The following is a 113,788-nucleotide window of genomic DNA, read 5'->3' as shown; positions in this document are numbered from 1 at the left end:
CTCGCTTTCGAGGCGAGCTCCTTCGGCCGCTCGGACACGCTACCGAGAGAGAGCTTAGACCATCCCGGGGCGTGGACAGAAATCGGTTCCGCGCGCCGGGGGCGAACCTGGTCAGAGGGTGCGGAAGAAGGCCGTCAGCTGGGTGGCGCACTCCGGTTCCAGGACGCCGCCGATGACCTCCGGGCGGTGGTTCAGGCGGCGGTCGCGGACGACGTCCCAGAGGGAGCCGGCCGCGCCGGCCTTCTCGTCGCGGGCGCCGTAGACGACCCGGGCCACCCGGGACTGGACCAGCGCGCCGGCGCACATCGTGCAGGGCTCCAGGGTGACCACCAGGGTGCAGCCGGTCAGACGCCACTCGCCGTGGGCCTCGGCCGCCCGGCGCAGCGCCAGGACCTCGGCGTGGGCGGTGGGGTCTCCGGTGGCCTCGCGTTCGTTGTGGGCGGTGGCCAGTTCGGCGCCGTCGGGGCCGAGCACGACGGCGCCGACCGGCACGTCGCCGGCCGACGCCGCCCGAGCCGCCTCGGCCAGGGCGCGGCGCATCGGGGCCTGCCAGGGATCGCGTACGGGGTCGGGCTCCGGTACGCGGGCCGGTTCCCGTACGGGGTCGGGCTCCGGTACGTGTCCGGGATCCGGGGCGGGCTCGGGTGAGGGGATCGGCGGTCGTGCGGTCACCCGCGGACCCTAACGGACGGGAACGGCGGGCGGCGGGGCGCGGCGGCCGGGCGGGGCGGGGGGAAGGGGACGGAGCGGGGTGAGGTGGGGTGGGCGGAGTGGGTGGCGGGCGGGGTGCGGTGGGGTGGGCGCGGGTGTGCGGTGGCGGTCCGGTGGGTCAGCGGACCGCCTCCAGGACCTCCGTCGCCCCTACGGCCTCCGCGATCTCCGCGAGGGCGTCGGTCTGCAGGGTCAGCAGCTCCTTCTCGGACATCCCGAGGTCGGCGAGGACTCCGAGCTCCCCGATCGGCCCCGCGGGCACCGCGTCCCGGTCGGAGGCGTCGTCCTCGGCGGCGGGGGCGGCGGTACGGTCCGGTTCACCGTCCTCCGTGCTGTCGAGGTCGACGAGCTCCTCCAGAGCGGCGATCTCGTCCCCGGCCCCCGGCGGGCGGCCGAGCATTTCGTCGGTGAGCAGGATCTCCCCGTACGAGGAGCGGGCGGCGGCGGACGCGTCCGACACGTAGATCCGGGGGTCCTCCTCCCCGTCCACGCGGACGACGCCGAACCAGGCGTCCTCCTGCTCGATGTAGATCAGGACCGTGTCCTCGTCCACCGAGGCGTCCCGGGCCAGATCCATCAGATCGGACAGGGTCTCCACATCGTCGAGCTCTGTATCGCTCGCTTCCCACCCGTCTTCGGTGCGCGCGAGCAGTGCGGCGAAGTACACCGTGACTCTCCCACTGGTCATAGGCGAATCGGTCCGACGGGAGGGCGAACGGTGATCCGTCCGTCCTGAACCCCGCCCAATCGGCATCGTGGCAGAAACAAGCGCCGCGCGAGACCTCTTCGACCGTTGCGTCGGCCATCAGTTCCAGGAGTGCCTGGTCGGACGTCGCCCTGACGCGCCGGTGAGCCGGGAGTGCGCCGGTGGTACATGCCGGTTCCGCCGACGGCCCACGTCCGGCTTCACCAGCGGAACGTGCGCATCCGCATCTGCTGCCGCATCCGCGCGGCGCGGGCGCGGCGCGGTTGGACCCGGTCGCGCAGCTGCTTGGCCTCGTGGAGCTCACGGAGGAACTGGGCGCGTCGCCGACGCCGGGCCGCGTCGCTCTCCTGGGAGTCCTGGACGTCGCCCGCCGTGCTCGCCGTGCTTGTCGTGCTCGCCGTTCCCGCAGTCTCCGCCGCACCGGACGCCGTCGTCGTGCCCGCCGCGCCCTTCGCGCCCTCGACGCCGCGCTCCTCGCGCGGCGCACGCGGGGCCGGGTTGCGGCGCAGTTCACCGTCAGCCATCGACACACCACCCCAGTGCTGGGTCCGTATGCCCCCACCTTCCCCCCGAACAGGTGGTTGATGCCAGCGCAGGGCGCCGGGCGGCGCGGTTACTGTTGACGCATGCGGATCCACGTTGTCGACCACCCGCTGGTGGCGCACAAACTCACCACGCTGCGCGACAAGCGCACCGACTCCCCGACCTTCCGGCGGCTCGCCGACGAGCTGGTCACCCTGCTCGCCTACGAGGCCACCAGGGACGTGCGCACCGAGCAGGTCGACATCGACACCCCGGTGACGTCCACGACTGGGGTGAAACTCTCGCACCCCCGGCCGCTGGTCGTCCCGATCCTGCGGGCCGGTCTCGGCATGCTGGACGGCATGGTGCGGCTGCTGCCGACCGCCGAGGTGGGCTTCCTCGGCATGATCCGCAACGAGGAGACACTCCAGGCGGAGACGTACGCGACCCGGATGCCGGAGGACCTCTCCGGCCGCCAGGTCTACGTCCTGGACCCGATGCTGGCCACCGGCGGCACCCTCGTCGCGGCCATCCAGGAGCTGATCAAGCGCGGCGCCGACGATGTCACCGCCGTCGTCCTGCTCGCCGCGCCCGAGGGCGTCGAGGTGATGGAGCGCGAGCTGGCCGGCACCCCGGTCACCGTGGTCACCGCCTCCGTCGACGAGCGGCTCAACGAGAACGGCTACATCGTGCCGGGCCTCGGCGACGCGGGCGACCGGATGTACGGCACGGCCGAGTAGGGCCCTCTTCCCACGATTCCGCGTCCTGCCCCGGTCCCGTACGCAACCGTACGGGACCGGGGCAGGACGTTTTCGCGTACGGCCCACGGCGCCGGGGCGGGACGCCGCCGCGGGGGGGGGCGTCAGCAGGAGGGGGACGGGGCCGGGGCCGGCTTCGTCAGGGCCGCCACCGCCGCCGTCGCTTCCCGCGGGGTGCTGAACGCCTTGAACTTCGCCCCGAGGATCAGGTCGACCTCGGCCGTCTTCCTCGTGTCGGTCTTCTCCACCGCGCCCGTCAGCTGGGCGCCGAGCACCGTGAAGCTGCCGCTCTTCGCGGTCGGCGCGCCGAGCAGCACGCCCGCGCCCGGGACCTTCTTGTCGTACTCCTTCGACGCGTTCCCCACCTCGCCGATGGTGAAGCCGCGCTTCTTGAGCTCCGCGGCGGCGTCCTTGGCCAGCCCGCTGCGCGTCGTCGCGTTGTAGACGTTGACCTTGATCGCGGCCGGCTTCGGCAGCGCCTTGGCGGGGGCCGCCGACGGCTTCGCGGTGGGGCAGTCCCGCTTGTGGTCGGCCGCCGCGGCGCTCTTGTCGCCGCCGGTGAAGACGTCGATGAGCTGCAGAGTGCCCCAGCCGGCCAGACCGAGGGCGGCGACCGCGCCGATGCCCGCGAGGACCAGCCTGCGGTGTTTCCGGGGGCGGCGCATACGGGGGTAGGCGTCACCCGTGATGCGGTACTTTCCGCCCATGCCGGGGGGAGTGAGCATGCTCATGGAAGCAGCGTAGTGCGCGCGGTGATGTTGCGTACTAAATGATCAACGTAGGGCACCCGGATGGGTGGGAAAGCACCCGAAAGGCCCGAATTCACGGCTTGGGCGAGCGCCGGGGCGCCGGCGGGGGAGGGACGTCTCCCCGGGGCCGCGGAGTGCGGCCGGTCGGCGTCAGCCCAGGTCGAGGACGCGGGCGTGCAGCACCTGGCGCTGCTGGAGCGCGGCGCGGACCGCCCGGTGCAGGCCGTCCTCCAGATAGAGGTCGCCCTGCCACTTCACGACGTGCGCGAACAGGTCGCCGTAGAACGTGGAGTCCTCGGCGAGGAGGGTCTCCAGGTCGAGCTGGCCCTTGGTGGTCACGAGCTGGTCCAGGCGAACCGGACGCGGCGCGACATCCGCCCACTGGCGGGTGCTTTCCCGGCCGTGGTCGGGGTATGGCTTCCCATTTCCGATGCGCTTGAAGATCACACGGAAAGCCTACCGGGCAAGGACCACCGGGCGCAGCCGGGGAAGCACACCACGGTGCCGGTGCAAAGGGCGTATAGCGCCGAATAGGGCGGGATAACGGCAGCGCCCCGCGGGCCGGGACGCCGGGGCGCGCCTTCCCCGGGCGGGCGGTGAGCCCGGCCGGAGCGACGACGGCCCCTCTCCGGGCAGGCGGTGGGCCTGCCCGGAGAGGGGCGGGTACGGAGCGTGGGGAGGGGGGCCGCTACTCCGTCTCGCGGCCGTGGCCCTCGCGCAGGCCGCCACCGCTGCCACCGCTGCCGGGCGTTCCGGAGCCGGTGTCGGGGGCGACCGGGCGGGTCAGCGAGCGCAGGTCGTGGGCGTACGTCCCGACGGCGTTGGCGATCACATCGATGTTGGTGTCGAAGTGACGCATGTCGATGTTGTCCAGGTCGTCGCAGGCCGCGTGGTAGCAGGGGTCGTACGCGATCCCCGCCTCGCCGCCGAACACCTTCGCCTGGGCTCCCGTCTTGATGCCCTCGGCCCCCGTGTCCGTACCGCCGGAGGGGATGCCGACCTCGATGAACGGCCCGTAGTCCGAGCGGCCGGTGAAGTCCGTGCCCTCGTGCGGCTTGCCCTTGCCGTCGAGGAACTCGTTGATGTCCCGCTCCAGCTGGGCCGAACCCTCGGGGCCGGCGCCCTCGCCGACCCGGTCGGAGTCGTCGCCGTCGAAGACGAACTGGACGCCGTTGGGCGAGGCGATCATGTCGAAGTTCAGGTAGAGCGCGATCTGCTCGCGCTGCTTGTCGGAGAGGGCGGCGACGTACTTCTCCGAGCCGATCAGACCGTTCTCCTCGGCCGACCACCAGGCGAACCGCACCTTGTTGGCGGGGTCGCTCTTCGTCTTCGCCAGCTTCAGGGCGACGTCGAGCAGACCGGCCGAGCCGGAGCCGTTGTCGTTGATGCCGGGGCCCTCGGTCACCGAGTCGAGGTGCGCGCCGAGCATCACGGTCCGCGCCGGGTCGCCGCCGGGCGTCTCCGCGATGACGTTGCGGGTGGGGCGGTCCTCCTGGAGTTCGCGGATCTCGAAGGAGACCGTGACCTCGCCGGCCGCGGCGTCCTGCGCGAGCTTCTCGCCCTCCTGCTGGGAGAGTCCACCGGTCGGGATCTTCCCGGCGGCGACCTCGCCGAGCGTGCCGGACAGCACGCCCTCGACGTTGTTGTAGATGACCGCGCCGGCCGCGCCCGCTCCGGCGGCGGCCGCCTGCTTGTCGGCGAAGGAACAGCCGCCGCGCTTGATCAGCGCGATCTTCCCCGTGAAGTCCGCGGCGGCGTAGTCGGACGCCTCGCAGCCCGTCGTGGCGTCCACGGGCACCGCGACGAGCGCCGCCGTCAGACCGCCCTCCTTCGTCGACGGCGTGTACGTCATGGCCTTGATCGTCACGTCGCGGGGCGTCGGCGTCACCACGGCGAGCTTTTCGGCCAGCGTCTCCGTGTAGGTGAAGCGGAAGTTCTCGTACGAGACCTTGTAACCGGCCCGCTGGAGCTGGCGGTAGACGTACGCGGCCGAGGCGTCGTGGCCCAACGAGCCGGCGGCGCGGTGGCCGTCGGCGGAGTCGGCGATGGCCTGGAACTGCTGGAGGTGGCGGTACGCGTCCTGGGCCGACGCGCTCTTCACCAGCTTTCGCGACAGCTTGGCCGCTTCCTTGCCGGGGTCGTGAGCGGCAGGGCGTCCGGGGTTGGGGGACGCGGCCAGCAGGAGCGGCGTGGCCAGGGCGGTGGCGGCCACGACGGCCATGGCTCTGCGACGTATGGCGTGCACAGGAGTCCTTCCGGTCTGAACGGTTGGAGCCCGAGCCGCCGGTGTTCCGAGCGGATCGGTGGGGAACGGCTGAACGAATATGCTGCGAAAGCTAGCGAGTGGCGTCCCGCCTGGGAACAGGTGTGGCCGGATTCCGTCGGTGGAGCGGTGGTGGCGTCCTGATTTGGACCATGTTCACGTCACTTTTCGGACGGCGGGCCCGCTCTTCCCCTTCACCGGCCCCGGGGTTCCGGCCCTCGTCGCCCTCGCCCGGGTCCTGGTCGCCCTCTCCAGGGTTCTCGCCGCTGCCGCTCGGGGTCACGCTGCCGATCATCGCGAGCACGACGGACGGACGGCGACCGGTACTGCGCCGATGGCCTCTCCCGCTCGGCCGAAGGGAGGAAGGGGAGGCGCGGCGCCGACCGCGGAGCCCTCACCGTTCGGCCTCGTCCGCGCGCATCCGGAGATAACGGGCCTCGGGTTCGCTGAGGGTGGCGTCGGCGGCCGCGCGGTAGGCGGTACGGGCGGCGGCCGTGTCCCCGGCCCGCTCCAGGAGATGGGCGCGGACGGCGTCGAACCGGTAGTGCCCTCCCGCCGCCTCCGCCAGGGCGTCGACCTCCGCCAGTCCGGCGCGCGGCCCGTGCACCATGGCCACGGCGACCGCCCGGCTCAGGGCGGCGGCGGGATCGGCGGTGCGCCGCACCAGGAGGTCGTACAGGGCCAGGATCTGCGGCCAGTCGGTGTCCTCGGCCCGCTCCGCCTCGTCGTGCAGGGCGGCGATCGCGGCCTGGAGCTGGTAGTCCCCGGCGGGGCCCAGGGCGAGCGCCTCCGCGGCCAGGGCGGTGCCCTCCGCGATGGCCGTACGGTCCCAGAGGGCACGGTCCTGTTCGTCGAGCGGGATCAGCTCGCCGTCCTGCCCGGTGCGCGCCGGGGCGCGCGCCTCGGTGAGGAGCATGAGCGCCAGCAGCCCGGTCACGCGCCCTTCGCGGGGCAGCAGGCGCCGGACGGCCCGGGTCAGCCGGATCGCCTCCCGCGCCAGGTCCGTGCGGTGGAGGTCGGGGCCGGCGGAGGCGGTGTACCCCTCGTTGAAGATCAGGTAGAGGACCTGGAGCACCGCCCCGAGCCGCCGGTCGAGCTCCCGGCCGTCCGGCCGCAGGAACCGCGTGCCGCGCACCGCCCGTTTGGCCCGGCTGATCCGCTGCGCCATCGTCGCCTCCGGCACCAGGTGGGCGCGGGCGATCTCCGCTGTGGTGAGCCCGCCGACCGCCCGGAGGGTGAGTGCGATCTGGGCGGCGGGGGAGAGCGAGGGGTGGCAGCAGAGGAAGAGCAGGGTGAGCGTGTCGTCCTCCGCAGGGGCCCGGCTCCGCCCGGCGGCCCCTTCGCCGGGAGGCGGGGAGACGAACGCGTCCGCCGGGGTGAGCGCCGCCGCCCTCTCCTCACGTCTGCGCCGGGCCTCGTCGCTGCGGAGCCGGTCGGTCAGGCGGCGGGAGGCGACCCGGATCAGCCAGCCGCGCGGGTTGTCGGGCACCCCGTCCCGGGGCCACTGCTCGGCGGCCGCGATCAGGGCCTCCTGGACGGAGTCCTCGGCCGGGTCGAAGTGTCCGTACCGGCGGACGAGCGCACCGAGGACCTGCGGCGCGTGACGGTGCACCAGATCCTCGACGACGTCGTCCGCCGCGTGGTCCATGCGCCTCCCCGCGTCTCGCCGCGTCTCGCCGAAGCTTGTGCCGCTGCCGCTGCCGCTGCCGCTGCCCGGGCCGCCGTCTGCCGCTGCCACCGGTGCCGGTCAGCCCGGAACCCGTGGGCTCCGTCGGACCCGGGTCCGTACCAGTCGATCACCCGGTACGGCCGAGCGCCACACGCCGAAGGGCCCCGGGGGGCTCCGGCCGGCCCCAAGGCCTGGGGCTCCCGGGTGCCCTGGGCGCCCTGGTCGTCGATCCCGCTAGTCGTCGATCCCGCCGTCGATGGGCCGGATGAGCACCGGGTAGTCGGGCGCCCCGGCCGGCTGCGGGCAGCGCGCCACGCGGGCCGCGATCTCGGTCACCCGCTCCAGGCTCTCGCAGTCGAGCACCCAGAACCCGGCGAGCAGCTCCTTCGTCTCGCTGTACGGCCCGTCCGAGACGACCGGGCGGCCTTCGGCGTCGAGGCTGACGGCCCGGCCCGCGGCCGGCTCCTTCAGCCCGTAGCCGGTGACCAGTTCGCCCGACTCGGCGAGGTCGTCGTTGATGCTGCCCATATGGGCGAACATCTCCTGCACGGCCTTCTCGTCCCAGGCCGGGCTGTCGGCGCTCCCCTTGCCGGACTGCGCGTCGTAGTCCGCCTGGCTGCCCTGGACCATCACCAGATACCTCATGACCGTCGCCTCCGTGATCCGCTCGCTCGTTCCTCGTTCCTCTTCCTCCTGCACAGGGGACGTCGGGGCCGACGCGGCGTTCTCGACACCACGCGCGAAAACTTTCCGGATTCACCCGGCGGAGGGCGCGGAACAGGGCGTTCAGTAAAGTTCGGCAGCGTCGCGCTCGCGTGGCGCGCACCCCTCCCGCCCCTCCCGGCTCCCGCTTCCCTTCCCGACTCCACCCCTCCCCCCTCCGTTCCTCCACCCCTCCGCTGATCGAGGTCCCGACGTGTCACCCGTTCCGCCGCCGGCCGCCGCTCCCCTCCACCCGGTCTCCGTCGTGGGGATCGGCGCGGACGGCTGGCCCGGCCTGTCGGGTGCGGCCCGGGAGGCGCTGGGCACGGCGGAGGTGCTGATCGGCGGGGCGCGCCAGCTGGACCTGCTCCCTCCGGAGTGCGCCGGAGCGCGGGTGGCCTGGCCGTCGCCGCTGCGGCCGGCCGTGCCCCGGTTGCTGGCCGAACACCGGGAGCGCCGGATCGCGGTGCTGGCCAGCGGGGATCCGATGTTCTACGGGATCGGGCGCGCGCTCGCCGAGGAGCTGGGGCCCGAGGGGCTGCGCGTCTTCCCCCACCCGTCCTCCGTCTCGTACGCCTGCGCCCGTCTCGGCTGGCCGCTGGAGGACACGGAGGTCGTGACGCTGGTGGGCCGTCCGGCGGCCCGGCTCGCCGCCTCCCTGTACGCGGGCCGCCGCCTGCTGGTCCTGAGCGCGGACGCGTCCACCCCCGCGGCGGTCGCCGCCCTGCTCACGGCCCGCGGATTCGGCCCGAGCCGGCTGCGGGTCCTGGAGCAGCTGGGCGGCGAGGACGAGGGGTGTGCCGAAGGGATCGCGGCACGGTGGACGCACCCGCCCGGCGACCGCCTGAACGTCGTCGCGATCGAGTGCCGGCCGTCCGCCGACGCGCTGCGGCTCGGTGCGGTCCCGGGCCTGCCGGACGAGGCGTACGAGCACGACGGCCAGCTCACCAAGCGCCATGTGCGGGCGGCCACGCTGGGCGCCCTGGCTCCCGCGCCGGGCGAACTCCTGTGGGACGTGGGAGGCGGCTCGGGCTCCATCGCCATCGAGTGGCTGCGCGCCCACCCGTCCTGCCGGGCGGTGAGCGTGGAGCGGGATCCGGTGCGGGCCGAGCGGATCGGCCGTAACGCGGAACGCCTGGGCGTCCCCGGCCTGACGGTCGTCACCGGCCCGGCCCCCGCCTCCCTGGCCGGCCTGCCCGTGCCCGACGCGGTGTTCGTCGGCGGCGGCCTGACCGCGCCCGGCCTGCTCGACGCGTGCTGGGAGGCGCTGCGCCCGGGGGGCCGGCTGGTCGCGAACACGGTGACGCTGGAGTCGGAGGCGCTGCTGGCCGAACGGCACAAGGCGTACGGCGGCGACCTGGTGCGGCTCGCGGTCGCCCACGCGGTCCCCGTCGGCGGCTTCACCGGCTGGCGGCAGGCGATGCCGGTGACGCAGTGGTCGGTGGTCAAGTCCTCGGGTTCCGGGGCGCATTCGGACAAGGGAGATCGATCATGACGGTGTACTTCATCGGCGCGGGCCCGGGGGCCGCCGACCTGATCACGGTGCGCGGCGCGCGGATCCTCGCCGCCAGCCCGGTCTGCCTGTACGCGGGCAGCCTGGTCCCGGTGGAGCTGCTGGCCGAGTGCCCGCGGGACGCCCGCCTGATCGACACGGCGAACCTGGACATCGAGCAGATCACCGCCGAACTGGTCCGCGCCCATGCGGAGGGCCACGACGTGGCGCGGCTGCACTCGGGCGACCCGTCGGTGTTCAGCGCGGTGAACGAGCAGATGAAACGCCTGGACGAGGCGGGCATCCCGTACGAAGTGGTGCCCGGCGTCCCCGCGTTCGCGGCGGCGGCGGCGGCGCTCAAGCGCGAGCTGACCGTTCCGACGGTCGGCCAGACGGTGATCCTGACCCGTATCGCCCAGCGGGCCACGGCGATGCCGGAGGGCGAGGACCTGGCGACGCTGGGCCGCAGCGGCGCGCTGATCGTGCTGCACCTGGCGGCGCGGTACGTGGACCGGGTGGTGGCGGAACTCCTCCCGCACTACGGGGCGGACTGCCCGGCGGCGGTCGTGGCGATGGCGTCCCGCCCGGACGAGATCATTCTGCGGGGCCCGCTGGACTCGATCGCCGAGCAGGTGAAGGCGGCCGGGGTGATCCGGACGGCGGTCATCATGGTCGGCCGGACGCTGGGCGCGGAACAGTTCCGCGACAGCCACCTGTACGCGGTGGGGCGGGACCGGGGGGAGTGCTGACGGGCCGAGCCCGGACAGGCCCGCGTCTTGGTTCTTCCGACTCGGCGGACCGCAGGACCGGCGTCAGCGTCCTGGCGGACGGGGGGCTTCCCAGCCGCGGATGTCCGTGATGAATTCCTGGTAGGAACGGTTCGAGCCCTCGGGCTTGTCGAGCAGTCCCTGTGCCAGAGCCGCAGACACGATCTCCGGTCCGTCGCTCTCCCGGAAGCGTGGGCTCGTGAGGAGACCTTCCAGGTCCTCCTTCGGCGTCCGGCGCCGCCCGCTGTCCTTGCCTTTCCACGTCGCCGGAATCTTCCAGGAAGACCGGTGCAGCGTAAATGCCTTCGGGAAGAGGAGAAGCCAGGCTTCGGATTCGGCGGCGGCGAGCGCGTATACGGAGGAGGCGGTGCCGGCTGCCTTGCCCAACGCGGCCGAAACGGCCTTGCGCGCCGCGTCGTAGGCAGGCCCGGGGCAGGAGTCCATGTCCTCGTGTACGGCGATCCCGACGAAGTCGCCCGCCTTCAGGCGGGCCTTGCCGCGGGCCTTGCTGACCAGAGTGCTCGCGGCCATAGCCAGGTCGGGACCCGACTTCTTCCGCAACCGCACCGGGTCGGTGATCTCGGTGAGGGTGACGGCGGACGCGAGATCGGGATGTGCGGCCTTGATGAAAGCAGCGAGCATGCGGCGGTCGTTCGCACTCTCGCCCGCGAGGACGACGACCCCTCGGTTCGACGGCTTGTGCGTCCGTCGGCGACTCACAGTTCGTCCTCCGTCAGGTCGCCCCCCAGCACACCGGAGAACCACAGCTCACCGAGAGGCTGATCGCCCGTCTCCGCGACGATCGTCCGGATCTCGTCCGTTGTCAGAGCGGGAATGATGGACGCACCGTCGTCATCCCGGTCGCACACGATGAACTCGTGGGGCTCCAACCGGTCGACGAGTGCCGGGGAGTGGGTCGCCACGATGAACTGCGTGCGGGCCGATGCCTCCCTCATGCGTTCCACGATGAGTTCGAGCGCTTGGGGGTGAAGACCGTGGTCGATCTCTTCGACACAGGTCAGGGCGGGGGGGTGCGGATCGTAGAGCATCGCCAGCAGGCCCAGGAGACGTACCGTTCCGAACGAGGCGTCGGCCAGGGGGGTGGGCCGTCGCAGACCGCGTTCGCGGAGTACCACCGCCAGCCGGTCCGCGAAGCCGCCGACCTGCTCGAACTCGATGGCGTCCAACTGCGGGAGAATGCGGCGCGCATCACTGGTCAGATGGTCCCAGCGCTCCTCGTTCGTGCTGAGCCGGATCAGGAACGCCGCCAGATTCTCCGCGCGCGGTTCCAGGCGCCCGGCGTTGATCGAGTGGGTGCGCGTGGGCTGCCGGGCCGCGGTCACGTCCACATCGAAGACCCTGAAGGACGACAGACGGTCCGCGACTCTCGTCACTTCTTCCCCGCCGTCGCTCCGCCCCAAGCGGGGCAGGGTGGACAGACCGCTGCTCAGCCGTTGGATTCCGAACTTTCCCCCGTCGGACTCGCGGCCGGCTCGCCGGTCCACGACTCGGGCCTCATCGCCGGAAATGGTGATGCGACGCCCTCGTCCTTGAGTCCGCTTGAACTGGAAGCTCTCCTGACGCGACAAGGTGTAGGCATCGCGGTTTCCGGGTGAGGAGCGCCGACGAATGATCAGCGAGTACTCGTCCGGGGCTTTCGCGCTCGCATGCGTCGTCCAGTCCGCTTTGAGTTTGATGGCCATGGAAGTCGGTACTTTGTCGCCGCCCCAGAAGGCCACTTCGTCGAACCCGCCGCGCTCGTCGAGCGCGGGCTGCAGGTCGGTGCGGATGATCGCCGCGAGGAAGTCGAACACCTTGAGTACGTTCGATTTGCCCACGCCGTTCGGGCCCACGAGGACGGTGAGCGGCCCGAGGGGGATCGTCACATCGCGAAGGCTGCGGAAGTTTTCGACATGCAGTTCCAGAAGGCGGCCGGGCATGGGATGAACCTATCGGGTAGCAGCTCGCCGGGCGGCGCAAGTGCCCTGACAGGGGCGAAACCGCCTCGGGAGGACAGCGTCCAGCCTCATGGGCCCAGATGGCAACAGCCTCTGCGCAGCGTAGACCGTATGACTGACACCTTCTGGGGCGTGAAGCATCGCCATCGGCCTCCGCATCGCCCTCCCCCTCGTGCTGCACGCGTGCTGTACGCCGCGCCGCCCGGCGCCCGCCCGGCCATACACCGGACCGCGGCCCCCTACCCCCTCCCCACCACCGCCCCCGCCCGGTCGATACAGATCACGTCCACCGCGACCGGGGCGCCCCGCAGGACCGCCAGGGCCTCGTCGCGGGCGCGGGAGGCCACCAGGTCGCCCAGGGGGACACCCGCCGCCTCGCACAGGCGCAGGGCCTCCAGGCCCGTGTTGGCGGTGGCGATCCTCGACGCCAGGCCGTCGTCGGCGCCGCCCCGGCGGGCCAGGTCGGCGAGGAAGGGCTTGTCCACCTGGGAGCGGGCCGAGTGGAGGTCCAGGTGGCCCGCCGCGAGCTTGGAGAGCTTGGCGAAGCCGCCGCAGATCGTGAGGCGGTCGACCGGGTGCCGGCGTACGTACTTCAGGACCGCGCCCGCGAAGTCGCCCATGTCCAACAGCGCGATCTCCGGCAGCCCGTACTCCGCGGCCACCGTCCGCTCCGAGGTCGAGCCCGTGCAGCCCGCCACATGGGTCAGGCCCGCCGCCCTCGCCACGTCCACGCCCCGGCGGATCGAGTCGATCCACGCCGAACAGGAGTAGGGGACGACCACCCCCGTCGTGCCGAGGATCGACAGGCCGCCGAGGATGCCGAGGCGCCCGTTCCAGGTGGAGCGGGCGATCTCCTCGCCGTGGTCGACCGAGAGCGTGATCTCCACGTCGCCCGCCGCGCCGTGCTCCGCCGCCACCCGCTCGACGTGCTCGCGCATCAACCGGCGCGGCACCGGGTTCACCGCCGGCTCCCCGACCTCCAGCGGCAGGCCGGGCAGGGTGACCGTGCCCACGCCCGGGCCCGCCCGGAACACCACCCCGGACCCGGGCGGCAGCCTCCGCACCGTCGAACGCACCAGCGCCCCGTGCGTCACGTCCGGGTCGTCGCCCGCGTCCTTCACCACCCCGGCGGTCGCCGCCTCCCGCCCGGCCGCCAGCTCCTCCACCGCCAGCGCGAACGCGGGCGTCAGCCCCTTCGGCAGCGTGATGGTCACCGGGTCCGGGAAGTCGCCGGTCAGCAGGGCCGTGTACGCGGCCGTCGTCGCCGCCGTCGCACAGGCGCCGGTCGTCCAGCCGGGGCGCAGGCCGGTGTGTTTGAGTTGGGCACGGCGACCGCCCTCGGGCCCGCCGCCCGCCGCGGCCGTACCGCCGTCCACGCCCCACGCCTCAGCGTTCATGAAAGAGTCCGTTCCGACGATGATGCACGTTCTCGTACTGGGGGGAACCACCGAGGCCCGCCGGCTGGCCGAGGCCCTGACCGGCAACCATGCCGGTGACCGGCGCGTCCGGGTCACCTCCTCGCTCGCCGGGCGGGTCGCCGCGCCCCGCCTGCCGCCCGGCGACGTGCGGGTCGGCGGATTCGGGGGGCCCGGCGGGCTCGCGGCGTGGCTCCGCGAACACCGGGTCGACGCGCTCGTCGATGCCACCCACCCCTTCGCCGCGACCATGAGCCGGAACGCGGCCGAGGCCGCCGCTCAGACCCATGTTCCCCTCCTCGCCCTCCGCCGGCCCGGCTGGGCCGCCCGGGACGGCGACCGCTGGCACTCCGCCGGAACGCTCGCCGAGGCCGCCGGGCTGCTGCCCGCCCTCGGCACACGGGTCTTCCTCACCACCGGGCGGATGGGGCTCGCCGCCTTCGCGGGGGCGGACCTCGACCCCCTGTGGTTCCTCGTGCGCTCCGTCGACGCCCCCGAGCCGCCCTGCCCGGCCCGGACGGAAGTCCTGCTCGACCGGGGTCCGTTCACCCTCGACGGGGAGCGGGAGCTCCTCCGCCGCCACCGGATCGACGTACTGGTGACCAAGGACAGCGGCGGGGACGCCACCGCGCCCAAGCTCACCGCCGCCCGCGAGGCCGGGATTCCCGTCGTCGTGGTCCGGCGGCCACCGGTACCGGAAGGGGTGCCGGTGGCCGCGACACCCGAGGAGGCCGTGGCCTGGCTGGGCGAGAGGCCCTGCGCCTCCGGGTAGCGGCGCCGCTGCTCGGATGCGGTGCTACGCCTCCGGGCAGCGGCACGGGTCCACGCCTGTGGACAACGGCGCCGCCTCCGGACGCGGCCCTACGCCTCCGGACGCGGCCCTACGCCTCCGGGTAGCGGCGCGGCGTCCACACGACCGTTTCACCGTCCTCGCCCCGCCGCACCCACCGGGTCTGCGACGACCCCACGATCAGCAGCGTCCGCATGTCCACCTCCGCCGGGTCCAGATCGGCCAGCCGCACCGTACGCACGGACTCCGTCGGGCCGCCCACGTCCCGCGCCAGCACCACCGGCGTGTCCGGCGAACGGTGCTCCAGCAGCAGGTCGCGGGCCTGGCCGACCTGACGCGTACGGGACTTCGAGCCCGGGTTGTACAGCGCCAGCACCAGGTCCGCCGAGGCCGCCGCGCGCAACCGCTCCGCGATGACCTCCCACGGCTTGAGCCGGTCCGAGAGCGAGATCGTGGCGTAGTCGTGGCCCAGCGGGGCGCCCGCGCGGGCCGCCGCGGCGTTGGCCGCGGTGACGCCGGGCAGGACCCGGACGGGGACGTCCGCGTACGCCTCCTGGGAGGCCGCCTCCAGGACCGCCGTCGCCATCGCGAAGACCCCGGGGTCGCCGCCCGATACCACCGCGACCCGGTGGCCGCGCCGCGCCAGGTCCAGGGCGAACTCGGCGCGCTCCGCCTCCACCTTGTTGTCCGAACCGTGCCGCGCCTGGCCCGGGCGGACCGGCACCCGGTCCAGATAGGTGGTGTACCCGACCAGGTCGTCGGCGGCGGCGAGCGCCCCGCGCGTCTCGGGCGTCAGCCACAGCGGTCCCGCCGGCCCGGTGCCGACGACCACGACCTCGCCGCCCGAGGAGGGGACGGGGCGCGGCGCGTCCACCCGGCTCGGCAGCACCGCCACCGAGAAGTACGGCACCGACGCCGGGTCGATGTCCGCCAGTTCGCCCGTGCGCTCCCCGGCCATCGTCGCCCGCTCCACGTAGCGGGCCTCGGCCAGCCGCCCCGACGCCTCGAACGCCCCGCGCACCGCCGGGAACGTCCGCCCCAGCTTCATCACCACCGCCGTGTCCGTGGCGGCGAGACGGGCCGTCAGCTCCTCCTCGGGCAGCGTGCCGGGCAGGATCGTGAGGATCTCCTCGCCCTCCACGAGCGGGGTGCCGAGCCGGGCCGCCGCCGCGCTGACGGACGTCACGCCCGGGATGACCTCGGTGGCGTACCGGTCGGCCAGCCGCTTGTGCATGTGCATGTACGAGCCGTAGAACATCGGGTCGCCCTCGGCGAGGACCGCGACGGTCCGCCCGGCGTCCAGGTGCGCCGCGAGGCGGGCCGCGGCCTTCTCGTAGAACTCCTCCAACGCGCCCCGGTAGCCGCCCGGATGGTCGGTGGTCTCCGTCGTGACGGGGTAGACCAGGGGTTCCTCGATGTGGTCGGACCGCAGGTGCTCCGCCGCGATGGACCGGGCGATCGAGCGGCCGTGCCGGGCGCTGTGGTACGCGACGACGTCCGCCTCGCCGATGGCCCGGACGGCCCGCAGCGTCATCAGGTTCGGGTCGCCGGGGCCGAGGCCGACGCCGTAGAGCCGGCCCGCGCCGGTGCCGTTCAACGGAGAAGTCACCGCTACTCCTCCTCGCTCGCGATGGCGTTGAGCGCCGCCGCCGCTATCGCACTGCCGCCGCGCCGGCCCCGGACGATCAGGTGCTCCAGGCCCGAAGCGTGCTCGGCCAGGGCCTCCTTGGACTCCATCGCGCCGACGAAGCCGACCGGGACGCCGATGACGGCGGCCGGGCGGGGGGCGCCCTCCTCGACCATCTCCAGCAGCCGGAACAGGGCGGTCGGCGCGTTGCCCACGGCCACGACCGCGCCCTCCATCCGGTCCCGCCACAGCTCCAGGGCCGCCGCGCTGCGGGTCGTGCCCATCTTCGCGGCCAACTCCGGCACGGACGGGTCGGAGAGCGTGCACACCACGTCGTTGCCGGCGGGCAGCCGCTTGCGGGTGACCCCGCTGGCCACCATCGCCACGTCGCAGAGGATCGGCGCACCCGCGCGCAGGGCGGCGCGGGCGTCGGCCACGACGTTCGGCGAGAACGCGAGGTCGCGTACGAGGTCGACCATGCCGCAGGCGTGGATCATCCGGACGGCGACCTGGCTGACGTCGGCGGGCAGCCCGGCCAGATCCGCCTCCGCGCGGATGGTGGCGAAGGACTGGCGGTAGATCGCCGGTCCGTCCTTCTCGTACTGGTGCACAGTGCTGTCGCTTTCTTCTGCCGGTGGAGGGTCGGTCTGCATGGGGTCTACGGGTGGCCCACAGGGGGCCACGGCTGCTCAGGCGCGGGCGGCGGCCACCGCTGCCGCGCGTGCTTCCGGATCGGCGCGGACCGTCCGCGGCGGATCCCGCCGCTCTCCCCGCACGTGGGAGATGCGGTGCCCGTCCGGGGTGGCGACCACGTCGATCCACTCCCCGTGGGGGTGGCCGCAGCGGCGTTCGCAGCCGGACCAGTACACAGGGAGCCGCCCGACCGGTCCGACGGCGGCCCCCGCTTGGGCGCGCACGTCGGCCAGCGACTTCGCGCAGCCGGGACGGCCGATGCAGGCGCCGACGCCGGTCCACGGGGAGTCGGGGGAGGCGATCAGCCCGGCCGCCCCCAGAGCGCGGAGCGCGTCGGCCGCCCCGGCGCCGGGGAAGGGGCCGGGGACGACGATCCCCCGCCAGGGGGTGAGCCGCAGCTCGCCGCCGTGCCGCCGGGCCGTCGTGGTGAGCAGCCGCCACTGGGCGGGGGTGAGCCGCCCCAGGGGAACGTGGACGCTGATCGCGGTGACGGGGCCTCGCGGGGCCGGGGCCGCAGTGCCGTCCGCGGCCGGGGCCGGGGCCGGGGCCGGGGCCGCGGGGGCGGGCCCGGCCGGTGTGCCGGGACCGTGCGGGCCCGGGGCGGGGGGCGTCGCCGTGCGCGGACGGGGGCGGTGCACGGCCGGGCCGGCCGACGCGGCGACGGCGCCCGCCAGCTCCGCCCGTACGTCCTCGGGCAGGTCGCTCACGCGCCAGGCGCCGGAGTCCCGGGCGGCCCGGAGGAACGCCTCGGCGGCGGACAGCGCGGCGCGCGGGCCCGCCCCGGCCGGAACCCGGAACACCGCGTCCCCCGCCCCGACCCGCAGGAGGAAGCCGTCGCCGTCCGCGATCAGGGTCACGTCCGCGCCGAGCGCGTCCACGTCACCGTGCCCCGCGTCCAGGGCGAAGAGGAAGCGGCCGGAGAGCCGCGCCGCGGCCGGGCTCGCGCACACCAGCCGGTCCAGCTCGGCCAGATGCTCCCCGAGCGCGGGCGAACCGTCGAGCCCGGCGAGCGGGGAGGCCACGATGTTGCGGGCCCGCTCGTGGGCGGCGGACGGCAGCAGCCCGGCGGCTGCCAGCAGCTCGGCGAGCCCGCCGCCGCACTCAGCGTCGAGGCCGCGCAGCTGGACGTTGCCCCGCGAGGTGAGGTGCAGTTCGCCGTCCCCGAACCGGTCGGCCGCCGCGAGCAGGGCGTCCGCGCCGTCCGCGCCCAGCACCCCGCCGGGGATCCGCACCCGGGCCAGCGCACCGTCGTCGGCCCGGTGCAGCCGCAGCGTCCCCGGGCAGGCGTCGCCGCCGTCGCGGGGGGCCGGGCCGCCCGGGGAAAGGGGCGAGGGGGCGGAATCGGGCATGGCGGCGAGCATACCGACCGCGCCCATCCGATCGGCGGGCCCGCTCCTGTGACCTGGAGGACAGTGATCAGGGCTCCGGGGCCGCCCGAGGGCCGGGCCGCCCGGGCACGGATCGCCGCCCCCCCGGGCAGGCCCTCCGCTCCCCCGCCCTCTGCCCCGGCAGGTCACCGCTCCCGGAACAGGCCACCGCTCCCATGCCCTCTGTCCCGGAACAGGCCACCGCTCCCGGAACAGGTCGCCGCTCCCGGAACAGGCCACCGCCTCCGGCACGAGCCGCCGCCCCCGGCACAGGTCACCGCCCCCCGCCCTCTGCCCCGCCCCCGCCCCGCCGCTTAGGATGCAGGCGGTGGTCCGTTCAGGCCGCCATCGCCAGACGGCGACAGGGGAGGAAGCCCGGTGAGATTCCGGCGCGGTCCCGCCACTGTGAGTCCGGTCGCCGCCCCCGGCTGCCGGACGAGTCAGGAACTCCCTTCCCCGAGCACCCGGCCCCCCGCCGGGCCGCCGGGGAGACCCTCCGACACCGCCCGGGGCGTGGACACCCCGAGGAAGGCCTGACGCAGCATGATCCTGCTCCTGTCGACGTCCGACACCGACCTCCTGAGCGCCCGCGCATCCGAGGGGCCCGTCAGCTACCGGTACGCCAACCCCTCCCGCATCGACCTCGACGCCCTTCCGGAGCTGCTGGACGGCGCCGACCTCGTCGTCGTACGGCTCCTCGGCGGCGTACGGGCCTGGCAGGAGGGGCTGGACGCGGTGCTGGCCACCGGCCGCCCCGTCGTCGTGCTGACCGGTGAACAGGCCCCCGACGCCCAGCTGATGGCCGCCTCCACCGTGCCGATCGGGATCGCCGCCGAGTCGCACGCCTACCTCGCGCACGGCGGGCCCGCCAACCTGGAACAGCTCGCCCGGTTCCTCTCCGACACCGTCCTGCTGACCGGCCACGGCTTCGAACCGCCCGCCCCGGCCCCCGCGTGGGGCCCGCTGGAGCGGGAGGCCCGCCCGGTGGCCGAGGACGCGCCGACCGTCGCCGTCCTCTACTACCGCGCCCACCACATGAGCGGGAACACCGCGTTCGTGGACGCCCTGTGCACGGCGGTCGAGGAGGCCGGGGGCCGCCCGCTCCCGCTGTACGTCGCCTCCCTCCGTACGCCGGAGGACGAGCTGATCGAGACGCTGCGCGCCGCCGACGCCATCGTCACCACCGTCCTCGCGGCGGGCGGCACCAAGCCCGCCGAGGCGTCGGCCGGCGGCGACGACGAGTCGTGGGACGCGGGGGCGCTGACCCGGCTCGACGTGCCGATCCTCCAGGCGCTCTGCCTGACCAGCCCGCGCAGCGCCTGGGAGGAGAACGACGAGGGCGTGTCCCCGCTGGACGCGGCCACCCAGATCGCGGTGCCGGAGTTCGACGGCCGCCTGATCACCGTTCCGTTCTCCTTCAAGGAGATCGACGAGGACGGGCTCCCGGCGTACGTCCCCGACGCCGAGCGGGCCGCCCGGGTCGCCGGGATCGCCGTACGCCACGCGAAGCTGCGGACCATCCCGAACGCGGAGAAGAAGATCGCGCTGGTGCTGTCGGCCTACCCGACCAAGCACTCCCGCATCGGCAACGCGGTCGGCCTCGACACCCCCGCCAGCGCCGTCGCCCTGCTGCGCCGACTGCGCGCCGAGGGCTACGACTTCGGCCCCGAGGAGGACATCCCGGGCCTGGTCTCCGGCGACGGCGACGAGCTGATCTACGCCCTCATCGAGGCGGGCGGCCACGACCAGGAGTGGCTGACCGAGGAGCAGTTGGCGAAGAACCCGGTCCGCATCCCGGCCGCCGACTACCGCCGCTGGTTCGCCCGGCTCCCCGAGGAGCTGCGCACCGCCGTGGAGGAGCACTGGGGCCCCGCCCCCGGCGAGATGTTCGTGGACCGGTCCGCCAACCCGGAGGGCGACATCGTCCTCGCCGCCCTGCGGCGCGGCAACCTCCTCGTCCTCATCCAGCCGCCGCGCGGCTTCGGCGAGAACCCGATCGCGATCTACCACGACCCCGACCTGCCGCCCTCCCACCACTACCTGGCCGCCTACCGCTGGATCGCCGCCTCCCCCGAGGACAACGGCTTCGGCGCGGACGCCATGATCCACCTGGGCAAGCACGGCAACCTGGAGTGGCTGCCCGGCAAGAACGCCGGGCTCTCCGCCGCCTGCGGCCCCGACGCCGCCCTCGGCGACCTCCCCCTCGTCTACCCGTTCCTGGTGAACGACCCGGGCGAGGGCACGCAGGCCAAGCGCCGCGTCCACGCCACGCTGATCGACCACCTGGTGCCGCCGATGGCCCGCGCCGACAGCTACGGCGACATCGCCCGGCTGGAGCAGCTCCTCGACGAGCACGCGCAGATCGCCGCCATGGACCCGGCGAAGCTGCCCGCGATCCGCGCGCAGATCTGGACGCTGATCCAGGCCGCGAAGCTCGACCACGACCTCGGGGTGGAGGACCGCCCGGAGGACGAGGGCTTCGACGACTTCATCATGCATCTCGACGGCTGGCTCTGCGAGATCAAGGACGTCCAGATCCGCGACGGCCTGCACGTCCTGGGCAACCCGCCCGCCGGGAACGACCGGGTCAACCTGGTCCTGGCCGTGCTCCGCGCCCGCCAGATCTGGGGCGGCACGGCTTCCCTCCCCGGCCTGCGCGAGGCGCTCGGCCTCGACGAGTCGGCGGCCGTCCGCACCGACGCCGACGCGGTCGAGGAGCAGGCCCGCGCCCTGGTCCAGGCGATGGACGACGCGGACTGGGACCCTGCGGCCGTAGCGGAGGTCGCCGCCGGCCTCCCCGGCGCCGTGGCGGACATCCTCACCTTCGCGGCCACCGAGGTCGTCCCGCGCATGGCGGCCACGACCGACGAACTCACCCACGCCGTCCACGCGTTGAACGGCGGATTCGTCCCGGCGGGCCCCTCCGGCTCCCCGCTCCGCGGCCTGGTCAACGTCCTCCCCACCGGCCGCAACTTCTACTCGGTGGACCCGAAGGCCGTCCCCTCCAAGCTGGCCTGGGAAACGGGCCAGGCCCTGGCGGAATCCTTGTTGACCCGCTACCGGACCGACAACGGCGACTGGCCCACCTCGGTCGGCCTCTCCCTCTGGGGCACCAGCGCGATGCGCACGGCGGGCGACGACATCGCGGAAGCCTTCGCGCTGCTCGGCATCCGCCCCGTCTGGGACGACGCCTCGCGCCGCGTGACCGGCCTGGAGCCCATTCCGTACGAGGAGTTGGGCCGCCCCCGCATCGACGTGACGCTCCGCATCTCGGGGTTCTTCCGGGACGCCTTCCCGCACACGGTGGGACTGCTCGACGACGCCGTACGGCTGGCGGCCTCGCTGGACGAGCCGGCCGAGCGGAACCACGTACGGGCGCACACCCAGGCCGACCTGGCCGAGCACGGCGACGAACGCCGGGCCACCACCCGTATCTTCGGCTCCCGCCCCGGAACGTACGGCGCGGGCCTCCTCCAGCTCATCGACTCCCGCGACTGGCGCACCGACGCCGACCTCGCCGAGGTCTACACGGTGTGGGGCGGCTACGCCTACGGCCGCGAGCTGAACGGCCGCCCGGCCCGTGCGGAGATGGAGAGCGCCTACCAGCGCATCGAGGTCGCCGCCAAGAACACCGACACCCGCGAGCACGACATCGCGGACTCCGACGACTACTTCCAGTACCACGGCGGCATGGTGGCCACCGTCCGCGCGCTCAAGGGCACCGCCCCGGAGGCGTACATCGGGGACTCCACCCGCCCCGAGTCCGTCCGCACCCGCACCCTGGTCGAGGAGACGTCCCGCGTCTTCCGCGCCCGCGTCGTCAACCCCAAGTGGATCGCGGCGATGCGCCGCCACGGCTACAAGGGCGCGTTCGAGCTGGCGGCCACGGTGGACTACCTCTTCGGGTACGACGCCACGACCGGCGTCGTCGCCGACTGGATGTACGACAAGCTCACCGAGGCGTACGTGCTCGACCCGGAGAACAAGCAGTTCCTCCAGGAGGCCAACCCCTGGGCGCTGCACGGCATCGCGGAACGCCTGCTGGAGGCCGAGTCGCGCGGCATGTGGGCCAAGCCGGACCCGGCGGTGCTGGAAGCGCTGCGCCAGGTCTACCTGGAGACGGAAGGAAACCTGGAGGGCGAGGACTGACCCCCGGTCCGCCGCGCCGGCCCCGGCGGGCGGCGCGGGACCGCCCGAACCGTATTTCTTCCGCAGGGCCCTGCCCCGGGATTTCTTCCGCAGGGCCCTGCCCCGGTCGGCCCCCGACCGGCACAATCACGGTCATGGGGACAACGGGGCAGGGGCCGGCCGCGCAGGACGCGGCCGAGGCCGACGGGCTTGCCGTGCGCGGGCGTTCGACGGCGAAGGCGATCTTTTCCGGGCTGCGTCTGACCTTCACCTCGGGAGCGGTCGGGGCGGCGGTCGCGGCGCTCGTGGTCGGCGTGATCCTGGAACGGGTTCCGGTCTTCCTCTCCGGCGGCGGGGCCCTGCTCCTCCTGATCCTGATCGGCTTCATCACCGGGCGCCGGCCCTCCGGACCGGCCGAGCCGCCGGTCACCCGGACCGCCCTCGCCCGGATCGAGGACCTGCGGGCCACGAGCGGCGAATCGGCCGACGTACCGGTGACGTTCTGGCTGACGGTCGCACCGGAGCCGGAGGACGGCCGTTCCGCGTACCGGGTGAAGTTCGACCAGCACATCAACCTGGTCGACATCCCCGCCTACCGGCCGCGCGGCATCGCGGTGGTGGAGTACCGCCCGGCCGAGCCCTGGGAGGTGCGGATCGTCACCCGCCCGACCCCGGAGTGGAGCCGTCGGGCCGAGGAGGCGGAGATCGACTCCGCGCCCGCGTCCACGCTGGTGGAGAATCCGGGGCCGAGCGAGGGCGCCTGGTGCGTGCTGGTGCTCGTCGCGTTCCTGGCGGGCGCGGCGCTGGTGGTGCTGCTCTTCCGGGGTGAACTGTTCACGCGGGAGGACGACGCGGCGCCCTCCTCGAAGCAGCCCTCCGTCACGTCGTCGGCCTCCGCCTCCGTCTCCGTGTCCCGGCGGTTCACCACGTCCACCACGGTCTCCGGGCCCTCCACCTCGCTGCTGGTCCTGGGCCGGATGAGGGAGACGGCCACGAAGCTGGCGCACCGGGCGGACGCCTCGGACGTCACCGCGATCTCCATCCAGGAGCGCCGGATGGAGATCCGCGGTGACCTCGCCCGCCCGCCCGCCGAGACGTTCCACGTCCAGATGCTCCCGTACGAACTGTTCCCCGCCCTGGTCCGCGAGGCCCGCACGACGCTCGGCGTCCGCGCCCCCAAGAGCTGGCGCATCGACGTGACCCCGGACCCCGGCACAGGCCCCCGGATCCGGGTCACGGTCACCGGCGAGGAGGGCACCGCCCACCTGGACGCGGACGCCACGGCCCGGATCGTGGACCGGCGGCCGGTGGGGGAGGGGGGCCGGGGGTGACCCGGCGGGGGCGGCGCGCCTTATGCGGTGGCGTCCGTTGCCCCAGCCCAGCCCAGCCCAGCCCAGTCCGGACTCCGCCCGGCTGCCCGGCGGCCGTCGGCAAGCCGCCGCCCCCGGGGACGGACACCCGGGGGCGGCGGCAGGCGTACGCCGGGTCAGGCCGACCCGCGGCTGTACGTGATCAGTTGCCCTTCACCAGGTGATGGGCGGGCACCTTCACGGTGCGGGCGCCCTTCTTCCCGCCGAGGACGACCTTGCGCAGCGCGCTGTTGTTCTTGTGGTTGGTCTCCTTGAGCCGGTTCTCCGGGTTGGCGAGCACCTGGATGTAGTACGTGCCGTTCGGCAGGTTGGTGATGTCGAAGGACTGGCCGGGCAGGTCCTGGGTGTAGGTGTCGCCGGAGCCCACGTCCAGCACCTCGCGGACGGAGATCGAGTTCTCCTGGCCGCACGCGGTGGACAGGTCGGTGTTGTCGGGGTGCCAGTTGGCGTTCTTCACCGTGTAGTCGACGGCGTCGGTGTTGGCCAGGCAGAACGCCTCCTTGCCGCTGCGGACCGTCTCCTTCTTGTCGGCCTTCAGCAGCCGGTAGCTGGCGAAGTCAGTGAAGTGCCAGTGCTCGTGGCCGGGGCGCGGGTCCCACTCCATGGTGCCGGTCGGGGTGTAGCCGACCTGCTTGCCCTTGGCGTCGTAGAAGTACTGGTACGCGTCCATCAGCTCCTTGCCCGGGGAGCGGAAGCCGTCCACGACGAGCTTGGCCGGACCCGCGTTCCACACGTTGGCGCTGAAGGCGAGGTAGTCCTTGCCGGGAACCTCCTCGTAACCGTCGCTGACGGTGATGCCGTACGCCGGCAGCGAGCGCAGGTCCGGCTTGGGCACGGCGGGCACGGACGCCTTGCCGGTGGGACGCTTCGCGTTGGGCCTCGCGGCCGGAGCCCGGCGCGAGCCGTCGGTCTGCCCGGCCCGGTCGCCGACCGTGGCGGCGGCGAAGGACTGCCGCTGGAGCGACTCCTTCTTCAGCGCCCACGGCAGGGCGGGCGGCGCGGGCGGGTAAGGCCCGTGGCCGACGTTGAACGTGGCGCCGGCGCCGGTCGTCCGGGCGGCGGGCGCCTCGGTACGGACCGGAGCACCGTGCCCCGCGTGGGCGCCGTGGCCGGAGGCCGGAGCCTTCGCGACGTGCCCTTCGTGGCCCTGGTGCGCGGAGGCGGCGCTGCGTCCGGCGGGGGCCGGGGGCGGCTCCTCCCAGCTGCGCTCCCGCACGACGACCTTGACGGTCTGCGGCTTGCTCGCGATGCCGAAGAGGTCGCGGTACTTCTTGGTGACGTTGATCTTGGCGGTGTACGTGCCGGCGGCCAGCTGGACCGGCTTGGAGTAGTACCCGGCGTAGGTGTTGGACGCCCAGCCGTTCTCCACGCCCCACACCGAGCCGAGGGTGAACGGGTTCACCGGGCAGCTCTGCGGGTACTTCGAGTTGGCGGGGGCGTCCGGCCGGACCCGCCCGGACGCGTTGTTGGGGCAGAACGCCTCGGTCTGCTTGAGCACGGTCTTGCCGGCCGCGTCGGTGAGCTGGACCTGCGCGAAGTCCGGCAGCCCGGAGAAGTCCTTCACGAGCCCGGCGGGGAGCGTCTTGGTCGTGGTCTTCTTCCCGTTCCGGAAGACCTGCGAGGCGACGACCGGGTCCTTGTAGGACTTCCGGGTCACCTTGAGCTCGAAGGCGCCGTTCTCCGAGGTCAGATAGGTCCCGAGGTCCAGGTAGACGCCGGGGTCCTCCTTCCACGAGTCGAGCGTCACCGAGGTGGAGGCCGCGATCAGGCTGAGCTTCGGCTTCGGCGCCGCCGTCTTGGCGCCGGGCGCGGCGGCGACGACGCCCGCGGTCACGGCGATGGCCGCGGCGACGGCGAGCGGGGTGCGGGCGAGGCGGTTGGTGCGGCCCTGCGGGGATCTGGTCATCATTCCTCGTACTTCCGGCTTTCCGAGTGCGTAAGGAAACGTGGACGGCAGCACGGCCCCAACTCACCTGTGACGACGCTGTGTCCGGCCTGTGAGAGGCGGCCCGGGGCGCTTCGGGTTGTCTCCCGTCCCCCGAGTGGCCCAGGTTGTCCGAAAAGCGACGTCTGCCGAGAGGCGTGCACCATGGCGGGCCTCCTCTGCCGCCGACCGCTCCCGAGAGGGGCGCGCACGGGAAGGGGCGGGCCGGTCCGCGCCGCCCCGCGGGGCCTGTACATCGACTGCCGCTCGCATGCGCAGGGCCGGTACGACGAGGACGAGGGACAGGGGTCGATGACCAGCCGCCGCGGGGCCTCTCCGGAGCCGGCGTCGGCCGGGTCGGGCATCGGCTGGGCCGAGGGGGTGGCCCCGGCCTGGATGAGCGGCCGCAGGGGCCCGCCTTTCCGGCCGCCGCCCCTTCCCCTCATGCCGCCTACAAGGGCACCCTCCGCTCCGACACGGGCTCCGCGACCTTCACGCTGACGCACTCCGAATCGGACGAACAGTGCGTGCACCTGTATGCCCACGCCTATTCACCGCACCGCACGCGGATCTACCTCCGCGCCCCTTCGAGCCGGGCATCAGCCCGCTTCCGAAGGCCCCTCCCGATACCGGTGGTCGCGGCCGTCGGCCCGAATGGAGTGGCGCTACCGGTGCAACCAGGTGATCGCTCGACTGCTCCCGTGTCCGTACGCGAGAAAGGGGCGGTCCGGATCGCGGCGCCCATGCCCGTCGGCATCGGGCGCGCTGCGCCCCGTGATCAGGGGAAGCCGGCCTCATGGAGGGCTCAGCGCTGCGCCGCCTCCGCGCGTAACGACCCGCACTGCCCCGGCCCGCACGGTCCAGCACAGGGCCCGGGAACCCTTCGAACCGGGACGCCTCCGACCACGGCTGACGGGTTCCCAGGTGAGGACAGCGCGGCCCCCTCGCGTCCGCCGGTCGGGTGGTGCTGCCGACACGTCGGTGGCAAACGTGTGAGGCATTGCCCTTCCATTCGACTCGTGTCCGTGGGGAACGAGTTTCCGAGTAAACATTTCTGCGGCGCGCAGTAACGTTCTTTCCGGGTGTGTTCAAAGAGTTTTAAGGGGTGCTTCGTTGAATTTCCTCTGCTCCTCATTGAGTACTCGAAAAAAGACCTGACTCGCCACCATTCGTCTGGATTTAAGGGCTGCTTCTGTGCGTATTGTGCTCCCGACACACGAGGGCTTCCGGGAAACCGTGAACGGCTCGGAAGCCGACGCCTCGCACAGAAAATCGGTTTCTGATGAAGCTCAGAACTCCTGATCCTGCAGTACGGCGCCTTGTCTCCTCCTGGCTCACCGCGGCTGTCACAGCGACGGTCGCGGCGGCCATGGTCGCCGTGACGACGGTCCCGGCCTTCGCCATCGCCACGCCCGTACCGCTGGGGACGGCGGACAGTTTCGCGGTGCTGGCGGGGGAGTCGGTCACCAATACCGGCCCCACCGTGATCACCGGGGATCTCGGCGTCAGCCCGGGAACGGCCATCAGCGGATTCCCGCCGGGGCTCGTCAACGGGGTCCAGCACTCGGCGGATGCCGTCGCGCTCCAGGCCAAGTCCGACCTGGTGGTGGCGTACAACAACGCTGCCGGCCAGGCCACGGACGCGGCGCTGCCGCCGGACGCCGGAGGCCTGACGCTGGTGCCCGGCGTCTACACGGCCTCCTCCACGCTGGGCCTCACCGGCACGCTCACCCTCGACGCGGAGGGCGACCCCAACGCCGTGTGGGTCTTCCAGGTCGGCTCGGGCCTGACGACGGCGTCCGCCAGCCGCGTCAACCTCATCAACGGCGCGCAGCCGTGCAACGTGTTCTGGCAGATCGGCAGTTCGGCCACGCTCGGTACGGATTCGACCTTCATCGGCAACATCCTGGCGCTGACCTCGATCAGCGTGACCACCGGCGCGACCATCGAGGGCCGGGCGCTGGCCCGCAACGGCTCGGTCACCCTGGACAACAACCGCATCACCCGCTCCACCTGCTCCGGCGGCACCACGTCCGGCACGACCACGGGCACGACCACGGGAACCACGACGGGTACGACGACCGGGACCACCACGGGTACCACCACCGGGACCACCGGCGGCGTGCTGGGCGGGGTGCTCGGCGGCGTCGTGACCGGCGGTACGACCGGTGGAGCCGGCGGGGTGCTGGGCGGGGTGCTCGGCGGCGTCGTGACCGGCGGCACCACCGGAGGGACCCCGGGCGGTTCGACCACCACGGGCACCACGGTCGGCAACACGGCCGGGAACATCGCCGGCAACACCACGGGCGGTGGCAAGGGCGGCGTCACAGGAGGCCACACGGGCGGTGGCAAGGGCGGTGCCACAGGCGGTCACTCCGGTGGCCACGACAGCGGCGGCTACGGCTACGGCGGAGGACGCCCCGGCGACCACGGATCCGGCTACGGCGAGCAGCACGGCGGTTACGGCGACAAGCCGGAAGGCCCCGCCCACCACGAGGGCTGACCGGCGGCGCGGCACGCGCGCTGCCGGATGAACGGCGTGCGGCGGAGCACGACCTCCTGCGCCGCCGCACGCACCCCCGAGACGGACGACGAGAAGAACAGGGCGGGACACGTGCTGGACGGAGCCGCGACGGAACAAGAGCGCAGCCGTGAAGGGGCGCGCGAAGGCAGCGATGGAAGCGGCCGGGGACGCGACCCGGTACGCGGTCCCTTGCGAAGAAGAGCCCTCCACGCCGCCGTGGCGCTCTGCTTGGCCGCCTCCCTGGCCCACGTCGGCCTGGTGTTCCTGCACGTGGCACCGCCGAACGTGCTGTCGCAGCGCTTCAACTCCCAGGTGGACGCATGGATCTACCCCCTCTTCGAGCAGAACTGGCGGCTGTTCGCGCCCGACCCGGACTCCGTCAACCGGCAGATCTCCGCCCGGACCGCGCACACGGCCCCGGACGGCTCCGTCCAGGTCGGCGACTGGGTCGACCTGACCGCCGTGGACGCCTCCGCCATCAAGCACAACGCTTTCCCCAGCCACACCTCGCAGAACATGCTGCGCCGGTCCTGGACGTCGTACGTCGAACTCCACGGAGGCGACGACCTCTCGCGCTCGGACCGGGCCGTGATGATGCAGCAGTACCTGCGGAACATCGCCGTGGACCGCATGGCCGAACGGGACGGCAAGCCCTTCGAGAACATCCAGCTCCGGGTGGTCACCCTGCCCGTCGCCCCTCAGGGCAGCGCGGACGGCGACCGCCGCACGGCCGCGAAGAACGCCGAGACACGGCTCCTGCCGTGGTGGAAGGTGGCCTCGGATGCCTGAGCCGGCCAACGGCCCCACCCGCCCCCTGGTACGGGTCACGGGAGCGGCCCGCCACGCCTGGGCGCTGCTGACCGAGCGGCCCCTCTCCCTCTACGCGGTGTCGGTCCTGCGCATCGGGTACGGCCTGCTCTATCTCGTCTTCCTGCTGCGCGAGTTCCCCCACCGCGACCACATCTGGGGCCCCGGCTCCCCGTGGACGCCGGACCTGGCGCGGCGGCTCTTCGACCAGACCGGCTGGGTCAGCGTGCTGACCCTCTCGGACAGCCGCCTCTACTTCGAGCTCTGCTACGCGGCGGCCGTCGCCGTCAGCGTCCTGTTCCTGCTGGGCTGGCGGACGCGCGCGGTCTCCGTGCTCTTCGCCGTCGTCGTGGCCTCGTTCCACGCACGCTCGATCTTCATGACGGACGGAGGCGACAACCTCGTCCTGCTGATGGCGCTCTATCTCGTCCTCATGGCATCGGGCCGTCGCTGGTCCCTGGACGCCAGGAGGGCCCGGCGGGCCGGCGCCCCCCGACGCGTGCCCGCCCTCCCGCCCCGGCTCGCGGAAGCCAGGCGCACTGTGGCCACGGCCGTACACAACTGCGGCCTCCTCGTGATCGGCGCTCAGGTCTGCTTCCTCTACGGTGCCGCCGGCCTCTACAAGGTGCAGGGAGGCACCTGGGGGGCCGGAACCGCGCTGCACTACGTCCTGAACCTCGACCTCTTCCAGCCGTGGCCTGCGCTCTCCCTCTGGGCGGACGACCAGGCGCTCGCCCTCGCGGTGGTCGGCTACCTGACCGTGCTTCTCCAGGTGGCCTTCCCGTTCGTGCTGTTCGGCAGGCTCAAATACCCGGTGCTGACGATGCTGCTCGGCATGCACCTCGGAATCGCGGTGCTCATGGGGCTTCCGCTGTTCTCGGGCGCGATGATCATCGCCGACGCGGTGTTCCTGCCCGACCGGTTCTGGGTCGCGGCCGGAAGGCTGGCCCGGCGGGCGCTCGGACGCACCGACGAGCCGCAGCCCGTACCGGCAGGGGCGCCGGAAGCATCCGGCGCGCTGGACGACGCCGGGGTGCCGCGAGGCGCGGTGCCGAAGCAGGGCGGCCCCGTCCTCCCGGTCCGCGATCGTCCCTAGGACGCGGACCGGCCGCCCGGCCTGCGGTTCGCCGGCAGCGCGCAGGCCGGCGAGCCGCCGGGCAGGCGGGTGCGGTTGGCGGCGACGAGCCGGTAGCCCCCGTGGGCGATCCACCGCGCCGGGGGCAGGGTGAGCAGCCCACCCAGCCACGCCCAGCCGCCGCCTGCGCTCAACAGGATCTTGGCGACGGCCTGCGCACCGCCGTACACCGAGCCGAGCGGCGAGATCCACAGCACCTCGTGCTCGGCCCGCTCCTGGGTGGTGCCGAGAGCCTCCAGGTCGGCGAACTGCCACGGGGTGACCGTGCCCTTGGGCCGTACCCACCGCGTCAAGAAGTCCACCGACGCGGTACAGAAGGCGCAGTCGCCGTCCTACACGAGGACAGAGGCAGGTCGCGTAGGCATGCCCCCATCCTGCCCGAACCGACCGTTCTGCCAGGGAGGCCACTCGCCCGTTCCGCCGGTTCGCGCGGTTCGGACTGCTGTACACGTCATCGGACCGCGTCAGTCGGTCCCGTCGCTCTTGGGCGAAAGAGAGTGCGAGGTCGTCGTTGCCTGCCGGGGCACGATGCGTCCGCGCCCCGCAGCGGACTCGTCGGGGTGCGGCGCCGGGGCGCCGGATCGAGAACCGGTGTGCCGCTCGTCACCCCAACGCCGAAGGGCCCCACCGCGAACGGTGGGGCCCTTCGACGTATTGCCCGGTGAGAGCAATGGCGGAGGATACGAGATTCGAACTCGTGAGGGGTTGCCCCCAACACGCTTTCCAACTGTTCGTCCGGGGGTCCGGGAAGGTTCGCCACCGTCCTGAACTGCAGTGGGACCGTGCCAGCTGGCCGAGCTGAACCCCCTCGAACAGAGCTGAATGCAACCCAAACTGCAACCCTCCCTCACCCGGTGAACCCCTCCCGCCATCGGCCTTTCGGCCGATCCGGCAGTGCCGCGTCCCTTACATCGGGGCAAGGTGGATGGCCTTCCCGCCTGTGCGCGTGGCTTCCAGCCGCGCGGTTACCCGGCGGGGGCTCCTCCGGACCCCGCCCCAACGGCCTGTGCGACTCGTGGCACGGGACGCGTCAGCTCCGGGCGACCGCTGACCAGCCGATCCGGTCGAGCTGCAGTAGGACGCCGATGTCGTTGATTGCCTTGCTGAACAGCATGCGCCAGAGCTTGCCGGGCACCGCCGACCGGTCGGGGTAAACACTGTCGGCCCACACCAGCGTGATACGCCAGTGCCGCTGACGCAGCCGCTCCAGCATCGTCGTTCCGGCGTCGCGGTCGGTGATGCAGGCCGCGTGTCCAGCACCGTCAGCAGCAGTCCGAGAGTGTCCACGACGATGTGCCGCTTGCGGCCGTTGACCTTCTTCCCGCCGTCGAAGTCCCAGCTCACGATCGGCATCGATGCCGACCGCGACCAGGTAGCGCACCGCGTCGACCAGCTGCCGGTGGGCAGGTGTCCTCCGGCTGCCCGCCCCTCCCCTCCAGCCAGGCGGGCACGGGCATTGCCTCGCGCACGACAGCTCACTCCGCATCGGTCATGTCCGAGGGATACCTCGGACGCCTGTGCGGCCGGTCCCCGGAGTTCCAGAACCGGTGGGCGAGACAATCACACTCCCGGACAGCGGAAGCCGACCGGCGCGAGGACGTACAACTGCGACAACAGGGTCTCCAGGCGCGCTCAAGGTCTCGACAACCCCGTGCTGCACCAGAGGCCCTGTCTTCTTGTCCGCCAAGCGGCAAGACCACCCGGCCGAGCTGCTCCAGTCGAACCCACGTCCACCAAAATCGGTACGACAACGGCTTCCCAGACCGGCACCGGCCGCGCAATGTAGCGGCAGGCAGCGCAGACAGAGGCGAGTTTGGGCATATGCCGACCGGCGACGGGTCGGCGCGGGCATGCTCTTTGGGTAGCGGCGGGGTGCCAGTTCGCGAGCGCCGACGTACGTGCGCGCGAGCCCCGGCCAAGGTGTGGGACAAGGGGGACGCACGTGGGGTTCGAGGATCCGGCGCACGCCGATGCGGGCGGGGTGGACGAGGGGCTGCTGCACGACGAGGGCTTGATCCGCCGGGCGAAGGCGCTGGCGTGCACGGCGCCCCTGCACGACCTGGACGCGAACAAAGGCAAGGTGGAATGGGCCGACGCCAAGGTCTACCAGATGGCGGAGATAGCCCTGCACACCATCGACCAGGTTGCCATCGCGATGGACTTCGACACCGGAGCCAGCCGCCGTCACGTCCTTGACCGGGTTCAGCGGTTCGTCGCCCGCCAGGCGCCCAACCGCACGCAGGAAGAGCACGCCCGGGTGGCACGGTGGGTCTTGGACAGCCTGATCAATCACGGCGACGTCGAGAAGGCGTTCCACCGCCCCTACGGCGCGGTGGACGCGGACGGCGTCTACCGGGTGCTGACGTTCCCCTTCAAGCTGATCGTGGAGCGCCGCGACAGCGCCGGCGTGCTGTACCTGCATGCCTCACATGAGGCGTTGAACGTCCTGGTTGGCGCTTTGGACACGGACGTGGAGTCCGCCCAGGAGGCCGCGGAGGTCAAACTCGCCAACCTGATCAGGCGGGGGCGGCTCGCGGACGCGAAGCAGGTGGCGGAGCAGGCAAGGATCCGGACCATCCAGTACGGGGAGCTGATCCACGTCCAGTTGGAGGCGACCCGGCGCAACATCGCGTCGGTCGACTGGCTGGAGAAGGTCCCAGACCTGCTGACCGAGGCATTGGCGCACGTCCAGGAGCGGGTGCGGGCGGAGCGGGCGATCGCCAAGAACATGGCCGAGGCCCGGGACGAGGCCCAGAACCTGGTCCGTAAGCGGCAAGCCGCCGAGCTCGTCGCCATCGTCGAGGACTGCATCCGCCGACACATCCGCCTGCAGCAGCGCCTGCTGGAGGCGCGGGAGGTGTTCCGCGCGGAGCAGGACCGCCAGCAGTTCTCCTTGAAGCCGCAGCGGTCGACGTTCGATCTATTCGGGCAACTGCTGCGTCCCGCACTGGGCCTCACCGTCGCGGACGCGCTCGTACCGGTGGACTGCTTCTTCGCCCGGGCAACCGGGCCCGGGACGCAGGACATTCCGCGCCTGGCCACGCTCGTGCCCGCGTTGCTGCGTCCGGCGCCGCAGCCAGCCCGGTTCGCCGGGCCGGTGGAGGATCCGCAGGTGGAGCCGCTGGAGGACGCCGCTCGGTTCACCAGCGAGCAGTGGGAAATGGCCGAGCAACTGCTGCGCCTGCCCGGGAGCGTGCGCTCGCTGTCGAGCCTGCTCCAGGAGGCGGCACAGCTCGACCCGGATCTGCCCGCGCTCGTCGCGTTGCTTGCCGTGTACGCCTACAACCCCGACGCCGGCGCCGCCCAGCGTCGCGGGGACGAGCACGTGCGGTTGGCCGTCCGGGCGGACACCGTCTTGGACAGCGCCGGCTTTCATGGGGACGACCTGTGGCTGACCACAGCGCAGGTGCTCCCGGACACCGTGGGCGGAACAAACCAGACGACGGATGGGGGACCCGGGAAGTGACCACCGCAGTGGGCGGGTACGCAGGGGATGACGCCGAGGCGGCGGCACGGCTGATCGGGTACGCGTTCCGGCCGCGGATGCTCCCGCACCGCGACCGGGATTACGCCGCGCTGGTGCGGCGCTTCGACGAGGAGCCCGCGTTCGAGGACCTGGTGCGGCGCAGCGCGACCGGGCTTGGGCTGAACGTCCTGGGCGTCACGATGCGGGCGGGCTCGGTGATCGTCCCGGTACCCGGGTCGGTGTTCGAGACCCGGCTGGAGGGCTACGCGCGGCAGGCGCGGCAGGGCCACCAGCGTGAAGCGGAGCGGGTCCTGCACGGGATCGCGCACCTGGCGATCGCCGCGCTGTGCTTCCCGCGTCCCCAGGACCTGGCCGATGACAGCTATGTGGGGGCGGTGACGGCCGCCACGGTCGACAAGCAGGTGCGCCACACGTGCCAGGAGCTGGCCGAACGGTTGGCCGCCGGGCCGGAGAGCGGCGACGCGCCGGTTGAGACACCGGAGCTGGAGCGCGCGTGGCGGGTCTATGCGCGCCGGTCGGAGGCCGGCGAGACGAGCAGCGGGCAGGTGGTGCCGACGACCTCGGAGGCGATCGTCGGCAAGGCCCTGCGGTACCTGGTCGATCAGGGATTGCTCAACGAGGGCGAGAACGCGGAGCTGATGGTGAAGGTCTACCGTACGACGGGCCGCTATCAGCTGCAGGTCCGTGAGCTCGCGGCGGTCGACACTTACCGGGAACTGCTGCTCCTGGGCGTCGTGCCGCCCACAGACACCACCGCGTCCCTTCGGGTGACCGGCGACGACGACGCCCTCTACTGAGCGGGAAACAGACCACCATGTACGAACTGTCCCGCATTCGCGTGTGCTCGGCCGGGCCGGCCGGCGCCCGCTTCCAGGACGTGATCTTGGACTTCTCCGGCGCCGGGCAGCCGGTCGCCGCCGTTCAGGGAGACCTGTTCGGGGCCGGGGCCCAGGGGCTGCGTCCGTCGCCGGCGAGCGTGGTGTTCCTGGAGAACGGGGGCGGCAAGTCGGTCCTGCTGAAACTGGCCTTCTCGGTCCTCCTGCCGGGTCGGCAGCGCGTGAAGGACGCACCGGATCCGCGACTGCTGGAGGACTACGTCCTGGCCAAGGACGTGTCCCACATCGCGTTGGAGTGGATGCACGCCATCACGGGAAAGCTGCTGGTCACCGCCAAAGCGCTGTGCTGGAAGGACCAGGTCGTCTCGACAGTTGCCGAGAACCTCATCGAGCGGTGGTACGCGTTCTTTCCCACCGAGACCCTCGGCCTGGACACGCTTCCCGTCGTCGAGGAGGGCCAGTACGTGGCCTTGCCGACGTACCGCGACCGTGTGAACGAGCTGTATGCGCAGGACCAGCGGCTGGCGGTGAACTGGCCCAAGTCCCAGGGCGACTGGACCGAGCTGCTGGGCCAGCTCGGGCTGGACCCCGAGCTGTTTCGATACCAGCGGGCGATGAACAGGGACGAGGGAGAGGCTGTCCACGCGTTCACCCTCGAATCCGACGGAGGCTTCGTCGACTTCCTCCTCGAGGCCGTGTTCGACCACCAGGGCCTGAACGATCTGGCTGCCCTGGTCTCCAAGTACGCCCACAAGCTCGCGGGGCGCAAGGACTTGGCGCTTGAGCTGGCGTTCGTGGAACAAGCCATGGTGCTGCTCGAGCCGCTGATCGACGCGGCAGACGCGGTGCACGAGGCCCAGAAGCAGGTTCAGCGGGCCGGTACGGAGCTGGCGGCCTTCCACGGGCAGGTCAAGGCCCGCGTCCGCGATGACCAGGACCGCGTGTCGCTGCTTGAGAGGCAGTTGGAGGGCCTGGCAGGTGAGTTCAAGCGTGCATCAAGGCTGACGCGTCGCTGGGCGGCGACGGTCGCGGGCCGGCGGGAGAGACTCGCACAGCTACAGGTCGAGCGGGCCAAGGCTGACGCAGAGGAGGCATCCCGCCGCCGGCGGGAGGCCAAGACCGTGGCGGACGGCTGGAGAGCAACCGCTGCCGTGGAGCGGCATCTGACCCGGTCGGACGCGCTCCGGTCGCTGGCGTTGCTGGTCAAGAAGGGTGAGCTGGCGGTCGCGCCTGCGCTCGCAGCCCGTGAACGGGCCGCTGGGGCCTTCGCCCAGGGGTTGCTGGCGCTCCGGCAAGCGGCGGCGAGTGCACAGGAGAAGGAACTCGAACAAGCAGGCGTGGAGGCGGCGGCCGAGAAACAAGCACGAGGCGAGCGGGAGGCCGCGCTGAAGAAGGCAGGCCAGGCCGAGGCGAAAGCCAGCGGCCTGCTGGAACAGGTCGCTGCGGCACGGACCGACGCCGAGGAGGCTGTCGCAGCAGGGCTGGCACCCGCCACTGATCTTGTTCCCGCCGCCGCGGCGGATGCACGACGCGCCGTCGACCTGGCGTCAGAGCAGATCAAGGCACTGGAGTTGGAGCGGGAGGGCCTCGACCAACGTCAGATCTCTGTCCAGGAGACCTTGTCCGCGGCGATCCGCGAGGAGGAGGCCGCATCCGGCCGCCGCACGCAGGCGCAGCGGGCCCTGGACACGGCCCGCTCCCGCGCCCGGGCGATCGAGGCCACACCAAGGCTCACTGATCTGCTGGGCACCGAGGTACGCCTGGACCTGGACGCGCACGCTCTGCTGGACCGCCTGGAGACGACGATCGCAGAAGCGGAACGTGAGCGGGTCGCCGTGCAGATCGAGCTGGCCCGTGACGAGTTCGCCCGGCTGGCCTTGGCCGACGGCCGCATGCTGCCCCCACCCGAGGTCGTGCGGGATGCCTGCCGGCTCTTGGAGCAGTCCGAGCCCCGCATCGACGCCTGGCCGGGCTGGGAGTACCTCACGGAGTTTCCCCTCCAGCAGCGCGAGGAGATGCTCGCGCGCGCCCCACATCTGGTCAGCGGCGTGCTGCTGAACTCGCCAGACGACCTGGAGCGCGCCCGGGAGATCCTCGGGCGGGGGGCGCCGACGGCCTACTACGTCACCGTGGGCGCGGTCGCTGGACTGCTGGAATCGGCGGACGCCCCGACCCGAGAGCCCTGGTTCACGCTGCCGTTCAACGTCGCGCTCTACCAGGAGAAGGCCGCCCAGACCGAACAGAAGGTCATGGAGGAGCGCTGGGCCCGCTCGGAGGAACGCCTGAAGCAGTTGCACTTTGCTCATCGGCACGACGGCCAACTGCGGCAACGGATCAGCCAGTGGCGCCAGGACTACCCCGAGGGCGCCCTGGCCGGCCTGCAGGAGGCGTTGACGACTGCGGGAACGGTCTTGGAGGAGGCGGAGAAGGACACCGCCCAACAACAGTTGTTCATGAACGCGCTGGTGGCGCGCCGGGACGGTATCCGCGACGAACTGCACGATGCTCAGGGGGATCTCGACCACGGGCAGAAGGTGAGCCGGCGGCTGACCGAGCTCAGTGAGCGGCTGACGCAGATGCCGTCGTGGCTCCAGCAGGCCGCGGACGCCGAAACAGAGCAGGGCGCGTGGCAGAAGCAGGCTGACGAGGCCGAAGCCACCGCGGATGAGCATCGCCGTCTCGCCGAGGGCCACCGCGCTGCTGGCGATGAGCAGCGCCGAGCCGCTGCCGCGGCCAGCCGGGAGTGGGCTGCGCTGCCCGGAGCCAACGACATGCGACTGGACGCCGAACCGCCGAGCGACCCGGTGCCGGTGCTGCGGGACGCCTACGAGAAAGCCGAGGCCAACTTCAACAACGCGGATGTCCCGGGCACGTTGCGCGAACGGCTCGCCCAGGCCGAGGCGAGGGCCGCGGAGGCGGCGGCAGAATACTCGGCGCTGGACGAGACGGACCGGGCCACAGCGCGCCGTCTGCTGCAAACGCCCGAATCGCTGGACGAGCGCAGCCGCGCCGAGGCGCAGGAGCGGGCGGACCGAACGCTGGAGGCAGCTGAAGCCGCGGTCACACAGGCCGTACTGGAGCAGGGCAAACACGAAAACGCCCTGAGCGAGCGGCATAGGGAGCTCCACGAGCTGACCGCTGACGGCACCGCCACCATGCCGACCGCTGATCTGCCGGATACGATCGAGGGCTGCCTTCAGTCGGTGGCTGCTGCGGAGACGGAGCACGCCGCGGCGCAGGCAGCACAGACCGGGATCGGCGAACAGCAGAGCGCCGTGGCACAGGAGGCGGCGCAGGCCAAGGACGCGGCGGGGGCCTTCGCGAATCTCGCACAGGCGCTGGCGGATACGGCAGCGGAACCGGACGCCGCCCCCTACGTCGGCGACGGTAAGACCGGCTGGAGTGACTATGGACGCCTGCGCGGTGCGGCCGAGCAAGGGAAGAAGGAACTGAGCCGCACCGAGAAGGTCCTGCGCAGCGCGACGGAGAAGATCAAGCAGCACGCCGCCGCCGAACGATACGCGGGACTGAGTATCCCGGTGCGCCAGCAGATCACCAACCTGTCGCCCGAGAAGACAGCCGAGCACGCGGCGGACTGGCTTGCCGCGCTCCAGCCGCGGAAAAGGAACCTGGCCGACGAGATCCACGAGGTGGACCTGCACCGGCAGACTATCGTCGACCATCTCAAGGGCGAGAGCGACAAGGCCCTGTCCTTGCTGCGGTTGGCCCAGCGGCTGTCCCGGCTGCCACGAACCCTCGGCGACTGGGCGGGGCAGGAGTTCATCCACTTCTCCTTCCAACCGCAGCCCGACGAACTGCTCCTGCCACGCCTGGGCGAGCTCGCCGAAGAGGCCGCGGCAGGCCGCACCACTGACGGCCGCAAGGTGGCACGCGATGGCCTGTCCCTGCTGCTGCGCGCCGTGCACACCGCTGTACCCGGCGGGTTCAAAGTCCAGGTACTCAAGCCGGACACGGTCCTTCGCGCGGAACGGGTGCGGGTGTCAAAGGTCAAGGACGTCTTCTCCGGGGGGCAGCAGCTGACGGCGGCGATCCTGCTGTACTGCACGATGGCGGCGCTTCGGGCCAACCAGCAGGGCCGCGAGCGCTCGCGCCACGCAGGGGTGCTGTTCTTGGACAATCCGATCGGCCGGGCAAACGCCGACTACCTGCTGGACCTGCAGCGCGAGGTCGCGCAGGCGCTGGGTGTGCAGCTCGTGTACACCACCGGCCTGTACGACGAGAAGGCGCTGGGGAAGTTCCCGCTGATCGCCCGGCTGCGCAACGACGCCGACCTGCGGGCTGCCCGCAAGTACCTGGTCGTCGACGACATGATCCGTCGGCACCTGGATGCGCTCGCGCCTGAGGACGGGACCGGGCAGATCGACAGTGCCAGAATCTTCCGCCGTGAGGAACCGCCGCACGAGGGCCCCGAGGGGAACGATGGCACTGCCACGCCGCGAGAGTGAACTGATCGCAGGACTTCGAGAGTGGGCCGCGGCGCACGGCCGCCGCCCCTATAAGGATGCCTTCATCCCCCTCGACGCCGTGTGGGAGGTTTTCCGCCGGGTGCCGCACCGCAACGTGGCCGGGGCGTTCGAACCCGCGGTCCTGGCCAGCCTGTTGCACGCGCTGGACAGCGCCGGCGTGATCCGGCAGTTCCAGCGACGAACGCCGGACAAGGTCTCCCTGCCTGTCAAGGTCCGGCTCCTGCCGCAGGCGCAGCCACCGGCCGTGCCGCCCATGCCTAGATGGCATCCCGCCCTGACCTGGCTTGCCGAGGAGTGGGCCACAGCGACCGTGAAGCAACGGGCTGCCTACGTGGTGATCGACCGGTGGCTCAAGAGCGGACCGGACCTGTTCCGGATCCCGTTGCGGGAGCGGGCCCTGGAGATCTTCGGGACGTTCGGCAGCGCAGAGGACTTTCTCATGCCGGAGAAGACGCTCGACGACCTCAAGTCCGGGCCTCTGTTCTCGGACCAGGGTCGGCTCGACCAACTGCTGCACGCCTTCAGGCCACCCCCACCGTTGATCACCGAGACGTTCCCGCTGGAGGACGAGGACGGACGCTACTGCCGCGTCGGGACCGGTGATGTGCTGTTCGTGGTGGAGAACGCCACCACCTGGTGGTCCCTGGTGGAAAGCCTCCCCGGTGATCACCGCCTGGGGTATGTGGCCTGGGGCCTGGGCGGTACCTTCCGGGCGTCGATCCGCGCGATCAAGGCCAAGCACCGCATCACGCAGATCCGGTACTTCGGCGATCTGGACACCAGCGGCCTGCGAATCCCCTTGCGGGCCTGTGACACCGCAGCGGAGCTCGGGCTTCCCCCGGTCCAGCCAGCCGAGCACCTCTATCGGGCGCTCCAGTTGCTGGGACGCCCCCGCCCGGCCACGGCCAAGGAAGCGTCCATCAGCGCCACAACCGCCGGCGAGCTGGCTCAATGGCTCCCGGCGCCATGCCAGGAGAGCGGGCGCCAACTACTGCTGGACGGACAGCGCCTGGCACAGGAATGGGTGACCTACCGCTACTTGCGCCAGAACTGCGACTGGCACGACGACGTGCGCTGACATGGACGACCTGATCCGGGGCGGACGACTGGACAGACAGGACCCAGGGGGCTGGTCACCTCCCTGATAGCCCGGGCCCTGCACTTGAGAAGCGCCCGTCGGGCGGTCTCGGCTGCTGCTGAGGAAGAGCACGGCTGACGTTTCACTGGTCGACTCCGGGAACCTTGTGCGTTGGCTGGTGGCTCTACTCTTGGTCGCCGCCCTGCAGGATTGTCGCCCTGGCTGCCCAAGCCAGGATGCTTTGCCCGCGCATGGACAGTCCGAGCCGGTTCCAATGGAAGATCACGTGGTAGCTGAGAACCTGTCGTAGCCCGCGATCCATTGACCCGTCCTGGACGCCATCGGCGAGGGCCTGGCCGGTGCGGCGGAACGCGGCGGCCCACTCGGCGACGGGCTCAAGTGGGCCGCCGGGGCGCAGCAGGACGTCACTGTCGGCGAGAAGCAGAGGACGGATCTCCTGGACTCGGGCGTCGAGCTGTTCCGGCGGAACGTCGCTGACGGCCGAGCGGTGTTCCGTCGTGATGACGCGGTCCCAGACATCGCCCTGCTCGTACCACTCCAGTCGGGCGGCGCGCATCATGATCGTGCATAGGAGGACGGACAGTTCCCTGGGCCCGACGGTGAGATCGTCGCGCTGGCGCAACAGCTGGATCTCTCGGCTGTCGGTGACGAACAGGGCGTGCGCGGCCGTCATGCTGGCCTTCCCGCCGAACGCTGGAGTCTCCGGTTCGTAGATGCCGGGCCACCAGCGCTGAAGGTATCCGTCGGAGACGAGGCGGTCGAAGCCGTCCCCGATGGTCAGCTTGGCACCGCTCGCGGGCTGGACCCGGAGACGCAGCCGCCAGCAGGGGTGCTTTCTGGTGTACCACCAGCCGTCGATCGCGTCGGCGGCTTCCGCCTCGCGCAGGATGGGCAGGACGTGCGCGGCGAAGGTGCTGTCGGCGTTCGACCAGTCCGTGAAGTGAAGGTACGTCTGCCACCAGTCGGTGGCAGCCGCGTGGCGGACCAGGGCTTCCCGGCCGGCCTGGTCGTAGACCGCGACTGCGTCGGAGAGGACCACGGGGTCCATCCGGTACTGCCGCGCTGCGTCGGCGAGCGGCAGGCCGGTCAGGACGGCGAGGACTGCGTGCTGCGTCGGACTCGGCTCGGTTGTCTGGATCAGTTGATCAAGAGACATGTGTCCCATCCAGTGCTCGGCGCCTGCTGCGAGGCGAGCGTGGTGAGGGCGAGTGCGGTGCCGGCGGCGCCGTTGATCAGGCCGGGATCCGAGAGGGAGCTAGGCCGACCGGATGCGGCGAGGGCGTCACCAAAGCGTTCCGGGAGGGCGTGAAGCCGCGGATCGAGCGCGTCTGCGGCTGCGCGGTGAGCGGTCTGGTAGATGCCTGCCCATCCGTGGCAGAGGCCGTTGTCGGTGACCAGGGCGAGTTGCGCGGGATCGGACAATGTCCGGTACAGAGCATCCTCGTAGAACTTCTGGAGCGTGGGTGAGCGCAGGGCGATCCCCGCGAGTTGCCCTGCCCGTGCGATGCCCGTTGTGCCGTAGCACCAGCTCGGACGGGTGGGGGCGTCGTGATGAGGCTGACCGCTGTCGAGGTCGCGCCGGGAGATGTGCTCTGGCCACCACGAGCCGGAAGCGCCGTGCTGACACCAGGCTTCGAGGTGTGCGCAGATGGTGAACATGGCGTCCTGGTGGCCATCGACGGTGACACCTTGGCGCATGGCCTGGGCCAGGAGGAGGAGCGGGCCTGTGATGCCGTGGGCCGCGCCGAAGTTGCCGTGCCCGCCCGGGAAGTGGGGCGACTCGCCGCGCGCCGGGTCATGGCGGACCCACCAGCCGGGCAGCCCGCGCCCGTCAGAGCCGAGCGGCCGGGTGAGGCCGACGAGGTACTGCAAGATCCTTTCCAGGGCCGGGCACTCGGGCTCGGTGCGCAGGAAGTAGGCGCCGATCCCGGTGAGGCCGTAGAAGAGGTCGTACTCCGCGAAGGTCGGCAGGTCTCCCCTGCCGATGCGGGCGAGCGCGGCGTCCACGCGGCGGTTGGCGAGGTCGGTGATGTGCTGGTGCAAGGTCGTGCGCGCCGAGGCGTACAGATGCTGGTAGGCCGGAGGAACGGCGGTGAGGACGAAGCCGACTGCCGGGGCGCCGAGGAACAGGCCCGTCTGGTCGGCCGCGCTGATGGGTCCGGAGGCTGCACTCGTGATCCACCGGTGAGCGGAACGCCAGGAGCGGCCGTACCTGCTGGCGATCTCGATGTGCAGCAGGCTGATTCCGGCAGCGCCGTCGGCGAGCGACTGCACCGCCCAGGGCTCCTCCGGGGGCGGGGAAGGAGGCTCAGCCAGATCGGCTGTGTACTGCTCCAAGATTGTTGCGGCGGTGGTTGCCAGCGTGGTCATCGGTCCGCCATCCGGTGCTGGAGGGCGGCTGTTCGCACGAGTCGAATCGTCGTCTCCTCGGTGCGCGGATCGACGCCGAGAGCTCGGACGTGGTGCTGGTGCAGCAGCGATCGGGCGACGTCGAGCGGATTACGTTCACTGACCAATGCGGTCCGGTAGAAGTCCACGGCGGAGGCGCGGGCTCGCCACGCTTCGGTGACCTGCCTGCCCCCGGGGAGGGAGGCGAGCGCAGAGACACCGTTCGGCCCGGTGAGTTCGAGCAGCTGGCCGCGCAGGGTCCGGTCCAACCGTCCTGTGCCCTGGGGGAGGTTGCCCACCAGCCACTCTTCGGCCGCCGCAGCGTTCGGTGCCAGGGGAGTGACGAGGTGCAGGGCGCTGGCGGATGCGAGGGCCTGTGGGGCGAAGACATCGGTGCGCTCGGCGAGCTGAATCTGCGCAAGGGTGGCGGCGGAGTCCGCGGCGAACACCTGGTGCGCGGCGTCCATGGCCGGCCCGTGGCCGAAGCGTCCGGTCTGCGGCTGGTACGTGGCCAGGGCGAGTCCGGACGCGAGCCCCATCGCGTGCAGGCTGTCGGCCCAGGCGCGGACGTGCTGTGCGCCGACTCCGTACGAGTCCGGCGACAGGAGCAGGGTGAGGTCGAGGTGCTGGCCGGCGTCCGGCCGGGCCATCTCCCGGTGGCGGGTGAACCACCAAGTCGGCGGCTCCTCCCCAAATGCGGCGAGCAGGTGGGGGACGTGGTGGCTCAGAATCTCGTCGTAGCGGCGCGGATGGGCGTGGAGCTGTGCGTGAAGAACGTTGCCGCCGCCCGGCAAGTGCCGCTGGGCGCCCGGCGAAGTAGTGGAGCGCGGCCGGGGCACGTACGGGGTGTCCGGCTCGGAACGGCCCAGCGAGAGCCAGATCTCGTGTGCCCGCCCGATCCAGCCGTGGGCGTCTGCGTCCGGTACCTCGCGCAGTTCCACGCGCCGGGCGTTGTCGAGGTGGGCGCGCAGTACCCGGAGGTGGACCGGATGGGACAGGTCGAGCGGGAGGCGCTGGTCGTACTCGATGACGGCGACCTGCATCGGGACCCGCAGCCGGTCCCGCCAGGCAGTGAAGGCGTCCTCCCACTCCTTCCTTGGGGCTTTCTGGGCGGGCAGGTCTTCCGCCATCAGCAGCCATCGGGCCTGCGTGAGGATGGTGCGGCGGTAGCGGACCCGTGGGAGGTACGGGAGCCGAGAACCGGCACCGAAGTCGAACGGCTTGTAGGCGGCGTACCGTCCGTTGGCCACCTCTGCCAGGAACCGGGCCAGCGGCGGGGTCTGGGTTCCGCCTTCCAAGGCGTGCAGGACCCGCACGTCGATGGGCCGGCCGGTGGAGAGCTGCACGAGATGGAAACTGCGAGGGTCAGCGGTGACGGCGATGTCGTCGAGCCGGATCGCCGTCTCGTCGCGCTCCTGGGGCCCGGACAGCTCGATGATGTGCGGCAGGAGTCGCGATGTGCGGGTGACGTTCTCGTTGCGGTGCCGACGCGGTGGGAACACGAGCTGTGCCGTGAGGCGGTCCGGTGCCCCGCGATAGCTGGTGGCGAGGGCGTCTTGGTGCTCGGGCGGCAGGGCGTGGGCGAACCGGCCCGCCATGCTGCTGCCGGGGCGGGGCACCGCCGTGAGCAGGAGGTCGAACGTGCCGCTGGACAGCGCCCGGGTGCTGGGGGCGTGGATCTCGAAGGCGGCCTCCACTCGGGGCACGAACAGCCGCTCGTCCGTTCCGGCGGCCTTCTCCAGGGCATGGACCATGTCGTCCGTCAGCCGCAGTTCGTCGCGGCCGTCGAGGAGGACTTGCTGCATCAGCGAGAGCAGCAGCTCGTCGCGGTCGGTGCGCACCTTCAGGGAGGCTCCGCGTTCGGAGCCGATGTATCCGGCGGGCAGCCCGAGGCCGCTGTCGGCAACCAGCTCCATCACCGGCACCAGGGCGCCGACGCCGTACCGGGCCCGGAACCGGCGGTGGTAGTCGCGCCAGTGCTGATAACCGTAGGGCTGCGGGGTGGTCCGGTAGAGGGCTGACACAGCTGCCTGCGCTTCCGCGATCACGGTCTGCGGGAGCTGGGTCTCGCAGTCGAGGGCGATGTCAATGAGCAACGGTGTCGGGGTGACCGCGGTGAGGGCGCGCATCCGTGTGGCGAGGGCGCTCACGCTGATGTCGGAGAGTGTCGGCTGGTGGGCGGATACCTCGTCGCGCAGCGCGTACAGCTCGTGGACCAGGTCCCGCACGTCAGGGATGCTGTCCGCGTCGTGCTGTTCCAGTTCGTGGCACAGGTGCTGGAGGGGGTCCACGGTGGTCATGGGTGCCCACAGGCTGGTGATGAGGAACTGCTGCTCGACCAAGCTGGTGAGAAGCGCGTCGATCTGCTCCGGTGTGGCCTGGGGGAAGCTGTCGCGCAGGTGGCCGTACAAGGCGCCGTAAGGGATGGGCGAGCAGGCGGCGTCCATGGCGGCGGCCACCGGCCGGGCATTGCGGACGGATATCTCGACCGGGGCCAGCAGGACGGCGTGCCCGTCGGAGGGCGGGCCCGGCGCCACGAGCCGATCGCCCCGCGTGCGGGCTGCGCTGTTGGCGACGAGCGGGAGCCGCGCCAGTAACGCGGGGATGCGCTGGAGCCGGAGGACCATGTCGGTGACCCACTCGGAGTCCGGCCGGATCAGCACGCGGTGCTTGTCGCGCCACCGCGCGCTTGCCCTGGGCCCGACCGTCACCGGAGCGGTGCCGGCGAACAGGCCCAGCGGGGTCGGCCGGTGTTGCCACCGCAAGAGGTAGGAGACCGTCGACACCGCAGTGCGGCGGACGTGACGGGGCTCGGACTGCCGGCCTTGGACGACTGCTTCGATAGCGTCGGACAGGACGGGGGTGGCCAGCTCCAGCGCGTCGCGGAAGCCATCGCATTCCCAGACGCGGTTCAGCCACCCGCGAGTGACGGCCACGTTGTCCAGGTCGAGGGTACGGGGGATGTCTGCCGGCCCGGGGCTGGTGGTGGCGCGCAGCATGGCGGTGCCCTGCCATCGGTAGTCGGCGACTGCTCGGGAAACCATGGGCCCTCCGTCTGACGGGGCGGGTGAGGAGCCGATGGGCCGAGCGGAGCACTTCGCTCGGCCCATCGGCAGGAACGGCCTGGATCAGGCCGGGTCCTCCGTGAAGGAGCCGCAGGCGGAGGCGCCGGTCGCGCAGGTGGTGCCGCAGCCGTCGCCCGTGGAGCACATGAGCTTGCCGTACGCGTGCTCGGCGATGACGACCTTCACGTCCAGGGGTGCGAAGTCGTCGTCCAGGCCCGCCAGCGGGGCGGGAGGGGCCAGAGTGGCGCTCGTCATGTTCGTGCCTTTCTTCTTGGTGTCCGGATGGTGTGGAACAACCTGGCTTCCGGCGTTACGCCGAGGGCCAGGAGAGCGAGACCCGGCTGTGCACCTTGTCGATGACCCGGTCGGCCGGGATCTGGTCATCAGAGGTGTTGGCCGGATAGACCCGGATGACCGGGCTGGGGCCCCCGCGCCGGCTGGCCTCCCAGTCGCGAAGCACGTCGGCGACCTGGTCGGCGAACTGCTTCGCGTTCGGGCCGAGGGCGTGCACGCCGTATTCGATGTGCTTGTTGTCCTCGGTGCGGCGGGTGACGAGGTAGGCGAAGGTGTCGTCCTCGACGGCGGCGAGGGCGAACCGCTTGTTCACGGGGGCGACCAGGCCCGTGTCCAGGTCCTCGTCGACGGCCATCGTGCAGAAGCCGGGCAGGCTGATGGCCATGGCCATCTGGAGGGTGTCGATGAGTTCCGAAAGGCCGATGACGACGCCTGTCCACAGCTCGTGGCGCGGGAACGTGACGGCGTTGTCCAGTCGGTGCGGGTCGGCCGGTAGCCCGTCGTCGAACTTCAGCCCGATCTCCGGTGTGCCGTTGACGAGAAGAAGTTCTTCCCGGTGGGCTGTCGAGCCCTGCATCGGGACGAACCCGCAGATGAGCGCCGACACGCTCTCCAGGTAGGGACCGTGTTCGCCCGGGATCTGGGTGAAGGCGACCGACCGGGTCAGGCCACGCATCCGCAGCGGCACCACAAGCCGACCGCCCTGCTTGAGCTGCGCGGTCCACGCCGGAGCGATGTCCCAGGCTCCGGCAGTCACCATGACGACGTCGACCTCGCCGAGCTCCGGAATGGGCTCGGCGGCGTCGGCGGTAAGGACGCGTACCCGGTCATAGCCGTGCTCGTCCAGGAGCCGGTGCGCCCGATCGGTGACTACGGGGTCGATGTCCACGGTGACGACCTCGCCGTGCTCACCCACGAGCTCGGCGAGGTAGGCGGCGTTCAGCCCGCCCGAACCGATCTCCAACACGCGCATGCCGGGCTTCACCTGGGCCTGCTCCAGCATCATCGCCTGGATCTGCGGGGCGGAGACGGAGCTGAGCTGCACACCGTGCTCGTCCGTCTTGGTGATCACTGCCGCGTACGTGTCGTACGCCTTGTCCAGCGGGGTGTCGGGAATGAACGCGTGCCGAGGCACCTTGCGCATGACGGCTTCGATCTCCGAGGAGGAGATGTCGCCGCCTGCGCGCAACTCGTCCACCACCTTGTTCCGGAGACGGGTCGCTTCGTCGGGCTCGACGGTCGTGTTCGTCATGGACTTCCTTCAGTCGTACGTATTGGGGGATGCAGGCCGGCGTCGCGTGCCGGATGGGCCGGGGAAGCCGGTGGCGAACGCGCTCGGTTCTCGTCGGCTGACCGACGGGGTCGCGCTGGACGGCGCGCTGGGAGGACCACGCTCCCGGAGGGCTGCCCGGCGGGCCGGTTCGTGTCGACCAGGCCGCTGGGTGGCTCGCGGGTGGCAAGGGGCGTGCGTCAATCGATCTCCTTGATGTAGCGAGCCTCGATCAACACTTCGATCAGGTCAGCGGTCACGAAGGCGAGACGGCGGGCGAGTCCGACGGCCTGCCGATAACCAGCCGGAGTGGGCTCCTCCAACAGAGGAACTCCTCGCTCGACAAGGCGGGTCATCTCAGCACTGGGCGGGAAGCTGTCGTCAGCCACCGTGATGTCGCTGAGCTGCTTCAGGCGTCTGCGGAGGCGGCCGAGTAGGGCGACAGCCGTTGCAACAGGTGGCGGCTGACTGCCGATCGCCGCGTCGAGGTCGTCGAAGACCTCCTCGATGTCGAGGGGTTCCCACGCCCGGAACCGCTCCAGCACGAGCCGTAAACCGTCCGCGTCGAGCGGTGGCGTCCACTCCTGGGCTGGAGGTTTCGGAGCCACTGCCGTGCTCACTGCTCCCTCCCCGCCGGCGTCTCGACCACAGCCCAGGTGACCTTGCCCCACGGGTGCGTGTCGTAGCCCCACCGGGCGCTCATCGCCGCGACCAGACTCAGACCCCGGCCGCTCTCAGCGTTCAGGTCGGCCGTTTTCAGATGGGGAGCGTCGTGCGAGCGGTCGGAGACTCCGATGCGGACGGCACCGTTGCTCGGTCGCTCGATGTGGATGCGCGACACCGGGGTCTCGGTGTGCTCGACGGCGTTGGCCAGCAGTTCAGTGACGATGATCTTTCCCCAGCCGGTCACGTCGTCGTCCATGCTCCAGACCGCCAGCACCTGGGAGATGAAAGCGCGGGCGAGGCTCACGGACTCACGTACGCAGGGCACCTCTGCGGCGTAACCCGGGGAGCCGATCGCATTCGGTTGAGCGACGGTCATGGTCACGAGGTCTTTCCCTCCGGCTGGGGTTCCCGGTGCGGACAAGCAAGGCAGCACCGGGCTTTCCTCCGTGCCGCCGCACCGAACCCGGCTTGGCGACCGATGACCAGTCAACGAGCGACGAGCGCAGCGCAACAGGAAGAGTCCCGGATCCGTACACGCCACCAACCGGAAGACTTTACGTTTCCATTACCCGAGCTCTAGGTGTCAGCGTGACGGTGGAGCTACGTTCGGTGCATGGGAGGAAATCTCGTTCTTCAGGACCGACTTGATCAACTCGGTCTGACGCAGGAGGAGTTGGCGGCACGCCTGAACGCCGCGCTGCAGGAGATCACCGGTCGGCCTGGCGACATCTCCTCCCGGACGGTGCGCAACCTGCTCAACGGATCAAGCCGACGTCCAATCGGACGCACTTGCGCCGCACTTGAGCGTGTGTTCGGCTGCCCCGTGGCGGACTTAGGGTTCAGCGCACCCAGCTCCATGCAACATCCCCCGGAGGGCCCCGTGCGGCGTCGCGACTTCATCGCTTCCACTACCGGGACGGCAGCCGCAGTCGTTCCCGTGGTCAAGCAACGTCGGTCGGTCGGCATGACGGACGTGGCCCGAGCATCGGCCGGCATGAACCTGCTCGTGGAGGCCGACGACCGCCAAGGCGGGCACGCCTCCCTGGCGACCGCGGCCCTCGAAGCTCGCGCAAAGGTGCTGGAGCTTCAGCAGCGGAACGCCAGCGAACGTGTACGCCGTGCCTTGTACGCGCTCGCGGCCGAGTTCACCACCGTCGCCGCCTGGTCGTGCATCGATCTGCGTGACCTGGACAAGGCCCGGACGTACCTGCACGAGTCGTCCACGTTCGCCGGCCTCTCCCAGGACCCGCCCACGGCCATGCGCGTGTGGGTCAACATGGCCATGCTCGCCTACCAGCGGAAGAACTGGCCGGAACAGCTCGCGGCAGCTCAGGCGGCCAACGCCTCCCCAGCCGCCCGCCGAGACCCGTTCTTCGGCTCCATGGGCCGCGTCCGCCTCGCGCTCGCCCACTCGTCGCTGGGAGACCTGCGGGCCGCTCGCCGGTCCTTGGGCGCAGCGCAGGAGAACTACCGGAAGGCGGCCGAGGACGAGCGTCCTCGGTGGACCGCGTTCTACGGGCCGGCGGAACTCAACCACCTCGCGGCGATCATCCTCAACCACAACGGGGAGCCCGCCGAAGCCGAGGCGATGGCTCACCGGTCCCTGGCCAAGATCCCGGCGGAGTTCCAGCGCAACCGCGCGCTGGCCACCTGCCAGCTCGCCCTGGCGCAACTCCGCCAGGGCGAGCCCGAACAGGCTACGGCGACCGCGGGCACCGTCTTCACGATCATGGAGGGCGCTCCACTGCCGGGGCGCATGCGCACCCTGATCGGAGACTTCCACCGAGACCTGTTCCGGCTGGCGCCGTCGACGACGTACGCCCGCGACTGGGCAGACCGCATGCGAGATGAATGGAGCCGAACGTGACCAGGGTGATCGACCTGCGGCACTACGGACAGGGAAGCCTCCCCGAGGGCTTCAAGCAGATGCTGATCGATGTGCACGCCGACGCCTACGCCGACGCGATGGACAACGAGTTCAACCAGCGATTCCCGTGGTTCGTCGATCACTGGTCGGGAATGGACGGCTTCACCTGCGTCGTCGCCTTCGACGGCGACGAGCCGACCGGCTTCGCGTACGGCGCCCCGCTCCAGCCGGGCCGTGAGTGGTGGCGTTCCACGGCGTTCGCGCCGAACAACGGCTACACCGCGACCTACGCCGTCTCCGAAGTCATGGTGCGCCCGCAGTGGCGGGGGCAGGGGATCTCGGAGCGGCTCCACGAAGCCCTGCTGAAGGAACGCGGTGAAGACCTTGCGGTGCTCCTGGTCGACGTGACGCACCCGAAGGTTCAGGGTCTGTACGAGACGTGGGGCTACGAGAAGGTGGGCGAGCAGCAGCCCTTCGCCGACTCCCCGGTTTACGCGGTCATGGTGAAGAGGTTGCACCCGTGAGCCGCCCTGATCAGAGTCACCCACTTCCGACCTTGCGTGCAGCCCGGCTCGTGATCATGTCGGCCGCAGGCAGTGCCTGCAACCTCTTTATGCAACGGCGGTCACCATCACGGGCCCCCGAGCAGTGGCCACACTGACTGCACCGGTCCCCTACTGTTGTTCGCCGTGTAAATACGGGAAAAGTAGCTAGCGACGCGTGCGCATCTACGTCACTCTGCCACTAGCAGGCATCAAGCTCTTTGGAGTCTACGTGGGCAAGGCAAGCAAGCGCAGGGCCGAGTTGCGTCAGCCGCCGGTATCGGAGCAGGAAAAAGCGCGCAGGGAGAGACGTCGCGCAAATAGGGCCGAACGACGTGGAGGTCGCCGGGGTTCCTCACTCTCCGAGTACGAGCAAATTGCGCAACAGGAGACCAGGCATGTGACCGAGTCCTTGATTGCCCGCCATAACAAGCGCATGATGAATCTTCCCGAGATCTCATCCAGCGCTGTCCAACCTGTGATGTCAGCGCTGCTATCTTTTGGTCTAATCGACGTGGTGCTGCGAAAATTTGGGGCGACTCGAGATCGGCATCCAGCTGATTACGGAGCATCATGGGTGGATCATCTCGCCTGGGGTGCTGATAGTGCATTTATTGCCGCACGGCTCATTTTTAGTGGGCAGTTCGTGGGAGCCTCTGCTGTCTTGCGCTCACAAATGGAGAGGTGGACCGAGAACGTAGCGTACAACTACGGCGTTAAACACATCTCTGGCGAGAGTGCTGCAGAATTCGCTGCCCGGGCCTGGTCGCGCGGCCACGAAAAATATCCGTCTGCGATAAAGCAAGAATCTGACACGAATGTTGGATCCGAGATTTCCGAGCTCGATTTCTGGGAGGATGAGCGAAGGTCGCTAGGGCTTCAGGGGCCCTCGGTGATCATCGGTAAGGACTATCGTGTATACCCGGGCACCCTAATGGAGCTGCTCTCAGAGCTCTTGCATGGGAGAGGTGACTTTATCAAGGTCTTGCGGTGGGACGCATGCGATCTTCTCGCCGATGAGCCGACGGAACTTGTTGAAGCTTCGCAATGGCTATCCGATGTCCTCATGCTGTATCTGCGGCAGATTCGGGTGTGCCTAGCTACCCTGGCAATGGAACAAGGAAAACCTGGGCTTGCTCCTTCTCTTTTCGCGCTTCCGGAACGTATTTACGCCGGAGGGGACGCTCCTATCCCGTCAAGCCTGTTTCCGCTGCTTCCGCAAACTGGACTCTCCCCGAACATTCTTGAGCAGATGCGGAGCGCTTCGTACGCCTACGAGGAAGTGATGAGGGGAAGGCGCCCGGCTGGACGGCTCTTCCGCGACGGCGAAATGGTTCACCTGCACTTCTATGAGCGTCGTGCGCGTGCCGGGCGCTGGGCGTTGAAGGCGCTGGAAGAAGAAAAGGAGAAGCTGGGTGACGGCTTCAATATTGATGGTTTGGGTGGTCGCGACTCGACGAATGTAATCGCCACCGAGATGGCTGGTATCTTGTCTTTGTGGCTCGGGGATTCACCCGAAGGTAATGCTGCGGCGATGTGTGCGTCGGCACTTCGTACCGCCCATTGGCTGTGGCTTGAGGATGATGATCGATCGATGGCTGTCTTGCGGGTGGTTCTGGAGCAATGCGCTAGGCTTCGAGTGTGGGCCACTAAGCCGGAAAAGGCAGCTAAACTCGAAGAATCTCTGTCATCCACACCCAAGGATTGGGTCAATGCGGCAGGGTGGCGCCGACTCGCTCCCCTCAATAGGGCGTTGGGTGAGTTTGCGCACTTTCATGCGCGTATTCGCAGGCAAGGTGCCTGGGAAATCCTTGTGGGCGTCCAGCCGAATGGGGAGTCGCCGGATTCAATTTACACGGCCCGGGGTCACATCCTCGAAACTATGACTGCCATGGTGATGGTGGAGTCAATCAGAAGCGTTGCCCGGCTTTCGCCGGTGATGGAGAATGCCTTTCGTGAAATTACGGCAGACACCTTCACGGATGCCGGTGAACTGCAAGCAAGGCTAGAAGAATTTCTTGATCGGGCAATGAGCCTCAAGGATGTTCCACGGGGTCCGTATGCCTTCCATGGCCCGGCACAGGAGCCTGGCGAATAGATGGAATGGAAGTATCCGTGTTTCTGGAGCCCCTGCAGTGCCTTTAATGAATGAGATCTTCCATAGTGGCCACTGATCGCGGGACTGGTCGACGTCCCGCAACGCACGAGGCTCCTGTGTTGTTGAGAGAAGTAGTCGTCGATTCAACTCAGTCGCGTAGAAGCCTCGTTTATTCCGCAGAGATCGCTGCAGCCCAACAGCATGCCCGCTATTTTCACCAGTGCCCCCGCCCTGGAGAGGGAATGATCAAATAGCTCAGTGGAATCGGGTTGAAAATTCCGCTGCCGCGACTCCTTGCTGAAGCGCGGCAGCAAGTTCCCAGGCTGAGGAAGGGCGATATCAGCGGCTTGGGCGCTGACGACTTGCGACCGCTGGTTGCGGCTGTATGGCTGGAACGGTGGGCGCGTCCTCCTTCGTCGTCAGGTGGGTGCTGCGAGCACTACGGGTTGCCGCGCTCCGAGCTCGGTGGCTGACTTGCCCGGCCGTGGCGGTCCGCAAGCGCCAGACCAGGAGTTCGGCCGGTCGGTCCGCGGTGTCGAGCTCCCGTTGCTTTGACAGGTCGGCCAAGGCCCGGCGCGGCGGGTTGCCGGCGGACTCGGCTTGGGCGAGGGCGGTGGACAGCGCGGGCCAAGCCGGGTCGGCGAGGATGCGATGGGCGTGGTCGGGGATTGTGGCTCGGACGGCTGCGGCGAGCCGATCCTGTGCCTGGGGACTCGGGGCACGTGCGGCGAGCTGGGCGAGGGCCGGCCGGGCGGCGTGCTGTTGGGCGGCTCGAAGGTGGACGAGGGACTGCTGGGCCGCTGCCGCCTGCTGCGCGTGACCACGCTGGGCGTGCCACTCGCTGAGGGCGATGAGCAGGAATACGGCAGAGGTGAGCGCGGCGGCGACGAAGTCGCCGTCCCTGCCGGTGGACGAGGTCAGCAGCGTCCTTCCGGCTTGACGCAGAGCGTCGGCGGCTCGATGGTCGGCTCGGATGGCGGAGCGGTTGGCGCGGTTGAAGGCGATGGCTGCCGCTTGAATTTCTGCCCGGAGCTGGCGCGGCGCAGAGACTGCGGTGTTGTGCAACAGCTCGGCGAATGCCGCAGCCTGCGCCTGCACTTTGGCGTCGGCCTCATCGACTGCCGTTCCCCCGGTGACGAGCATGTAGGCGGCGCGCAGCTCCCCATCGGCTTGCCGCCAGGAGGCGCCTGCGTCCGTGCGGCTTGTGTGCAACGCCGTGGCCTGCCCTGCAGCCTTGCCATCGGCCAGGCCGAAGCGCTCACGGAGCCGGTTTAGGGACAGGTCCGGAGCGAGTGCCGAGCCGCTGTAGAAAATGGGCTCGCCCTTGGCATCGGTGTCGTCAGCGGTGGCGAGGCTGTAGCCGGTGACCTCTCCGGTGACGGGACCGAGACGGGGGCGGACCTTGATCCCGAGAGACGTCAGTACGGCGAAGAACTCGTCCTCGTCGCGGGCTGCGGCCGCGGCGGCGTAGGCGTGCTCGCGAAGCCAGACCCGGGCTGTGTTCTTGCGGCCCTGTCGTTCGGCCTTGGCGACTTCCGGCCCCGACGGCGTCTTCGGCGCGGTCGCGTCTCCTGGCTTCAACCGACGCAGACCGAGTTCGGTCTCGATCCTGCGGCATTCGGCCTGGGCCCGTCGGCCGTCTCCCTTGTTGCGGGGGCGACGGCCGTCTTCGCGGACGCTGGTCGCCATGATGTGAATGTGGTCCTCGGCGTGCCGCACGGCGATCCACCTGCACGCGGCGTCGTCGCCGTGTTCGGCGATGCCCGTGGAGTGGACGATGCGGCGGGCGACCTCCGCCCACTCTTCGTCGGTCAGGTAACGGTCGCCAGGTGCGGTACGGACGGGGCAGTGCCACACATGCTGCGGCACCTTCTTTCCCAGCCGCTGTTCACGCAGCTTTACAGGTTGGTCGAGGTAGTCAGCCAGCTCGCTGAGGGCTCCGTGGTGCTGGTCGAGGGGAACACGGCCGGGGTCGTTGATGCCGGGCATCGCAAACGCGGCGACGATGTGCGGGTCGGTGTGCTCGTTACGGCGGCCGGGGCCGAAGAGGTAGGACAGGAGGCCACGGCTGCGGTCACCCGTGGAGACATCAGGCACCACGGCAACCACCCCCGGCGAGGGCTTGGTCCAGCAGCAGGCGAGCGCGTTGGGCGACCTGGTGCAACTCGCTGAGGGTGTCTTCGGCTTGATCGGGCAGCTCGCCCTGGTGGACGGTGCGGACGAGCTGATTGAGGTTGTTCCCCACGCGTCCGAATTCCCTGACCAGCTTGCCGAACAGAACCATCAGGTCCTGGGTGGCCTGCGGAGACGGGAGCGGAGCGACGCCTTCAGGACGGCGGTCGGACAGGTAGGCATGAGCGAAGGTGAGGGCGCAGTCCATGAGGTACGCCGAACGGGAACGCTTCGCCTTACGGGCGGCGAGGTCGATGAACGCACGCTCCGCCGGTTCGGCCGAGCAGGTCAGTTGCAGAGTGCGCTTGGTCCCGGAGCGGGGCCGGTAGAGCACCTCACTCAGGTGTCGGCGACGCTCGGCGCCGGGCGCGATGTCGGCATGAACAGGGGCAGGGACATCGTTGGCGGCGACACCGTGCTGCATGAACACGTCGGCGTTCACGGTCGGCGCTTGACGTACGACAGGGGCGGCGGTTGGCTCGCTCGGCTCGGCGAGCGGCTGCTTGTCCTGGTGGAGGCCGCGCTCGGCCTCCTTGCCATCCTCGGTCCCGGCCCCTCGGGCCGGGGCCGGATCCGCCCCCGCTGGGGCGGATCCGAGCGCGAAGTCCGCATCGCCCCCAGGCGATGTGGACTTCGCCCCAGCTCGCTCCGCTGTCCGTTGGAGGGTGTCTCCGTCAAAGCCTTGGTCGGACGTGGGCGGGTGCGCTGAGCGGAGACTACGGGGCGGCGAGGACTGGGAGGACGTCATCTTGCGGGAGAATGGATTGCGGCGCACGGGAGTCTGGAGGGTCCTCTCTGAGTGTGGTCTGCGGTGGCTGGGGCGAGTGTCCGGGGAGTCGACGGCTTGGCCCGGCCGGACACCTCGTGTAGCGGACCGGGAAGCAGGCGCTGTCCGGAATCGGTTCGGTCCCGGGCAGCGCCCTGCGATGCCGGTCAGCTGTCCGGGTGCGGACGGGCGTCGGCACTGTCCCGTACCAGCGCCATCGCTTCGGCGAGCCGACCGGTGCTGGCGCCGAGTCCGGCTTCGGTGATTGCCTTACGGGCGCTGTCGCGGGTCAGTCCGCAACTCCCTGGATGAGCGGCGCCGATGACGCGTGCCAGCTCGGCGATGGAAGCCATCGCGGGACGTCCGCCAAGGCTCGTCGCCGGAGGGCGACCGGAATCCCCCAGGGAGCTCTGGCCTGTGGCTTCTCGTCCCCGTCCGAGTTCGACGTCGGCTTCGTCGCGATCGGCATCCTCGTCGTATCCGGATTCGGACGAGCTTTCGTCGGCCGCGGACAAGGGGGCGGTCTCCGTGGCCATGCGAGTGGACTGCTGCTGCCTGGGCCGAGCTGCCGTGAGAAGGTCCGCGCGGGCGGTGTACGGAACCCCGGCCGGTCGCTCTGGTGCCGGTTGCGTACCGTCCTGATACTCAAGGACGTTTGCGTCCACCGACGTTCGGGCGGTGGAGGTACCGCCGTAGCGGGTGATCAGGATGTGCAGGTGGGTCGCTCCGGCAAGGGCGAGCGGTGCGATGGCAGACAGCACCGTGACGGTGCCGTCGCCCAGGCGGAGGGTGACTGCGCCGGGCCTGTTCAGGGCGAGGGCGTGCAGACCGTTCGCCCAGATGCTGGCGGCGGTCGCCGTGCTGAACAGTGTCCACGCATACAGCCGTGCGGGCATCGGCGCTTCGCGCAGGACCAGCAGGGCGCGGACGCCGTAAGCGATGAAGCCGTCGATCACTACAGGGAAGAGGTAGGCCAGTTGGTCGCGGATGTGCACGGCCGTGGCCATCTGTCGCAGCGCGTCGTAGGAGAGAGCGCATCCGGCGATGCCGAGCAGGATGATGGCGAGCCGGTCCCACCACGTGGCGCGGTGACGGCTGGCCGGTGCGGTGGGTATGGCGGAGTCGGGCATGGGCGTGGGGTTCCCCTCGGGGCATGGTGTGAAAGGTGGTGCGTGGTGATCCGTCTTGGCCGTCTTGCCGTTGAAGCAGCAGGTCAGAGGCAGTACGGCGGCCGGTGGCATGACGTCTCAGCGCCGTGCGCGACGTGTCCCTCCGAGTGGTCACGGTCGGCAGGTGGACACGTCGGTGGGCGGGCGCGCCGGTAGTGCCGTGTTGTCACTTCGAGTCCCAAGACGGATGGTCATCCGTCTTGGGACGTTGTGCCGTCTTGGCGAAACCGCCTCTGACCTGCGTTTACGTGGCTGGGACGGCAAGGACGCCACGAGACGGATATGGGCGGGTCCGCCCGCAGAATTCGCGATGGCAGGCCGGCGCTTCACGGCGGTCGGCCCGGTGCGGGTGCCGTCGACGAGCTGTCGACGGCACCCGTGAAGATCACTTGGTCGGTGTGTCTCTGCTGCCGTCCGAGCCGATCTCGGGGTGGACGGTGGGGCAGTAGCGCTTCCAGGCGTCGGTGAACTTCGTCCGCGTATAGCCCTTGAGTTGGTTGCCGTCGGGCATGCGGACGTTGCCGGAGCGGATGCCGTACTCCCGCAGCAGCCCGGCCAGGGCGCGCGGGCTCAGGCCACCGCGTCCGGCTTCGGCCCACGGAGCTTCGGGTTCGGAGTTGAGGCGGTAGAGCAGGGCGTCGGTGGACACGCTCTCGGGGTCACCTGCGGCGGCGAAGGCGCGGCGGATGTCGGCGAGGATCCGGGCGTTGGAGGGGTTGTCCTCCTCGGCCTGGGCCTCGGCGGTGACCATCTGTTCGCACGCGGTGCGGGCGTGCTCGGGCCAGGTGCCGCCCGCGAGGTCCGCGACGATCACCAAGGGCTCCCACGTGTCGGCCGCCCGGTCCTCGACCGGCATTTTCGGCTCCAGGTGGAGGGCCTGCTCGGCCACTGAGGCGGTCCAGCGCGCCAGGTGAGCCCGCAGGGAGCGCAGGGCGGGGCTGTCGCGGCGTGTGCGGTACGGGCTCACCTGCTCTCCCTCCGCGCGGCGCCTCATCCGGATCACGACGGACCGGTCCATGATCGTGTCGGGCAGGTCGCCGATGCCGGCGAGCGCTGCCATGGCGAAGGTCGCGAAGGAGTGGGGCGTGTGCTCCTTGCCGACGACCCGCAGTACCGGTCGGCCGCGCTGGTGCCCGGCGTTGAGCAGGCCGCGCATTTCCTCGTTCTTCTCGGCGACCTTGGGGCTGCCGAAGATGGTGTCGGCTTCGTCCACGAGGAGGGTCGGCGGCTCGTCCGAGATCGAGCGGAAGATGGCCGCTGCCGTGGAATTCACGGTGATCACGGGCTTGTGGACCGTCTCGGTGAGCAGATCGAGCAGGCGGGACTTGCCGCACCGCTTCGCCGGGCCGACCACAGCGAGACGCGGCGCGTGCTGCCACACCTGCTGGAGGTGGGTGGCCGCGATCCACAGCACGGTTGCGTCCAGTGCCTGCTCGCTCGGGAGGACCACGAATCGGGCCAAGGCGGTGCGCAGCTCGTCCAGTGGCGCGGCGGCGGCGTCCGGCTGGCCACGGTGCGGTGATGGGGTGCCGCTCGGACGGGGTGCCGCAGGGGCGGCGGGGGCGGTACTCTCGTTCACGGAGATCCTCACTCGGCGGCTCCGGGGGGCAACCCGGTCCGCCGCGGTCGACTGTCCTGGGATGGGCGGTGGCGAGGTTTCCTGCAGCCCCCGGTGTTCGTAGCGCCGGGGGTTTTCGCGTTCCTCGGGGCACCTACGCGGTTAACCTCCTGGCGGTTCGTTTGCGGATGCCCTTATGGCATAATTGTGCACGAGCGTTCGCCTCAAGTCAAGCGCTCAGAGCATTAAAAAGTTAATCTCGCACAGCATGATTGCTGTTCAGGCGCATGGTGATGCGTGTCACATTTGCGCGTATTCCCTTGCGGGTTGGGGTATCCATGCTGGTAGGGTTTAAAGGTGGAGGCGTGGCGACCTCCGTTTGTCGAGAAGAGGAGGGAGGTGAAAGAAGTGGACGACGCCAAGCCGCAACGCTGGGCTCCGCCAGAGGGCGAAGCCCTGGTAGCGCACAACCTGAAGGTCCTGCGGATGACGGCCCGCCTGTCCCAGGAGGACATGGCAGAGCGCATGCGTCGCCTGGGCTTCAAGATGCACCAGACCCAGATCGCCAAGATCGAGAATGGTGCCCGGAGCATCAGCTTCAACGAGGCCCTCGGCTTCGCCACGGCTCTCGGCGTCCCCGCTGGCAACTTCCTACTCGAAGCCGTCGCGAGCCGCGACGATCCTCACTGGGAGTTGCAGGAGGCGGCCTTCGACATTCAGAAGGCCGAACAGGAGCACCAAGTCGCCCAAGACCTCGCCGACGCCGCGAAGGCCAGACTTGAGGCGGCCGAGGCCCGATACGACGAGATCGCCGAGCGCCTCGGCATCGAGCCCGACCCGGGGAGCTTCTCCTTCTACCCGGCTCCGAACTCACCCGAGGATCCGCTCCGCAGCGGTTCCGCCGACGAGTAACCGTTCGGCGGAGATCTTTCCCGGCGTCTGAACACGGCTTTCGAAGCCCATCCACCGCAGGCCCTCGGTGCTACGAACACCGAGGGCGACCAATGCGGACACCGATCTAAGCCCACCGCCCATCCCGGACAGTCCAGCGGTCACGTTGCCCCGTGACCGCCGAAAGGCGATCCCTCATGCCCACCGCTCCGCCCCCGCTCACCCTTATCGCCGACGCGCTCGGGGTCCCCGAGCAGCGGCTCCGCACACTCGTGCTGGAACACACGGCACCCATCTCTGACGCGCCCCTCGTCGCGCTTACCGTTGAGGAGGCCGCCCGCCGCCTCGGCGTCGGCCGTACCACCATGTACGCACTCATCGCCTCCGGCGAGATCGGCTCCGTCCTCATAGGCCGCCTGCGCCGAGTGCCGGTCGAGGCCCTGGCCACTTATCTGGCTGACCGCTCCCAGGCAGCCGCCCCGGCCGCCGCCCACGCGGCCTGAAGGGGGCGGACATGGCAAAAACGCGCCAGCCCAACGGTGCCTCCTCGATCTTCCTCGGCAAGGACGGCAAGTGGCACGGCTACGTGACCGTCGGCGTCAAGGACGACGGCAAGCCCGACCGGCGCCACGTCAAGCGCAAGACCCGCGCCGACGCCACCAAGGCGGTCCGCGAACTGGAACGCAAACGCGACTCCGGCACCGTCGGCAAGGCCGGGCAGACCTGGACCGTCACGACCTGGCTGACGCATTGGGTCGAGAACATCGCCGCACCACACGTGGGCGAGAACACCATCGACGGCTACCGCGTCGCCGTCTACCACCACCTCATCCCCGGTCTCGGCGCGCACCGCCTGCCCAAGCTGGAGCCCGAGCACTTGGAGCGCTTCTACGCCAGGATGCAGAAGGCTGGCAGCGCCGCCGGCACCGCGCACCAGGTCCACCGGACCGTGCGCACGGCTCTGAACGAAGCAGTGCGCCGAGGCCACCTCACCGTCAACCCCGCCTCCGTCGCCAAGGCGCCGCGACTGGAAGAGGAAGAGGTCGAGCCCTACACGGTCGAGGAAGTGCACAAGCTTCTGGACCTGGCCAACAAGACTCGGCACCCGGCGCGCTGGGTCGTATCTCTTGCCCTGGGGCTGCGTCAGGGTGAGGTCCTCGGTCTCAAGTGGACGGATGTCGACTTCGAACTGCGGGTCATGACGGTCCACCGCAACCGGCTACGGCCCCGGTACGAGCACGGCTGCGGCAACCGCTGCGGGCGCAAGCCCGGTTACTGCCCGCAGAAGGTCAACATCCGCCGTGAGACCAAGGACACCAAGTCCCGCGCCGGACGTCGGCCCATCGGCATTCCCGAGCCCTTGGTGCAGCTTCTGCTTCAGCACCGACGCGCCCAGGAGCGAGAGCGCCGACTGGCTGGCGACCTCTGGACGGAGAAGGGGTACGTCTTCGCCTCCCCGACCGGCGAGCCCCTCAACCCGAACACCGACCATCACGAGTGGAAGGACCTCCTCAAGGCGGCCGGTCTGCGCGCGGGCCGCCTCCACGACGCCCGCCACACGGCTGCGACCGTCCTGCTGATCCTTGGCGTTCCCGACACAGTCGTTGACGCGATCATGGGCTGGGAGCCCGGCAAGTCCGCCCGGATGCGCCGCCGCTACCAGCACCTCACCAACCGGGTGCTCACGGACACCGCCGACAAGATCGGTGGCCTGCTCTGGCCACTGCCGGAGGCGCCGCCTGCCAGTAGGTATCGGTAGCAGCGACAGGCACCGAGTGCGAGGGGGAGGCCGCGCGGGAAGCTCCTCGGCCTCCCCCTCGCGTGGGTTTCAGGTCACCCGCTGACGCAGTCATCTGCCCGGCGTCGTCGATCTCTCGTGCGCCGGCTACTCGTTCAGAATCAGTGACGCAGGGAAGTAGCAGCTTCCAGTGTCGTTGGCATGTCTCTTCTTACGGCTGAGAAGTTCGTCGAGCGTGATGTGGCCATCCAGCACTACGAAGAGGTCCACTCCCTCCATCGTGATGAAGCAGGTGCCGTCGGCGTAGCGCTCCCTGGCCCCCTTGGTAAAGCCATGGACGCTGATGTACAGCCCGAGCGTGTTCGTGGTCTTGTGCCGCACCTTCTCGACGAAGCTACCGAGGTAGTGGACCTCGACTGGTTCCTTGAGCCACTTCGCTTCTACGACATAGACGTCAGTGTCGTATGTGATGGATCCATCGATCTGCTCGTAGGGCAGGTTGTAGGACAGTCTTGGGTCCAGGTCGAACAGGCGGAACAGCCGGTTGAGGAAGGGCTCGAACTCGCGCCCAGCCTTCTGGCGGTTGGGTTCTGCCTCAAGGCGCAGGAACTCGCTCTTCAGCTCGCTCAGTCGCTCGGAGAAGCTGCGCCGGCTGTCCGTGACCGCTTGGTGAGCCGCGAGGTCGTTGGCGAACTTGGCATCGTCAGCGATCAGGCCGCGGTGGCGGTCGATGCACTTCTTCAGCTCGAAAACGGCTTCCCGCGCCTCGGCTATGAGTGAGTCGGCGTCCGATAGCCGCCGCAGCTTGGGGAAGCTGGTCATCTCTGAGACTTCAACCATGAGCCGTAGAGCAAGCTCCGTATAGCGCGTCTCATCTGCATGGAGACGATCTACGAAGTCCTCGGCCGTTTGCCACTTGTACCCGGAGAAGTTGATGCCGGCAACCAGCTCCGGGTGGCCCTTAGCCCACCGGCGGATGAAGCCCTCCAGGTCGTTCTTGTACCAGAAGATGTGCTTGAGGGCGGCCCCCAGCGCACCGTACGCAGCCGGACTGATTGGCTTCATGGACACGGGCTCGACTGCCACCTTCCACCCCTATGGCCCTGATGTGCTTGATGACCCGTCATATCGGTCAGATGATGCTACTCGGCACCGCACCATCTCGTGGGGTGACTGAGCGCCTCACGTCCGTGGAGCGATTGGACAGATGGCACCAGAGTCCACAGGTGGTGCCTCTCGGCTCGACATGGGGCGTAGCAGGTGATGGGCGCGCGGGGATCGTCTTCGCAGTGCGTGCAGCGGGCGTCGGATCAGCGGGGACCGTGACGACTGCAACCCAAACTGCAACCCTCAACGTCGAAGGCCCCCGCAGCGAGCTGCGGGGGCCTTCGACGTATTGCCCGGTGAGAGCAATGGCGGAGGATACGAGATTCGAACTCGTGAGGGGTTGCCCCCAACACGCTTTCCAAGCGTGCGCCCTAGGCCACTAGGCGAATCCTCCGCCGCAAACAATACAAGACGTTGGAGGGTGCTCGCGAACACGATCCCCGGAGATCGTCCGGAGACCGTTCGGGGGAACCTCCCGAGAGCCCCGCCGCGGTCGCGCGGCGACTCGTGGGGCGGGGCGGCGGCCGGTCGTCGGGGAGGGCGGGTGGACCGGAGGGGGTGGGGATCCGCTAAGGTGGGCGTCAGCCCCTCACGTGGCGCTATCTGACTGAACTCCCCCAGGGCCGGAAGGCAGCAAGGGTAGGTCGGCTCTGGCGGGTGCGTGGGGGGCCCTTGCGTTCCCGGGTGCGCCGGTCCCCCGGGTCGTGTTCCCGCGGGCCGAGCCGCGCCGAGGGGCCGCCCGCACCGTGCAGGGCCCCGGGCCGGGCTGGGTGGGGCCGGTTGTCAGTCGGCCCCGATAACCTCGTAGGTGTGTCGTCCCTTGCGCTGTACCGCCGCTACCGCCCCGAGTCGTTCGCCGAGGTCATCGGTCAGGAGCATGTCACTGACCCGCTCCAGCAGGCCCTGCGGAACAACCGGGTCAACCACGCGTACCTGTTCAGCGGGCCGCGCGGCTGTGGAAAGACGACCAGCGCGCGCATCCTCGCCCGCTGTCTGAACTGTGAGCAGGGCCCCACGCCCACCCCGTGCGGGGAGTGCCAGTCCTGCCGGGACCTCGCGCGCAACGGGCCGGGGTCCATCGATGTGATCGAGATCGACGCCGCGTCGCACGGGGGCGTGGACGACGCCCGCGATCTGCGCGAGAAGGCGTTCTTCGGACCCGCCTCCAGTCGTTACAAGATCTACATCATCGACGAGGCGCACATGGTCACCCCGGCGGGCTTCAACGCCCTGCTGAAGGTGGTCGAGGAGCCGCCGGAGCACCTCAAGTTCATCTTCGCGACGACCGAGCCCGAGAAGGTCATCGGGACGATCCGGTCGCGGACGCACCACTACCCGTTCCGGCTCGTCCCCCCGGGCACGCTGCGCTCCTACCTCGCCGATGTGTGCGGCCGGGAGAACAGCCCCGTCGAGGACGGCGTCCTCCCGCTCGTCGTGCGCGCCGGGGCCGGGTCCGTGCGTGACTCGATGTCCGTCATGGACCAGCTGCTGGCCGGCGCGGGCGACGACGGTGTGACGTACGCCATGGCCACCTCGCTCCTCGGGTACACGGACGGTTCCCTCCTCGACTCCATCGTCGACGCCTTCGCGGCCGGTGACGGTGCCGCCGCCTTCGAGGTCGTGGACCGGGTCATCGAGGGCGGCAACGACCCGCGTCGTTTCGTGGCGGACCTCCTGGAGCGGTTGCGCGACCTGGTGATCCTCGCCGCCGTGCCGGACGCGGGGGAGAAGGGGCTCATCGACGCCCCCGCCGACGTGGTCGAGCGCATGCAGGCCCAGGCGTCCGTCTTCGGCGCCGCCGAGCTGAGCCGCGCCGCCGACCTGGTCAACGAAGGGCTCACCGAGATGCGCGGCGCCACTTCGCCGCGCCTCCAGGTGGAGCTGATCTGCGCGCGGGTGCTGCTCCCCGCCGCCTATGACGACGAGCGGTCGCTGCAGGCCCGGCTCGACCGGCTGGAGCGGGGGGCCTCGGCCGCCGCCGCCTCGTTCGCCGCCCAGCCCGTCGCCGCCGCCCCCCTGGGGTACGTGCCGGGCCCCGACGCCCACGCTCCCCACGCCGCCTCCGCGGCCCCCGCGGGTCCGGACGCCGCGCGTGCCGCCGTGCGGGGTGAGGCGCCCACCGCGCCCGCCGCCTACGCGCCGCCCGCCGCGCCGACGCCCGATGCTTACGCCCCGCCCGCCCCGCAGGTTTCTCCCGCCCCTGCCCCTGCCCCTGCCCCCGCCCCCGCCCAGCGGCCCGGTTCCTGGCCCACCGGCGCCGGGGCGGGAGCCCCCACCGCCGCCGGGGCCGGGGCCGGGGAGCAGGCCCGCCGCCCCGGGGGCTGGCCCACCGCCTCCGCGCCCGGCAGCGGGCCCGCCCCCGCCGCCCCGCCGCCTGCCGCCGCTCCGGCCGCCCCGCAGGCCCCCGCCGCCTCCCCGGCCGGGCAGGCCGCGCCGGACGGCGGCCAGAACATGGCCCAGGGCGCCGTCCAGGTGCGGAACATGTGGCCCGACATCCTGGAAGCGGTCAAGAACCGCCGCCGTTTCACCTGGATCCTGCTCAGCCAGAACGCCCAGGTCGCCGGATTCGACGGGACGACCCTCCAACTCGGCTTCCTCAACGCGGGCGCCCGCGACAACTTCGCGAGCAGCGGCAGCGAGGAGGTCCTCAAGCAGGCCCTCGCCGAGCGCTTCAACGCCCAGTGGCGCATCGAGGCGGTCGTCGACCCCTCCGGTGGAGGGGCGGCCCCCGGCCCCGGCGGACGCCCTGCCCCGCAGTACCAGCCCGCCCCGGCGGCCCCCGCCCCCGTCGCGTACGAGCCCCGGCCCCAGCACGCACCCCCGCAGCAGTCCCCGGCCACGCCGCAGGGGCAGCACGCGCCCTCGGGCCCCACGTCGCCGTCCCCCTCCGCGCCGCCGCAGGGCAGGGGAGCCCCGTCCGTCTCCGAGGCCTCCTCCGGCCCGTACGGGGCCGAGCCGCCGCGGTCCATGTCCATCGAGGACGACATTCCGGAGGCCGACGACCCGGACCTCGTCGACTCCGCCCTCTCCGGCCACGAGCTGATCGTCCGCGAACTGGGCGCCACCGTGGTGGAGGAGTACCCCAACGAGCAGTGAGGCGGGGACACGGTGAGGCGGGGACGCGAGGGGGAGGGGAGATGGATCGGGTTCGGGGGCGAGGACCAGGGGCGGGGCGGGACGAGCCGTCCCCGGGCCGGCCTTCCCCGGACCGCCCCAGGCACCCCGGGCCCCCGTGGGCCGTCCACGGTTCGGCGGCCGTAAGGGCTCCGTGCGCCCGGCGGCTAGGCTGCACCCCGTGAAGGTCCTCGTCATCGGCGGCGGCGCCCGCGAACACGCCCTGTGCCGCTCTCTGTCCCTCGACCCCGACGTCACCGCTCTGTACTGCGCCCCCGGCAACGCCGGCATCGCAGAGGTGGCTGAACTGCGCGCGGTCGACGCGCTCGACGGTGACGCCGTCGCGCGCCTCGCGACCGAGCTGGGCGCCGGGCTGGTGGTCGTCGGCCCGGAGGCGCCGCTCGTCGCCGGGGTCGCCGACGCCGTGCGCGCGGCCGGCATCCCCTGCTTCGGCCCGTCCGGCGAGGCCGCCCGGCTGGAGGGCTCCAAGGCGTTCGCCAAGGACGTCATGGCCGGCGCCGGGGTCCCCACCGCCCGCAGCTACGTCTGCACCACTCCGGCCGAGATCGACGAGGCCCTCGACGCGTTCGGGGCCCCGTACGTCGTCAAGGACGACGGCCTCGCGGCCGGCAAGGGCGTCGTCGTCACCGAGGACGTGGACGTGGCCCGCGCCCACGCGCTCTCCTGCGACCGCGTGGTCATCGAGGAGTTCCTCGACGGTCCCGAGGTCAGCCTCTTCGCCATCACCGACGGCACCACCGTGGTGCCGCTCCAGCCCGCCCAGGACTTCAAGCGCGCCCTGGACGGCGACGAGGGCCCGAACACCGGCGGGATGGGCGCCTACTCCCCGCTCCCCTGGGCCGACCCCAAGCTGGTCGACGAGGTCCTCGAAACCGTCCTCCAGCCCACCGTCGACGAACTGCGCCGCCGGGGAACGCCCTTCTCCGGGCTGCTCTACGCGGGTCTCGCGATCACCTCGCGCGGCGTGCGGGTCATCGAGTTCAACGCCCGCTTCGGCGACCCCGAGACCCAGGTCGTGCTGGCCCGGCTGAAGACCCCGCTGGCCGGTGCCCTGCTCGCCTCCGCCAACGGCGCCCTCGACACGTTCCCGCCGCTGGCCTGGCGCGACGACGCCGCCGTCACCGTGGTCATCGCCTCGCACAACTACCCCGGCACCCCGCGCACCGGCGACCCGATCGACGGGCTCGCGGATGTCGCGGCGCAGGACGGGCCCGACGCGTACGTCCTGCACGCCGGAACCCGCGCCGAGGGCGACGCGGTGGTCAGCGCGGGCGGCCGGGTGCTCTCGGTGACCGCGACCGGCAAGGACCTCACGGCGGCCCGGGAACGCGCCTACACCGCGCTCGGCCGCATCCGGCTCGACGGCTCCCACCACCGTACGGACATCGCTCTCAAGGCGGCACAGGCCTGACGCACCCGTACGACGGCCGTCCGTACAGCCCCTCCGCCATCCCCTCCGTACGCCCCGGCGTGCGCGGCAGGCGCGAGGGGCTGTCGCGCACCCGGACGGCCCTGGGGCCAGGGGAGAAGTCCGCTTGCCCATCGGCGCGGACACGTCAGCAGCTTTACCCAAAGCCATTCCATCGGGTGACGGCTGCGCCATCCGGATGACGCCCGCCGGAGCCCCAACTAGGGTGCGGCGCAAGCGTTCCGGCACTTGGCCCACCGGCATTGCGATGTCGGCGGGGGGTGCCACAGTGGGGGAGTGAGCAACACCGTCGCGGGGCAGAGGGGGTGACGTCCGGCCGTGTCCGGTATCGATGTGGGTGAGGAGCCGGCCGCGCGGGCCGCGCGGGCCCGAGCGCTCTCCCTGCTGCGGATCCGCGGCAGGGCGCTGGCCGTGGCGATCCTGCCCGCGGCCGTCGCCGTCGTCCTGTTCGCCGCGGGCGCGCAGGGGCGCCTGGCCGGGCCCGTCTGGGACGCCGCGCGCTGGACGGTCCTCGCCGTCGCGGCCGCCGTGCTGCTGGTGACCGTTCCGGTCGCCGTCGCCGTGGCCCGCGCGCGGCCCGCCGTGAGCCCGACGGTCCCCGTGCCCGAGGAAGGGGCTCCCGACCTCTACCGGCTGGTCCGGGAGCTGGCCGACCGGCTCGGCGTGCCCGCGCCCTCGGCCATAGCGCTCACCCCGGACTGCGACAGCTGGCTGGAGGACCGCACCCACCGCGCGTTCCGGAAGGGCCCCGGGGCCCCGGGGGACGCCGAGGCCGCCGACACCGCCCCCGTCCTCGTCATCGGCTCGCCGTTCCTGTGGTGGATGCGGGTCGCCGAGCTGCGCGCGGTCCTGGCGCCCGTGGTGGCGGGCACCGGGCCGTCCGCCGACCCCGACATAGCCGCCGCCCGCCGCTTCGTCCGCGGTCTGGACGCCGCGATCGCGGACGCCGCAGCCCCCGGCAGGGGCGCGCTGCGCGGGGCGCCGCTCGCCTTCGTCGGCTGGGTGTCCCGGCTGCTGCTGCGGGCCTGCCGGGACCATGCCGCGGAGATGGAGCGCTGTGTGGCGGCGGCCGGATCCCTGCGCGCCCGGACGGTCGACCAGAGGCTGCGCGTCACCGCCCAGGAACAGGTCGGCCTCGCCTACGCGGGCTGGGACCGCCTGCTGACCCGGGTGGCGCTGCCCGCGTGGCGGATGGGCCGCTGGCCCTCCCGGCTGGACGCCGGGGTGGTCTCCGCGCTCACCGAGCTCTCCCGCCGGGACCGGCTGGCCGACGGCTTCGCCCTGCGCCTCGGCGAGCGGCCCGCGTGCGACCTGCTGGAGGAGCCCGGGACGGCCGACGAGGCCGCGTCCCTGCTCGCCGCCCGCCTCTTCCACGGCGGCCCCGCCGAGAGCGGCCCGGACTGGGCGCCGGTGGACTGGCAGCAGTATCCGGACGAGGTCGTCGACCGGAAGTGGCGCAGCGAGGCGGCCCGGCTGCACCGGGTCCTGGACACCCTGGGCGTCCCCCGGGCTTCAGCCGCCGACCCGGCCGATCCGACCCTGGCCCGGGTCGTGGAGCACCTGTCCGGGCCCGGCGGGTCGAGCGAGGAGCTGGCGGCGGGCATCGGCGCCGCGGTCGCCCGCGAAGAGGCCGGTCCCCGCTCCCGCGGCGGCGCTGGCCACGCGTGCGGGGGCGCCGGCGGCCCGGCGTACGGAGGCGGCGCGGCGGACGACCCCCTCGACCTCTGGGGCCCGGGCCCGCTGCCCCTCTTCCCGCTCCAGCCGCCCCGTACGGGCGCCGAGCTGCTCGCCGATCACGTCGCGGCCATGGTCTGCTGCGCGGCCGTGGACACCGCGGGCGCGGCCCCGGGCCTGGACTGGCTGGACGGCCCCGCGCTGCTGGTCGGCGGAGAGCGCAGGGCGGACCTCGCGGACCCGGTCCTCAGCCTGGTCGAGGACGGCGATCCGGACCCGCTGCTGTCCTGGCTGGCCGAAGTGGGCGTCCGCACCGACAAGCCGGTCCGGCTGGTATGAGCCGCGTGCCGCACAACCCGTACGAACGGCCGGGCGCATATGCCGGCCGGGCGGGCTCCCCGCCGACCGGACGGAGGAGCGCGTCCATCGCGCACCCGGACGGGCCGGTACACCCGGGAGGCGGGCGGGCGCGCCGGACTGGCTCGATTCGCACCCGGGGAACGCGTACGCCGGACAGATATGCGGGAACGGACCGGAAGAAACGGTTCCGTTCCCGCCAATTCGCGACGAAGGGTGACGAGCTGCGTGCGTTATGTGATGTGCTGGGACCGGCGCTGACATTCGGCGCACCAGAGTTGTCCGGGGATCCCCCCTGCGCTTGTCCTTGTCCGGGGGTCCGAGGGAGGGGCGCGGCATGGGGGCGGAGCAGATTCGCCGGTGGGAGTCGGGTGCCCTCGCGCACGCGGTGAGCGACCCCTTCGGGCAGGGGCCGCTCCCCTGGCTGCGCGGCAGTGAGAACTACTTCGACGACACCGGCCAGGTCGTCCCCTGGTACGCCGACCTCGCCCGCTCCACCGGCGGCGGCACCCGCACCGCCGACGACGTGCGCCGCCAGATCAAGGGCTTCGTCTCGCCCGGTGCGGCGGCCCCCGGCGAGGCCGTCGACTTCCACATCACGGTGGACCCGCCCCAGCAGTTCTCCGTGGACGTCTACCGGATCGGTCACTACGGCGGCGACGGCGCGTCCAAGATCACCACCAGCCCGCGGCTCTCCGGCATCGTCCAGCCCCCTCCGCTCGCCGCCGACCGGACCGTCTCCTGCCACCACTGGTGGATGTCCTGGCGGCTCCAGATCCCGAGCTACTGGTCGGTCGGCGCGTACGTGGCCGTCCTGACCACCGCCGACGGCTACCGCTCGCACATCCCCTTCACCGTGCGCGACGACCACCCCGCCGACCTGCTGCTCCTGCTGCCCGACATCACCTGGCAGGCGTACAACCTCTACCCGGAGGACGGCCGCACGGGCGCCAGCCTCTACCACGCGTGGGACGAGCGGGGGAGGCTGCTCGGCGAGGAGGACGCCGCCGTCACCATCTCCTTCGACCGCCCGTACGCCGGGGCCGGCCTCCCGCTGCACGTCGGCCACGCGTACGACTTCATCCGCTGGGCCGAGCGGTACGGGTACGACCTCGCCTACGCCGACGCCCGCGATCTGCACGCGGGACGCGTCGACCCGAGCCGCTACCGTGGCCTGGTCTTCCCCGGCCACGACGAGTACTGGTCGCTGCCGATGCGCCGGGCCGCCGAGCGCGCCCGGGACACCGGCACCTCGCTCGTCTTCCTCTCCGCCAACACCATGTACTGGCAGGTGAGCCTCGCCCCTTCCGCCTCGGGCGAGCCGGACCGCCTGCTGACCTGCCGCAAACGCCGGGGCCCGGGGAAGTCCGCGCTGTGGCGCGAGGTGGACCGGCCCGAGCAGCAGCTCCTGGGCATCCAGTACGCGGGCCGGGTGCCCGACCCCCGCCCGATGGTCGTGCGCAATGCCGAGCACTGGCTCTGGGAGGCGACGGGGGCGGCCGAGGGCGACGAGATCCCGGGCCTGGTCGCGGGCGAGGCCGACCGCTACTTCCCGCGCACCAGCCTGCCCCAGCACGACAACCGCATCCTGCTCGCCCACTCCCCCTACGAGGACTCCGAGGGCGCTCTCCGCCACCAGGAGACCTCGCTCTACCAGGCGCCCTCCGGCGCCCTCGTCTTCGCCTCCGGCACCTTCGCCTGGTCCCCCGCCCTGGACCGCCCCGGCCACACCGACCGCCGCATCCAGCAGGCCACGGCCAACCTGCTGGACCGGATCTGCAAGAGCGACTGACCGCGATCCGCACGTCCAGGGACCGGGGCCGCCGTACATCCGGGGCCCGTGGCCGCCGCGTCTCCAGGGGTCGTGCCCGTCGCGGATCGGCAGGCGGGGAGCGCGACCGAGGCGGGCCCCCGTCCTGGAGGAGCGCTCGCCTCCGGCCCCCTCTCCGGCCCTCCCGCCGCTCCCCTCCGGCCCCCAGGCCCGGGCCTCCCGCCGCCGCCCCCGGGCCCGGCGCGCGCCGCGGGCCCTTCGTGCGGGACAATCGGAACCGCTCCTGGATCAATCTACGCGGAGGAACCGTGTCCGGTTTTGTAGAAAAGCCCGAGCCCGTACAGGTGCCGGGCCTCACCCACCTGCACACCGGCAAGGTGCGTGACCTGTACCGGAACGAGGCGGGCGACCTCGTGATGGTGGCCAGCGACCGCATCTCCGCGTACGACTGGGTGCTGCCCACGGAGATCCCCGACAAGGGCCGCGTCCTGACCCGGCTCTCGCTCTGGTGGTTCGACCAGCTCGCCGACCTGGTGCCCAACCACGTCCTCTCCACCGAGCTGCCCCCGGGCGCCCCGGCCGACTGGGAGGGCCGCACCCTCATCTGCAAGAGCCTGCGCATGATCGAGGTCGAGTGCGTGGCCCGCGGCTATCTGACCGGCTCCGGACTCGTCGAGTACGAAGCCACCCGTACGGTCTGCGGCATCGGCCTCCCCGAGGGCCTGGTCAACGGCTCCGAGCTGCCCGGCGCGATCTTCACCCCGGCCACCAAGGCCGCCGTGGGCGAACACGACGAGAACGTCAGCTACGAGGACGTGGCCCGCCAGGTCGGCGTGGAGACGGCCGCCCAGCTGCGGCAGACCACGCTCGACGTCTACCGCCGGGCCCGCGACATCGCGCACCAGCGCGGGATCATCCTGGCCGACACCAAGTTCGAGTTCGGCTTCGAGACCACCGAGGACGGGACCGAGCGGCTGATCATCGCCGACGAGGTGCTGACCCCGGACTCCTCGCGCTTCTGGCCGGCCGCCACCTGGAAGCCCGGCCGCGCCCAGCCCAGCTACGACAAGCAGTTCGTCCGCGACTGGCTGACCTCGCCGGCCTCCGGGTGGGACCGCGCGAGCGAGACGCCGCCCCCGGCGCTCCCGCAGGAGATCGTGGAGGCGACCCGCGCCAAGTACATCGAGGCGTTCGAGGTGCTGACCGGTGCCAACTGGGCGTAAGGGCCGGCGGATACGCGGAAGGCCCCGGACCGAAAGATCCGGGGCCTTCTCTGCGTGGAGCGGATGACCAGGTTCGAACTGGCGACCTCAACCTTGGCAAGGTTGCGCTCTACCAACTGAGCTACATCCGCAGTGCGCCGCAGCGCGATGCCCACTATACCCAACCCCGCTCGCGTGCGAGACGCACTGCCGTATGCCGGTTCTCGGCGCCGATCTTGGAAGCGGCCGAGGAGAGGTAGTTGCGCACGGTCCCCTGGGAGAGGGAGGCACGCTCTGCGATCTCCGCGACCGGCGCCCCGTCCGCCGCCAGTTCGAGCACCTCGGCCTCCCGGGCAGTCAGCGGGGAGTCGCCGGCGGCGATCGCGTCGGCCGCCAACTCCGGGTCCACGTAGCGGTTCCCGGCGTGGACCGTACGGATGATCTCGGCGAGCCGACGGGCGGAGACGGTCTTCGGCACGAACCCGCGTACGCCGGCGGCCAGCGCCCGCTTGAGGTGCCCGGGGCGGCCGTGGCTGGTCACGATCATGGTCCGGCAGTCCGGCAGCCCGGTCCGCAGCGATGTGGCGACCTTCACACCGTCCGCGCCCGGCATCTGGAGGTCCAGGACGGCGACGTCGGGCCGGTGCGCGAGCGCCATGGCCAGCGCCTCGGGGCCGCTCGCCGCCTCCGCGACCACGACGAGGTCCTCCTCCAGGGCGAGCAGCGCGGCCAACGCGCCCCGGATGAGGTGTTCGTCGTCGGCCAGCAGGACCCGCAGGGGCCGGTCGGCGGTCATCGTTCCTCCGGGGGAGCGGATGCGGAAGCGGGGTCGGAAGAGGCGGCGGGGTCGGAAGAAGCGGAGGAGGCGGAGGAAGAGAGGGAGGCGGCGGCACGGGAGGGGGCGGGAGAGGAAGCCCCACGGCCGCCCGGTCGCGTACGGGGGTCCGTCAGCGGAACCGTCGCCGTCACCCGGAAGAGATCGTCCCCGGCCCCGCCCGCGCTGAGCGTCCCGCCGAGCGCCCCGAGCCGTTCGCGCAGCCCTCTCAGCCCCGCACCACCGCCGCCGTCCGAGCCGTCCCCCTCGCCCGCCCCGCTGTCCGGGCCGCCGGGCGAGCCCACGGGGCCCGCCCCGTCGTTCTCGACCTCCAGGACCACCGCGTCCCGGGTCCGCGCGAGCCGGATCCGGCAGTGGCGGGGGTCGCCGTGGCGCAGGACGTTCGTCGCCGTCTCGCGCACCACCCAGCCGAGCGCGGCCTGCACGGCGGCGGGGGCGCCGATACCGGCCGGACCGTCCGCGCCCTCGACGCTCACGGAGATCCCGGCCGCCTCCAACACGCCTCGCGCGCCCATGAGTTCGGTGGGGAGGTCGGCCTCCCGGTAGCCGCGTACGACATCGCGGACCTCCTGCTGGGAGGCGCGGGCGATCCGCTGCACCTCGACCATCTGGTCCACCGCCGCGGGGTTCCCGCGCTGGGCCAGCTCCACGGCCAGCTCGCTCTTCAACGCGATCACGGACAGGTTCCGGCCCAGTACGTCGTGCATGTCCCGGCCGAACCGCAGCCGCTCCTCCGCCACCGCCAGCCGGGCCTGCATGTCCCGCGCCTCCTCGGCCTGCCACATCACGGACAGGCTCCAGGCGCTCGGCCGGCCCGAGACGAGCACCAGCAGGGTGACCACGGCCAGGGAGACGAACGCGCCGAACAGCTGCCCGCCCGGTACGCCCACGGCCGCCAGGAGGGCCACGCCGGCCACCGAGAAGGCGGCGGCGTGGAGCAGGAACCTCCGGACCGGGACGAGCAGGACGTACGGGACGGCGAACGCCACGGGCAGGTCCAGCAGCAGCAGGACGAGCCCCTCGTCCTTCACCCCGCCCACCCCGGCGAGAGCCACCAGCAGCCCGGTCATCACCACCTGGAGCACGGCGGGCAGGCGCAACCGGCGGGCGGGGAACGGCGCCGTGCCCCGGTAGTCCTCGAAGGCGGGCGTCAGGTTGCGGCTGCTCAGCACGGACTGGACGACGTTGGCGGCGAGGAACGCCCCGCCCAGGGCGATCGTCACCGCTCCCCGGCCCAGGGTCTCGCCGAGCGGCAGCAGCCCCCACGACACCGCGAAGAGCCAGATGATCGAGCAGAGCGTCACCCGGGTGTAGAGGTCGATGCGCTGGAGCTTGCTGCGCTCGTGCCAGCCGCGCCGCCACCCCCGTACCCGACCGATCACACCCTTCAGCCCCTTCACGTCAGCCGCGCGGATCCCAGCGGAACCACCGCTGCACAGCAAACACCGCGAACGCGGTCCAGGCCAAAGCCACCGCGGCGGCCGTCAGCAGATCACCGCCCTCCACCCCGCCGAGCCAGCCGTGCTGGACGAGGGTCACCACCCCGGTCAGAGGCAGCAGTTCGAGGGCCGAGGCCAGCTTGTCCGGGAAGACCTCCAGCGGGACGAAGATCCCGGAGCCGAAGAGCGAGACGAAGTACAGCGGCAACGTGGTGAGCTGCGAGGTCTGGACCGTCCGCGTCAGCGCCGACGTCGCGGCGGCCAGCGCCGACATCATCACGAGGCCCGCCACCAGGCCCGCCAGGAACACCTCGGGACGTTTCGGGGCCGAGAGGTCGAAGGCGATCGCCCCGGCCACGACGAGCAGCACGCACTGCACGAGCGCCAGGGCGATCGAGGGCACGGCGGTGGCGGTCAGGATCTCGCGGTCGGTGATCTCGCCGGTGCGCAGCCGCTTGAGGACGAGTTCCTCGCGCCGGGTGACGTAGCCGGTGACCAGGTTCATGTAGACGACCTGGAGGAGTACGACGCCGATACCGCCGGTGAGGGCCGCGCCCGCGATCGAGAGCCCGGTGCCGGTCAGGTCGATCTGCCGGAGCGACGCCCGGATCGAGAAGATCATGACGACGGGCAGCACCAGCGCCAGGAAGATCGCCGACCTGTTGCGCAGGAGCAGCACCAGCTCGGCACGGGACAGGGCGGACAGTCGCCGTGCGGAGGCGGAGAGTTTCGAGGGCGGCGCGGAGGAGCCGGCGGGAGCCGTGCGGTCGTCCGCGAGGACGGTGGGCGTGGTCATGCCGTCACCTTCTTCGTCTTCTTCGTCTTCCTGGTCTTCGTCCCGTTCCAGGCGCCGTCGTCCGCGGGCCCGCCGGCCCCGGTGCGGCGCGGGTCGTCGGCGCGGGAGCGCAGCCGGGTGTGGGCGATCTGGAGGAACGCCTCCTCCAGAGAGGCGGAGCGGGCGTCGAGGTCGAGCAGGTGCACACCCGAATCCCGTGCCCAGCCCAGCAGTTCGTGCAGTGCCTTCTGGAGGTCGGGGGTACGGATCTCGATCCGCCGCCCCTCCGCGGCCGCCCGCAGGGAGAGCGGAAGGCGCCCGGCCGGTACGTCGTCGGGCAGCGTGAACCGGATGCGTGCGGGCTGCGAGGCGGTGACCTCGGCGGTCGTCCCGGCCGTCACGATCCGTCCCTGGTGCATGATCGCCAGCCGGTCCGCGAGCGCCTCCGCCTCCTCCAGGTAGTGGGTGGTCAGCAGGACGGTCGTGCCGCCGTCGCGGAGCGCCCGGATCAGGTCCCAGGTGTCCCGGCGGCCCTCCGCGTCCAGCCCCGTCGTCGGCTCGTCCAGGAAGAGCACCTCGGGCCGCGAGGTCAGGGCGAGCGCCAGGTCCAGGCGGCGCTTCTCCCCGCCGGACAGCTGCTTGACCCGCACCCCGGTGCGGCTCGTGAGGCCGACCGTCTCCAGGACCTCGGCGGCGGGGCGCGCGCCGGTGGTGCACGCGGACCACATCCGCGCGGTCTCCAGGACGGTGAGGTCAGAGGGGAAGCCGCCCTCCTGGAGCATCACCCCGGTGCGGGGCCGGACGGCGGTGCGTTCGCGGTACGGGTCGTGGCCGAGGATCCGTACCGTCCCGGAGGTCGGGAGCGCCAGCCCCTCCAGGAGTTCGACGGTCGAGGTCTTGCCCGCGCCGTTCGTCCCGAGGAGGGCGAACAGTTCGCCGCGGGCCACGGAGAAGGAGATGCCGGACACGGCCTCGAAGCCGTCGTGGTAGCTGCGGCGGACCCCGTCCGCCGCGATCACCGTCTCCGCGCCGGTCGTGCCCCTGGTCGTGCCCCCGGCCGTGTCCGGTCGGTCGCCGAGTATGTCGTCGCTGGTCATGCTCCCAGGCTTCCGCCGGGCCCGGCCGGTGAGCAGTGCGCGCTGTCATCACTGCTCATGACAAACGTCATGGGGGCGCCCGGGAACACGGCAAAGGCCCCGATCCGAAGATCGGGGCCTTTGCTGCTGAGCGGACGACCAGGTTCGAACTGGCGACCTCAACCTTGGCAAGGTTGCGCTCTACCAACTGAGCTACGTCCGCATGCGACCACTCGGCTTTCACCAGTGGAGCGAGCACTACTCTACCTGATCCGACGATGTGGTCGATCCGAAGAGTCGTGCAGAGCGGGTGACAGGAATTGCACACTGCGCCTTCCCCCTGGAAGGGGGATGTTCTACTACTGAACTACACCCGCACGCTGCGTGGGATTCGGCTTTGCGGCCTCGCCCCTCGGCGTGCTCCAGACTCTAGCCGACCTGCGGGGGTGTCGCGCAAGTCGGCTCCCTCCGGGGCCCGCGGGCCGGTCCCCGGAGCCCGGCCGGCGGGGCGTCCGGAGCCCGGTCCGCCGGGCCCCCGGGGCCGCCTGACGACCCGTCCGGGCCGGGGACGGCCGCAGGCCCGGCCGGGCCCCTGTCCGCCGGAGGGTTCCGGCCCGCCGCCCGCCGCCCGGCCCCGCTTGCCGCCCGGCCGCCACCGGCTCAGCCGGCCGCGTCGAACGCCTCGTAGACCTTCTTCGGGATGCGGCCCCGGGCCGGAACCTCCATCCGGTGCGAGCGGGCCCAGGCGCGGACGGCCGCCGGGTCCGGGGCGAGGGAGGTGTGCCGGTAGGACGTGGGCTTCCGCCCGTGCTTGCCGGGAGGGGTCTGCTTTCGGGCGGCGGCCACGTAAGGCTCCAGGGCCTTGCGCAGTTTTCTGGCGTTGGCGGGATTGAGGTCGATCTCGTACGTCTTCCCGTCCAGGGCGAAGGCCACCGTTTCCGCCGCCTCTCCCCCGTCGATGTCGTCGGAGAGCGTCACCACTACGCGCTGAGCCACGGATATCGGTCCTTTCCTACGGCATCGGCGCGTCCTGCGTGCGCGGATGCCGGCCTTCCGGCTGCCAGGCGGGCGGATGCGGATCGACGCGATGTCGACTGGTCCGTTGTTCCCGGTTTTCCGTTGTTTGCCAGGGGGCGATGCTGCTTTCCCCGTAATCATTTGTACAGCGGCGGGCACCACATTGTGAAGCCCGCCCAATTACCTCCGCGTGTCCGTGTGCAATCCGTGGACAAACGGCACGAGTTTTTCCCAGACCTTTTCCTTACGGTGTCGCCGTCGATATCCGGACGTGATCCGCGGAACATGTCCGCCAGGTCCGCCCTGCCCGATATCTACCCGCGTAGAAATTTTGGGCAGGTACGCTGAGTGGACCCGCGGGGGTCTGGGGGACCCCCCGGAGAGACAGCCGCACCACACCACCACACCGGGAGTGCCAGTGGCACGCGTCGTAGTCGACGTCATGCTCAAGCCCGAGATCCTCGACCCGCAGGGACAGGCGGTGCAGCGCGCACTGCCCCGTCTCGGCTTCGAGGGAATCGCGGACGTTCGTCAGGGAAAGCGTTTCGAGCTGGAGGTCGAGGGGCCGGTCGACGCCGCCGCCCTCGCCCGCATTAACAAGATGGCCGAGACGTTCCTCGCCAACACCGTCATCGAGGACTTCGTCGTGAAGGTGGAGGAGGAGAAGTGACCACCCGTATCGGCGTCGTCACTTTTCCCGGCACCCTCGACGATCAGGACGCCCTGCGCGCCGTCCGGATCGCGGGCGCCGAGCCCGTATCCCTGTGGCACCGCGACAAGGACCTCCACCAGGTCGACGCGGTCGTGCTGGCCGGCGGTTTCTCGTACGGGGACTACCTCCGCGCGGGGGCGATTTCCCGCTTCTCGCCGGTGATGGAAACCCTCATCGAGCAGGCGAAGGCCGGGATGCCGGTCCTCGGCATCTGCAACGGCTTCCAGATCCTGACCGAGGCGCACCTGCTGCCCGGCGCGATGCTGCGCAACAACCATCTCCACTTCGTCTGCCGCGACCAGAGCCTGCGGGTGGAGAACGCGGAGACCGCCTGGACCTCGGACTACAGCGCCGGCCAGGAGATCAGGGTTCCGCTCAAGAACATGGACGGCCGGTACACCGCCGACGAGCGCACGCTCGACGAGCTGGAGGCCGAGGGCCGCGTCGCCTTCCGCTATCTGGAGGGCAACCCCAACGGCTCGCTCCGCGACATCGCGGGCATCACCAACACCGCGGGCAACATCGTCGGCCTGATGCCGCACCCGGAGCACGCCGTGGAGCCGCTCGTCGGCACCGGCCGCACCGACGGCCTCGGTTTCTTCACCTCGATCATCAAGAAGCTGGTCAACGCATGAGCCTGGATACGGTCAAGCACGCGGCCGAGACCCCGGACGCCGAGCAGCCCTGGAAGGAACTCGGCCTCAAGGAGGACGAGTACGCCCGGATCCGCGAGATCCTGGGCCGCCGTCCCACCGGCGCCGAGCTCGCCATGTACTCGGTGATGTGGTCGGAGCACTGCTCGTACAAGAGCAGCAAGGTCCACCTCAAGCAGTTCGGCGAGAAGGTCCCGGAGAACGACGCCATGCTCGTCGGCATCGGCGAGAACGCCGGCGTCGTCGACGTCGGCCAGGGGTACGCGGTCACCTTCAAGGTCGAGTCGCACAACCACCCCTCGTACATCGAGCCCTACCAGGGCGCGGCCACCGGCATCGGCGGCATCGTCCGCGACATCCTCGCCATGGGCGCCCGCCCGGTCGCGGTCGTGGACCCGCTGCGCTTCGGCGCGGCCGACCACCCCGACACCCGGCGCGTCCTGCCCGGCGTCGTCGCGGGGATCGGCGGCTACGGCAACTGCCTGGGCCTGCCCAACATCGGCGGCGAGGTCGTCTTCGACGCCTGCTACCAGGGCAACCCGCTGGTCAACGCCGGGTGCATCGGCGTGATGCGGCACGAGGACATCCACCTCGCGCAGGCGTCCGGCCCCGGCAACAAGGTCATCCTGTACGGGGCCCGCACCGGCGGCGACGGCATCGGCGGCGTCTCGGTCCTCGCGTCCGAGACCTTCGACGACGCCAAGCCGACCAAGCGCCCCGCCGTGCAGGTCGGCGACCCGTTCCAGGAGAAGCTCCTCATCGAGTGCACCCTGGAGATCTTCAAGGAGAAGCTCGTCGCGGGCATCCAGGACCTCGGCGGCGCCGGGCTCTCCTGCGCCACCAGCGAGCTGGCCTCCGCCGGTTCCGGCGGCATGCGCGTCGAGCTGGACACCGTGCCGCTGCGCGACTCCTCGCTCTCGCCCGAGGAGATCCTCATGAGCGAGTCGCAGGAGCGCATGTGCGCGATCGTCGAGCCGCAGCACGTGGACCGGTTCCTGGAGATCTGCGAGAAGTGGGACGTCATCGCCACCGTCATCGGTGAGGTGACCGACGGCTCCCAGCTGGAGATCTACTGGCACGGCGAGCAGATCGTGGACGTCCCGCCGCGCTCGGTCGCCCACGACGGCCCGGTCTACCAGCGTCCGTTCGCCCGCCCGTCCTGGCAGGACGCGCTCCAGGCGGACGACGCGGGCCGGCTCGCCCGCCCGGCGAACGCCGCCGAGCTGCGCGAGCAGGTCCTGAAGCTGGTCGCCTCCCCGAACCAGGCGTCCAAGGCGTGGATCACCGACCAGTACGACCGCTTCGTGCAGGGCAATACCGTCCTCGCGATGCCCGAGGACGCGGGCATGGTCCGCATCGACGCCGAGACCAACCTGGGCGTGGCGCTGGCGACCGACGGCAACGGCCGGTACGCCAAGCTCGATCCGTACACCGGCGCGCAGCTCGCGCTGGCGGAGTCGTACCGCAACGTCGCCGCCTCCGGCGCCAGGCCGCTGGCCGTCTCGGACTGCCTGAACTTCGGTTCGCCCGAGGACCCGGACGTCATGTGGCAGTTCGCCGAGGCCACGCGCGGTCTCGCGGACGGCTGCCTGGAGCTGGGCACCCCGGTCACCGGCGGCAACGTCTCGCTGTACAACCAGACTGGTGAGACGGCGATCCACCCGACGCCGGTCGTGGCCGTGCTCGGTGTGATCGACGACGTCAACCGGCGCACGCCGATCGCCTTCGCGGAAGAGGGCCAGCTCCTCTACCTGCTGGGCGACACGGCAGAGGAGTTCGGCGGCTCGGCCTGGTCCGACGTCGTCCACCAGCACCTCGGCGGCCTGCCGCCGAAGGTGGACCTGGCCCGCGAGAAGCTGCTCGCCGACATCCTCATCTCGGGCTCGCGCGACGGCATGATCGACGCCGCGCACGACCTGAGCGACGGCGGTCTGATCCAGGCCGTCACCGAGTCCTGCCTGCGCGGCGGGAAGGGCGCCCGGCTGGTCGTGCCGGACGGCCTGGACGCGTTCACGTTCCTCTTCTCCGAGTCGGCGGGCCGCGCGGTCGTCGCGGTCCCGCGCAGCGAGGAGCTGCGCTTCACCGACATGTGCGGCGCGCGCGGTCTGCCCGTCGCCCGCATCGGCGTGGTGGACGGCGAGGAGATCGAGATCCAGGGCGAGTTCAGCATCCCGCTGAGCGAGCTGCGTACGGCGCACGAGGCGACGATCCCCGCGCTGCTCGCCTGAGCCGCGCGCCGACCGGCGTTTCCCCCAAGCCCCCGCCCGGGCCATCCGGGCGGGGGCTTCGGTCTTCTCACCACCCCTTGTTGGAAGTTACGTAATTACGTAAGGTTGTGTCATGGAGCTGGAGCAGCGGGTCGCCGAGCTGGAGCGGCGGCTCACGGCACTGGAAGGGCGGGAACCCGAGTCCCCCCGCCTGGGAGACGGCGACTTCTGGGCGCTGGACGGGCTGAAACAGCAGCTGGCCGCCGTCGGAGAGGCCGCCGCCGACGGGGGAGTGCTGTACACGGGCGCGGTGCGGCTGCCCACCGGCGAGAGCTACGAGTGGCAGTACGGCGCTCTCACCGGGGCCCTGGTCGACGGGGACTGGGCGGACGCCGCCGAGTCGTTCGCCGCGCTGGGCCATCCGGTCCGGCTGCGCCTGCTCCGCGAGATCCTCGGCGGCCTGAGGACGGCCGCCGAACTGGCCGCGCTCGACGGCGCCGGCACCACCGGCCAGATCTACCACCACCTGCGCCAGCTGACCGGCGCGGGCTGGCTGCAGGCGGCGGGGCGCGGCCGGTACGAGATCCCGCCGGTCCGGGTGGTGCCGCTGCTGGTGGTGCTGACGGCCGCACGGCCCTGAACCCGAAAAGAACCGACGAGAACCGAAGAACCGAAGAGAACCGACGAGAGTCTCTGGACGACCGGGGGAGACGACCATGTCCATCCGCAAAGCCGTTCCGCTCGCCATGGAGCTGTCCTGGCTGGTCCTGTTCGCGCTGGTGATCAGCGAGTTCTTCACGGACCTGCCCGGACCGGGCTGGGCGACCACCTTCCTGCCCGCGGCGGTCGTGTTCGTCCTCATGGCGGCGACGACGATCCTGCAGGCCAGGGCCTCCGCGCCCCGGGGCGAACCGCGGCCCCCGGTCGAGGTCGCCCCGCCGGTCACCGGACGGTGGACGGCCCTGAACAGCCCCGCGGACAAGGCGCCGAGCCACGGGACGCACGTCTACGGGCAGACGTACGCGATCGACATCGTGGCCGACCCGGAGACCGGGGAGGGCGGGGCCCCGGCCCGGCCGGCGTTCCGCCGCCTCTGGCCGGTCTTCCGCCGCAACCGTGCCTTCCCGGCCTTCGGCGCCCCGCTGCTCGCGGTGGCCGACGCCGTGGTGGTCGGGGCGAGCGACGGCCAACGCGACCACCTGGGCCGCAACTCGCTGCCCGCCCTCGCGTACCTGATGCTCGTCGAGGGCAACGTCCGCTCGGTCCTGGGCGCGCACCGGGTCGTCGGCAACCACGTGGTCCTCGATCTCGGCGGCGGTACGTACGCGATGTACGCCCACCTCCGGCGCGGCTCCCTCCGGGTGAGGGCCGGGGACACGGTCAGGTCCGGGCAGGAGATCGCCGCCGTGGGCAACTCCGGCAACACGACCGAACCGCACCTGCACTTCCAGCTGATGGACGGCCCCGACCTCGACGACGCCCGGGGCGTCCCGTTCACCTGGCGGGGCGTCGGCGTCCCGGCGAACGGCGAGACGTTCACGGTCGGGGAACAGCCCGCACCGGTCTGACCGGACGGTGTCGGCGGGGCCGGTTACCCTCGGCCCATGACTCCGGCCAAGAAGCGCCCGCGCGCCTACGACCACCTCAGGACCCGCACCGCGGTCCTCGCCCAGTTCGGCCATGTGCGCGACGCCGTCGCGGCGTTGACGCCCGAACAGCTCGCCGCGCCGACCCGGCTCGGCGACTGGACGGTGCGCGAGCTGGCCGCCCACATCGCGATGGGGCTGAGCATGGTCGCCCGCTCCCTGGCCCTGCCCGAGCCGTCCGGCCCCAAGCCCGACCTCACCCTGCTCGCGTGGCCGGCCATCACCGCCGGGTACGCCGCCCCCATCTCCGAGGGCGCCGTGGAGCTGGCGGCCGGCAGCCCCGACCTCACGGCGCTGTACGCGGAGGCGGAGGCGGACTTCGCGGCGGCGGTCCCCGCCACCGGCACGGGGGAGCGGCTGCTCGTCACCGGGGCCGGGTCCATGCGGCTGGTCGACTACCTGGTCACCCGGACCGTCGAACTGACCGTCCACACCGACGACCTGAACGCGGCGCTCGGGCTGGAGGTCCCGTACGACCGCCAGGCGCTGGCCGCCTGCACCCGGCTGCTGGCGGACGTCCTCGCGGACCGGTCCCCCGGCGGCTCGGTCGAGGTGCGCGTCCCGCCGTTCGCGGTGGTCCAGTGCATCGGCGGACCGAAGCACACCCGGGGCACCCCGCCCAACGTGGTGGAGACCGCCCCGCTCACCTGGCTGCGGCTCGCCACCGGGCGTACGGAGTGGGCGCGGGCCCTGGCGGACGCCGAGGTCGCCGCCAGTGGGGAGCGCGCCGATCTGGCCGCGCTGCTGCCCCTGATGGGGTGAGGTGACGGGGTGAGGTGACGAGGTGGGGCGCCCGCCCGGGAGCGGGGCGTACGGAACCGGATCGGGGCCCCGCTCCGTCACATCGCCATGCGCACACAACGGATGACCCTCAGCGTCAGCGTCCTGGCCCTCCTCGCTCTCGCCGCCTGCGGTACGGAGCCGGGTCCCGGTTCCGGCGGCGGCGACACCGTGCAGAGCGACGTTCCCGTCACCGGCGTCGCGTGGAGCGTCGACTCGGTGACCGTCGACGGGAAGAGGACCGAGGCCCCGGCGGGGGCCCGCATGGAGTTCGACCCGAAGGGCCGCGCCACGGCCGACTTCGGCTGCAACAAGATCGGCGTGGACGCCCGCGTGAAGGGCGACCGGATCACCCTCGGCAAGCCCGTCACCACCCAGATGGTGTGCGGCGAGGACATCGAGAAGTTCGAGAAGGCCGCCATCGACGCCATGGGCGGCGAACTCACCGCGAAGCTCTCCGGCGAGAAGCTGACCCTCACCGGGGAAGGCGGCACGACCATGGAGCTGAGCGAGGAGAAGGCGGCCGATCTGGTCGGCACCCGGTGGACGGTGACCACGCTGCTCGACGGCGAGGCGGCCACCACGGTGCCGGCGGACCTGCCCCGGGAGCGGGCGCCCCACCTGACCTTCACCGAGAACGGCACCGTGCGGGGCAACGCCGGCTGCAACTCCTTCGGCGGCAAAGCCGCGGTGAAGGGCTCCACCATCACCTTCGACCGGATCGTGAGCACCCGGAAGATGTGCCCGCAGGCCGAGATGGAGAGGGAGAAGGCCGTGCTCGCGGCCCTCCGGGGCCCGGCGACGTACACGATCGAGGGCAGCGAGCTCACCCTCACCGGCGACGGCGGCAAGGGGATCGGCGCCACGGCCGCCCCCGCCGGGTCCGGCTCCCAGCACGGATGACCCGGCGGACGCGTCCGGGGCCCGCGACGGACGCGGGGCGCCCGCCGCGGGACCGTGCCGAGCCGGTGGGCGTCCCCGCGCCCGCCCCGGCGGCCCGGGGCCGACCGGCCGGGGCGGGCCGCCCCCTACCGCTGAAGGCGGGTCAGGAGGCCGGCGGATAGGGGAGCAGGCCGGCGTCGGTCCTCTCCCACGACGCCCGCAACGCGGCCAGCCGCTCCGGGTCGGCCTTCGCACGGTCGGCCTGCTCGCGCCGGTCCTCGGCCAGGTTGAACAGCTGGTCGGTCCCGCTCCTTCCCCGGTAGTACTTCCAGTCGCCGCGCCGCAGCGCCCGCTCGCCGCGCACCCGCCAGAACAGGTCGCGTTCCTTCGGCGTCTCGCCCCGCAGCAGATACCCCGCCAGGCTGACGCCGTCCAGCGGATGGGCGGGGTCCGGGCGAGCTCCGCCCAGCTCCAGCAGGGTGGCCGTCCAGTCGGGGGAGAACACCGGGAGGTCGCTGAACTGGCCCCCTTCGATGCGCGCGGGCCAGCGCAGCACCGAGGGGACGCGGATGCCGCCCTCCTGGAGCGAGCTCTTGCCGCCGGTGAGCGGCCAGTTGTAGGAGAACCGCTCACCGCCGTTGTCGCTGGCGAAGAAGACCAGGGTGTCCTTCTCCCGCCCCGACCGCTTCAGCGCCTTCAGCACCTCGCCGACCGAGCGGTCCAGGTCCTCGACCATCTCCCTGTACTTCTCCACCGAGCCGCCGTCGGCGTGCCGGAGGGCGGACCGGTCGCCGGCCTTGATCCGCCGGACGATCTCGGCGCTCGCCCCGGTGTCGCCCTCGGCGATCCAGGGCCAGTGCGGGGTGGTGAAGTTCAGGTTGAGCAGCCACGGCCTGTCGCCGTGGTCGCGCTGTACGTACTCGATCGCGCGCTCCGTGAGGACCCGGGTGTAGTACCGCAGGTCCTTGTACTCGGCGTCGCCCTCGTACAGGTCGTACTCGCCCGCCAGGCCGAGCTTGGAGTAGTACTCCAGGGCCCCGCCGAAGTTGCCGAAGAACTCGTCGTACCCCGACTTCACCGGGCTGTAGTCCGGCAGGTACCCGCAGTGCCACTTGCCGATCAGCGCGGTCGCGTAGCCGGCGCCGCGCAGCAGCGAGGCCAGCGTCGGATGTGTGGGCTCCAGCCCCGCCGAACGGTCGGCGATGGGCTCGGCGAGTCCGCCCCTCGTACGCCCCGGATAGCGCCCCGTGTAGAGGCTGAACCGGGTCGGGGAGCAGGTCGCCGACCCCGCGTACGCGTCGGTGAAGCGCACGCCCTGGCGCGCCAGCCTGTCCAGGTGGGGCGTGCGGATGTGCGGAGCCCCGTACGAGGAGAGGTCCGCCCAGCCGAGGTCGTCGCCGAGGATGAAGAGGATGTCGGGGCGGCGCGCGTGCTTGCCGCGGGCAGCACGGAACGGGCGTTCCCGAGGGCCGTCGTCGGCGGCCGTTCCGGCGGCGGAGGCCGGGGCGGCCCCCGGTATCCCGGCCGCGGTGACGGCGGTCGCGCCGACGGCGGTGGTGAAGGCGCGCCGGGTCAGCGGCGTACCGGATCGTGTTTCCGAACGTGCGTGCGCATCGCGAGAGGTCATGAGGGCTCCTGGGCGGGCCTCGGCCGCCGGTCGGAGGACGGGGCGCGAGGGGGTGGGCGCGACGTCCCGGCGGGCGGGGGCCCGCGGACGGGCGCACCCGCCCGCAAGGGACGGAAGAGGAAGGAAGGAGAAGAGGGGGAACGCGTGCGCGCGGGCCGAAGCCCGGGGCGAAGGCCCTGCGGGGTCCGGAAGGCGCGGCTGCCTCAGGCGCGGCGACAGATGGCGCTCGCCACACGTCCCAGATCGACGTGGCGGCGCACCACGAGCGTGATCGAAAGATCACCGAGGGGCTGCATGGGGGAGGAGCCTGCCAACGGGGCGGGGACCTGTCAACGGTGGTCTCGGCCTGCGGACAGCGGGCGGCGGGCTCCCCGGCCCGCGCCGCTCGCCCGGAGCCCGGCGCCCGCAGGTGTGAGGCTCGCCACGAAACGAGCGTTCGGCCGGAAGCCGGGGCGGAGTTCGGGCGGCTTCACCGAACGCCGTGGACCCCCCTCCGCACCCGTCTCCTGCTACCGGGCGGTAACCGGGCTTCCGGCCCGGAAGTGAGCGCCGCGGTCGCCTCGCGCGGCCCGTACCGCCACCGCGAAGGTGACGCAGGGTCACCGGCCGAAGTCCCGCGAATCACCCGCCCCGCGCGGCCTCCGGGCGCGCCGTCCCCGCCCCGCCCCGCGTCCGCCCACCGGTCTCCAATTCGGACCAGTGGTCGATCTCCCCTACACTCGGTGCCGTGCCCCGTGGTGATGGACGACTCAACCACGACCTGCTCCCCGGAGAGAAAGGCCCCCAGGACGCTTGTGGCGTCTTCGGTGTCTGGGCTCCGGGTGAAGAGGTCGCCAAGCTCACCTATTTCGGACTGTATGCCCTGCAGCACCGCGGACAGGAATCCGCGGGCATCGCAGTGAGCAACGGGTCTCAGATCCTCGTCTTCAAGGACATGGGACTGGTCTCGCAGGTCTTCGACGAAACGTCTCTGGGTTCCCTCCAGGGCCATATCGCGGTCGGACATGCCCGCTACTCCACCACCGGCGCCTCGGTGTGGGAGAACGCGCAGCCGACGTTCCGTGCCACCGCGCACGGCTCGATCGCCCTCGGCCACAACGGGAACCTGGTCAACACCGCCCAGCTCGCGGAGATGGTCGCCGACCTCCCGCGCAAGGACGGCCGCGCCACCCAGGTCGCCGCGACCAACGACACCGACCTGGTGACCGCGCTGCTCGCCGGGCAGCGCGACGAGGACGACAAGCCGCTCACCATCGAGGAAGCCGCCGCCAAGGTGCTCCCCGACGTGAAGGGCGCGTTCTCGCTCGTCTTCATGGACGAGCACACCCTCTACGCCGCCCGCGACCCGCAGGGCATCCGCCCGCTGGTCCTCGGCCGGCTGGAGCGCGGCTGGGTGGTCGCCTCGGAGTCCGCGGCGCTCGACATCTGCGGCGCCAGCTACGTGCGCGAGATCGAGCCGGGCGAGCTGGTCGCCATCGACGAGAACGGTCTGCGCACCTCGCGCTTCGCGGAAGCGAAGCCCAAGGGCTGCGTCTTCGAGTACGTCTACCTGGCCCGCCCCGACACCGACATCGCCGGCCGGAACGTCTACCTCTCCCGGGTCGAGATGGGCCGGAAGCTGGCCGCCGAGGCCCCCGCCGAGGCGGACCTCGTCATAGCGACCCCGGAATCCGGCACCCCCGCCGCGATCGGGTACGCGGAGGCGAGCGGCATCCCGTTCGGCGCCGGACTGGTGAAGAACGCCTACGTCGGCCGGACCTTCATCCAGCCCTCGCAGACCATCCGCCAGCTCGGCATCCGGCTCAAGCTGAACCCGCTCAAGGAAGTCATCAAGGGCAAGCGCCTGGTGGTCGTCGACGACTCGATCGTCCGCGGCAACACCCAGCGCGCCCTGGTCCGGATGCTCCGCGAGGCCGGCGCGGCCGAGATCCACATCCGGATCTCCTCGCCGCCGGTGAAGTGGCCCTGCTTCTTCGGGATCGACTTCGCCACCCGCGCCGAGCTGATCGCCAACGGCATGACCGTCGACGAGATCTGCACCTCCATGGGCGCCGACTCCCTCGCGTACATCTCGATCGACTCGATGATCGAGGCGACGACGATCGACAAGCCGAACCTCTGCCGCGCCTGCTTCGACGGTGAGTACCCGATGGAGCTGCCCGACCCGGAGCTGCTCGGCAAGCAGCTGCTGGAGACCGAGCTGGCGGCGGGCCCGGCGGCGACCGCCGCGGCCGACGCGCTGCGCCGTCCGTGACCCCCACGCGCCGTCGCCTCCCCCACCAGCCCCGTATCTCCACACGAAAGATCCCAGGCCATGTCTGAGACAACAGGTGCCTCCTACGCGGCGGCCGGCGTCGACATCGAAGCCGGCGACCGCGCCGTCGAGCTGATGAAGGAGTGGGTGAAGAAGACGCAGCGCCCCGAGGTCGCGGGCCTCGGCGGCCTGGGCGGCTTCGCCGGCCTCTTCGACGCCTCGGCGCTCAAGCGCTACGAGCGCCCGCTGCTGGCCTCCGCCACCGACGGCGTGGGCACCAAGGTGGACCTGGCGCGCCGGATGGGCGTGTACGACACCATCGGCCGCGACCTGGTCGGCATGGTCGTGGACGACCTCGTCGTCTGCGGCGCCGAACCGCTGTTCATGACCGACTACATCTGCGTCGGCAAGGTCCACCCCGAACGGGTCGCCGCCATCGTCAAGGGCATCGCCGAGGGCTGCGTCCTGGCGGGCTGCGCCCTGGTCGGCGGCGAGACGGCCGAGCACCCCGGCCTGCTGGGCCCGGACGACTTCGACGTCGCCGGAGCCGGTACGGGCGTGGTCGAGGCCGACCGCCTGCTCGGTCCCGACCGCATCCGCGAGGGCGACGCGGTGATCGCCATGGCGTCCTCCGGTCTTCACTCCAACGGGTACTCGCTCGTGCGCCACGTGGTCTTCGACCGGGCCGGCTGGTCCCTGGACCGCGAGGTCGAGGAGTTCGGCCGCACGCTCGGCGAGGAGCTGCTGGAGCCCACCCGGATCTACTCCCTGGACTGCCTGGCGCTCACCCGGACGACCGATGTGCACGGCTTCAGCCACGTCACCGGCGGCGGCCTGGCGAACAACCTGGCGCGGGTCGTCCCGGACGGCCTGCACGCCACCGTGGACCGTTCCACCTGGACGCCCGGCGCGGTCTTCGACCTGGTCGGCAAGGTGGGGAAGGTCGAGCGGCTGGAGCTGGAGAAGACGCTCAACATGGGCGTCGGCATGATCGCGGTCGTCCCGGCGGACTCGGTGGACGCCGCGCTGACGACGCTGGCCGACCGCGGGGTCGACTCCTGGGTCGCCGGCGAGATCGTCGGCCGCGGCGACCACGCGACCGGCGCCGCGCTGACCGGCGACTACGCACGCTAGGGCGTACGCGAGGAGCGCCGGACGGTACCCGCCCGGCGCTCCTCGCGTCAGCGGGCGTCCGGCCCCGGACGCCCGGATCGGGACACACAGAACCCGGTCCGGGGCTGGCCCGGACCGGGTTGAAGTGTCAGCGCGAGGTCAGGCGCCGCGGCGCTGTGATGACGACGGGCCGGACTGATCGTCCTGATCGTCGTCATCGTCCTGGTTGTAGCGATCCGCGTACTGTGCGTACGGGTCATCCTCCTCGTCATCCTCGAACGGCTCTGCGTTCGGTGGCTGACTCGAAGGCGATGCGCCCAGCTCATTGGCCAGACGCGACAGATCAGTCCCGCCGGTGCTGTACTTCAGCTGGCGGGCGACCTTGGTCTGCTTGGCCTTTGCCCGGCCGCGCCCCATGGCTCGACCCCCTCGGTGACGGGGCTCGACGGCCCCAGAGTCTTGACACGCGTTCATGTTTCAGGACGGACCCCCCGGAGGGAGACCGTGCCCGTAGGGCTTTAACGGTACCTGCTTCCGTGGCCATACGGTACGCCGCCCGCGTTCCGGTCCCGGCACAGGGTCCCCGAGGAGCCCTTTCCTCGCTGGTCAACTGCGATTTTAACCTCTTGTGGAGGTACGACCCGCCGACCGGCGTGAGTCTTGTCCCACCGGCCGGCGGGCCGTACGCGCACCCGGTCAGCGGGTGCGCGCCTCCGCCATGCGCTGCTCGGCGAGCCGGTCGGCCGCCGCGGCCGGCGGAATCCCGTCCGCCTTCGCACGTGCGAATATTTCCAGCGTGGTGTCGAAGATCTTCGTCGCCTTCGCCTTGCACCGGTCGAAGTCGAAGCCGTGCAGTTCGTCGGCCACCTGGATCACGCCACCGGCGTTGACCACGTAGTCGGGGGCGTACAGAACCGACCGGTCGGCCAGGTCCTTCTCCACGCCCGGGTGCGCTAGCTGGTTGTTGGCCGCACCGCACACCACCTTCGCGGTGAGCACCGGCACGGTCGCGTCGTTCAGCGCGCCGCCGAGGGCGCACGGCGCGTAGACGTCCAGCCCCTCGGTGCGGATCAGGGCGTCGGTGTCGGCCGCCACGGCGACCTCGGGGTGCAGCTCGGTGATCCGGCGCAGCGACTCCTCGCGGACGTCGGTGATCACGACCTCGGCCCCGTCGGAGAGCAGGTGCTCGACGAGGTGGCGGCCCACCTTGCCGACCCCGGCGACGCCGACCTTGCGGCCGCGCAGCGAGGGGTCGCCCCACAGGTGCTGGGCCGAGGCGCGCATGCCCTGGAAGACGCCGAACGCGGTGAGCACCGAGGAGTCGCCCGCACCGCCGTTCTCGGGGGAGCGGCCGGTGGTCCAGCGGCACTCCCGGGCCACGACGTCCATGTCGGCGACGTAGGTGCCGACGTCGCAGGCGGTGACGTACCGGCCGCCGAGGGAGGCGACGAACCGGCCGTAGGCCAGGAGGAGTTCCTCGCCCTTGAGCTGCTCCGGGTCGCCGATGATGACGGCCTTGCCGCCACCGTGGTCGAGACCGGCCAGGGCGTTCTTGTAGGACATCCCGCGCGCGAGGTTCAGCGCGTCGGCGACGGCGTCCGCCTCGGAGTCGTAGGGGTAGAAGCGGGTGCCGCCGAGGGCGGGGCCCAGGGCGGTGGAGTGGAGGGCGATGACGGCCTTGAGACCGCTGGCGCGGTCCTGGCAGAGCACGACCTGTTCGTGGCCTCCCTGGTCGGAGTGGAACAGGGTGTGCAGTACATCGACGGGCGCGCCGGTCACATCGGTCACTGTGGTGACTCCCAAACAACGAAGCGGCGGAAGACCCTCCTGAGGGTGGGGAGGGCCTCGGACCGACCGGTTCGACCGGTCCGACGGGCACGAGCGTAAGTCTTCCGGCGGCGCGGATCTGCCCCCCTGCGAAGGATCACCCCCTGCGGGTGACCCGCCGTGACACCATGCGCTGCATGTCGGTGGTGTCTTCGGTGCTCGTCCCTTACACGTCGTATCTCCGGGTCTATGAGCCGCTCGCCGCCTTCGCGGAGCCCGAGCGGAGTCACTGGGCGCGCTACGCGAGGCGCGGGGACCTCCCCACGGCCCAGGACGAACTGCGCCGCTCGCTCGCGGACTTGACGTCGACGCCGCCGGTCGGGGTGCCGGTCCACGAGAGCGGTGACGCGTTCGTGGCGGAGCTGGACGGGGTGGTGTGCGTCTGTCCGTGGCGGACCAGGCTGCGCGGCTGGCTGGCCCTGGAGGAGCTGGAGGGGATGTTTCCGGCCAACGTGCTCGACCTCGTGCTGCCCGCGGTGGTGCGCGGCCAGGCGGCGGCGGACCACCAGCGCTGGCAGCGGCGCCACCCGGACGCGCGGCCGTGGATCCGGACCACGGTGTGGCAGGTGCCGGTGCGCTGGTTCGTCCTCTTCGGCGACGAGGAGCGGGAGTACCGGCCGGCGGACGAGGAGGAGAGGCCGGTCCTGCGCTACCGCACCCCGATGGTCGAGGCCCGCCGCCGGCTGGCACGGGCGCTGCGGACCCTGCGGGAGAACGTTCCCGAGGGCCTGCTGACCGAAGGGCTGGTGGACGTGGGGCGCTGGCTGGAGGAGTTCCACCCGCACTCCCTGGTCGAGCTGGACTACGGGGGCCTGGTGCACGCCCTGCCGGCGGAGCGGTTGGCGGGGGACCGGTCGGCGGCGGACGTGGCGGAGGGGCTCACCGCGCTGCGGGCCGGGGACGAGGGGGGAGCGGCGGAGGCGTACGCACGGCTCGCGGAGCGCTGGCGGGCGGTCAGGGACCGGCAGTTCACCAATTGACGTGAAAAGACCCACAGCGGCATCAAGGTGACGGAACCGGGGCATCCTTCTTCCAGGACGGCCGGGAGGCCGGCGGACGGCCACCGGGGCCGTTCCGTACGGGAGAAGGAGGACGTCGCGTCGCCCCGGCGGAGGGTGACGGAGAGGGCTCGACGGACAGGTGACGGGCCGTGAACCTGCGTCCGGTGTGACACGTGTGGAAGATGAGGCGAGAGCGTCATGGCACCGATCCAGGGACCTACGTCCCGAACCGGGCCTAAGCCTCATGCGTGATGGACGGCACTAACGGGGCCCTTGCGCCTATCCCTACTCCTCATGCCAAAATAGGACAAGGAGTCCGGGGAGGGCTCCTTCTGTCCAAGTAAGGGCAGAATGCTCGACATTGCACGCTATGGGGGGTTTGGCGACTCCTGATCGCTCTGTGACTGATCGTCACCGGGGTGTGACTGTCCGCTATGGCATGGTCCATCGGCTTTCCGTCGCTGATGAACACCTGGGAGGGCAATTCCATCGGTTTGGCCGACGCGGCTGGACGGATGGTGTAGTTGTAGTGCCGAGGACAAGCCGTTCGTCCTATAACCGACTCGGCCCGCGTCCGCCATTTCGGGCAACGCGGGTCAAGGTGCAGAATTTAAAGGAAAGAACCGAGAAGGTTCGGTTCTCCCGAGGAGGCCGCTCATGACCGCTCGCACCCCTGATGCCGAGCCGCTGCTGACCCCGGCTGAGGTCGCCACGATGTTCCGCGTGGACCCGAAGACGGTCACCCGTTGGGCCAAGGCCGGCAAGCTCACGTCCATCCGCACGCTCGGTGGACACCGCCGGTACCGCGAGGCGGAGGTCCGCGCACTGCTCGCGGGTATTCCGCAGCAGCGCAGCGAGGCCTGAACACCCCTGCCTCGCAGCAGAAACAGCAGTTCGGCAGTACCGCAGTAACGCAGCACAGCACCACATCCGGGCAACTGCCAGGTCCCCCAACCCCAGTCGCCCGCCCATAGTTCCACTCGACGGACGCCTGCCCCAACGGGCGTCATACCCGTGTCTCACGGGTTTCGTCGTATCGATCGCGCTGGACTCCGCCGGGTCCAGCGCGATCTTTTTTGTGCCCTGGACGGATCTCCTCCCCGCCCGGCGCGGACCGGTCCCCCTGCCCGCGCTGCCTCCCGCGGGGCCTCCTGCGCGCCCTGGGCGGGCTCTCCGGGCCGCTCCCCGCCTTATGGAGCGGACCCCGGTACAAGAACCGGGCGGTCGGTCGGCTTCGGGGTCCGGAGGGCTTTCCGGCGCGCTGCCGGCCGATGGGCGGCGGAACCCGTCCCCGGGGCCTTCGTGGGGCTGTGAGCGGGTCTGGGCGGGAGTGCGGGTGAGCGTCCCGGAGGGGGCGGGGACGCGGTGGGACAGCCCCGGACGGAACGGTCTCCGGGCGGTCGGCCCCCGCCGAACGGGCCCGTGCAATTGCACATATTAAATTCACCAGTTGTAGGGGAGGCGTAAAATCCCCCGGTCTGAAAACTCTTTCGGTGACTACCGTCACACCGCCTGATGCTTGCCAACTCCCAGAGTGCCACTGCGTGGAGCGGGAAGCACCCGGCCGATGGTCATGTCGGCGAGGGCCTTTCGGCCCCGGCCCGTTCCTCCGGGGCCTGCTTTCCGGGGCCCCCGGTCGGGTTCTCGCCCGGCGCGCGGCCCTCGCGCCCGCGTCCGTCCGGCCGTCCGGCGGCCTCCTCGCTCCGGTCGCCGCCGTCCGGCCCGGCCCCGGAGGCCGCCGGGGAGGCGGCGGGGGCGGTGGGCTGCCCGTCACCGCCGGGCTCCATGGCGAGCCGCAGGAGGCGGTGGCAGACCGCGCAACGGCCGGTGAGGTGGCGGTAGGCGGAAGCGGCCGCCAGATGGGCGCGCAGCAGCGCGCGGATCTCGTGTCGTGCCGTGGACGCGGACATACGAGCCACCTCCCGGTGGGCCCGGCCGCCTCCGCCGTGCGCGGCGCCAAAAGCGCCGAGCGCGGCGGAGGGGGCGCCGAGATGCAGGGACAGCCTCTGCTCTACGGGGTACCCGGGGCGGAGGGGCCCGTCAAGACGCGAGAAAGCCCGGATCGAAACGATCCGGGCTTTCTCCACTGCGGTCCTGACGGGATTTGAACCCGCGGCCTCCACCTTGACAGGGTGGCGAGCACTCCAAACTGCTCCACAGGACCAGGTTTTCGCCGCTTGCCTTGCGGCTTGCTGCGAAACCAGACTGTACAGGAGGGAGGAGGCCCAGGTCGACTTCACTCCTGGTGGCGACCCCGTCACCGCCTCCGCGCCCTGCCGCGTCAGGGCGCCAGGGCGTCGATCGCCTTCACGATCCGCTTGTCCGAGACGGGGAAAGCGGTGCCCAGGGCATGGGCGAAGTAGCTGACGCGCAGCTCCTCGATCATCCAGCGGACGTCCCGCACCTCCTGCGGCACCGGCCGCCCCTGCGGGAACTGCTCCAGCAGCCAGGCGTACTCGTCCTGCATCTCGTGGACCTTCTCCATCCGGGTGGTGTCCCGCTGCACGGCCGTCGGCATCTGCTGGAGCCGCCGGTCGGCCGCCACCAGGTAGCGCATCAGGTCCGGCAGCCGGCGCAGCCCGGTGGCCGTGACGAAACCGGGCGGTACGAGACGGGCCAGCTGCTCGCGCACATCGGCGACGTTGGCCACCAGCGTCGGGCTGCCGGTCGCCTTCAGCCGGCGCTCGCACGCCTGCCACGCGGCCAGGACCTGCTGCACCTGATCGACCGTGCGGACGGTGAGGTCCACCAGGTCCGCGCGCACCTTGTCGTACAGCGTCCGGAACGCCTTCTCGTCCCACGCGGGGCCGCCGTGCGCGGCGATCAGCCGGTCGGCGGCGGCGGTGGCGCAGTCCTCGAAGAGGGCCTGCACCGAGCCGTGCGGATTGCGGGACAGCGCCAGCTTCTGCTGGTTGCTCAGCCGGTCCGAGGCGAACTTCGCCGGGTTCACCGGGATGTTCAGCATGATCAGCCGCCGGGTGCCCCGCCACATCGCCTGCTGCTGCTCGGCCTCGGTGTCGAAGAGGCGTACGGCCACGGTGGCGCCCTGGTCGACGAGGGCCGGGTACGCCTTCACCGGCTGCCCGGCGCGACGGGTCTCGAAGACCTTGTCCAGCGTGCCGATCGTCCAGTCCGTGAGGCCCGAGCGCTCGATGGACTCGCCGGTGGGCCCCGCGGTCGCCGCGGCGGCCTTGGAGAGCGCCTGGCGGGCCTTCGGGCGCAGCTTGAGCCGAAGCGCCTCCAGGTCCTTGTCCTCCGCCACCTTGCGGCGCCGTTCGTCGACGATCCGGAACGTGACCTTGAGGTGGTCCGGAACCCGGGAGAGGTCGAAGTCGTCGGCGGTGACCGGTACGCCGACCATCCGCTGGAGCTCCCGGGCCAGCGTGACCGGCAGCGGCTCCTGGAGCGGGACGGCCCGGTCCAGGAACTTCTCCGCGTAGTCCGGCGCGGGGACGTAGTGCCGGCGGATCGGCTTCGGCAGCGACCGGATCAGCTCGGTGACGACCTCCTCGCGCAACCCCGGGATCTGCCAGTCGAAGCCCTCGGCGGTGACCTGGTTGAGCACCTGGAGCGGTACGTGGACGGTCACGCCGTCCGCGTCCGCGCCGGGCTCGAACTGGTAGGTCACCCTGAACGTGAGCTTCCCCTGCCGCCAGGTGTCCGGGTAGTCGTCCTTGGTGACGGCCCCGGCCTTCTCGTTGATGAGCATGGAGCGCTCGAAGTCGAGGGCGTCCGGCTCCTCGCGCTTCTTCTTCTTCCACCAGGAGTCGAAGTGCGCCCCGGACACGATGTGCTCGGGAATCCGCCGGTCGTAGAAGTCGAACAGCGTCTCGTCGTCCACGAGGATGTCGCGGCGGCGCGCCCGGTGCTCCAACTCCTCGACCTCGCCGAGGAGTTTGCGGTTGTCGTGGAAGAACTGGTGGTGGGTGCGCCAGTCGCCCTCGACCAGGGCGTTGCGGATGAACAGGTCCCGCGACGCCTCCTGGTCGATCCGGCCGAAATTGACCTTGCGCTGGGCGATGATCGGCACGCCGTAGAGGGTGACCCGCTCGTACGCCATCACCGCCGCCTGGTCCTTCTCCCAGTGCGGCTCGCTGTAGGTGCGCTTCACCAGGTGCTGGGCCAGCGGTTCGATCCACTCGGGCTCGACCTTGGCGTTGACCCGCGCCCACAGCCGGGAGGTCTCCACCAGCTCCGCCGACATCACGAACCGGGGCTGCTTCTTGAACAGCGCCGAGCCGGGGAAGATCGCGAACTTGGCGCTGCGCGCGCCCAGGTACTCGTTCTTCTCGGTGTCCTTGAGCCCGATGTGGGACAGCAGGCCGGCCAGCAGCGAGGTGTGCACCGCCTGCTCCGGAACGGAGGCGTCGTCCTTGGGCTCCTCGACGGTGATGCCCATCTGCCTGGCCACCGTGCGCAGCTGCGCGTAGATGTCCTGCCATTCGCGGATGCGCAGGAAGTTCAGGTACTCCTGCTTGCACATCCGGCGGAACGAGGACGAGCCGCGCTCCTTCTGCTGCTCGCGGACGTACGCCCACAGGTTCAGGTACGCCAGGAAGTCGGACGTCTCGTCCTTGAACCGGGCGTGCTGCTGGTCCGCCTGCGTCTGCTTCTCGGCGGGCCGCTCGCGCGGGTCCTGGATGGAGAGCGCGGCGGCGATCACCATGACCTCGCGGGCGCAGCCGTTGCGGTCGGCCTCGATGACCATCCGGGCCAGGCGCGGGTCCACGGGCAGCTGGGAGAGCTTGCGGCCGAGCGGTGTCAGCCTCTTCTTCGGATCCTTCTCCGCCGGATCGAGCGCCCCCAGCTCCTGGAGGAGCTGCACGCCGTCACGGATGTTGCGGTGGTCCGGCGGGTCGATGAACGGGAACTTCTCGATGTCCCCGAGCCCGGCGGCGGTCATCTGGAGGATGACGGAGGCCAGGTTGGTCCGCAGGATCTCGGCGTCGGTGAACTCCGGCCGGGTGAGGAAGTCGTCCTCGGAGTAGAGCCGGATGCAGATGCCGTCCGACGTACGGCCGCAGCGGCCCTTGCGCTGGTTGGCGCTGGCCTGGGAGATCCGCTCGATCGGCAGCCGCTGGACCTTGGTGCGGTGGCTGTAGCGGGAGATGCGGGCGGTGCCCGGGTCGATCACGTACTTGATGCCGGGGACGGTCAGCGAGGTCTCGGCCACGTTGGTCGCCAGGACGATGCGGCGGCCCGTGTGGCGCTGGAAGACGCGGTGCTGCTCGGCGTGCGAGAGGCGGGCGTAGAGGGGGAGTACCTCGGTGTGCCGGAGGTTCCGCTTGTTCAGCGCGTCCGCCGTGTCCCGGATCTCCCGCTCGCCGGAGAGGAAGACCAGGATGTCGCCGGGGGCCTCGTGGCCCAGCTCGTCGACGGCGTCGCAGATCGCGGTGATCTGGTCGCGGTCGGAGTCTTCGCTGTCCTCTTCGAGGAGGGGACGGTAACGGACCTCGACGGGGTACGTCCGCCCGCTGACCTCCACGATCGGGGCGTCCCCGAAGTGGCGCGCGAACCGCTCCGGGTCGATGGTCGCCGAGGTGATGACGACCTTCAGGTCGGGGCGCCGGGGCAGCAGCCGGGCCAGATAGCCCAGCAGGAAGTCGATGTTCAGCGACCGCTCGTGGGCCTCGTCGATGATGATCGTGTCGTACGCCAGCAGCTCGCGGTCCGTCTGGATCTCCGCGAGCAGGATGCCATCCGTCATCACCTTCAGATACGTCGACTCCGGGTTCACCTGGTCGGTGAAGCGGACCTTCCAGCCGACGGTCTCGCCCAGCGGCGTTCTCAGCTCGTCCGCGACGCGCTCCGCGACCGTGCGGGCGGCGATCCGGCGGGGCTGGGTGTGCCCGATCATGCCCCGGACGCCGCGCCCCAGCTCCATACAGATCTTGGGGAGCTGCGTGGTCTTCCCGGACCCGGTCTCACCGGCGACGATGACGACCTGGTGGTCGCGTATCGCCTCCAGGATCTCGTCCTTCTTCTGGCTGACGGGCAGCTCGTCCGGGTACGACAGGGCCGGCAGCCGGGCCGCGCGCGCCGCGAGCCGTTCGGCCGCCCTGCCCGCCTCGGCCGCGATCTCGTCCAGCACGGACTGGCGGGCCTCGGGCTTGCGGATGCGGCGCGCTCCTTCGAGGCGCCGGCCGAGCCGGTTCGCGTCGCGGAGCGAGAGCTGACCGAGCTGGGACTGGAGATCGGCGAAGGAAGTAGACATACGGATCCCAGGATCTCACCCGGGCCGGTTCGGTGGCGACCTCATTTCGCGCGGGCTGCGTCACGCGGCACGTACCATTTCGGGCAGTCGAACGCCCCGTCACCGCCGCTCGCGCGAGAAAGGCCCGGTCCCGTGTCCCGTACGCCGTGGTGGAGCCTGACGGCGCTGCTCGCGGTGGTGGCGGGGCTGCTGTGCGGGCCGGCGGCCTTCGGGGGCGCCGGCGAAGGCGGTGTACGGGCCGTTTCCGCCGTGCGGGTCCTGGCCCAGGACGCGGGCCGGGCGGCCGGGGCGGCCTCCACGCCCGGGGCCGCCGCCGCGCGGACTCCGATGGGTCCGGCCCCCGCCTTCGCCGTCGGCGGGGCGAGTGCCCCGGCTTCCCCGCCCGGGGCTGTCGAGGCGGGCGCCCCGGCCTCCGCGCCCGGGGCCGCCGACATCGGCGTCCCGGCAGAGGCCGAGGCAGAGGCCGAGGCAGAGGACGCCCCCGTCCCCGGCTGCGGGAAGCTCCGCGACCATGACGGTGAGCCCGCCGTGCCCTCCCGCGCCCGGGGCGGCCACGACCAGGCGCCGGGCCTCGCTCCCTGGGGGCTGCCCGCCGCGACGGGGGCGCCCTCGGCCGAGCCGCCGCCGGGGGTCCGGGCCCGCGCCCCGGCCCCGTACACCCCGACGCCCGTCGAACTCTCCGTGCTGCGGGTGTAGGCGGGCCCGCCCCGCCTCTCCTCTCCCTTGCCTTCCCTTCCGCACCAGCACGGAGTGCCGCATGCCCACGCCCAAGAAGCCCGCCTCCACGAAGCCCGCGTCCAAGAAGCCCGCTCCCGCGTCGAAGAAGCCCCTCGTCTACGGCGCGGTGGTGGTGGTCGCCGCCGGACTGCTCGGGTTCGCCTCCTACCGGGCCACATCCCCCGACAAGTCCTCCGACGACACCACCGCCACCGGCCCCGCCGCCGAGGTCTCCGCCGACCCGGCCGAGGGCGTCTACCCGGAGCTGGCGAAACTCGCCCGCCGGGACGCGGACGACAAGCTGGCCATCGGCCGCCCGGACGCCCCGGTCGTCCTGATCGAGTACGCCGACTTCAAGTGCGGGTACTGCGGCAAGTTCGCCCGGGACACCGAGCCGGAACTGATCGAGAAGTACGTGGAGGACGGCACGCTGCGCATCGAATGGCGCAACTTCCCGATCTTCGGCGAGGAGTCCGAGAACGCGGCACGGGCCGCCTGGGCCGCCGGGCAGCAGAACCGCTTCTGGGAGTTCCACGGCGCCGCCTACGCCGAGGGGGCGAAGGAGAAGGGCTTCGGCAAGGACCGGATCAAGGGGCTCGCCCTGGAGGCCGGGGTGAAGGACCTGGACCGGTTCATGAAGGACCTCGACGGCGACGCGGCCCGTGCGGCGGTCAAGAAGGACCAGGAGCAGGGGTACGGGATCGGCGCCACGTCCACGCCGTCGTTCCTGATCAACGGCCGCCCCATCGCGGGCGCCCAGCCGGAGGAGACGTTCACCCGCGCCATCGAGGCCGCCGCCGAGCAGGCGAAGGCGGCCGGGGCGGGCCAGGCCGGGGAGCCCGCCAAGTGACGGCGGACATCGGCTACTTCGCGGCGTTCCTCGGGGGGTTGCTCGCCCTGGTCAGCCCGTGCAGCGCGCTGCTGCTGCCGGCGTTCTTCGCGTACTCCATCGACTCCGCCTCCCGGCTGCTGGCCCGTACCGGCATCTTCTACGCCGGGCTCGCCACCACCCTCGTCCCGCTGGGCGCGGCCGGTTCGTACGCCGGGCGGCTGTTCTACGGCCACCGCGACGCCCTCGTCACCGGCGCCGGCTGGCTGATCATCGTGCTCGGCGCGGCGCAGATCGTCGGCCTCGGCTTCGCCTCCCGGCGGATGGCCGAACTCAGCGGGCGCATCCGCCCCACCACGGCGTTCTCCGTCTACGCGCTCGGCGCGGTCTACGGCCTGGCCGGCTTCTGCGCGGGCCCGATCCTCGGCAGCGTCCTGACCGTGGCGGCGGTCAGCGGCAGCCCGGTCTACGGAGGGCTGCTGCTGGCGGTGTACGCGCTCGGCATGGCGGTCCCGCTGTTCGTCCTCGCCCTGCTCTGGGAACGCTTCGACCTCGGCCGCCGGTCCTGGCTGCGCGGCCGGACCGTGCGCCTGGGCCGGTTCGAGCTGCACACCACGTCGCTGCTGTCGGGGCTGTTCTTCATCGGGCTCGGCACGCTGTTCCTCGTGTACGACGGGACGACCGCGCTGCCCGGCCTGCTGGGGGTGGACGACTCGTTCGCGGTCGAGCAGTGGGCGCAGGGGTTCGGCGAGCGGGTGCCGGACCTGGCCGCACTGGCCGGGGCGGTGCTGCTGGCGCTGCTGGTCCTGGGCGTACGGATCGGGCGGCGGCGGCGCGGCGCGGACGAAGCGCGCGAGGCGGGAGCCGAAGAGCCCGAGGAGGCTGAGGAGGCCGGGAAGGTGTGACACGGCGAAGGCCCCGTCCGTCGGACGGGGCCTTCGAGAGGTGGCTGGGGCCGGGATCGAACCGGCGACCTATCGCTTTTCAGGCGATCGCTCGTACCAACTGAGCTACCCAGCCACGCAGCCGCTGACGCGACTGCAAGCGGTCCTGACGGGATTTGAACCCGCGGCCTCCACCTTGACAGGGTGGCGAGCACTCCAAACTGCTCCACAGGACCAAGCAATGTGCGAAACAAGTCTCGCACACGGTGAAACGTGCCCCCAACGGGATTCGAACCCGTGCTACCGCCTTGAAAGGGCGGCGTCCTGGGCCACTAGACGATGAGGGCTATTGGCCCGCCGGTTCGCTTTGCAGCGCGTCGGGGACGTGAGAAGCATATGGGATGGGTGGAGCTATCGCCAAAACGGTTTACGGCGAGGGGGTGGGGCGCGCTGCGGGGCGGCCCGGCGAGGCTCCCGAGGAGGGCGAGGAGGACGAGGAGGACGGCGACGGGGCGGGGGAGGAGGGGCCGCCCTGCTTGAGGTTCTCCTCCGGGAGATGGCGGCCGACCTCGGCGGTCGTCAGCCCGAGACCGCCCAGGGTGATCTCGTCCCACGCCTGGAGCCGGCGGGTCGAGCGGTCCATGTAGAGCACCGAGGCGTGCACCTTCTCGGGCTTCTCGTTCTGCACGGCGCGCAGCCCGCCGCCGCCCGTGGAGCCCTCGACCTTCAGCCGGGTGCCGAGCTTCAACTGCTCGTTGATCCGGCGGTGGTAGTGGCCGGAGAGCACCAGCGGGACCGTGCCGTCGGTCTCGCGGGCGGTGTTCGGGTCATGGGCGACGGCGATGTCGGCCGGGGCGCCGGCGCGCTCCTGGTCGCGCAGCGCGGAGGCCAGGCGCATGCCCTCCAGCCGGGCGGCCCCCTTGTTGCCGCCGGGGCCGGTCCGGTCCGGGGTGAAGGAGACGTCGCCGGTGCCCGCGATCCGCAGGCCGCCCACGTTCACCGCCGCGCCGTCGTCGAGCACGTGGACGTTCTCGAACTTCTTCAGGTACGCCTGGGTGACGGGGGAGTCGTGGTTGCCGCGCACCCACACGTATGGCGCGCCGAGGTCGCGGATCGGGTCGAGGAAGCCGTTCTCCGCGGCGGAGCCGTGGTCCATGGTGTCGCCGGAGTCGACGATGACGTCGATCTCGTACTGCTCGACGAGCGAGGCGATGATGTGCCACGCGGCCGGGTTCAGGTGGATGTCGGAGACGTGCAGGACCCGGATGGTGCCGGGGTCGGGCTGGTAGACGGGCAGCGTGGAGGTCGCGTCGTACAGCTTGGTGACGTTGGTGACCAGACGGGCCAGTTCCCGCTGGTAGAGGTCGAACTCGGTGACGATGGAGCGGGCGTCGCCGACCAGGGACGGGGCGCTGGAGAGCAGCCCGGAGAACTTCGGCTCCAGGACGGACTTCGGGTTCCAGGTGGCGTACGCGCTCACGCCCGAGGCGGCCAGCAGGGCGAGGGCGAGCCCGCCGGCGGCCAGGGCGCGGCGGGGGCGGCGGTAGACGACGAGGCCGAGCGCGACCGCTCCGGAGACGACGGCGACGCAGGAGCGCACGGCCAGCTCCCGGGTGCCGGAGGCGACGTCCCGGGTGACCTCCTCCTGGAGGTTGGAGAACCGTTCCGGCTGGTCGATCAGGGTCTGGGACCGCTCGGGATCGAGGCGGTCCACGTCCACATCGAGCCGGAGCGGCGCGATGTGCGAATCCAGCTCCAGCGCGCCGAGCGGGGAAATGTTGATCTTGCTGCCGCCGGTGAGGGAGGGGCGCAGCGTCATGTTGGTGTCCATGGGGCCGACCGGCGTACGGACGCTGCCCACGGCGAGCAGCCCCAGCCAGGCCCCCAGCACGACCACGGCCAGCATGCCGAGCGCACGGAGGGCGCGGCGGCGGGCGGGGGCCGCCCCGCCGCCGCGCGGCGCCCGGGGGTCCTTCGGGGCGCGTTCCGGCCGCCCGCCCGGTCCGGAGCCACCGGGCCCCGCACTGTCGGCCTCCGGGCGGTCGGCCTTCGGGCTGTCGGGCCCGGGGCCGGTGGACTTCGTGCGGACGAGCTGGCTGAGGCGGTGCCGGACGCGGTCGGCTGCGGCACGGAACGGGACGCGGACCATTGGGCGCGTATGCCCCGGTACGGCCTCCGTCATGCCGGGCGGCGGGGCGGAACGGGGCGACGGGGCGCCGACGCGTACAGGCCGTCCGCCGCCCCGGTACGGGACAATGGCCGGGTGCTGGAGATGACGCGCGAACAGTTCGAAGAGCTGGTGAGCCAGGCTCTGGACCGCATCCCGCCGGAGTTGACGCGGCTGATGGACAACGTGGCGGTGTTCGTCGAGGACGAGCCGGACCCCGGCGACCCCGACCTGCTCGGGCTCTACGAGGGCACGCCGCTCACCGAGCGCGGCGAGTGGTACGCGGGGGTGCTGCCGGACCGGATCACCGTCTACCGGGGCCCGACCCTGCGGATGTGCGAGACGCAGGAGGACGTCGTCGCGGAGACGGAGATCACCGTGGTCCACGAGATCGCCCACCACTTCGGCATCGACGACGAGCGGTTGCACGCCCTGGGCTACGGATGAGCGAGCAGGAGCCGCGGCCCGGCCCGCCCACCGCACCGCAGGGCCGGGTGCTGGCGGCGGTCGCGGCCGGCGGAGCGCTCGGGGCGCTCGCCCGGTACGGGGCGCTGGTGCTGTGGCCCGGCGCGGGCGGCTTCCCGTGGACGGTGTTCGTGGTCAACGTGAGCGGCTGCGCCCTGATCGGGGTGCTGATGGTGCTGACCGTCGAGCGCGGCCGGATCACCCGCCCGCTGGTGCGGCCCTTCCTCGGGGTCGGGGTGCTCGGCGGCTACACGACCTTCTCCACGTACGCGGCGGACGCCTGGGGCCTGCTGGCCCGTCAGGAGGTCGCGGTGGCGATGGCGTACGCGGTGGCGACGGCGGTGACCGCGCTCGGCGCGGTGTGGGCGGCGGCCGTCGCGACCCGGGCCGCGCTGGACCGCGGCGCGCGGGCGGCGGGTCCGCCGCCGGGTCGGACGACGTGACCCGGTCGGCCCGGGGTACGCGGGACGGGTGGGATCTACGGGACGTGGGGGGCCGCGGGAATATGCGGGACGGGTGGGACGTGCAGGGCGGACAGGACATGCGGGGCGGGCGGGACGGGCGGGGCCTCCCGAGCGTGCGGGGCCGCTGGGGCGCTCGGGGTGTGGGGGACGCGCGGGGCCCACAGGGTGTGCGGGATCTGCGGGGCCACCGGGGTGCCCGGGATGGACGGGGTCCTCGGAACCCCCGGAGCGCCCGGGATGGGCGGGCCCGCCGGGGCGGGAGGTGGGCGGCGTGACCTGGCTGCTGGTGGCGCTCGGCGGGGCGGTGGGCGCGCCCCTGCGCTACCTGACGGACCGCGCGGTGCGGGCGCGCCAGGGGCCGGACGCCCCGGGCGCCTTCCCCTGGGGCACCTTCACGGCGAACATCGCGGGCAGCCTGCTGCTGGGCGTGCTGACCGGCGCCGCGGTCTCCTCCCCGGTGCACGCCCTCCTGGCGACGGGCCTGTGCGGGGCGCTGACCACCTACTCGACGTTCTCCTACGAAACCCTCCGGCTAGCCGAGACGGGCCGCCCCTTCCTGGCCGCGGCCAACGTGCTGGTCTCCCTGCCGGCGGGCCTGGGCGCGGTGTTCCTGGGGGTGGAACTGGCGAGCGGGTTCCGGGGGTAGGGCCGGCGTACGGAGGCGGCTCGGGCAGGTCTCACGGGGCCTCGGGACGGTGCGGGCGGCCGGCGTACGGGGTGGCTCGGGCGGGCGTCGCGGGGGCGGGCGAGGTTTCGGGCGTGTCTCCGGCGGGGTCGGGGGAGTTGGGCACGGTACGACGCCGGGCCGGTCGCCGCCGGTTTCCGTTCCGGTCACCCCGGTCTCCGTTCCGGCGCCCACCACGGTGCGCCCGGTTCGGCGCCCCGGTCCGGTCCGGGCGTCGCGCTCCACCCACGCCCCCGCCCCCTCGTCCCGGAGGTGCCCCCCGTGCGCCAGTTGTCCGCCCCCGTCCGCTGGGCAGCCGCCACCGCGCTGACGATCGCCGCCTCCACCGGCTGTATGAGCGTCGGCGAGAACGACGCCGGGGCGCCGGGCCCCTCCCGGTCCGCCGGGCCCCAGGGGGCCGACGCCGACCCCGCCGCGGACACGGTCCCCGACCCCGGGCGGGCCGGAAGGCGCGGCGGGGACGCCCACCCCCACTCGGACCGGGCCGTCCCCGGCGCCACCCCGCGCCCGGGCGCCTCCGACACGGCGCCCGAGACCGCCCCCGCGGGCCCGCACCCCGAACCGGCGGCCCCGGACCCCACCCGGGGCGCCGGGGCCCTGACGCCGACGCCGACGCCCTCGACCCCGGGGCCGGGCGAGCCGCCGCCGACCGTCCCGGAGCCGCCGGTCCCGCCGTCGCCCACCCCGGACCCGGAGCCCGACCCGGAGCCCACCGACCCGCCGGAACCGTCGCCCTCGACCTCGCCCGCCGCGCAGTTCCGGGCGCATGCGCTGAGCGGCCGGGAGGTCGTCCGCCCGCTCCGGACTCCGGAGGCATCGCCGCAGGTGGGGCCGGTGTAGCCGAGGGATCTCCCCGCCGGGTTTGCGCAATGTGGGTGAGAGTGCGTATGGTGGTAGATCGTTTGATCCCATTGCCCGGCGCCGACACAGAAGAGCGCCGTGTGGCGCGTACTCTCCCTTGCCGTGGCTGGACCGCATTGAGGCGGTCGAAATTGCGAATCACGGAGTTATGGGCGCGTGCCGAGACTCCGGAAGGTTTCGCATTTCGCATGTCAATTTCCAGTTCTGACCGCACCGTCATGCCCGAGAACGTCGACAGCGCCGAGCTCGCCGAGCTGGTCGAGTCCGCCGTGACCGAGGCTCCCGCCGGTACGACCGCCCCGGCCGCCGAGAAGACCCCCGCCGACGAGAAGGCCCCGGCGGCCGAGAAGTCCGTCGCGGACTTCGTCGCCGACCAGGCCGACCAGCAGGACGCCGAGAAGGCCGACGCCCCGCAGGCCGCCGCGGCCCCCGAGGCGGCTGCCGAGGAGGACGCCGACGCCGAGCCGACCCTCACCTTCGGTGACCTGGGCCTGCCCGAGGGCATCGTCCGCAAGCTCGCGCAGAACGGCGTGACCGCCCCCTTCCCGATCCAGGCGGCGACCATCCCGGACGCCCTGGCCGGCAAGGACATCCTGGGCCGTGGCCGTACGGGCTCCGGCAAGACGCTCTCCTTCGGTCTGCCGACGCTGGCCGCGCTGGCCGGCGGCCGCACCGAGAAGAAGAAGCCCCGCGCGGTCATCCTCACCCCGACCCGTGAGCTGGCGATGCAGGTCGCGGACGCGCTGCAGCCGTACGGCGACGTACTCGGCCTCAAGATGAAGGTCGTCTGCGGCGGTACGTCGATGGGCAACCAGATCTACGCCCTGGAGCGCGGTGTCGACGTCCTCGTCGCCACCCCGGGCCGCCTGCGCGACATCATCACCCGCGGCGCCTGCTCCCTGGAGGACGTCCAGGTCGCCGTCCTCGACGAGGCCGACCAGATGTCGGACCTGGGCTTCCTGCCCGAGGTCACCGAGCTGCTCGACCAGGTCCCGGCCGGCGGTCAGCGGATGCTCTTCTCCGCCACCATGGAGAACGAGATCGGCACGCTGGTCAAGCGCTACCTCTCCAACCCGGTCACGCACGAGGTCGACAGCGCCCAGGGCAACGTCACGACCATGTCGCACCACGTCCTCGTCGTGAAGCCGAAGGACAAGGCGCCGGTCACGGCCGCCATCGCCGCCCGCAAGGGCCGCACGATCATCTTCGTCCGCACCCAGCTGGGCGCCGACCGCATCGCCGAGCAGCTCATCGAGTCCGGCGTGAAGGCCGACGCGCTGCACGGCGGCATGACCCAGGGCGCCCGTACGCGGGTCCTGGAGGACTTCAAGAAGGGCTACGTCAACGCGCTCGTCGCGACCGACGTGGCCGCCCGAGGCATCCACGTCGACGGCATCGACCTGGTCCTGAACGTGGACCCGGCCGGCGACCACAAGGACTACCTGCACCGCTCGGGCCGTACCGCCCGTGCCGGCAAGTCCGGTGTCGTCGTCTCGCTGGCGCTCCCGCACCAGCGCCGCCAGATCTTCCGCCTGATGGAGGACGCGGGCGTCGACGCCTCGCGCCACATCGTCCAGGGCGCGGGCGTCTTCGAGCCGGAGGTCGCCGAGATCACCGGCGCCCGTTCGCTCACCGAGGTCCAGGCCGACTCCGCGAACAACGCCGCCAAGCAGGCCGAGCGCGAGGCCGCCGACCTGACGAAGCAGCTGGAGCGGGTCCAGCGCCGTGCCGTCGAGCTGCGCGAGGAGGCCGACCGCCTGGTGGCCCGTGCCGCGCGCGAGCGGGGCGAGGACCCGGAGGCCGCGGTGGCCGAGGTGGCCGCCGAGGCGGAGGCCGCCCTCGTGGCAGCCGTCTCCGTCCCCGAGCAGCCGGCCGCCCGCGACGAGCAGCGCCGCGACGAGCGGGGCAACTACGAGCGCCGCGACAACCGCGGCGGCGACCGCGGCGGCTACCGCGGTGGCAACGACCGTCCCTCGGGTGGTTTCCGCTCCGGTGGCAACGACCGCCGTGACGACCGTGGTGGCCGCTCCTTCGAGCGTCGGGACAACGACCGCCCGTCGTTCCGCGACCGTCGTGACGACCGTCCCTCGGGTGGTTTCCGCTCCGGTGGCAACGACCGCCGCGACGACCGTGGTGGCCGCTCCTTCGAGCGTCGGGACAACGACCGCCCGTCGTTCAACCGCGACCGTCGTGACGACCGTCCCTCGGGTGGTTTCCGCTCCGGTGGCAACGACCGCCGTGACGACCGTGGTGGCCGCTCCTTCGAGCGTCGGGACAACGACCGCCCGTCGTTCAACCGCGACCGCCGCGACGACCGCCCCTCGGGTGGTTTCCGCTCCGGCGGCAGCGACCGCCCGTTCAACCGCGACCGTCGTGACGACCGTCCCGCCGGCGGCTTCCGCTCCGGCGGCGGCGACCGCCCGACCGGACGTCGTGACGACCACCGCGGCGCCAACACCGGCACCAACACCGGTTCCTTCGGCCGCCGCGACGACAAGCCGCGCTGGAAGCGCAACGGCTGACCCCCGCCCGGCCGTCCTTCGGCCGAGCAGGTCCGCCTGACAGACCGGCAGGGCCCGTACGCCACCGAACCGACTCGGTGCCGTACGGGCCCTGTTGCCGTTCCACCCCCTCGCGCCGGCCTCCGGAAGGGGTGCGACGGGCCCAAGACCGATACCGGATCGGCTGCCGGGGCGGGGCGGGCTATGCTCGGGGGGTGACGTCACAGGGGCCGTTAGCTCAATTGGTCAGAGCAGCGGACTTTTAATCCGTTGGTTGTGGGTTCGAGTCCCACACGGCCTACCCCTCCGCCCCAGGTCAGAGCGTTTCTCTGGTCTGGGGCCGCTGCTTGTTCGGGTTCATTTCGGACAGGTGCTCCACCCAAGCTCCATCGAAGTGCAAACGATCATGATGCGATCACCGCTACCGCCTCGCCAGCGGGTCGGCCTGCTCCAGCGTGTCGAGCCACTCCATGACCGCGGCGCGGGGGTAGAGCGTGTCTCTGCCGACCCTGCGTCCCCGCTTCGGGCCGATGCCCCTGTGCCGCATCTGGCGCACGGCACCCGGCGTCTTGCGGATCAGCGACGCGACTTCCCGCGTCGTCATGAAGTGGGGCTGCGGCTTTTCTGGCGTCTCCATGGGCGGAGCCTTCCTCGCCGATGCCTTCCCTGCTCCACTCGAAGGTGGGGATTGAACGGGCGGCGGGACCCTGAACGCTTGCTGTCGGCGACCAGCGGGCAAGACGACGGGCCAGACAGCCGACAAGGAGGATCGCCCAGTGGACCCGACCGAACGTGCCCTGCGAGCCCGCCTTGGAGCCCACCAGAGCTGGGCCAACACCACCGACCGAACGGCGCGGACGGCAGGCGCCCGGCGAGCCGCCGAGAGTAAGTTCGAAGAGGAGGCCAGGCAGAAGCACCCCGGGGCCACGGAGGCCCAGGTCGCCGCAGCCGCCGAATCTCTGCGGAAGGCGCACTTCAGCAGGATGGGGCTCCTCTCCGCGCAGGCACGGCGCAGGAAGCGCACGTTGCCGTGAGAGCACACGAAGCAGCCCCTGCCGCGCGAGAGGCAGGGGCTGCTCAGGCCGTCCGGCCGCCGACGAGTGCCGGACGGAGTCGGGTTACACCGGGGGCTGGCCCGGTGTCGGGGTCGGCGGCGGGTTCGGAAGAGGCGGGCCGGGGTCGGGCGGCATCTTCGGGGAGCCGCTGCCGTGCTTCCCCATCTCGATCCGCCGAGCGCTCAGCCCGTAGATCCCGAGGGGCGGGAACAGGTCGACGCGCCGCGGGGCGTTGGCGTCGGCGCAGTCGCCGCACAGAAGGTCACGTTGCCCGCCGGCGGCGGGCCGGGAGCTGGTGACCGGACTGCTCCAACAAGCCTCACAGACGCGGACGTCGGTCTCCGACAAAGCGATCGTCATCGGTGCCGCCCGCAGGGTGTTCCGGGCTGGGTGTCGGTGGTACGCATGGTGGTGCCTCCGTCCTGCTGGGATGGGTGGTGGCCCGTCCCGGTCGCGGTCCTGCCAGGGAGTGGGCGGCCGGGGCGGGAGTCAGCTGCGGCGCACCCGGCGGACAGCTGCGCGGAGCCGGGCAGCGGTCTCGCACGGACGGTCGGTACGGCACGTCGGGCAACTGATCGTGTGGCCGAGGAGCGCCCGGTACTCGGTGTCCCCCGAGGACGTCGTCTTCACGGCGTACCGCCGTGGCACTCGGGGCATTCGCAGGCAGGGAACCGGTGAGTTTCCTCGGCCTGTTCGAGGGGGACCACTTCGGCCTCCGGCCGGATCACGCGGGTGACCCCCTCGCGATTCACCTCGTACACCTTGATCGTCATCACGGGTATGCCCCCCGTCGCAGTCGGTGAGATACGCCAGACCGTAGGGACCAGCTGTGCACGCACGCCAGCCGTGTGCAGATCTGTGCGCACACCCACCCTTCCGGGGGTAACCACCACAACGCCCCCTTGACCAGCCCCACTTCGTGCCAGACCGTGGTGCACACAACTGCACACCACCCAGCCGGAGGAAGCCCATGTCGTTACAGTTCATCGGAATCGACCCGCAGACCGGCGACGACGAGAGTCCGACCGTGTGGATCGACCAGGAGAAAGGGGAGCTCGTCTTCCAGGGGTGGAAGCCCAGCCCCGAACTCGAAGCCGAGTGTGCTGCCCTCGAACTCCCTGGGCACGCCGTAGGAATCCCCGACACCGAAGCCGTGGTCCGCATCCCCGCCAGGATGGTGGACATGATCAGGGAGGCGTGCGATGCCCTCGAACGTTCCGACGGCGTTCGCTGACCTGCTGGCCCAGTGCGAACGGTCCGCCGTCCACCTGGAGATGAGGGACGTCTACTCCGTCGACAAGGAGAAGGGCCCGTTCGCTGAATGGCGGGCCGGCTTCCGCCACGACCCCGCGAACCGCGCGTCCTGGTGGCGGCCCTGGCTCGACCTGGTCGCCGAGACCGTAGGCCGCGGCGTCGCCATCCGCCGGGCCCGCATCGTGTCCGAGCCCGTCAGCGAGTACATCCGTTACGAGCACTCCGGCACCTTCACGAACATCGCGGCCGGTGAACAGGTGCGGTGGCTGCCCCGCCGCCGCGCTTCCGACATCGCCCTGCCCGGCAACGACTTCTGGCTGTTCGACGACCGCCTCGTCCGGTGGAACCACTTCGCCGGTGACGGCTCCTCCCAAGGCCCCGAGCACACCACCGACCCGTCAGCAGTGAAGCTGTGCGGCGAGGCGTTCGAAGCCGTATGGGACCGCGGCATACCGCACGACCAGTACGACATCCGCTGACGACCGCACCCGGACAGGCCAGCACATGACCACCTCCCCCTCCTCCTCGGCCCAGGCCGCGCGTGAACTCGTTGCAGGACGGCTGCGCGACCTCCGCAAAGGAGCCGGGCTCACGGTCACCGAGCTGGCCGCCGGGTGCGGCTGGCACCACGCCAAGACCTCCCGCATCGAGAACGCCCGCACCGCCCCCTCCGCAGGCGACATCCGCCGCTGGTGCCGCACCGCCGGCGCGGAAGCCCTCGCCGAAGACCTCATCGCCCAGTCGCTGCACGCCGAATCCATGTACACCGAGTGGCGCCACCAGGTCCGCCACGGGCTCGCCCAGCTACAGAACAGCTCCATCGCCTTCTTCCGGCAGACCGAACTGTTCCGCGTCTACTCCTCCTCGCTCGTTCCCGGCCTCCTCCAGACCGAGGGGTACGCGGCCGTCGTCCTCGCGATGAGCGCCCGCTTCCGCGAACTGCCCATCGACGACAGCGCCGAAGCCGCCCGCGCCCGGGTCGAACGCTCCCGCATCATCCACGAGCGGGGCCACCGCTTCGTCCTTCTCATCGAGGAGGCCGTACTCCACTACCGGATCGGCGACGCCGACGCGATGGCGGCCCAGCTCGGCCACCTCCTCACCGCCGGGGCCCTGCCAGCGGTGTCGCTCGGCATCATCCCCACGGCCGCGCACCGCGCGCAGTGGCCGCGCGAGACGTTCCACGTCTACGACAACTCGCTTGTCTCCGTCGAACTGGTCTCGGCTCGGGTCCGCATCACCCAACCCAGTGAGATCGCCTTGTACGCGAAGGCGTTTGAGGAGCTGCGGCAGACCGCGGTGTACGGCGCAGCAGCGCGGGCCCTGATCGTGAAGGCCATCGATTCCCTCGGCTGACCCGCCCGGCAGTTGGACCGAAACGGGTGGAAGCTCGGAAGAACCCTCCTACGCTTCGGGGATGTTGAAGAAGCTGCTGAAGAAGATCGCGCTCAAGGGCATTGACGACCTCGCCGTCGAAGCCTGGGAGCGAGGTGATGCGGTGTTCGCGAACCGGTTCTTTCCGTCGCCGTCACCACGGAACCGGGACGCTGACGTTGCAGCCGCGATAGGCCGTGTTGAGTCCATCGGGTGGCGGCTTCAGAGCCGGCAAGTCGAAGGGGAAGGGCTTCAGCGCAGTTGGAGCCTCCTCTTCGTGCGGCCACCGCAGGCATGACGAAAGGCCCCCACCGCCCGGTGAAGGGACGGCGGGGGCCGGGTTACTCGATGCTGTAGGGGACCAGCTCGCGGGGGATCTCCTCGGGCGTCTCGTGCACGGCGGCGAGACGCCGGTTCGCACGCCGGATGATCCGCATCGCCTGCCGCAGCAGCCGCTCCAGCGCGGACACCTCGACCTTCTTCGTCTCGACCACGGCGGTCAGGTGGGCGACGTCTGCCTCCAGCCGATCGAAGCGCCGAGAGACGTACTGCCAGATCTCCGGGGACACCTGCAACCCCGGCGGCGGCAGCTCGTCCGCCTCCGCCGCAGCAGCAGGTGGGACCGGGCGCTCGCGCGGCGTGCTGATCCTCGCGACCAACACCGAGCAGATCCCGCCCACCACCGCGATCACCACACCGAGCACCGTCTCGTCACCGCCCACCGTGGCCCCCTCTCTCACACGTACAGATACGCCTGCGACCCCCCGTCAGCGCAGCGATGATGCCCAGCAGCAGGACGATCGCCAGGTACACCGGGACCGTCGCCCAGCCCGGTGCGTACCGGCCCACCAACGCCGCCGCCCCGAAGGACAGAGCCCACCAGGCCGGGGGGCCGACGATCGCGGCGAACCCCCACACGTCCCGGCCCGGACGCAGCACCCCCGCGACGAGGCCGAGGACGCCGCACCCGATCCACACCCCGCCCCACGCCTCGATGCACATCAGGTCGATGAGCGGGCCCGCCCCCTGCCGGACGGCCGGGCGGTCGGTGAAGAGCAGGCCGAGACCGACGACGATCCAGCAGGCGCCGGGCCCGGCGAGGGCGAGGCCGCGCCAGCCCAGGTGCGCCCACAGGGCGGACGCGGCCCGCGCCATCAGAGCCCTCGGCCGGGGGTGGCCCGGTCCGGCTCGGCCGGCCGGTTGGGGACGGCGTAGGTGATCCCGAGGGCGCCGAGGACGGCGAGGACGATCGTCACCGTCTCCCCGCTCGTGACGACCTGGTCCTGCACGGCGGTGACCGCGGCTGCGGCCCCGGCGGACAGAGCCGCGACGAGGGATTTCGCGGCGGTGCTGATTCTGGTCATGGGGTCCTCTTCTCCAGCGCGGTCATGCGCTTCTCCAGAGCGGTAATCCGCTCGTCTGTGGTCGGCGGCTTCGGCGCCGGGGGCTTCGGCGGGGACGGCGGCTTCGGAGACCAGTTCGCCGGGTGCTTCAGCCGCTCGGCCACGTCCTTCCGGATGGCGTCCATGCCGCCGGGAAGGCCGCGCGGATCGACCTTCCCCGGCTGCCACTCCGCGTGACCGATCACCGAGGTGGTCCCGTCCTTGCCCCACTTGTGGGCGCGGAGCACGGCGGCCGACGCGCGGACGACCGCCTCACGCTGCACGGCCGGCCACGGGTCCTTGCCGTCGCCGAGGTTCTCGCACTCGAACCCGTAAAACCGGGCGTTGCCGTCGGTGTTCGCCTCGTTGTCCGCGGGCAGCGGCTTCTCCGCGACGACGGCCTTCAGCACGTCGTCGTCGCCCAAGCCCGCGTGGTTCGCCCGCCCGTACCCGACGAGGTGCACGGTCCCGTCCTTCGCGATGACGCCGTGGCACAGCGGCCCGGGAAGGGCGGAGTGGCCGTTGCGGCACAGGGCGACGGTGGACGCGGTGCCCTTGGTCACGGTGTGGTGGATCATCACCCCGTGGACCGGGCCCCACGCCCCCTTGCTGTTGCGGTTGTGGGTGCGCCATCCGGTCGTCTCCACGACCTTCACGCCCTCGGCGCGCAAGGCCGCGAGGAACGCGGCAGCGGACAGTGGTGCGGCCATCAGGTCTCCAGACATGCAGAAGCCCCGGGCCGGGCGGCGCGGGGCGGGGCGAGTTCAGGGGTAGGTCAGCTGGCGGTCTCGTACTCCAGGTAGCCGAACAGGCGCCCGCCGGCCGCCCAGGTGAAGGGCACCGACGAGCTGGCCCACGACAAGTTCGCCGGGGAGCCGGACGTCGGGAAGAACACGAGTCCGACCGACGCCCCTGGGGATACGGCGATCTGCCCGTCGACCCGCCCGGACTGGAACGCGTGCATCGTCCCCGACTGGTTCCCCGTGGCGTGCGCCGGGAACGGCAGGGACAGTGACCAGCCGCCGGACCCGTAGGTGGTGGTCGACCCCATGAGGATGTCCCACCGCACCCGGCAGGACCGGCCCCACTTCATGTGCCGTGCCGTCACCGTGCCGTTGCCGATCGCCGGGTTCGTCGTCGCCCCGGACCAGGTCGGGGTGTACGGGGTCCACGCGTCGAACATGCTGTTGAGCTGGTCGCGGATCTCCTGGTTCAGCAGGGCGGCGGTGACGACCTCACCGGCTGCCCAGTTGCGTGGGGTGAACGTCACGGCTGCGGCTCCTCCGGGGCAGGTTCCGTCGGCGGCTCGATCGGCGGTTCCGGGATGTTCGGGTTCGCCGGGTCCTCCGGGTGCCACCAGAACCGGCGCTGGAGCGCGAGCGCTTCCGCCTCCGCGCCCGCGATGTCGTCCGGCACGATCAGCGGCACCCAGTCCCGGCGGCACTCCACGCACCCGAACCGGGGGTCCTTCACGGACACGATCCACACGGAGTCGCAGGCGTCGCAGATTCCGATCCACCGTCCGTCGTCGATCCGGGCGTACAGCCCGGGGTGGTCGGGGACTGTCTCGGTGGGTACGGGCACCCGGCGGTTGAGTCGGGTCTCGGCCCACCGGTAGATCAGCTCGGCGCCGGGGACCTGCGACCAGTCCTGTGCGGGCTGCCCGCGCCGGGGCGGCGGGGGCATGTAGTAGGTCTCGGCCTGCACGATCGCGTCGGCAGGCAGGGCGGATAGGGCCATAGAGCGTCCCATCAGTAGGCGAGGCGAGTGGTGTAGTCGAGCTGCCCGTACACGGGATCGCCCAGCACCCACACGGAGTCGGTGGCGGCGGCCGAGGTACGGAACTGGATCTTGTGGGAGTTCTCGGCGATGGTTTCGGAGTAGCCCTCCACCGTGACGCGCATTTCCAAGGTGGGTGCCTGCTCCGGCAGGTCGTACACGGTGAAG

General features: G+C 71.5%; 96 protein-coding genes, 11 tRNA genes, 1 other RNA gene, 2 pseudogenes and 1 riboswitch (2 of these 111 cut by a window edge). Of the genes and pseudogenes, 50 read left to right on the top strand and 60 right to left on the bottom strand.

All coding sequences use genetic code 11. The features are described 5' to 3' along the window. The 4 genes from AMK24_RS12240 to AMK24_RS12225 form a co-directional block, all read right to left on the bottom strand. Positions 1–44: transfer RNA gene (locus AMK24_RS12240), tRNA-Ser, on the bottom strand (it extends 44 nt beyond the left edge of the window). Between the two features lie 67 nt (positions 45–111). Next, entirely contained in the window at positions 112–540 is a 429-nt protein-coding gene (gene tadA, locus AMK24_RS12235; protein ID WP_073768004.1) for a tRNA adenosine(34) deaminase TadA, read from the bottom strand. A 289-nt stretch (positions 541–829) separates the two neighbouring features. Continuing rightward, the gene (locus tag AMK24_RS12230) at positions 830–1,378 is read right to left on the bottom strand and encodes a tRNA adenosine deaminase-associated protein (RefSeq protein WP_073768002.1); all 549 of its coding nucleotides are present in this window, start codon (positions 1,376–1,378) and stop codon (positions 830–832) included. Positions 1,379–1,617: 239 nt separating this feature from the next. Further along, positions 1,618–1,941 carry a hypothetical protein gene (locus tag AMK24_RS12225; RefSeq protein WP_073768870.1) on the bottom strand — a complete coding sequence of 108 codons (324 nt, stop codon included), beginning with the start codon at positions 1,939–1,941 and terminating at the stop codon, positions 1,618–1,620. A gap of 102 nt (positions 1,942–2,043) precedes the next feature. Here AMK24_RS12225 and upp point away from each other — a divergent pair, with 102 nt between their 5' ends. Further along, entirely contained in the window at positions 2,044–2,679 is a 636-nt protein-coding gene (upp, locus tag AMK24_RS12220) for a uracil phosphoribosyltransferase (protein ID WP_073768001.1), read from the top strand. Between the two features lie 122 nt (positions 2,680–2,801). On the opposite strand, the gene AMK24_RS12215 is transcribed toward upp, so the two are convergent. The 5 genes from AMK24_RS12215 to AMK24_RS12195 all read right to left on the bottom strand — a co-directional run bounded on the left by AMK24_RS12215 (position 2,802) and on the right by AMK24_RS12195 (position 8,023). Then, positions 2,802–3,404, bottom strand: coding sequence for a LytR C-terminal domain-containing protein (locus AMK24_RS12215; RefSeq protein ID WP_073767999.1), 603 nt, complete (start codon positions 3,402–3,404; stop codon positions 2,802–2,804). 192 nt (positions 3,405–3,596) lie between these two features. Then, positions 3,597–3,893 carry a type II toxin-antitoxin system VapB family antitoxin gene (locus AMK24_RS12210; protein ID WP_003967677.1) on the bottom strand — a complete coding sequence of 99 codons (297 nt, stop codon included), beginning with the start codon at positions 3,891–3,893 and terminating at the stop codon, positions 3,597–3,599. A 241-nt stretch (positions 3,894–4,134) separates the two neighbouring features. Further along, positions 4,135–5,667 carry a M28 family metallopeptidase gene (locus tag AMK24_RS12205; RefSeq protein ID WP_073767997.1) on the bottom strand — a complete coding sequence of 511 codons (1,533 nt, stop codon included), beginning with the start codon at positions 5,665–5,667 and terminating at the stop codon, positions 4,135–4,137. A 436-nt stretch (positions 5,668–6,103) separates the two neighbouring features. Continuing rightward, the gene (locus AMK24_RS12200; RefSeq protein WP_073767995.1) at positions 6,104–7,357 is read right to left on the bottom strand and encodes an RNA polymerase sigma factor; all 1,254 of its coding nucleotides are present in this window, start codon (positions 7,355–7,357) and stop codon (positions 6,104–6,106) included. Between the two features lie 255 nt (positions 7,358–7,612). Then, entirely contained in the window at positions 7,613–8,023 is a 411-nt protein-coding gene (locus AMK24_RS12195; RefSeq protein ID WP_073767993.1) for a YciI family protein, read from the bottom strand. Between the two features lie 271 nt (positions 8,024–8,294). Between AMK24_RS12195 and cbiE the strand changes: the two genes are divergently transcribed. Together cbiE and cobM are read left to right on the top strand one after the other, a co-directional pair. Then, the gene (cbiE, locus tag AMK24_RS12190; protein WP_073767991.1) at positions 8,295–9,575 is read left to right on the top strand and encodes a precorrin-6y C5,15-methyltransferase (decarboxylating) subunit CbiE; all 1,281 of its coding nucleotides are present in this window, start codon (positions 8,295–8,297) and stop codon (positions 9,573–9,575) included. Then, positions 9,572–10,321 carry a precorrin-4 C(11)-methyltransferase gene (gene cobM, locus AMK24_RS12185; protein WP_073767989.1) on the top strand — a complete coding sequence of 250 codons (750 nt, stop codon included), beginning with the start codon at positions 9,572–9,574 and terminating at the stop codon, positions 10,319–10,321. Before cbiE ends, cobM begins: the two co-directional genes overlap by 4 nt. A gap of 63 nt (positions 10,322–10,384) precedes the next feature. Here cobM and AMK24_RS12180 read toward each other — a convergent pair whose 3' ends face one another. From AMK24_RS12180 to AMK24_RS12170, 3 genes are all read right to left on the bottom strand, one after another. Next, complete coding sequence (locus AMK24_RS12180) at positions 10,385–10,981, bottom strand: hypothetical protein (protein WP_073767987.1); 597 nt, start codon at positions 10,979–10,981, stop codon at positions 10,385–10,387. Between the two features lie 74 nt (positions 10,982–11,055). Further along, on the bottom strand, positions 11,056–12,279 hold the full coding sequence (locus AMK24_RS12175; protein ID WP_073767985.1) for an AAA family ATPase: 1,224 nt from the start codon (positions 12,277–12,279) through the stop codon (positions 11,056–11,058). A gap of 257 nt (positions 12,280–12,536) precedes the next feature. Beyond that, complete coding sequence (locus tag AMK24_RS12170) at positions 12,537–13,694, bottom strand: cobalt-precorrin-5B (C(1))-methyltransferase (protein ID WP_073767983.1); 1,158 nt, start codon at positions 13,692–13,694, stop codon at positions 12,537–12,539. Between the two features lie 22 nt (positions 13,695–13,716). On the opposite strand from AMK24_RS12170, the gene AMK24_RS12165 reads away from it, so the two are divergent. Further along, the gene (locus AMK24_RS12165; protein WP_073768868.1) at positions 13,717–14,484 is read left to right on the top strand and encodes a cobalt-precorrin-6A reductase; all 768 of its coding nucleotides are present in this window, start codon (positions 13,717–13,719) and stop codon (positions 14,482–14,484) included. 109 nt (positions 14,485–14,593) lie between these two features. Here AMK24_RS12165 and AMK24_RS12160 read toward each other — a convergent pair whose 3' ends face one another. The 3 genes from AMK24_RS12160 to AMK24_RS12150 form a co-directional block, all read right to left on the bottom strand. Continuing rightward, complete coding sequence (locus AMK24_RS12160) at positions 14,594–16,111, bottom strand: precorrin-2 C(20)-methyltransferase (protein WP_073767982.1); 1,518 nt, start codon at positions 16,109–16,111, stop codon at positions 14,594–14,596. Positions 16,112–16,113: 2 nt separating this feature from the next. After that, positions 16,114–16,740, bottom strand: coding sequence for a precorrin-8X methylmutase (locus tag AMK24_RS12155; RefSeq protein WP_073767980.1), 627 nt, complete (start codon positions 16,738–16,740; stop codon positions 16,114–16,116). A 78-nt stretch (positions 16,741–16,818) separates the two neighbouring features. Further along, the gene (locus tag AMK24_RS12150; RefSeq protein WP_073768866.1) at positions 16,819–18,183 is read right to left on the bottom strand and encodes a cobalamin biosynthesis protein CobG; all 1,365 of its coding nucleotides are present in this window, start codon (positions 18,181–18,183) and stop codon (positions 16,819–16,821) included. A 373-nt stretch (positions 18,184–18,556) separates the two neighbouring features. Further along, positions 18,557–18,639, top strand: a riboswitch (cobalamin riboswitch). A gap of 93 nt (positions 18,640–18,732) precedes the next feature. On the opposite strand from AMK24_RS12150, the gene cobN reads away from it, so the two are divergent. Then, on the top strand, positions 18,733–22,338 hold the full coding sequence (gene cobN / locus AMK24_RS12145) for a cobaltochelatase subunit CobN (protein ID WP_073767978.1): 3,606 nt from the start codon (positions 18,733–18,735) through the stop codon (positions 22,336–22,338). Between the two features lie 134 nt (positions 22,339–22,472). Next, positions 22,473–23,648 (top strand): hypothetical protein, encoded by a 1,176-nt coding sequence (locus tag AMK24_RS12140; RefSeq protein WP_073767976.1) that lies wholly within the window; start codon positions 22,473–22,475, stop codon positions 23,646–23,648. Positions 23,649–23,829: 181 nt separating this feature from the next. Here AMK24_RS12140 and AMK24_RS12135 read toward each other — a convergent pair whose 3' ends face one another. Next, positions 23,830–25,596, bottom strand: a complete 1,767-nt coding sequence (locus AMK24_RS12135) for a lysyl oxidase family protein (protein ID WP_199876419.1) — start codon at positions 25,594–25,596, stop codon at positions 23,830–23,832. Positions 25,597–26,893: 1,297 nt separating this feature from the next. Here AMK24_RS12135 and AMK24_RS12130 point away from each other — a divergent pair. From AMK24_RS12130 to AMK24_RS12120, 3 genes are read left to right on the top strand one after another with little or no spacing between them, the layout of a single operon-like run. Further along, the gene (locus AMK24_RS12130) at positions 26,894–28,114 is read left to right on the top strand and encodes an ice-binding family protein (RefSeq protein ID WP_073767974.1); all 1,221 of its coding nucleotides are present in this window, start codon (positions 26,894–26,896) and stop codon (positions 28,112–28,114) included. Between the two features lie 27 nt (positions 28,115–28,141). Then, positions 28,142–28,924 carry a DUF5819 family protein gene (locus tag AMK24_RS12125; RefSeq protein ID WP_384578353.1) on the top strand — a complete coding sequence of 261 codons (783 nt, stop codon included), beginning with the start codon at positions 28,142–28,144 and terminating at the stop codon, positions 28,922–28,924. After that, positions 28,917–30,038 (top strand): HTTM domain-containing protein, encoded by a 1,122-nt coding sequence (locus AMK24_RS12120; RefSeq protein ID WP_073767972.1) that lies wholly within the window; start codon positions 28,917–28,919, stop codon positions 30,036–30,038. The genes AMK24_RS12125 and AMK24_RS12120 overlap by 8 nt, the downstream gene beginning before the upstream one ends. Here the strand turns inward: AMK24_RS12120 and AMK24_RS12115 are convergent. From AMK24_RS12115 to AMK24_RS33130, 3 genes and pseudogenes are all read right to left on the bottom strand, one after another. Then, positions 30,035–30,409, bottom strand: a pseudogene (locus AMK24_RS12115) (thiol-disulfide oxidoreductase DCC family protein); the annotation flags it as partial. The gene AMK24_RS12120 and the pseudogene AMK24_RS12115 sit on opposite strands and share 4 nt — an antisense overlap. Positions 30,410–30,748: 339 nt before the next feature. After that, positions 30,749–30,885 (bottom strand) — tRNA-OTHER (locus AMK24_RS33935). 440 nt (positions 30,886–31,325) lie between these two features. Further along, positions 31,326–31,415, bottom strand: a pseudogene (locus tag AMK24_RS33130) (IS5/IS1182 family transposase); the annotation flags it as partial. Positions 31,416–32,019: 604 nt separating this feature from the next. On the opposite strand from AMK24_RS33130, the gene AMK24_RS12105 reads away from it, so the two are divergent. The 4 genes from AMK24_RS12105 to AMK24_RS12090 are packed head-to-tail and all read left to right on the top strand — an operon-like array spanning position 32,020 to position 39,965. Then, positions 32,020–33,543, top strand: coding sequence for a hypothetical protein (locus AMK24_RS12105; RefSeq protein ID WP_079190495.1), 1,524 nt, complete (start codon positions 32,020–32,022; stop codon positions 33,541–33,543). Further along, positions 33,540–34,361, top strand: a complete 822-nt coding sequence (locus tag AMK24_RS12100; RefSeq protein ID WP_073767968.1) for a hypothetical protein — start codon at positions 33,540–33,542, stop codon at positions 34,359–34,361. Before AMK24_RS12105 ends, AMK24_RS12100 begins: the two co-directional genes overlap by 4 nt. A 17-nt stretch (positions 34,362–34,378) precedes the next feature. After that, positions 34,379–38,866 (top strand): hypothetical protein, encoded by a 4,488-nt coding sequence (locus AMK24_RS12095; RefSeq protein ID WP_073767966.1) that lies wholly within the window; start codon positions 34,379–34,381, stop codon positions 38,864–38,866. Continuing rightward, positions 38,841–39,965 (top strand): Wadjet anti-phage system protein JetD domain-containing protein, encoded by a 1,125-nt coding sequence (locus AMK24_RS12090; RefSeq protein WP_073767964.1) that lies wholly within the window; start codon positions 38,841–38,843, stop codon positions 39,963–39,965. Before AMK24_RS12095 ends, AMK24_RS12090 begins: the two co-directional genes overlap by 26 nt. Positions 39,966–40,149: 184 nt before the next feature. On the opposite strand, the gene AMK24_RS12085 is transcribed toward AMK24_RS12090, so the two are convergent. From AMK24_RS12085 to AMK24_RS12055, 7 genes are all read right to left on the bottom strand, one after another. Further along, positions 40,150–41,142 carry a thiopeptide-type bacteriocin biosynthesis protein gene (locus AMK24_RS12085; RefSeq protein ID WP_073767962.1) on the bottom strand — a complete coding sequence of 331 codons (993 nt, stop codon included), beginning with the start codon at positions 41,140–41,142 and terminating at the stop codon, positions 40,150–40,152. Beyond that, positions 41,124–42,356, bottom strand: a complete 1,233-nt coding sequence (locus AMK24_RS12080; protein WP_073767959.1) for a lanthionine synthetase C family protein — start codon at positions 42,354–42,356, stop codon at positions 41,124–41,126. The genes AMK24_RS12085 and AMK24_RS12080 overlap by 19 nt, the downstream gene beginning before the upstream one ends. After that, complete coding sequence (locus AMK24_RS12075) at positions 42,353–45,418, bottom strand: lantibiotic dehydratase (protein ID WP_073767957.1); 3,066 nt, start codon at positions 45,416–45,418, stop codon at positions 42,353–42,355. The genes AMK24_RS12080 and AMK24_RS12075 overlap by 4 nt, the downstream gene beginning before the upstream one ends. An 84-nt stretch (positions 45,419–45,502) precedes the next feature. Further along, positions 45,503–45,694: an FxLD family lanthipeptide gene (locus tag AMK24_RS12070; protein WP_012380187.1), complete on the bottom strand. Its 192-nt coding sequence runs from the start codon at positions 45,692–45,694 to the stop codon at positions 45,503–45,505. A gap of 55 nt (positions 45,695–45,749) precedes the next feature. Next, on the bottom strand, positions 45,750–46,985 hold the full coding sequence (gene fxlM / locus AMK24_RS12065) for a methyltransferase, FxLD system (protein WP_073767955.1): 1,236 nt from the start codon (positions 46,983–46,985) through the stop codon (positions 45,750–45,752). Between the two features lie 218 nt (positions 46,986–47,203). Beyond that, complete coding sequence (locus AMK24_RS12060) at positions 47,204–47,623, bottom strand: DUF6415 family natural product biosynthesis protein (protein WP_026237980.1); 420 nt, start codon at positions 47,621–47,623, stop codon at positions 47,204–47,206. After that, the gene (locus tag AMK24_RS12055; RefSeq protein ID WP_073768858.1) at positions 47,620–48,045 is read right to left on the bottom strand and encodes an ATP-binding protein; all 426 of its coding nucleotides are present in this window, start codon (positions 48,043–48,045) and stop codon (positions 47,620–47,622) included. Before AMK24_RS12055 ends, AMK24_RS12060 begins: the two co-directional genes overlap by 4 nt. A gap of 618 nt (positions 48,046–48,663) precedes the next feature. Between AMK24_RS12055 and AMK24_RS12050 the strand changes: the two genes are divergently transcribed. From AMK24_RS12050 to AMK24_RS33675, 3 genes are all read left to right on the top strand, one after another. Beyond that, a complete protein-coding gene (locus AMK24_RS12050) occupies positions 48,664–49,536 on the top strand; it encodes an XRE family transcriptional regulator (protein WP_242435161.1) in 873 nt (290 codons plus the stop codon). Next, positions 49,533–50,060, top strand: coding sequence for a GNAT family N-acetyltransferase (locus AMK24_RS12045; protein WP_079190494.1), 528 nt, complete (start codon positions 49,533–49,535; stop codon positions 50,058–50,060). The genes AMK24_RS12050 and AMK24_RS12045 overlap by 4 nt, the downstream gene beginning before the upstream one ends. 418 nt (positions 50,061–50,478) lie before the next feature. Then, the gene (locus tag AMK24_RS33675) at positions 50,479–52,176 is read left to right on the top strand and encodes a hypothetical protein (RefSeq protein WP_143203706.1); all 1,698 of its coding nucleotides are present in this window, start codon (positions 50,479–50,481) and stop codon (positions 52,174–52,176) included. Between the two features lie 339 nt (positions 52,177–52,515). Here AMK24_RS33675 and AMK24_RS12040 read toward each other — a convergent pair whose 3' ends face one another. The 4 genes from AMK24_RS12040 to AMK24_RS12020 form a co-directional block, all read right to left on the bottom strand. Further along, positions 52,516–54,276, bottom strand: coding sequence for a relaxase/mobilization nuclease domain-containing protein (locus AMK24_RS12040; protein WP_073768803.1), 1,761 nt, complete (start codon positions 54,274–54,276; stop codon positions 52,516–52,518). Beyond that, complete coding sequence (locus tag AMK24_RS33930; protein ID WP_158072153.1) at positions 54,266–54,790, bottom strand: plasmid mobilization protein; 525 nt, start codon at positions 54,788–54,790, stop codon at positions 54,266–54,268. Before AMK24_RS33930 ends, AMK24_RS12040 begins: the two co-directional genes overlap by 11 nt. 491 nt (positions 54,791–55,281) lie before the next feature. After that, positions 55,282–56,244, bottom strand: a complete 963-nt coding sequence (locus tag AMK24_RS12025; protein ID WP_073767945.1) for a DUF2637 domain-containing protein — start codon at positions 56,242–56,244, stop codon at positions 55,282–55,284. Positions 56,245–56,668: 424 nt separating this feature from the next. Next, positions 56,669–57,949: a DUF3631 domain-containing protein gene (locus AMK24_RS12020; protein WP_079190492.1), complete on the bottom strand. Its 1,281-nt coding sequence runs from the start codon at positions 57,947–57,949 to the stop codon at positions 56,669–56,671. A gap of 300 nt (positions 57,950–58,249) precedes the next feature. Here AMK24_RS12020 and AMK24_RS12015 point away from each other — a divergent pair, with 300 nt between their 5' ends. The 3 genes from AMK24_RS12015 to AMK24_RS12005 all read left to right on the top strand — a co-directional run bounded on the left by AMK24_RS12015 (position 58,250) and on the right by AMK24_RS12005 (position 60,491). Continuing rightward, positions 58,250–58,753, top strand: a complete 504-nt coding sequence (locus AMK24_RS12015) for a helix-turn-helix domain-containing protein (RefSeq protein WP_073767942.1) — start codon at positions 58,250–58,252, stop codon at positions 58,751–58,753. A 176-nt stretch (positions 58,754–58,929) separates the two neighbouring features. Continuing rightward, complete coding sequence (locus AMK24_RS12010; RefSeq protein ID WP_073767940.1) at positions 58,930–59,235, top strand: helix-turn-helix domain-containing protein; 306 nt, start codon at positions 58,930–58,932, stop codon at positions 59,233–59,235. Between the two features lie 11 nt (positions 59,236–59,246). Next, positions 59,247–60,491 (top strand): tyrosine-type recombinase/integrase, encoded by a 1,245-nt coding sequence (locus tag AMK24_RS12005; protein WP_073767938.1) that lies wholly within the window; start codon positions 59,247–59,249, stop codon positions 60,489–60,491. 126 nt (positions 60,492–60,617) lie between these two features. On the opposite strand, the gene AMK24_RS12000 is transcribed toward AMK24_RS12005, so the two are convergent. Then, complete coding sequence (locus tag AMK24_RS12000; protein WP_242435130.1) at positions 60,618–61,556, bottom strand: restriction endonuclease; 939 nt, start codon at positions 61,554–61,556, stop codon at positions 60,618–60,620. Between the two features lie 327 nt (positions 61,557–61,883). Then, positions 61,884–61,971, bottom strand: a tRNA-Ser gene (locus tag AMK24_RS11995). 187 nt (positions 61,972–62,158) lie between these two features. Between AMK24_RS11995 and ffs the strand changes: the two genes are divergently transcribed. The 6 genes from ffs (at position 62,159) to AMK24_RS11965 (ending at position 71,166) form a co-directional block, all read left to right on the top strand. After that, positions 62,159–62,253: signal recognition particle sRNA small type (ffs, locus tag AMK24_RS11990), an RNA gene on the top strand. Between the two features lie 134 nt (positions 62,254–62,387). Next, the gene (locus AMK24_RS11985; RefSeq protein ID WP_073767936.1) at positions 62,388–64,673 is read left to right on the top strand and encodes a DNA polymerase III subunit gamma and tau; all 2,286 of its coding nucleotides are present in this window, start codon (positions 62,388–62,390) and stop codon (positions 64,671–64,673) included. A gap of 199 nt (positions 64,674–64,872) precedes the next feature. Continuing rightward, the gene (gene purD, locus AMK24_RS11980) at positions 64,873–66,123 is read left to right on the top strand and encodes a phosphoribosylamine--glycine ligase (protein ID WP_073767935.1); all 1,251 of its coding nucleotides are present in this window, start codon (positions 64,873–64,875) and stop codon (positions 66,121–66,123) included. A 336-nt stretch (positions 66,124–66,459) separates the two neighbouring features. Further along, the gene (locus AMK24_RS11975) at positions 66,460–68,154 is read left to right on the top strand and encodes a hypothetical protein (protein WP_073767933.1); all 1,695 of its coding nucleotides are present in this window, start codon (positions 66,460–66,462) and stop codon (positions 68,152–68,154) included. Positions 68,155–68,509: 355 nt separating this feature from the next. Next, positions 68,510–69,964 carry a N,N-dimethylformamidase beta subunit family domain-containing protein gene (locus AMK24_RS11970; RefSeq protein WP_073767931.1) on the top strand — a complete coding sequence of 485 codons (1,455 nt, stop codon included), beginning with the start codon at positions 68,510–68,512 and terminating at the stop codon, positions 69,962–69,964. Between the two features lie 287 nt (positions 69,965–70,251). Continuing rightward, positions 70,252–71,166: a phosphoribosylaminoimidazolesuccinocarboxamide synthase gene (locus tag AMK24_RS11965; RefSeq protein ID WP_073767929.1), complete on the top strand. Its 915-nt coding sequence runs from the start codon at positions 70,252–70,254 to the stop codon at positions 71,164–71,166. Positions 71,167–71,221: 55 nt separating this feature from the next. Here the strand turns inward: AMK24_RS11965 and AMK24_RS11960 are convergent. From AMK24_RS11960 to AMK24_RS11925, 8 genes are all read right to left on the bottom strand, one after another. Beyond that, a tRNA-Gly gene (locus AMK24_RS11960) sits at positions 71,222–71,297 on the bottom strand. A 23-nt stretch (positions 71,298–71,320) separates the two neighbouring features. Further along, positions 71,321–71,941 (bottom strand): response regulator transcription factor, encoded by a 621-nt coding sequence (locus AMK24_RS11955; protein WP_073767927.1) that lies wholly within the window; start codon positions 71,939–71,941, stop codon positions 71,321–71,323. Beyond that, positions 71,938–73,380, bottom strand: coding sequence for a sensor histidine kinase (locus tag AMK24_RS11950; RefSeq protein WP_079190491.1), 1,443 nt, complete (start codon positions 73,378–73,380; stop codon positions 71,938–71,940). Before AMK24_RS11950 ends, AMK24_RS11955 begins: the two co-directional genes overlap by 4 nt. Before the next feature lies 1 nt (position 73,381). Further along, a complete protein-coding gene (locus AMK24_RS11945) occupies positions 73,382–74,215 on the bottom strand; it encodes an ABC transporter permease (protein ID WP_073767925.1) in 834 nt (277 codons plus the stop codon). Continuing rightward, positions 74,212–75,291, bottom strand: coding sequence for an ABC transporter ATP-binding protein (locus AMK24_RS11940; protein WP_073767923.1), 1,080 nt, complete (start codon positions 75,289–75,291; stop codon positions 74,212–74,214). The genes AMK24_RS11945 and AMK24_RS11940 overlap by 4 nt, the downstream gene beginning before the upstream one ends. A gap of 129 nt (positions 75,292–75,420) precedes the next feature. Beyond that, a tRNA-Gly gene (locus tag AMK24_RS11935) sits at positions 75,421–75,493 on the bottom strand. A gap of 82 nt (positions 75,494–75,575) precedes the next feature. Continuing rightward, a tRNA-Gly gene (locus tag AMK24_RS11930) sits at positions 75,576–75,647 on the bottom strand. 283 nt (positions 75,648–75,930) lie between these two features. Then, positions 75,931–76,266 carry a histone-like nucleoid-structuring protein Lsr2 gene (locus AMK24_RS11925; protein ID WP_073767921.1) on the bottom strand — a complete coding sequence of 112 codons (336 nt, stop codon included), beginning with the start codon at positions 76,264–76,266 and terminating at the stop codon, positions 75,931–75,933. 439 nt (positions 76,267–76,705) lie between these two features. Between AMK24_RS11925 and purS the strand changes: the two genes are divergently transcribed. From purS to AMK24_RS11890, 7 genes are all read left to right on the top strand, one after another. Then, positions 76,706–76,957: a phosphoribosylformylglycinamidine synthase subunit PurS gene (gene purS / locus AMK24_RS11920; RefSeq protein WP_073767919.1), complete on the top strand. Its 252-nt coding sequence runs from the start codon at positions 76,706–76,708 to the stop codon at positions 76,955–76,957. Continuing rightward, positions 76,954–77,634, top strand: coding sequence for a phosphoribosylformylglycinamidine synthase subunit PurQ (gene purQ, locus AMK24_RS11915; protein ID WP_073767917.1), 681 nt, complete (start codon positions 76,954–76,956; stop codon positions 77,632–77,634). The genes purS and purQ overlap by 4 nt, the downstream gene beginning before the upstream one ends. Beyond that, positions 77,631–79,880 (top strand): phosphoribosylformylglycinamidine synthase subunit PurL, encoded by a 2,250-nt coding sequence (purL, locus tag AMK24_RS11910; protein WP_073767915.1) that lies wholly within the window; start codon positions 77,631–77,633, stop codon positions 79,878–79,880. Before purQ ends, purL begins: the two co-directional genes overlap by 4 nt. Positions 79,881–79,992: 112 nt before the next feature. Further along, entirely contained in the window at positions 79,993–80,499 is a 507-nt protein-coding gene (locus tag AMK24_RS11905) for an ArsR/SmtB family transcription factor (RefSeq protein ID WP_073767913.1), read from the top strand. Between the two features lie 76 nt (positions 80,500–80,575). After that, the gene (locus AMK24_RS11900; protein WP_073767911.1) at positions 80,576–81,427 is read left to right on the top strand and encodes a M23 family metallopeptidase; all 852 of its coding nucleotides are present in this window, start codon (positions 80,576–80,578) and stop codon (positions 81,425–81,427) included. Positions 81,428–81,463: 36 nt separating this feature from the next. Next, positions 81,464–82,267, top strand: a complete 804-nt coding sequence (locus AMK24_RS11895; RefSeq protein ID WP_073767909.1) for a maleylpyruvate isomerase family mycothiol-dependent enzyme — start codon at positions 81,464–81,466, stop codon at positions 82,265–82,267. Positions 82,268–82,354: 87 nt separating this feature from the next. Further along, entirely contained in the window at positions 82,355–83,188 is an 834-nt protein-coding gene (locus AMK24_RS11890) for an META domain-containing protein (RefSeq protein ID WP_073767907.1), read from the top strand. A gap of 142 nt (positions 83,189–83,330) precedes the next feature. Here the strand turns inward: AMK24_RS11890 and AMK24_RS11885 are convergent, their stop codons facing one another. Further along, a complete protein-coding gene (locus tag AMK24_RS11885; protein WP_073767905.1) occupies positions 83,331–84,794 on the bottom strand; it encodes a sulfatase family protein in 1,464 nt (487 codons plus the stop codon). Positions 84,795–84,997: 203 nt separating this feature from the next. Next, positions 84,998–85,090: a putative leader peptide gene (locus tag AMK24_RS35410; RefSeq protein ID WP_350693465.1), complete on the bottom strand. Its 93-nt coding sequence runs from the start codon at positions 85,088–85,090 to the stop codon at positions 84,998–85,000. 431 nt (positions 85,091–85,521) lie between these two features. Between AMK24_RS35410 and purF the strand changes: the two genes are divergently transcribed. Both purF and purM read left to right on the top strand, forming a co-directional pair. Then, positions 85,522–87,048, top strand: coding sequence for an amidophosphoribosyltransferase (gene purF / locus AMK24_RS11880; RefSeq protein ID WP_073767903.1), 1,527 nt, complete (start codon positions 85,522–85,524; stop codon positions 87,046–87,048). 60 nt (positions 87,049–87,108) lie between these two features. Further along, positions 87,109–88,182, top strand: a complete 1,074-nt coding sequence (purM, locus tag AMK24_RS11875) for a phosphoribosylformylglycinamidine cyclo-ligase (protein WP_073767901.1) — start codon at positions 87,109–87,111, stop codon at positions 88,180–88,182. A 138-nt stretch (positions 88,183–88,320) separates the two neighbouring features. Here purM and AMK24_RS11870 read toward each other — a convergent pair whose 3' ends face one another. Both AMK24_RS11870 and AMK24_RS11865 read right to left on the bottom strand, forming a co-directional pair. Further along, on the bottom strand, positions 88,321–88,578 hold the full coding sequence (locus AMK24_RS11870; protein WP_073767899.1) for a DUF3073 domain-containing protein: 258 nt from the start codon (positions 88,576–88,578) through the stop codon (positions 88,321–88,323). A 279-nt stretch (positions 88,579–88,857) separates the two neighbouring features. Continuing rightward, on the bottom strand, positions 88,858–89,949 hold the full coding sequence (locus AMK24_RS11865) for a Leu/Phe/Val dehydrogenase (RefSeq protein ID WP_073767897.1): 1,092 nt from the start codon (positions 89,947–89,949) through the stop codon (positions 88,858–88,860). A 176-nt stretch (positions 89,950–90,125) separates the two neighbouring features. Between AMK24_RS11865 and AMK24_RS11860 the strand changes: the two genes are divergently transcribed. Together AMK24_RS11860 and bldC are read left to right on the top strand one after the other, a co-directional pair. Next, complete coding sequence (locus tag AMK24_RS11860; RefSeq protein WP_073768795.1) at positions 90,126–90,968, top strand: hypothetical protein; 843 nt, start codon at positions 90,126–90,128, stop codon at positions 90,966–90,968. A 678-nt stretch (positions 90,969–91,646) separates the two neighbouring features. Continuing rightward, positions 91,647–91,853: a developmental transcriptional regulator BldC gene (gene bldC, locus AMK24_RS11855; protein ID WP_003949541.1), complete on the top strand. Its 207-nt coding sequence runs from the start codon at positions 91,647–91,649 to the stop codon at positions 91,851–91,853. Positions 91,854–92,560: 707 nt separating this feature from the next. Here the strand turns inward: bldC and AMK24_RS11850 are convergent. The 3 genes from AMK24_RS11850 to hrpA all read right to left on the bottom strand — a co-directional run bounded on the left by AMK24_RS11850 (position 92,561) and on the right by hrpA (position 97,203). Beyond that, positions 92,561–92,899, bottom strand: a complete 339-nt coding sequence (locus tag AMK24_RS11850) for a DUF6274 family protein (RefSeq protein WP_079190490.1) — start codon at positions 92,897–92,899, stop codon at positions 92,561–92,563. A gap of 179 nt (positions 92,900–93,078) precedes the next feature. Continuing rightward, positions 93,079–93,153: transfer RNA gene (locus AMK24_RS11845), tRNA-Asp, on the bottom strand. Between the two features lie 117 nt (positions 93,154–93,270). Next, positions 93,271–97,203 carry an ATP-dependent RNA helicase HrpA gene (gene hrpA, locus AMK24_RS11840; protein ID WP_073767895.1) on the bottom strand — a complete coding sequence of 1,311 codons (3,933 nt, stop codon included), beginning with the start codon at positions 97,201–97,203 and terminating at the stop codon, positions 93,271–93,273. A gap of 132 nt (positions 97,204–97,335) precedes the next feature. On the opposite strand from hrpA, the gene AMK24_RS11835 reads away from it, so the two are divergent. The 3 genes from AMK24_RS11835 (at position 97,336) to AMK24_RS11825 (ending at position 99,654) form a co-directional block, all read left to right on the top strand. Continuing rightward, complete coding sequence (locus AMK24_RS11835) at positions 97,336–97,899, top strand: hypothetical protein (RefSeq protein WP_073767893.1); 564 nt, start codon at positions 97,336–97,338, stop codon at positions 97,897–97,899. A gap of 61 nt (positions 97,900–97,960) precedes the next feature. Beyond that, positions 97,961–98,770 (top strand): DsbA family protein, encoded by an 810-nt coding sequence (locus AMK24_RS11830; RefSeq protein ID WP_073767891.1) that lies wholly within the window; start codon positions 97,961–97,963, stop codon positions 98,768–98,770. Then, positions 98,767–99,654 (top strand): cytochrome c biogenesis CcdA family protein, encoded by an 888-nt coding sequence (locus AMK24_RS11825; protein WP_073767889.1) that lies wholly within the window; start codon positions 98,767–98,769, stop codon positions 99,652–99,654. The genes AMK24_RS11830 and AMK24_RS11825 overlap by 4 nt, the downstream gene beginning before the upstream one ends. A gap of 41 nt (positions 99,655–99,695) precedes the next feature. Here the strand turns inward: AMK24_RS11825 and AMK24_RS11820 are convergent. The 4 genes from AMK24_RS11820 to AMK24_RS11805 all read right to left on the bottom strand — a co-directional run bounded on the left by AMK24_RS11820 (position 99,696) and on the right by AMK24_RS11805 (position 101,782). Next, a tRNA-Phe gene (locus AMK24_RS11820) sits at positions 99,696–99,769 on the bottom strand. A 25-nt stretch (positions 99,770–99,794) separates the two neighbouring features. Continuing rightward, a tRNA-Asp gene (locus AMK24_RS11815) sits at positions 99,795–99,869 on the bottom strand. 38 nt (positions 99,870–99,907) lie between these two features. After that, positions 99,908–99,980: transfer RNA gene (locus AMK24_RS11810), tRNA-Glu, on the bottom strand. An 80-nt stretch (positions 99,981–100,060) separates the two neighbouring features. Next, a complete protein-coding gene (locus AMK24_RS11805) occupies positions 100,061–101,782 on the bottom strand; it encodes a metallophosphoesterase family protein (RefSeq protein WP_073767887.1) in 1,722 nt (573 codons plus the stop codon). A 114-nt stretch (positions 101,783–101,896) separates the two neighbouring features. On the opposite strand from AMK24_RS11805, the gene AMK24_RS11800 reads away from it, so the two are divergent. The 6 genes from AMK24_RS11800 to AMK24_RS11775 all read left to right on the top strand — a co-directional run bounded on the left by AMK24_RS11800 (position 101,897) and on the right by AMK24_RS11775 (position 107,077). Then, positions 101,897–102,247: a metallopeptidase family protein gene (locus AMK24_RS11800; protein ID WP_199876418.1), complete on the top strand. Its 351-nt coding sequence runs from the start codon at positions 101,897–101,899 to the stop codon at positions 102,245–102,247. After that, the gene (locus tag AMK24_RS11795) at positions 102,244–102,708 is read left to right on the top strand and encodes a fluoride efflux transporter FluC (protein WP_073767885.1); all 465 of its coding nucleotides are present in this window, start codon (positions 102,244–102,246) and stop codon (positions 102,706–102,708) included. The genes AMK24_RS11800 and AMK24_RS11795 overlap by 4 nt, the downstream gene beginning before the upstream one ends. A gap of 292 nt (positions 102,709–103,000) precedes the next feature. Beyond that, the gene (crcB, locus tag AMK24_RS11790; protein WP_073768791.1) at positions 103,001–103,375 is read left to right on the top strand and encodes a fluoride efflux transporter CrcB; all 375 of its coding nucleotides are present in this window, start codon (positions 103,001–103,003) and stop codon (positions 103,373–103,375) included. Positions 103,376–103,675: 300 nt separating this feature from the next. Then, positions 103,676–104,254 (top strand): hypothetical protein, encoded by a 579-nt coding sequence (locus tag AMK24_RS33670; protein WP_073767883.1) that lies wholly within the window; start codon positions 103,676–103,678, stop codon positions 104,252–104,254. A gap of 239 nt (positions 104,255–104,493) precedes the next feature. Then, on the top strand, positions 104,494–106,797 hold the full coding sequence (locus AMK24_RS11780; RefSeq protein WP_073767881.1) for a DEAD/DEAH box helicase: 2,304 nt from the start codon (positions 104,494–104,496) through the stop codon (positions 106,795–106,797). 206 nt (positions 106,798–107,003) lie between these two features. Then, positions 107,004–107,077: transfer RNA gene (locus AMK24_RS11775), tRNA-Lys, on the top strand. A gap of 120 nt (positions 107,078–107,197) precedes the next feature. Here the strand turns inward: AMK24_RS11775 and AMK24_RS11770 are convergent. Then, the gene (locus AMK24_RS11770; protein ID WP_079190488.1) at positions 107,198–107,413 is read right to left on the bottom strand and encodes a helix-turn-helix domain-containing protein; all 216 of its coding nucleotides are present in this window, start codon (positions 107,411–107,413) and stop codon (positions 107,198–107,200) included. Between the two features lie 139 nt (positions 107,414–107,552). On the opposite strand from AMK24_RS11770, the gene AMK24_RS11765 reads away from it, so the two are divergent. Then, complete coding sequence (locus tag AMK24_RS11765) at positions 107,553–107,810, top strand: hypothetical protein (RefSeq protein ID WP_079190487.1); 258 nt, start codon at positions 107,553–107,555, stop codon at positions 107,808–107,810. 84 nt (positions 107,811–107,894) lie between these two features. Here the strand turns inward: AMK24_RS11765 and AMK24_RS11760 are convergent, their stop codons facing one another. After that, a complete protein-coding gene (locus AMK24_RS11760; RefSeq protein ID WP_073767879.1) occupies positions 107,895–108,191 on the bottom strand; it encodes a hypothetical protein in 297 nt (98 codons plus the stop codon). A 610-nt stretch (positions 108,192–108,801) separates the two neighbouring features. Here AMK24_RS11760 and AMK24_RS11750 point away from each other — a divergent pair. From AMK24_RS11750 to AMK24_RS11735, 4 genes are all read left to right on the top strand, one after another. Continuing rightward, the gene (locus AMK24_RS11750; protein WP_073767875.1) at positions 108,802–109,065 is read left to right on the top strand and encodes a hypothetical protein; all 264 of its coding nucleotides are present in this window, start codon (positions 108,802–108,804) and stop codon (positions 109,063–109,065) included. Beyond that, positions 109,034–109,564 (top strand): DUF6879 family protein, encoded by a 531-nt coding sequence (locus AMK24_RS11745; protein ID WP_073767873.1) that lies wholly within the window; start codon positions 109,034–109,036, stop codon positions 109,562–109,564. The genes AMK24_RS11750 and AMK24_RS11745 overlap by 32 nt, the downstream gene beginning before the upstream one ends. Positions 109,565–109,589: 25 nt before the next feature. Beyond that, positions 109,590–110,441 (top strand): helix-turn-helix domain-containing protein, encoded by an 852-nt coding sequence (locus AMK24_RS11740; RefSeq protein ID WP_073767871.1) that lies wholly within the window; start codon positions 109,590–109,592, stop codon positions 110,439–110,441. 61 nt (positions 110,442–110,502) lie between these two features. Further along, a complete protein-coding gene (locus AMK24_RS11735) occupies positions 110,503–110,757 on the top strand; it encodes a hypothetical protein (RefSeq protein ID WP_073767869.1) in 255 nt (84 codons plus the stop codon). Between the two features lie 43 nt (positions 110,758–110,800). On the opposite strand, the gene AMK24_RS11730 is transcribed toward AMK24_RS11735, so the two are convergent. From AMK24_RS11730 to AMK24_RS11700, 7 genes are all read right to left on the bottom strand, one after another. Continuing rightward, positions 110,801–111,181 (bottom strand): hypothetical protein, encoded by a 381-nt coding sequence (locus tag AMK24_RS11730; protein WP_073767867.1) that lies wholly within the window; start codon positions 111,179–111,181, stop codon positions 110,801–110,803. Continuing rightward, positions 111,171–111,614 (bottom strand): hypothetical protein, encoded by a 444-nt coding sequence (locus AMK24_RS11725; RefSeq protein WP_073767865.1) that lies wholly within the window; start codon positions 111,612–111,614, stop codon positions 111,171–111,173. Before AMK24_RS11725 ends, AMK24_RS11730 begins: the two co-directional genes overlap by 11 nt. Further along, the gene (locus AMK24_RS11720; protein ID WP_073767863.1) at positions 111,614–111,823 is read right to left on the bottom strand and encodes a hypothetical protein; all 210 of its coding nucleotides are present in this window, start codon (positions 111,821–111,823) and stop codon (positions 111,614–111,616) included. Before AMK24_RS11720 ends, AMK24_RS11725 begins: the two co-directional genes overlap by 1 nt. Then, positions 111,820–112,551: an N-acetylmuramoyl-L-alanine amidase gene (locus AMK24_RS11715; RefSeq protein ID WP_073767861.1), complete on the bottom strand. Its 732-nt coding sequence runs from the start codon at positions 112,549–112,551 to the stop codon at positions 111,820–111,822. The genes AMK24_RS11720 and AMK24_RS11715 overlap by 4 nt, the downstream gene beginning before the upstream one ends. Positions 112,552–112,616: 65 nt before the next feature. Next, entirely contained in the window at positions 112,617–113,111 is a 495-nt protein-coding gene (locus AMK24_RS11710; protein WP_073767858.1) for a hypothetical protein, read from the bottom strand. Then, the gene (locus tag AMK24_RS11705) at positions 113,108–113,581 is read right to left on the bottom strand and encodes a hypothetical protein (protein WP_073767856.1); all 474 of its coding nucleotides are present in this window, start codon (positions 113,579–113,581) and stop codon (positions 113,108–113,110) included. Before AMK24_RS11705 ends, AMK24_RS11710 begins: the two co-directional genes overlap by 4 nt. 11 nt (positions 113,582–113,592) lie before the next feature. Next, positions 113,593–113,788, bottom strand: partial view of a hypothetical protein gene (locus AMK24_RS11700; protein WP_073767854.1) — the final stretch only. It continues 2,243 nt past the right edge of the window; the window shows 196 of its 2,439 coding nt (coding positions 2,244–2,439); its start codon lies off the right edge, out of view; it ends in the stop codon at positions 113,593–113,595.

It is taken from the genome of Streptomyces sp. CB02366 (genome assembly GCF_001905905.1).
GTDB lineage: Bacteria > Actinomycetota > Actinomycetes > Streptomycetales > Streptomycetaceae > Streptomyces.
Note: the sequence above shows the minus strand (reverse complement) of the source record. Positions and strands in the feature narration are given on the sequence as shown.

Bases quoted from the DNA above. Each gene is read 5' to 3' on its own strand.
- AMK24_RS11940 (WP_073767923.1), bottom strand. From the start codon at position 75,291: ATGACCAGCGACGACATACTCGGCGACCGACCGGACACGGCCGGGGGC.
- AMK24_RS11895 (WP_073767909.1), top strand. From the start codon at position 81,464: ATGACTCCGGCCAAGAAGCGCCCGCGCGCCTACGACCACCTCAGGACC.
- AMK24_RS12205 (WP_073767997.1), bottom strand. From the start codon at position 5,667: ATGGCCGTCGTGGCCGCCACCGCCCTGGCCACGCCGCTCCTGCTGGCC.
- AMK24_RS12180 (WP_073767987.1), bottom strand. From the start codon at position 10,981: ATGCTCGCTGCTTTCATCAAGGCCGCACATCCCGATCTCGCGTCCGCC.
- AMK24_RS11900 (WP_073767911.1), top strand. From the start codon at position 80,576: ATGTCCATCCGCAAAGCCGTTCCGCTCGCCATGGAGCTGTCCTGGCTG.
- AMK24_RS12075 (WP_073767957.1), bottom strand. From the start codon at position 45,418: ATGGTTTCCCGAGCAGTCGCCGACTACCGATGGCAGGGCACCGCCATG.
- AMK24_RS11870 (WP_073767899.1), bottom strand. From the start codon at position 88,578: ATGGGGCGCGGCCGGGCAAAGGCCAAGCAGACCAAGGTCGCCCGCCAG.
- hrpA (WP_073767895.1), bottom strand. From the start codon at position 97,203: ATGTCTACTTCCTTCGCCGATCTCCAGTCCCAGCTCGGTCAGCTCTCG.
- AMK24_RS11780 (WP_073767881.1), top strand. From the start codon at position 104,494: ATGCCCGAGAACGTCGACAGCGCCGAGCTCGCCGAGCTGGTCGAGTCC.
- AMK24_RS12130 (WP_073767974.1), top strand. From the start codon at position 26,894: ATGAAGCTCAGAACTCCTGATCCTGCAGTACGGCGCCTTGTCTCCTCC.
- AMK24_RS12005 (WP_073767938.1), top strand. From the start codon at position 59,247: ATGGCAAAAACGCGCCAGCCCAACGGTGCCTCCTCGATCTTCCTCGGC.
- cobN (WP_073767978.1), top strand. From the start codon at position 18,733: ATGATCCTGCTCCTGTCGACGTCCGACACCGACCTCCTGAGCGCCCGC.
- AMK24_RS12225 (WP_073768870.1), bottom strand. From the start codon at position 1,941: ATGGCTGACGGTGAACTGCGCCGCAACCCGGCCCCGCGTGCGCCGCGC.
- AMK24_RS12070 (WP_012380187.1), bottom strand. From the start codon at position 45,694: ATGACGAGCGCCACTCTGGCCCCTCCCGCCCCGCTGGCGGGCCTGGAC.
- AMK24_RS12010 (WP_073767940.1), top strand. From the start codon at position 58,930: ATGCCCACCGCTCCGCCCCCGCTCACCCTTATCGCCGACGCGCTCGGG.
- AMK24_RS12055 (WP_073768858.1), bottom strand. From the start codon at position 48,045: ATGACCGTCGCTCAACCGAATGCGATCGGCTCCCCGGGTTACGCCGCA.
- AMK24_RS11850 (WP_079190490.1), bottom strand. From the start codon at position 92,899: ATGTCCGCGTCCACGGCACGACACGAGATCCGCGCGCTGCTGCGCGCC.
- AMK24_RS11795 (WP_073767885.1), top strand. From the start codon at position 102,244: ATGAGCGAGCAGGAGCCGCGGCCCGGCCCGCCCACCGCACCGCAGGGC.
- AMK24_RS12170 (WP_073767983.1), bottom strand. From the start codon at position 13,694: ATGAACGCTGAGGCGTGGGGCGTGGACGGCGGTACGGCCGCGGCGGGC.
- AMK24_RS12215 (WP_073767999.1), bottom strand. From the start codon at position 3,404: ATGGGCGGAAAGTACCGCATCACGGGTGACGCCTACCCCCGTATGCGC.
- tadA (WP_073768004.1), bottom strand. From the start codon at position 540: ATGCGCCGCGCCCTGGCCGAGGCGGCTCGGGCGGCGTCGGCCGGCGAC.
- AMK24_RS11905 (WP_073767913.1), top strand. From the start codon at position 79,993: ATGGAGCTGGAGCAGCGGGTCGCCGAGCTGGAGCGGCGGCTCACGGCA.
- AMK24_RS12200 (WP_073767995.1), bottom strand. From the start codon at position 7,357: ATGGACCACGCGGCGGACGACGTCGTCGAGGATCTGGTGCACCGTCAC.
- AMK24_RS11705 (WP_073767856.1), bottom strand. From the start codon at position 113,581: ATGGCCCTATCCGCCCTGCCTGCCGACGCGATCGTGCAGGCCGAGACC.
- AMK24_RS11860 (WP_073768795.1), top strand. From the start codon at position 90,126: ATGTCGGTGGTGTCTTCGGTGCTCGTCCCTTACACGTCGTATCTCCGG.
- AMK24_RS35410 (WP_350693465.1), bottom strand. From the start codon at position 85,090: ATGCAGCCCCTCGGTGATCTTTCGATCACGCTCGTGGTGCGCCGCCAC.
- AMK24_RS11955 (WP_073767927.1), bottom strand. From the start codon at position 71,941: ATGACCGCCGACCGGCCCCTGCGGGTCCTGCTGGCCGACGACGAACAC.
- AMK24_RS12125 (WP_384578353.1), top strand. From the start codon at position 28,142: ATGAACGGCGTGCGGCGGAGCACGACCTCCTGCGCCGCCGCACGCACC.
- cobM (WP_073767989.1), top strand. From the start codon at position 9,572: ATGACGGTGTACTTCATCGGCGCGGGCCCGGGGGCCGCCGACCTGATC.
- AMK24_RS12150 (WP_073768866.1), bottom strand. From the start codon at position 18,183: ATGCTCGCCGCCATGCCCGATTCCGCCCCCTCGCCCCTTTCCCCGGGC.
- AMK24_RS12095 (WP_073767966.1), top strand. From the start codon at position 34,379: ATGTACGAACTGTCCCGCATTCGCGTGTGCTCGGCCGGGCCGGCCGGC.
- purL (WP_073767915.1), top strand. From the start codon at position 77,631: ATGAGCCTGGATACGGTCAAGCACGCGGCCGAGACCCCGGACGCCGAG.
- AMK24_RS12195 (WP_073767993.1), bottom strand. From the start codon at position 8,023: ATGAGGTATCTGGTGATGGTCCAGGGCAGCCAGGCGGACTACGACGCG.
- AMK24_RS11745 (WP_073767873.1), top strand. From the start codon at position 109,034: ATGCCCTCGAACGTTCCGACGGCGTTCGCTGACCTGCTGGCCCAGTGC.
- AMK24_RS11735 (WP_073767869.1), top strand. From the start codon at position 110,503: ATGTTGAAGAAGCTGCTGAAGAAGATCGCGCTCAAGGGCATTGACGAC.
- fxlM (WP_073767955.1), bottom strand. From the start codon at position 46,985: ATGACGAACACGACCGTCGAGCCCGACGAAGCGACCCGTCTCCGGAAC.
- AMK24_RS12120 (WP_073767972.1), top strand. From the start codon at position 28,917: ATGCCTGAGCCGGCCAACGGCCCCACCCGCCCCCTGGTACGGGTCACG.
- AMK24_RS11890 (WP_073767907.1), top strand. From the start codon at position 82,355: ATGCGCACACAACGGATGACCCTCAGCGTCAGCGTCCTGGCCCTCCTC.
- AMK24_RS11945 (WP_073767925.1), bottom strand. From the start codon at position 74,215: ATGACCACGCCCACCGTCCTCGCGGACGACCGCACGGCTCCCGCCGGC.
- AMK24_RS11720 (WP_073767863.1), bottom strand. From the start codon at position 111,823: ATGACCAGAATCAGCACCGCCGCGAAATCCCTCGTCGCGGCTCTGTCC.
- bldC (WP_003949541.1), top strand. From the start codon at position 91,647: ATGACCGCTCGCACCCCTGATGCCGAGCCGCTGCTGACCCCGGCTGAG.
- AMK24_RS11830 (WP_073767891.1), top strand. From the start codon at position 97,961: ATGCCCACGCCCAAGAAGCCCGCCTCCACGAAGCCCGCGTCCAAGAAG.
- AMK24_RS12135 (WP_199876419.1), bottom strand. From the start codon at position 25,596: ATGATGACCAGATCCCCGCAGGGCCGCACCAACCGCCTCGCCCGCACC.
- AMK24_RS12080 (WP_073767959.1), bottom strand. From the start codon at position 42,356: ATGACCACGCTGGCAACCACCGCCGCAACAATCTTGGAGCAGTACACA.
- AMK24_RS12140 (WP_073767976.1), top strand. From the start codon at position 22,473: ATGGGGACAACGGGGCAGGGGCCGGCCGCGCAGGACGCGGCCGAGGCC.
- AMK24_RS11740 (WP_073767871.1), top strand. From the start codon at position 109,590: ATGACCACCTCCCCCTCCTCCTCGGCCCAGGCCGCGCGTGAACTCGTT.
- AMK24_RS11760 (WP_073767879.1), bottom strand. From the start codon at position 108,191: ATGACGATCGCTTTGTCGGAGACCGACGTCCGCGTCTGTGAGGCTTGT.
- AMK24_RS12165 (WP_073768868.1), top strand. From the start codon at position 13,717: ATGCACGTTCTCGTACTGGGGGGAACCACCGAGGCCCGCCGGCTGGCC.
- AMK24_RS11750 (WP_073767875.1), top strand. From the start codon at position 108,802: ATGTCGTTACAGTTCATCGGAATCGACCCGCAGACCGGCGACGACGAG.
- AMK24_RS11715 (WP_073767861.1), bottom strand. From the start codon at position 112,551: ATGGCCGCACCACTGTCCGCTGCCGCGTTCCTCGCGGCCTTGCGCGCC.
- AMK24_RS11970 (WP_073767931.1), top strand. From the start codon at position 68,510: ATGGGGGCGGAGCAGATTCGCCGGTGGGAGTCGGGTGCCCTCGCGCAC.
- AMK24_RS12025 (WP_073767945.1), bottom strand. From the start codon at position 56,244: ATGCCCGACTCCGCCATACCCACCGCACCGGCCAGCCGTCACCGCGCC.
- purM (WP_073767901.1), top strand. From the start codon at position 87,109: ATGTCTGAGACAACAGGTGCCTCCTACGCGGCGGCCGGCGTCGACATC.
- upp (WP_073768001.1), top strand. From the start codon at position 2,044: ATGCGGATCCACGTTGTCGACCACCCGCTGGTGGCGCACAAACTCACC.
- AMK24_RS11805 (WP_073767887.1), bottom strand. From the start codon at position 101,782: ATGGTCCGCGTCCCGTTCCGTGCCGCAGCCGACCGCGTCCGGCACCGC.
- AMK24_RS12175 (WP_073767985.1), bottom strand. From the start codon at position 12,279: ATGCCCGGCCGCCTTCTGGAACTGCATGTCGAAAACTTCCGCAGCCTT.
- AMK24_RS11725 (WP_073767865.1), bottom strand. From the start codon at position 111,614: ATGGCGCGGGCCGCGTCCGCCCTGTGGGCGCACCTGGGCTGGCGCGGC.
- AMK24_RS12090 (WP_073767964.1), top strand. From the start codon at position 38,841: ATGGCACTGCCACGCCGCGAGAGTGAACTGATCGCAGGACTTCGAGAG.
- AMK24_RS12050 (WP_242435161.1), top strand. From the start codon at position 48,664: ATGAACCTGCTCGTGGAGGCCGACGACCGCCAAGGCGGGCACGCCTCC.
- AMK24_RS12085 (WP_073767962.1), bottom strand. From the start codon at position 41,142: ATGTCTCTTGATCAACTGATCCAGACAACCGAGCCGAGTCCGACGCAG.
- AMK24_RS11885 (WP_073767905.1), bottom strand. From the start codon at position 84,794: ATGACCTCTCGCGATGCGCACGCACGTTCGGAAACACGATCCGGTACG.
- AMK24_RS11770 (WP_079190488.1), bottom strand. From the start codon at position 107,413: ATGGAGACGCCAGAAAAGCCGCAGCCCCACTTCATGACGACGCGGGAA.